The 113,280-nt window shown below is 74.1% G+C and carries 104 protein-coding genes, 1 tRNA gene, 11 pseudogenes and 1 riboswitch (1 of these 117 only partly in view); of the genes and pseudogenes, 37 read left to right on the top strand and 79 right to left on the bottom strand.

Going from position 1 to position 113,280, the window contains the following annotated elements; genetic code table 11:
• A partial coding sequence (locus BJF81_RS15370; protein ID WP_187345526.1) for a hypothetical protein occupies positions 1-244 on the bottom strand: 244 nt, incomplete at its 3' end.
• A gap of 68 nt (positions 245-312) precedes the next feature.
• Between BJF81_RS15370 and BJF81_RS15375 the strand changes: the two genes are divergently transcribed.
• On the top strand, positions 313-990 hold the full coding sequence (locus BJF81_RS15375) for a hypothetical protein (protein ID WP_143780901.1): 678 nt from the start codon (positions 313-315) through the stop codon (positions 988-990).
• A gap of 13 nt (positions 991-1,003) precedes the next feature.
• Here the strand turns inward: BJF81_RS15375 and BJF81_RS15380 are convergent, their stop codons facing one another.
• The 8 genes and pseudogenes from BJF81_RS15380 to BJF81_RS15415 form a co-directional block, all read right to left on the bottom strand.
• Positions 1,004-1,417: a cytidine deaminase gene (locus BJF81_RS15380; protein ID WP_075959071.1), complete on the bottom strand. Its 414-nt coding sequence runs from the start codon at positions 1,415-1,417 to the stop codon at positions 1,004-1,006.
• A gap of 14 nt (positions 1,418-1,431) precedes the next feature.
• Complete coding sequence (locus tag BJF81_RS15385; protein ID WP_075959072.1) at positions 1,432-2,739, bottom strand: ABC transporter permease subunit; 1,308 nt, start codon at positions 2,737-2,739, stop codon at positions 1,432-1,434.
• Positions 2,736-4,087, bottom strand: a pseudogene (locus BJF81_RS15390) (ABC transporter permease). Before BJF81_RS15390 ends, BJF81_RS15385 begins: the two are co-directional and overlap by 4 nt.
• Complete coding sequence (locus BJF81_RS15395; RefSeq protein ID WP_075959073.1) at positions 4,084-5,721, bottom strand: ABC transporter ATP-binding protein; 1,638 nt, start codon at positions 5,719-5,721, stop codon at positions 4,084-4,086. The pseudogene BJF81_RS15390 and the gene BJF81_RS15395 overlap by 4 nt, the downstream one beginning before the upstream one ends.
• Before the next feature lie 133 nt (positions 5,722-5,854).
• On the bottom strand, positions 5,855-7,039 hold the full coding sequence (locus BJF81_RS15400; RefSeq protein WP_075959074.1) for a BMP family lipoprotein: 1,185 nt from the start codon (positions 7,037-7,039) through the stop codon (positions 5,855-5,857).
• 144 nt (positions 7,040-7,183) lie between these two features.
• Positions 7,184-8,491: an amidohydrolase gene (locus BJF81_RS15405; RefSeq protein WP_342447170.1), complete on the bottom strand. Its 1,308-nt coding sequence runs from the start codon at positions 8,489-8,491 to the stop codon at positions 7,184-7,186.
• Positions 8,492-8,502: 11 nt separating this feature from the next.
• Positions 8,503-10,086 carry an acyl-CoA mutase large subunit family protein gene (locus BJF81_RS15410; protein WP_075959075.1) on the bottom strand — a complete coding sequence of 528 codons (1,584 nt, stop codon included), beginning with the start codon at positions 10,084-10,086 and terminating at the stop codon, positions 8,503-8,505.
• A gap of 46 nt (positions 10,087-10,132) precedes the next feature.
• The gene (locus BJF81_RS15415; RefSeq protein WP_083664291.1) at positions 10,133-11,263 is read right to left on the bottom strand and encodes a quinone-dependent dihydroorotate dehydrogenase; all 1,131 of its coding nucleotides are present in this window, start codon (positions 11,261-11,263) and stop codon (positions 10,133-10,135) included.
• 24 nt (positions 11,264-11,287) lie between these two features.
• Here BJF81_RS15415 and BJF81_RS15420 point away from each other — a divergent pair, with 24 nt between their 5' ends.
• Entirely contained in the window at positions 11,288-12,400 is a 1,113-nt protein-coding gene (locus tag BJF81_RS15420; RefSeq protein ID WP_075959076.1) for a mannose-1-phosphate guanylyltransferase, read from the top strand.
• 162 nt (positions 12,401-12,562) lie between these two features.
• On the top strand, positions 12,563-13,705 hold the full coding sequence (locus tag BJF81_RS15425; RefSeq protein WP_202817509.1) for a glycosyltransferase family 4 protein: 1,143 nt from the start codon (positions 12,563-12,565) through the stop codon (positions 13,703-13,705).
• On the opposite strand, the gene BJF81_RS15430 is transcribed toward BJF81_RS15425, so the two are convergent.
• Positions 13,663-14,277, bottom strand: a complete 615-nt coding sequence (locus BJF81_RS15430; protein ID WP_237770290.1) for a 2'-5' RNA ligase family protein — start codon at positions 14,275-14,277, stop codon at positions 13,663-13,665. The genes BJF81_RS15425 and BJF81_RS15430 overlap by 43 nt on opposite strands.
• A 117-nt stretch (positions 14,278-14,394) precedes the next feature.
• Positions 14,395-14,922 carry a hypothetical protein gene (locus BJF81_RS20020; RefSeq protein WP_237770291.1) on the bottom strand — a complete coding sequence of 176 codons (528 nt, stop codon included), beginning with the start codon at positions 14,920-14,922 and terminating at the stop codon, positions 14,395-14,397.
• A gap of 250 nt (positions 14,923-15,172) precedes the next feature.
• Here BJF81_RS20020 and BJF81_RS15440 point away from each other — a divergent pair, with 250 nt between their 5' ends.
• Complete coding sequence (locus BJF81_RS15440) at positions 15,173-16,165, top strand: malate dehydrogenase (protein ID WP_075959077.1); 993 nt, start codon at positions 15,173-15,175, stop codon at positions 16,163-16,165.
• Between the two features lie 83 nt (positions 16,166-16,248).
• On the opposite strand, the gene BJF81_RS15445 is transcribed toward BJF81_RS15440, so the two are convergent.
• From BJF81_RS15445 to pcrA, 9 genes and pseudogenes are all read right to left on the bottom strand, one after another.
• Positions 16,249-16,473, bottom strand: a complete 225-nt coding sequence (locus tag BJF81_RS15445) for a DUF3017 domain-containing protein (RefSeq protein WP_187345527.1) — start codon at positions 16,471-16,473, stop codon at positions 16,249-16,251.
• Positions 16,474-16,573: 100 nt separating this feature from the next.
• Entirely contained in the window at positions 16,574-17,431 is an 858-nt protein-coding gene (locus BJF81_RS15450; protein WP_075959079.1) for a bifunctional methylenetetrahydrofolate dehydrogenase/methenyltetrahydrofolate cyclohydrolase, read from the bottom strand.
• 22 nt (positions 17,432-17,453) lie between these two features.
• Positions 17,454-19,037, bottom strand: a complete 1,584-nt coding sequence (purH, locus tag BJF81_RS15455) for a bifunctional phosphoribosylaminoimidazolecarboxamide formyltransferase/IMP cyclohydrolase (RefSeq protein ID WP_237770292.1) — start codon at positions 19,035-19,037, stop codon at positions 17,454-17,456.
• Between the two features lie 30 nt (positions 19,038-19,067).
• A riboswitch (ZMP/ZTP riboswitch) is annotated at positions 19,068-19,145 on the bottom strand.
• Positions 19,146-19,147: 2 nt separating this feature from the next.
• Complete coding sequence (gene purN, locus BJF81_RS20025) at positions 19,148-19,780, bottom strand: phosphoribosylglycinamide formyltransferase (RefSeq protein WP_237770293.1); 633 nt, start codon at positions 19,778-19,780, stop codon at positions 19,148-19,150.
• A gap of 5 nt (positions 19,781-19,785) precedes the next feature.
• Positions 19,786-21,083 (bottom strand): annotated as a pseudogene (locus BJF81_RS20030) (cell division protein PerM).
• Positions 21,084-21,185: 102 nt separating this feature from the next.
• Positions 21,186-22,076: a succinate--CoA ligase subunit alpha gene (gene sucD, locus BJF81_RS15475; protein WP_075959083.1), complete on the bottom strand. Its 891-nt coding sequence runs from the start codon at positions 22,074-22,076 to the stop codon at positions 21,186-21,188.
• A gap of 39 nt (positions 22,077-22,115) precedes the next feature.
• The gene (sucC, locus tag BJF81_RS15480) at positions 22,116-23,297 is read right to left on the bottom strand and encodes an ADP-forming succinate--CoA ligase subunit beta (RefSeq protein WP_075959084.1); all 1,182 of its coding nucleotides are present in this window, start codon (positions 23,295-23,297) and stop codon (positions 22,116-22,118) included.
• A gap of 85 nt (positions 23,298-23,382) precedes the next feature.
• Positions 23,383-23,787, bottom strand: coding sequence for a cobalamin B12-binding domain-containing protein (locus BJF81_RS15485; RefSeq protein WP_075959085.1), 405 nt, complete (start codon positions 23,785-23,787; stop codon positions 23,383-23,385).
• A 53-nt stretch (positions 23,788-23,840) separates the two neighbouring features.
• Positions 23,841-26,354 (bottom strand): DNA helicase PcrA, encoded by a 2,514-nt coding sequence (gene pcrA, locus BJF81_RS15490; protein WP_075959086.1) that lies wholly within the window; start codon positions 26,352-26,354, stop codon positions 23,841-23,843.
• 133 nt (positions 26,355-26,487) lie between these two features.
• On the opposite strand from pcrA, the gene BJF81_RS15495 reads away from it, so the two are divergent.
• From BJF81_RS15495 to BJF81_RS15510, 4 genes are read left to right on the top strand one after another with little or no spacing between them, the layout of a single operon-like run.
• Positions 26,488-26,910, top strand: a complete 423-nt coding sequence (locus BJF81_RS15495; protein ID WP_083664293.1) for a hypothetical protein — start codon at positions 26,488-26,490, stop codon at positions 26,908-26,910.
• Entirely contained in the window at positions 26,907-27,350 is a 444-nt protein-coding gene (locus BJF81_RS15500) for a hypothetical protein (protein WP_075959087.1), read from the top strand. Before BJF81_RS15495 ends, BJF81_RS15500 begins: the two co-directional genes overlap by 4 nt.
• Positions 27,347-27,838 carry a hypothetical protein gene (locus BJF81_RS18195; protein ID WP_075959088.1) on the top strand — a complete coding sequence of 164 codons (492 nt, stop codon included), beginning with the start codon at positions 27,347-27,349 and terminating at the stop codon, positions 27,836-27,838. The genes BJF81_RS15500 and BJF81_RS18195 overlap by 4 nt, the downstream gene beginning before the upstream one ends.
• Positions 27,802-28,479, top strand: a complete 678-nt coding sequence (locus tag BJF81_RS15510; RefSeq protein WP_075959089.1) for a lysylphosphatidylglycerol synthase domain-containing protein — start codon at positions 27,802-27,804, stop codon at positions 28,477-28,479. Before BJF81_RS18195 ends, BJF81_RS15510 begins: the two co-directional genes overlap by 37 nt.
• Here BJF81_RS15510 and BJF81_RS15515 read toward each other — a convergent pair.
• From BJF81_RS15515 to BJF81_RS15565, 11 genes are all read right to left on the bottom strand, one after another.
• Positions 28,386-29,327, bottom strand: coding sequence for a type 1 glutamine amidotransferase (locus BJF81_RS15515; protein WP_083664295.1), 942 nt, complete (start codon positions 29,325-29,327; stop codon positions 28,386-28,388). The genes BJF81_RS15510 and BJF81_RS15515 overlap by 94 nt on opposite strands.
• Entirely contained in the window at positions 29,324-30,637 is a 1,314-nt protein-coding gene (locus BJF81_RS15520) for a Mur ligase family protein (protein WP_075959090.1), read from the bottom strand. Before BJF81_RS15520 ends, BJF81_RS15515 begins: the two co-directional genes overlap by 4 nt.
• Positions 30,638-30,642: 5 nt before the next feature.
• Positions 30,643-32,229: a glutamine-hydrolyzing GMP synthase gene (gene guaA / locus BJF81_RS15525; RefSeq protein ID WP_075959091.1), complete on the bottom strand. Its 1,587-nt coding sequence runs from the start codon at positions 32,227-32,229 to the stop codon at positions 30,643-30,645.
• A complete protein-coding gene (locus tag BJF81_RS15530) occupies positions 32,226-32,561 on the bottom strand; it encodes a DUF3817 domain-containing protein (RefSeq protein WP_075959092.1) in 336 nt (111 codons plus the stop codon). The genes guaA and BJF81_RS15530 overlap by 4 nt, the downstream gene beginning before the upstream one ends.
• A complete protein-coding gene (locus tag BJF81_RS15535) occupies positions 32,558-33,367 on the bottom strand; it encodes an SURF1 family protein (protein ID WP_075959093.1) in 810 nt (269 codons plus the stop codon). Before BJF81_RS15535 ends, BJF81_RS15530 begins: the two co-directional genes overlap by 4 nt.
• 72 nt (positions 33,368-33,439) lie before the next feature.
• Positions 33,440-34,822, bottom strand: a complete 1,383-nt coding sequence (locus BJF81_RS15540; protein ID WP_075959094.1) for a YncE family protein — start codon at positions 34,820-34,822, stop codon at positions 33,440-33,442.
• Positions 34,812-35,930 (bottom strand): GuaB3 family IMP dehydrogenase-related protein, encoded by a 1,119-nt coding sequence (locus tag BJF81_RS15545; protein WP_075959095.1) that lies wholly within the window; start codon positions 35,928-35,930, stop codon positions 34,812-34,814. The genes BJF81_RS15540 and BJF81_RS15545 overlap by 11 nt, the downstream gene beginning before the upstream one ends.
• Positions 35,931-35,980: 50 nt before the next feature.
• Positions 35,981-37,501: an IMP dehydrogenase gene (guaB, locus tag BJF81_RS15550; RefSeq protein WP_075959096.1), complete on the bottom strand. Its 1,521-nt coding sequence runs from the start codon at positions 37,499-37,501 to the stop codon at positions 35,981-35,983.
• On the bottom strand, positions 37,498-37,818 hold the full coding sequence (locus BJF81_RS17775) for a hypothetical protein (RefSeq protein WP_143780903.1): 321 nt from the start codon (positions 37,816-37,818) through the stop codon (positions 37,498-37,500). Before BJF81_RS17775 ends, guaB begins: the two co-directional genes overlap by 4 nt.
• Before the next feature lie 5 nt (positions 37,819-37,823).
• Positions 37,824-38,906: a hypothetical protein gene (locus BJF81_RS18200; protein ID WP_075959098.1), complete on the bottom strand. Its 1,083-nt coding sequence runs from the start codon at positions 38,904-38,906 to the stop codon at positions 37,824-37,826.
• A gap of 1 nt (position 38,907) precedes the next feature.
• Positions 38,908-39,507: a sigma-70 family RNA polymerase sigma factor gene (locus tag BJF81_RS15565; protein ID WP_075959099.1), complete on the bottom strand. Its 600-nt coding sequence runs from the start codon at positions 39,505-39,507 to the stop codon at positions 38,908-38,910.
• Between the two features lie 258 nt (positions 39,508-39,765).
• Here BJF81_RS15565 and BJF81_RS15570 point away from each other — a divergent pair, with 258 nt between their 5' ends.
• Complete coding sequence (locus BJF81_RS15570; RefSeq protein WP_075959100.1) at positions 39,766-40,056, top strand: WhiB family transcriptional regulator; 291 nt, start codon at positions 39,766-39,768, stop codon at positions 40,054-40,056.
• Between the two features lie 118 nt (positions 40,057-40,174).
• On the opposite strand, the gene groL is transcribed toward BJF81_RS15570, so the two are convergent.
• From groL to BJF81_RS15585, 3 genes and pseudogenes are all read right to left on the bottom strand, one after another.
• Positions 40,175-41,782 (bottom strand): chaperonin GroEL, encoded by a 1,608-nt coding sequence (gene groL, locus BJF81_RS15575; RefSeq protein ID WP_075959101.1) that lies wholly within the window; start codon positions 41,780-41,782, stop codon positions 40,175-40,177.
• A 177-nt stretch (positions 41,783-41,959) separates the two neighbouring features.
• Positions 41,960-42,255: pseudogene (gene groES, locus BJF81_RS15580) on the bottom strand (co-chaperone GroES).
• A 192-nt stretch (positions 42,256-42,447) separates the two neighbouring features.
• A complete protein-coding gene (locus BJF81_RS15585; RefSeq protein ID WP_143780904.1) occupies positions 42,448-43,716 on the bottom strand; it encodes a phospholipase D-like domain-containing protein in 1,269 nt (422 codons plus the stop codon).
• Positions 43,717-43,773: 57 nt separating this feature from the next.
• On the opposite strand from BJF81_RS15585, the gene BJF81_RS15590 reads away from it, so the two are divergent.
• Positions 43,774-45,048 (top strand): class I SAM-dependent methyltransferase, encoded by a 1,275-nt coding sequence (locus BJF81_RS15590; protein ID WP_075959102.1) that lies wholly within the window; start codon positions 43,774-43,776, stop codon positions 45,046-45,048.
• A gap of 36 nt (positions 45,049-45,084) precedes the next feature.
• Here the strand turns inward: BJF81_RS15590 and tsaD are convergent, their stop codons facing one another.
• From tsaD to BJF81_RS20050, 7 genes are all read right to left on the bottom strand, one after another.
• On the bottom strand, positions 45,085-46,155 hold the full coding sequence (gene tsaD, locus BJF81_RS15595; RefSeq protein WP_075959103.1) for a tRNA (adenosine(37)-N6)-threonylcarbamoyltransferase complex transferase subunit TsaD: 1,071 nt from the start codon (positions 46,153-46,155) through the stop codon (positions 45,085-45,087).
• A complete protein-coding gene (locus tag BJF81_RS20035; RefSeq protein ID WP_075959104.1) occupies positions 46,152-46,409 on the bottom strand; it encodes a GNAT family N-acetyltransferase in 258 nt (85 codons plus the stop codon). The genes tsaD and BJF81_RS20035 overlap by 4 nt, the downstream gene beginning before the upstream one ends.
• Entirely contained in the window at positions 46,406-46,657 is a 252-nt protein-coding gene (locus BJF81_RS20040) for a hypothetical protein (RefSeq protein WP_075959105.1), read from the bottom strand. The genes BJF81_RS20035 and BJF81_RS20040 overlap by 4 nt, the downstream gene beginning before the upstream one ends.
• Positions 46,654-47,331 carry a tRNA (adenosine(37)-N6)-threonylcarbamoyltransferase complex dimerization subunit type 1 TsaB gene (gene tsaB / locus BJF81_RS15610; protein WP_075959106.1) on the bottom strand — a complete coding sequence of 226 codons (678 nt, stop codon included), beginning with the start codon at positions 47,329-47,331 and terminating at the stop codon, positions 46,654-46,656. Before tsaB ends, BJF81_RS20040 begins: the two co-directional genes overlap by 4 nt.
• A 61-nt stretch (positions 47,332-47,392) precedes the next feature.
• A complete protein-coding gene (locus tag BJF81_RS15615; RefSeq protein ID WP_075959107.1) occupies positions 47,393-48,616 on the bottom strand; it encodes an HD-GYP domain-containing protein in 1,224 nt (407 codons plus the stop codon).
• On the bottom strand, positions 48,613-49,455 hold the full coding sequence (locus BJF81_RS20045) for an HD-GYP domain-containing protein (protein WP_075959108.1): 843 nt from the start codon (positions 49,453-49,455) through the stop codon (positions 48,613-48,615). The genes BJF81_RS15615 and BJF81_RS20045 overlap by 4 nt, the downstream gene beginning before the upstream one ends.
• Complete coding sequence (locus BJF81_RS20050; RefSeq protein WP_075959109.1) at positions 49,449-50,015, bottom strand: hypothetical protein; 567 nt, start codon at positions 50,013-50,015, stop codon at positions 49,449-49,451. The genes BJF81_RS20045 and BJF81_RS20050 overlap by 7 nt, the downstream gene beginning before the upstream one ends.
• Positions 50,016-50,418: 403 nt before the next feature.
• Here BJF81_RS20050 and BJF81_RS21685 point away from each other — a divergent pair, with 403 nt between their 5' ends.
• Complete coding sequence (locus tag BJF81_RS21685) at positions 50,419-50,493, top strand: 50S ribosomal protein bL37 (RefSeq protein WP_373288732.1); 75 nt, start codon at positions 50,419-50,421, stop codon at positions 50,491-50,493.
• Between the two features lie 80 nt (positions 50,494-50,573).
• On the opposite strand, the gene rsrA is transcribed toward BJF81_RS21685, so the two are convergent.
• From rsrA to BJF81_RS15640, 3 genes are all read right to left on the bottom strand, one after another.
• Positions 50,574-50,870: a mycothiol system anti-sigma-R factor gene (rsrA, locus tag BJF81_RS15630; protein WP_075959110.1), complete on the bottom strand. Its 297-nt coding sequence runs from the start codon at positions 50,868-50,870 to the stop codon at positions 50,574-50,576.
• The gene (locus BJF81_RS15635; RefSeq protein WP_075959165.1) at positions 50,867-51,532 is read right to left on the bottom strand and encodes a sigma-70 family RNA polymerase sigma factor; all 666 of its coding nucleotides are present in this window, start codon (positions 51,530-51,532) and stop codon (positions 50,867-50,869) included. Before BJF81_RS15635 ends, rsrA begins: the two co-directional genes overlap by 4 nt.
• Before the next feature lie 149 nt (positions 51,533-51,681).
• Positions 51,682-52,563: an SGNH/GDSL hydrolase family protein gene (locus tag BJF81_RS15640; RefSeq protein WP_075959111.1), complete on the bottom strand. Its 882-nt coding sequence runs from the start codon at positions 52,561-52,563 to the stop codon at positions 51,682-51,684.
• Between the two features lie 97 nt (positions 52,564-52,660).
• Between BJF81_RS15640 and BJF81_RS15645 the strand changes: the two genes are divergently transcribed.
• From BJF81_RS15645 to BJF81_RS15670, 6 genes and pseudogenes are all read left to right on the top strand, one after another.
• Entirely contained in the window at positions 52,661-53,905 is a 1,245-nt protein-coding gene (locus BJF81_RS15645) for a pyridoxal phosphate-dependent aminotransferase (protein WP_075959112.1), read from the top strand.
• 14 nt (positions 53,906-53,919) lie between these two features.
• Positions 53,920-54,758 (top strand): annotated as a pseudogene (locus BJF81_RS15650) (SOS response-associated peptidase).
• Positions 54,755-55,456 carry an alpha/beta hydrolase family protein gene (locus BJF81_RS15655; RefSeq protein WP_075959113.1) on the top strand — a complete coding sequence of 234 codons (702 nt, stop codon included), beginning with the start codon at positions 54,755-54,757 and terminating at the stop codon, positions 55,454-55,456. The pseudogene BJF81_RS15650 and the gene BJF81_RS15655 overlap by 4 nt, the downstream one beginning before the upstream one ends.
• A complete protein-coding gene (aroA, locus tag BJF81_RS15660) occupies positions 55,453-56,754 on the top strand; it encodes a 3-phosphoshikimate 1-carboxyvinyltransferase (protein ID WP_075959114.1) in 1,302 nt (433 codons plus the stop codon). Before BJF81_RS15655 ends, aroA begins: the two co-directional genes overlap by 4 nt.
• Positions 56,754-57,767, top strand: coding sequence for a ribosome small subunit-dependent GTPase A (rsgA, locus tag BJF81_RS15665; RefSeq protein ID WP_075959115.1), 1,014 nt, complete (start codon positions 56,754-56,756; stop codon positions 57,765-57,767). Before aroA ends, rsgA begins: the two co-directional genes overlap by 1 nt.
• 28 nt (positions 57,768-57,795) lie before the next feature.
• The gene (locus BJF81_RS15670; RefSeq protein ID WP_075959116.1) at positions 57,796-58,722 is read left to right on the top strand and encodes an inositol monophosphatase family protein; all 927 of its coding nucleotides are present in this window, start codon (positions 57,796-57,798) and stop codon (positions 58,720-58,722) included.
• A gap of 108 nt (positions 58,723-58,830) precedes the next feature.
• Here the strand turns inward: BJF81_RS15670 and BJF81_RS15675 are convergent, their stop codons facing one another.
• The 5 genes from BJF81_RS15675 to BJF81_RS20485 form a co-directional block, all read right to left on the bottom strand.
• Positions 58,831-60,132, bottom strand: a complete 1,302-nt coding sequence (locus tag BJF81_RS15675; RefSeq protein ID WP_143780908.1) for a M16 family metallopeptidase — start codon at positions 60,130-60,132, stop codon at positions 58,831-58,833.
• Between the two features lie 8 nt (positions 60,133-60,140).
• Positions 60,141-61,481, bottom strand: coding sequence for a M16 family metallopeptidase (locus tag BJF81_RS15680; protein ID WP_075959117.1), 1,341 nt, complete (start codon positions 61,479-61,481; stop codon positions 60,141-60,143).
• A gap of 89 nt (positions 61,482-61,570) precedes the next feature.
• Positions 61,571-61,647, bottom strand: a tRNA-Met gene (locus tag BJF81_RS15685).
• Positions 61,625-64,048 carry a UPF0182 family membrane protein gene (locus BJF81_RS15690; RefSeq protein ID WP_446740572.1) on the bottom strand — a complete coding sequence of 808 codons (2,424 nt, stop codon included), beginning with the start codon at positions 64,046-64,048 and terminating at the stop codon, positions 61,625-61,627. Before BJF81_RS15690 ends, BJF81_RS15685 begins: the two co-directional genes overlap by 23 nt.
• Positions 64,000-64,599 carry a UPF0182 family protein gene (locus BJF81_RS20485; protein WP_269087352.1) on the bottom strand — a complete coding sequence of 200 codons (600 nt, stop codon included), beginning with the start codon at positions 64,597-64,599 and terminating at the stop codon, positions 64,000-64,002. The genes BJF81_RS15690 and BJF81_RS20485 overlap by 49 nt, the downstream gene beginning before the upstream one ends.
• 338 nt (positions 64,600-64,937) lie before the next feature.
• On the opposite strand from BJF81_RS20485, the gene BJF81_RS15695 reads away from it, so the two are divergent.
• Positions 64,938-65,513, top strand: coding sequence for a PPA1309 family protein (locus BJF81_RS15695; protein WP_446740573.1), 576 nt, complete (start codon positions 64,938-64,940; stop codon positions 65,511-65,513).
• Between the two features lie 21 nt (positions 65,514-65,534).
• On the opposite strand, the gene BJF81_RS15700 is transcribed toward BJF81_RS15695, so the two are convergent.
• Together BJF81_RS15700 and BJF81_RS15705 are read right to left on the bottom strand one after the other, a co-directional pair.
• On the bottom strand, positions 65,535-66,692 hold the full coding sequence (locus BJF81_RS15700; protein ID WP_083664303.1) for a YlbL family protein: 1,158 nt from the start codon (positions 66,690-66,692) through the stop codon (positions 65,535-65,537).
• Between the two features lie 13 nt (positions 66,693-66,705).
• Positions 66,706-67,137 carry a molybdenum cofactor biosynthesis protein MoaE gene (locus tag BJF81_RS15705; protein WP_342447171.1) on the bottom strand — a complete coding sequence of 144 codons (432 nt, stop codon included), beginning with the start codon at positions 67,135-67,137 and terminating at the stop codon, positions 66,706-66,708.
• A gap of 198 nt (positions 67,138-67,335) precedes the next feature.
• Between BJF81_RS15705 and BJF81_RS15710 the strand changes: the two genes are divergently transcribed.
• On the top strand, positions 67,336-68,784 hold the full coding sequence (locus BJF81_RS15710) for a zinc-dependent metalloprotease (RefSeq protein ID WP_075959120.1): 1,449 nt from the start codon (positions 67,336-67,338) through the stop codon (positions 68,782-68,784).
• A gap of 66 nt (positions 68,785-68,850) precedes the next feature.
• Positions 68,851-69,582: a hypothetical protein gene (locus BJF81_RS15715; protein WP_083664304.1), complete on the top strand. Its 732-nt coding sequence runs from the start codon at positions 68,851-68,853 to the stop codon at positions 69,580-69,582.
• Positions 69,583-69,697: 115 nt separating this feature from the next.
• Here BJF81_RS15715 and BJF81_RS21690 read toward each other — a convergent pair whose 3' ends face one another.
• From BJF81_RS21690 to nudC, 3 genes are all read right to left on the bottom strand, one after another.
• Positions 69,698-70,060: a WhiB family transcriptional regulator gene (locus BJF81_RS21690; protein ID WP_446740574.1), complete on the bottom strand. Its 363-nt coding sequence runs from the start codon at positions 70,058-70,060 to the stop codon at positions 69,698-69,700.
• Between the two features lie 497 nt (positions 70,061-70,557).
• Complete coding sequence (locus BJF81_RS15725; RefSeq protein ID WP_075959168.1) at positions 70,558-72,723, bottom strand: ATP-dependent DNA helicase UvrD2; 2,166 nt, start codon at positions 72,721-72,723, stop codon at positions 70,558-70,560.
• Entirely contained in the window at positions 72,720-73,646 is a 927-nt protein-coding gene (nudC, locus tag BJF81_RS15730) for an NAD(+) diphosphatase (RefSeq protein ID WP_075959122.1), read from the bottom strand. The genes BJF81_RS15725 and nudC overlap by 4 nt, the downstream gene beginning before the upstream one ends.
• A 93-nt stretch (positions 73,647-73,739) precedes the next feature.
• Between nudC and BJF81_RS15735 the strand changes: the two genes are divergently transcribed.
• Entirely contained in the window at positions 73,740-75,392 is a 1,653-nt protein-coding gene (locus BJF81_RS15735; RefSeq protein WP_075959123.1) for a phosphotransferase, read from the top strand.
• Between the two features lie 2 nt (positions 75,393-75,394).
• Here the strand turns inward: BJF81_RS15735 and BJF81_RS17055 are convergent, their stop codons facing one another.
• From BJF81_RS17055 to BJF81_RS21705, 5 genes and pseudogenes are all read right to left on the bottom strand, one after another.
• On the bottom strand, positions 75,395-78,736 hold the full coding sequence (locus BJF81_RS17055; protein WP_446740575.1) for an ATP-dependent helicase: 3,342 nt from the start codon (positions 78,734-78,736) through the stop codon (positions 75,395-75,397).
• Positions 78,733-79,140, bottom strand: coding sequence for a RecB family exonuclease (locus BJF81_RS21695; protein WP_446740576.1), 408 nt, complete (start codon positions 79,138-79,140; stop codon positions 78,733-78,735). The genes BJF81_RS17055 and BJF81_RS21695 overlap by 4 nt, the downstream gene beginning before the upstream one ends.
• 184 nt (positions 79,141-79,324) lie before the next feature.
• Positions 79,325-80,437, bottom strand: a pseudogene (locus tag BJF81_RS21700) (PD-(D/E)XK nuclease family protein); the annotation flags it as partial.
• The gene (locus tag BJF81_RS20060; RefSeq protein WP_237770296.1) at positions 80,431-81,153 is read right to left on the bottom strand and encodes a hypothetical protein; all 723 of its coding nucleotides are present in this window, start codon (positions 81,151-81,153) and stop codon (positions 80,431-80,433) included. The gene BJF81_RS20060 and the pseudogene BJF81_RS21700, both read right to left, overlap by 7 nt.
• Before the next feature lie 85 nt (positions 81,154-81,238).
• Positions 81,239-81,946 (bottom strand): annotated as a pseudogene (locus tag BJF81_RS21705) (UvrD-helicase domain-containing protein); the annotation flags it as partial.
• Between the two features lie 94 nt (positions 81,947-82,040).
• On the opposite strand from BJF81_RS21705, the gene BJF81_RS15760 reads away from it, so the two are divergent.
• From BJF81_RS15760 to BJF81_RS15775, 4 genes are all read left to right on the top strand, one after another.
• Positions 82,041-82,676, top strand: a complete 636-nt coding sequence (locus BJF81_RS15760; RefSeq protein WP_075959124.1) for a TetR/AcrR family transcriptional regulator — start codon at positions 82,041-82,043, stop codon at positions 82,674-82,676.
• Between the two features lie 61 nt (positions 82,677-82,737).
• Positions 82,738-82,962, top strand: a complete 225-nt coding sequence (locus BJF81_RS15765) for a DUF3107 domain-containing protein (protein WP_075959125.1) — start codon at positions 82,738-82,740, stop codon at positions 82,960-82,962.
• A 145-nt stretch (positions 82,963-83,107) separates the two neighbouring features.
• Positions 83,108-83,422: a GlsB/YeaQ/YmgE family stress response membrane protein gene (locus BJF81_RS15770; RefSeq protein WP_237770297.1), complete on the top strand. Its 315-nt coding sequence runs from the start codon at positions 83,108-83,110 to the stop codon at positions 83,420-83,422.
• 270 nt (positions 83,423-83,692) lie between these two features.
• Positions 83,693-85,231 carry a DEAD/DEAH box helicase gene (locus tag BJF81_RS15775; RefSeq protein WP_075959127.1) on the top strand — a complete coding sequence of 513 codons (1,539 nt, stop codon included), beginning with the start codon at positions 83,693-83,695 and terminating at the stop codon, positions 85,229-85,231.
• 82 nt (positions 85,232-85,313) lie between these two features.
• Here the strand turns inward: BJF81_RS15775 and BJF81_RS15780 are convergent, their stop codons facing one another.
• Complete coding sequence (locus BJF81_RS15780) at positions 85,314-86,189, bottom strand: PHP domain-containing protein (RefSeq protein ID WP_075959170.1); 876 nt, start codon at positions 86,187-86,189, stop codon at positions 85,314-85,316.
• A gap of 85 nt (positions 86,190-86,274) precedes the next feature.
• Between BJF81_RS15780 and BJF81_RS15785 the strand changes: the two genes are divergently transcribed.
• Complete coding sequence (locus BJF81_RS15785; protein WP_075959128.1) at positions 86,275-87,027, top strand: DcrB-related protein; 753 nt, start codon at positions 86,275-86,277, stop codon at positions 87,025-87,027.
• A gap of 76 nt (positions 87,028-87,103) precedes the next feature.
• On the opposite strand, the gene BJF81_RS15790 is transcribed toward BJF81_RS15785, so the two are convergent.
• Entirely contained in the window at positions 87,104-88,015 is a 912-nt protein-coding gene (locus BJF81_RS15790; protein ID WP_075959129.1) for a threonine/serine exporter family protein, read from the bottom strand.
• A gap of 79 nt (positions 88,016-88,094) precedes the next feature.
• Positions 88,095-88,619, bottom strand: coding sequence for a threonine/serine exporter family protein (locus BJF81_RS15795; RefSeq protein WP_075959130.1), 525 nt, complete (start codon positions 88,617-88,619; stop codon positions 88,095-88,097).
• Positions 88,620-88,677: 58 nt separating this feature from the next.
• Here BJF81_RS15795 and BJF81_RS15800 point away from each other — a divergent pair, with 58 nt between their 5' ends.
• Entirely contained in the window at positions 88,678-90,204 is a 1,527-nt protein-coding gene (locus tag BJF81_RS15800) for an aminopeptidase P family protein (protein WP_075959131.1), read from the top strand.
• Between the two features lie 22 nt (positions 90,205-90,226).
• Here the strand turns inward: BJF81_RS15800 and BJF81_RS15805 are convergent, their stop codons facing one another.
• Positions 90,227-90,727, bottom strand: coding sequence for a general stress protein (locus BJF81_RS15805; RefSeq protein ID WP_075959132.1), 501 nt, complete (start codon positions 90,725-90,727; stop codon positions 90,227-90,229).
• A 157-nt stretch (positions 90,728-90,884) separates the two neighbouring features.
• Between BJF81_RS15805 and BJF81_RS15810 the strand changes: the two are divergent.
• From BJF81_RS15810 to BJF81_RS15820, 3 genes and pseudogenes are all read left to right on the top strand, one after another.
• Positions 90,885-92,143 (top strand): annotated as a pseudogene (locus tag BJF81_RS15810) (magnesium transporter MgtE N-terminal domain-containing protein).
• Positions 92,136-92,732 (top strand): DUF1003 domain-containing protein, encoded by a 597-nt coding sequence (locus BJF81_RS15815; protein WP_083664310.1) that lies wholly within the window; start codon positions 92,136-92,138, stop codon positions 92,730-92,732. Before BJF81_RS15810 ends, BJF81_RS15815 begins: the two are co-directional and overlap by 8 nt.
• A 10-nt stretch (positions 92,733-92,742) precedes the next feature.
• Positions 92,743-93,882 carry an Mrp/NBP35 family ATP-binding protein gene (locus BJF81_RS15820; protein WP_075959171.1) on the top strand — a complete coding sequence of 380 codons (1,140 nt, stop codon included), beginning with the start codon at positions 92,743-92,745 and terminating at the stop codon, positions 93,880-93,882.
• A 42-nt stretch (positions 93,883-93,924) separates the two neighbouring features.
• Here BJF81_RS15820 and BJF81_RS15825 read toward each other — a convergent pair whose 3' ends face one another.
• The 3 genes from BJF81_RS15825 to sigE form a co-directional block, all read right to left on the bottom strand.
• Positions 93,925-94,395 (bottom strand): Sec-independent protein translocase TatB, encoded by a 471-nt coding sequence (locus tag BJF81_RS15825; protein WP_237770298.1) that lies wholly within the window; start codon positions 94,393-94,395, stop codon positions 93,925-93,927.
• A gap of 74 nt (positions 94,396-94,469) precedes the next feature.
• A complete protein-coding gene (locus BJF81_RS15830) occupies positions 94,470-95,591 on the bottom strand; it encodes a S1C family serine protease (protein WP_075959133.1) in 1,122 nt (373 codons plus the stop codon).
• Positions 95,592-95,634: 43 nt separating this feature from the next.
• Positions 95,635-96,300 (bottom strand): RNA polymerase sigma factor SigE, encoded by a 666-nt coding sequence (sigE, locus tag BJF81_RS15835; RefSeq protein WP_075959134.1) that lies wholly within the window; start codon positions 96,298-96,300, stop codon positions 95,635-95,637.
• 88 nt (positions 96,301-96,388) lie between these two features.
• Between sigE and BJF81_RS15840 the strand changes: the two are divergent.
• Positions 96,389-97,020: pseudogene (locus tag BJF81_RS15840) on the top strand (O-methyltransferase).
• Positions 97,021-97,083: 63 nt separating this feature from the next.
• Here the strand turns inward: BJF81_RS15840 and BJF81_RS15845 are convergent.
• Entirely contained in the window at positions 97,084-97,251 is a 168-nt protein-coding gene (locus BJF81_RS15845) for a DUF3117 domain-containing protein (protein WP_075959135.1), read from the bottom strand.
• Between BJF81_RS15845 and BJF81_RS21710 the strand changes: the two are divergent.
• From BJF81_RS21710 to BJF81_RS15855, 3 genes and pseudogenes are all read left to right on the top strand, one after another.
• A pseudogene (locus BJF81_RS21710) lies at positions 97,250-97,555 on the top strand (hypothetical protein); the annotation flags it as partial. The gene BJF81_RS15845 and the pseudogene BJF81_RS21710 overlap by 2 nt on opposite strands.
• Before the next feature lie 82 nt (positions 97,556-97,637).
• Complete coding sequence (locus BJF81_RS17065; protein WP_143780911.1) at positions 97,638-98,204, top strand: PaaX family transcriptional regulator C-terminal domain-containing protein; 567 nt, start codon at positions 97,638-97,640, stop codon at positions 98,202-98,204.
• Between the two features lie 9 nt (positions 98,205-98,213).
• Positions 98,214-99,035 carry an enoyl-CoA hydratase/isomerase family protein gene (locus BJF81_RS15855; protein ID WP_075959136.1) on the top strand — a complete coding sequence of 274 codons (822 nt, stop codon included), beginning with the start codon at positions 98,214-98,216 and terminating at the stop codon, positions 99,033-99,035.
• A gap of 9 nt (positions 99,036-99,044) precedes the next feature.
• On the opposite strand, the gene BJF81_RS15860 is transcribed toward BJF81_RS15855, so the two are convergent.
• The 4 genes and pseudogenes from BJF81_RS15860 to BJF81_RS15875 all read right to left on the bottom strand — a co-directional run bounded on the left by BJF81_RS15860 (position 99,045) and on the right by BJF81_RS15875 (position 102,063).
• Complete coding sequence (locus BJF81_RS15860) at positions 99,045-100,271, bottom strand: hypothetical protein (RefSeq protein WP_075959137.1); 1,227 nt, start codon at positions 100,269-100,271, stop codon at positions 99,045-99,047.
• Positions 100,268-100,905, bottom strand: a pseudogene (locus BJF81_RS15865) (DNA-3-methyladenine glycosylase I). The gene BJF81_RS15860 and the pseudogene BJF81_RS15865 overlap by 4 nt, the downstream one beginning before the upstream one ends.
• Positions 100,902-101,246, bottom strand: coding sequence for a DivIVA domain-containing protein (locus BJF81_RS15870; RefSeq protein ID WP_237770299.1), 345 nt, complete (start codon positions 101,244-101,246; stop codon positions 100,902-100,904). The pseudogene BJF81_RS15865 and the gene BJF81_RS15870 overlap by 4 nt, the downstream one beginning before the upstream one ends.
• A gap of 52 nt (positions 101,247-101,298) precedes the next feature.
• A complete protein-coding gene (locus BJF81_RS15875) occupies positions 101,299-102,063 on the bottom strand; it encodes an LOG family protein (RefSeq protein WP_075959138.1) in 765 nt (254 codons plus the stop codon).
• 73 nt (positions 102,064-102,136) lie between these two features.
• On the opposite strand from BJF81_RS15875, the gene BJF81_RS15880 reads away from it, so the two are divergent.
• Positions 102,137-102,985 carry a hypothetical protein gene (locus BJF81_RS15880; RefSeq protein WP_075959139.1) on the top strand — a complete coding sequence of 283 codons (849 nt, stop codon included), beginning with the start codon at positions 102,137-102,139 and terminating at the stop codon, positions 102,983-102,985.
• Between the two features lie 82 nt (positions 102,986-103,067).
• Here BJF81_RS15880 and BJF81_RS15885 read toward each other — a convergent pair whose 3' ends face one another.
• The 8 genes and pseudogenes from BJF81_RS15885 to BJF81_RS15915 form a co-directional block, all read right to left on the bottom strand.
• On the bottom strand, positions 103,068-104,366 hold the full coding sequence (locus tag BJF81_RS15885; RefSeq protein WP_075959140.1) for a citrate synthase: 1,299 nt from the start codon (positions 104,364-104,366) through the stop codon (positions 103,068-103,070).
• Between the two features lie 40 nt (positions 104,367-104,406).
• The gene (gene fdxA / locus BJF81_RS15890) at positions 104,407-104,733 is read right to left on the bottom strand and encodes a ferredoxin (protein WP_075959141.1); all 327 of its coding nucleotides are present in this window, start codon (positions 104,731-104,733) and stop codon (positions 104,407-104,409) included.
• A 46-nt stretch (positions 104,734-104,779) separates the two neighbouring features.
• Entirely contained in the window at positions 104,780-106,588 is a 1,809-nt protein-coding gene (locus tag BJF81_RS15895; RefSeq protein ID WP_075959142.1) for a VanW family protein, read from the bottom strand.
• A 50-nt stretch (positions 106,589-106,638) separates the two neighbouring features.
• The gene (locus BJF81_RS21715; RefSeq protein WP_269087353.1) at positions 106,639-106,836 is read right to left on the bottom strand and encodes a flavin reductase family protein; all 198 of its coding nucleotides are present in this window, start codon (positions 106,834-106,836) and stop codon (positions 106,639-106,641) included.
• An 83-nt stretch (positions 106,837-106,919) separates the two neighbouring features.
• Positions 106,920-107,093: pseudogene (locus BJF81_RS21720) on the bottom strand (flavin reductase); the annotation flags it as partial.
• Between the two features lie 65 nt (positions 107,094-107,158).
• Complete coding sequence (mshB, locus tag BJF81_RS15905; RefSeq protein ID WP_237770300.1) at positions 107,159-107,959, bottom strand: N-acetyl-1-D-myo-inositol-2-amino-2-deoxy-alpha-D-glucopyranoside deacetylase; 801 nt, start codon at positions 107,957-107,959, stop codon at positions 107,159-107,161.
• An 85-nt stretch (positions 107,960-108,044) separates the two neighbouring features.
• Positions 108,045-109,970 carry a translational GTPase TypA gene (gene typA / locus BJF81_RS15910; RefSeq protein ID WP_075959174.1) on the bottom strand — a complete coding sequence of 642 codons (1,926 nt, stop codon included), beginning with the start codon at positions 109,968-109,970 and terminating at the stop codon, positions 108,045-108,047.
• Positions 109,960-110,412 (bottom strand): NUDIX domain-containing protein, encoded by a 453-nt coding sequence (locus BJF81_RS15915; RefSeq protein WP_075959144.1) that lies wholly within the window; start codon positions 110,410-110,412, stop codon positions 109,960-109,962. Before BJF81_RS15915 ends, typA begins: the two co-directional genes overlap by 11 nt.
• Positions 110,413-110,568: 156 nt before the next feature.
• Here BJF81_RS15915 and BJF81_RS15920 point away from each other — a divergent pair, with 156 nt between their 5' ends.
• Entirely contained in the window at positions 110,569-112,275 is a 1,707-nt protein-coding gene (locus BJF81_RS15920; RefSeq protein ID WP_075959145.1) for an ABC transporter substrate-binding protein, read from the top strand.
• 151 nt (positions 112,276-112,426) lie between these two features.
• Positions 112,427-113,280 carry the 5' portion of an ABC transporter permease gene (locus tag BJF81_RS15925; RefSeq protein WP_075959146.1) on the top strand. It continues 157 nt past the right edge of the window, so the window shows 854 of its 1,011 coding nt (coding positions 1-854); it begins with the start codon at positions 112,427-112,429; its stop codon lies beyond the right edge, outside the window.

Consider the following 113,280-nt stretch of genomic DNA (forward strand, 5'->3'; position numbering starts at 1 on the left):
CGGCCGGGACCCGCCCGGCCGGCGGTCCAGCCGGGGGCGCCGGGCCCGACCCGGGCCGGTCCGTCGGCGCGGACCCGCCCGGCGGGGGCGGCGCCCCACCGGGCGGGAGGCCCCGCGTCGGCGCCGACCCGCCGGAGAGCTGCCGGCCGAACAGCTTCCACCCGATCACGCCGAGGATGATCAGGGGGACCAGCCCCCCGTCGAGGACGTCGAGGAGCGTCACGGCCGTGAGGACCAGCAGCACCCACCCCCACCACGGCACCTGCGAGCCTTCACCGGTCCGCCCCGTCCCGGTGTGACATCCTGTCCGGCGTGCTCATCGCTGACGTCATGGCCCTCGTCGTCCCTCCTGTGACCGACCTGCTGCGGCGCACCCGCGCCCGCGGTGGGACGCACGGCGAGCAGCCGATGTTCCCGACCATCATCGCCGTGCGCAACGGTCGTGTGGTGGCCGGGGTCTCCACGCCCCGGCTCCAGGCCACCCTCTCGGCCGCCCGGACGCTGGCCGTCGGCGTGGACGCGGCCGCACTGGTGCTGGCCGCCCAGGCCGAGGTGGAGGGTCGTCCGGTCCTCGTCCACACCGTGATGACCCGCGACCGTCGTGCCAAGCAGGTGCTCCAGCGGGTCGAGCTGGGCCCCGGGGAGCGGGTCGCGGTCGGTGAGCCCCAGGACGGCGGCACCCCCCAGGACGACACGGTCGTCACGGCGCTCGCCGAGGCGATGGGGCACCGGCCCGTCGACGTCACCCGGGTGGCCCGTCGGGACACCGCGGGGACCTTCGGCGAGGACCTCTACCTGCCGCCTGAGCAGGGCCGGGTCGTCGTCGACGCGGGCACCGTCCGCACCCTGCACGACCGGGTGCGGGGGGTCGCCGGGGAGGTCTTCTACGTCCCCCGCAGCCCCGAGGCCGCCCGGCTGGCGCTGGAGGCGGGGCTGCCCCGGCCGACCCTGCTGGGCCCGGCCGGCCCGGAGGAGCCCGTCGACGGGTGAGCCGGTCCCGGGCTCAGCGGTCGAGGTGGCCCGGCCCGAAGGCCTGCGGCAGGACCTGGTCCATCGGCAGCACCCCCTCCGGGGTGGCCAGCAGGCACTCCGCGCCGCCGTGCTCCCACAGCAGCTGCCGGCAGCGCCCACAGGGCATGAGGGCCTGCCCCTCCCGGTCCACGCAGGCCACCGCGACGAGCCGGCCCCCTCCGCCGGCCACCAGGTCGGAGACCATCCCGCACTCGGCGCAGAGGGTGAGTCCGTAGCTGGCGTTCTCCACGTTGCAGCCGGACACGACCCGGCCGTCGTCGACCAGGCCGGCCACGCCGACGGGATAGCGGGAGTAGGGCACGTAGGCCCGGCCCATCATCTCGACGGCCCGCCGGCGCAGGGCCTCCCAGTCGACCTCGTCCCTCGTGCCTGACCGGTCGGTCATCGCGCTCCTCCTGGTCAGCTCTTGGTGTAGGGCGTGCCGTTGGCGGCCGGCGGGCGGACCCGGCCGACGAAGCCGGCGACGGCGAAGATGGTGATGAGGTAGGGCAGCATGAGCAGCAGCTCGGAGGGCACCCCGGAACCGATGGTGGACAGCACGTTGCCCAGGTTCTTGGAGAACCCGAACAGCAGGGCAGCCAGCACCGCCAGCTTGGGGTTCCACTTGCCCAGGATCATCGCCGCGAGGGCGATGTAGCCCTGGCCGGCCGACATCTCCCGCCCGAAGGCCAGGCCGGAGCCGACCGTGAGGAAGGCACCCCCCAGACCGGCGACGGCACCGCCGAGGATGACGTTGAGCACCCGCCGGGTGTTGACCTTGATGCCCACCGTGTCGGCCGCCTTGGGGTGCTCGCCCACGGCCCGGGTGCGCAGGCCCCACCGGCTCCGGAAGAGCATGAACTGCAGCACCGCGACGAGGACGTACACCAGGTACACCAGGATGGTCTGGTTGAACAGGACCGGCCCGACGACGGGGATCTCGGACAGGACCGGAATGGGCAGCCGGGGCAGCGGCATCCGCGTGTTCCACAGCGCCTTGTTGTCCGACATCAGGGTGGAGAAGAGGAAGCCGGTCAGGCCGATGATCAGGGTGTTGAGCACCACGCCCACGATGATCTGGTTGACCCGGTAGGCCACCGCGAACCACGCCAGCAGCGCGCCCACCGCCGCTCCGGCGACCGGCGCCGCGAGCAGGCCGACCCATCCGCTGCCGGCGGCGGAGGCGACCAGGGCCGCGGCGAAGGCACCGAAGAGCAGCTGCCCCTCGATGGCGATGTTGATCACCCCGGAGCGCTCGCAGATGACCCCGGACATGGAGCCGAACACGAGCGGCACGGACAGCGCCAGCGCCCCGGCCAGGAGCGAGACCATCGGGATGACCGAGGACCGCCCGGCCCCGACGTAGGTGAGGAAGGCCGTGATGAAGGCCACCCCGACCAGCACGTGCCACCAGGCGTTCAGGGGCCGCCGGGCCCGGTGCCGCAGGAAGGCCCACACGGCGGCCCCGGCGAGGACGACGGTGAGCAGGACGATGGTCACCAGCGAGGGCACCGGCAGGTTCGGGATCCGGATGAACTCCCGGCCCGAGCCGAACTGGAAGACGGTCTGCACGTCGCTCGGGGTGCCCGGGACGAACACCAGCAGCGACACCAGCGCGGCGAGCGCGTAGACGACGGTCGGCTTCAGGCTCGTCCGGCGTCGGACGGCGGTGCCCCGCCCGGCGGCGGTGGCGCCGGAGGGGGTGGGACGCTCGGTCGTGGTGCTCACGCGGCGGCCTCCTTGACTGCGCGGCGGGACCGTGGTCGGGCCGAGGGTGCGGGTAGACGGAAGATCGTGCGCACCAGCGGCGGGGCCGCGATGAAGAGCACGATGAGCGACTGGACGACCAGCACGATGTCGATCGGGGTCTGCGTCAACGACTGCATGAGGAAGCCGCCGGCCTTGAGCGCGCCGAACAGCAGCCCGGCGAAGAAGGTGCCCCACGGGCGGGAGCGCCCCAGGAGCGCCACCGTGATCGCGTCGAAGCCGTAGGAGGCGGCCACCCCGGCCGTCAGGGAGCCCTCGGTGCCGAGCACCTGGCCCGTGGCGGCCAGCCCGGCCAGGGCACCGGCCACGACCATGGTGATGATCGTGGTGCGGCCCACCGACATGCCCGCCGTCCGGGCCGCCTTGGGGTTCGCACCGACGGCGCGGATCTCGAAGCCGACGGTCGACCGCTCCAGCAGCCACCAGACGAACACGGTCGCCAGGACGGCCACGACGAAGCCCCAGTGCAGGCGGAAGGTGTTCCCCGGGACCAGCCACTCGGGGATCAGCAGGGGGTAGGTGGCGTCGGCGGACACCGCGGGGCTGCGCTGCCCCGTCCGCCCCGGGTTGAAGGTGGGCTGCCTCAGGATGAAGCTGATGAGGTAGACCGCGATGTAGTTGAGCATGATCGTCACGATCACCTCGTTGGCCCCGAACCGGGCCTTGAGGACGCCGGGGATGCCGCCGTAGACGGCACCGCCGATCGCCCCGCCGAGGATGGCCACGAGCAGGTGGACGACGGGGGGCAGGTCGAAGGCGAAGCCCAGCCAGGCGGCGACGATGGCACCGACGATGATCTGGCCCTGGGCCCCGATGTTGAACAGCCCGGCACGGAAGCCGACGGCGATGCCCAGTCCCGCGAGGATCAGCGGGACCGAGAAGACCATCGACTCCGTCAACGGCTTGACCATCCCGGCGAAGGTGTCCGCCTGCCAGTTGAGGACGGACCCGCGGAACATCGCCACGTAGCGTCGGTCATGGCGGTCCACCCGGCGGAGAGCATGTCGGCGGGCCGGGAGAAGAAGTAGCCGGACGCGGCCCGGGTCTCCTCGTCGGCGAAGGCGATGAGCAGGCCGCCGATGAGGAGGGCGAGCACGACGGCCAGCACCGACATCAGCGCGTTGCCGGACAGGATCTGCTGCAGCACGCCCGGGCGGTCCTGGTCCCGGTGGGTGGGACCCTCCTGCGAGGGCCCCTCCGGCGAGGCGGACGCGGACTGCACGTCCCCGGTCTCGGCGGGGGACGCGGCAGCCGCCGCCTGCTCGTTGGGGGCGTCGGTGTCGTCGTGGGGGCTCGGGTGGTCGGTCACGGCCGCTCCTCCGGGCTCGCTGGGTCAGGGGTATGAGGTGTCTCGGCGGCTGCTGCAGGGGCCCCCGGGGTCTCCGCGCGGTCGGCCTCGCCGAGGACCGAGTGGTGCTCGGCGGCCTGACGCCGCGCGTCCTCCAGGGGCACGCCCGCCATCATCAGGCCGAGCATGTCCCGGTCGGCGTCCGCCCCGTCGACCACGCCCACGATCCGCCCGCGGTACATCACCGCGATCCGGTCGGCCAGGCCGAGCACCTCGTCGAGCTCGGTGGAGACGATGATGCAGGGGGTGCCCTTGTCGCGCTCGCGCACGACCCGGTTGTGCACGAACTCGATGGAGCCCACGTCCAGGCCACGGGTCGGCTGGGAGGCGACGAGCAGCCGGAGCGGGCGGGACATCTCGCGGGCCAGGACCACCTTCTGGGCGTTGCCGCCGGAGAGGGTGGAGATCGGGTCCTGCACGTCGGTGTAGCGCACGTCGAACTCGTCGGCGCGACGGACGGCGTTCTCGGCCACCTTGGTCGGGCTCATCGTGACCCCGCGGGCGAAGTCCGGGGTGTCGTAGATGTCGAGGACGAGGTTCTCGGCGATGGTGAAGCTGGAGATGACGCCGTCGGTGGATCGGTCCTCCGGCACGAACCCGATGCCGGCCCGCAGGCGGTCGCGCACGCCCGTCCCGCCCAGCTCGGTGCCGTCGAGCACCATCCGCCCGGAGTCGACCTCCTCCAGCCCGAGGATCGCCTCGGCCAGCTCGGTCTGCCCGTTGCCCTGCACGCCGGCGATGCACAGGATCTCCCCGGCGCGCACCTCGAAGGAGATGTCGTCGACGAGGACGTTGCCGGCCGGGCTCACGACGGTGAGGTCCTCGACCACGAAGGCCGGCCCGCCCGGGGTGGCCGGCTCCTTGTCGACGGTGAGGCTGACCGAGCGTCCGACCATCATCGAGGCCAGCTCGGTCTCGGTGGAGCTGGGGCTGGCCTCGCCGACGACCTTGCCCCGCCGGATGACGGTGATCTTGTCGGCGACGGCGCGCACCTCGCGCAGCTTGTGGGTGATGAAGACGATGGAGGTGCCCGCCTCCTTGAGCTCGCCCATGATGCCGATGAGCTCGTCGGTCTCCTGGGGGGTGAGGACGGCCGTGGGCTCGTCGAGGATGAGCACCTTCGCGTCCCGGGAGAGCGCCTTGATGATCTCGACCCGCTGCTGGACCCCCACCGGGAGGTCCTCGATCAGCGCGTCCGGGTCGACGTGGAAGCCGAACCGCTCGGAGATCTCGGTGACCCGCTGTCGGGCCCGGTCGAGGTCGAGGACGCCGCCGGGTCCGGCCGGCTCGTAGCCCAGGGCGACGGACTCGGCGACGGTGAACACGGGCACGAGCATGAAGTGCTGGTGGACCATGCCGATGCCGGCGGCGACCGCGTCGCCGGGTCCCTTGAACCGGACCTGCTCGCCGTCGAGCAGGATCTCCCCGCCGTCGGGGTCGTACAGACCGTAGAGGACGTTCATCAGGGTGCTCTTGCCGGCCCCGTTCTCGCCGAGGAGGGCGTGGATCTCGCCCGGCTCGACGACGAGGTCGATGTGGTCGTTGGCGACCAGGGGGCCGAACACCTTGGTGATGCCCCGCAGTTCCAGCTTCATCGCGTGGTGCCTTCGCGTCGTTGGCGGTGGGAGTGGCAGGTGGGCGACGCCGCAGCGGCCCGACCCTGGGGGCCGGGCCGCTGCACGTCCGCGGGTGGCTGCGGCGGGGCCTGCCCGCCGCAGCTCACCGGGGTCACTGCGGAGCGTTCGGCGTCTCGATGGTCAGCTCGCCGGAGATGATCTGCTCCTCGTAGGCGTCGATGACCTCGTTGAGGGGCATCTCCTCGCCGTCGGGGCCGACAGCGGTCTTCTCGGCCACCGCGTCCTCGAAGTCGTGGTACGGAGCCAGGCCGACCCCGTCGTTCTCCAGCGTCCCGACGTAGGGCTCGTTGGTGAAACCGCCCTCGTAGGTCTGGGCGATGGTGTCCTCGACGGCCGGGCCGATCTGCTTCATGACCGAGGTCAGCATGATGTCGGAGTACTCCGAGGCGGTCAGGTAGCCGTCCGAGTCGACCCAGACGATCTTGACGCCGTCCTCGTCCGAGGCGGCCGCGGCCGCGCCGAGACCGACGGGTCCCGCGACCGGCATGATGACGTCGGCGCCCTGGGCGATGAACTGGTCGGTGAGGGTCTGGCCCTGCGCCTGGTTCTCGAAGTCGCCGGAGAAGGAGCCGTCCTGCGCCTCCTTGTCCCAGCCGAGCAGCTGCACCTCGGCGTCGTTGTCCTCGTTGTACTTGTCCACGCCGTCGGCGAAGCCGTCCATGAAGATCGCCACGGACGGCAGCTGGATGCCGCCGAAGGTGGCGACGGTGCCGGTCTCGGACATCCCCGCGGCCAGGTAGCCGGCCAGGAAGCTGGCCTCGGCGGTGTTGAACAGGATGGGCTTGGCGTTGTCCAGCTGCACCGGCTCGAAGTTCTCGTCGCTGAAGGCCGAGTCGATGAGCGCGAAGTTGGTGTCGGTGTTCTGCTCCGCCGCCTCCTGGATGGCGTCCTCGAGGAGGAAGCCGACCCCGATGGTCAGGTCGCAGCCCTGGCTGACCAGGTTCTGCACGTTGCTGGCGTAGTCGGCGTCGGACTGGGACTCGACCTCGGTGGTCTCGATGCCCAGGGACTCCGCGGCCGCGTCCAGGCCCTCCTTGCCCGACTGGTTGAACGACTGGTCGTCGAAGCCTCCCGAGTCGGAGACCATGCAGGCCTGGAAGTCCTCCGCGCCGCCGGCGGCCGCGCCATCGTCGGTCGCAGCGCTGTCGTCGGTGGCACCAGCACCGGAGTCGTTGTTGGTCGTACCGGTGTCGTTGTCCTCCGGTGCCTCGCCGCAGGCGGTGAGGGCCAGGGAGGCGGCGGCACCCAGGGCCGCGAGCTTCAGAACCCGACGCACGGGGTCCTCCTTTGTCAGCTGAATGGGGTTTGTGCAGTCCTGATGGTATCTCCCCCTCGACCTGCCGGTGCCCCTGGTGCCGGCCGAAGGGTCCACCGTCCGACGGCGCGGTCGGGCGGGGTCCGTCCGGCCCTGGGCGAAGGTTCAGACCAGCCCGTCGGTCCCCACCGAGGTGAGCACGCTGCCGGCCAGCACCTGCGCCGCCACGACCACCGCACGCTCGTCGACGACGAGGTCGCCCTGGTGCAGCTCGTGGGTCTGTCCGCCGGGCGTGCGGGTCCCCAGCCGGGCCATCGCACCCGGGACCTGGGTGAGGTACCAGCCCAGGTCCTCCCCGCCCATGGACTGCTTGGTGGGCACGACCGCGTGCGGCCCCAGCAGGGTCATCGCCGCCCTGGACAGGGCCACCACGGCGTCGTTGTCGTTGTCCACCGGAGGGACGCCCTTGACGTAGGTGACCTCCGCACCCACCCCGTAGGGCGCCACCACCGAGCGCACGATCTCCTCGATGAGCGGCCCGGTGCTGTGCCAGGCCTCGGCGTCGAGGATGCGCAGCGTGCCGGTGCACTCGGCGCGGGTGGGGATGATGTTGGGCGCCGAGCCCGAGCGGACCATGCCCCACACCAGGGTGGCACCGTCCCGGGGGTCGAGCCGGCGGGAGAGCACGGCCGGCACCTCGGTGACCACCTTGCCCAGGGCGTAGGTCAGGTCCTGGGTCAGGTGCGGGCGGGAGGTGTGCCCGCCGCGGCCGGTGAGCGCGACGTGCACCGAGTCGGAGGCCGCGGTGATCGGACCCACGCGCAGCCCGACCGTGCCCACGTCGATGGAGGGGTCGCAGTGGACGGCCAGCAGCCGGTCGACCCCGTCGAGGCCGCCGTGCTCCATGACGGCGTGGGCGCCGCCGGGGATGGTCTCCTCCGCGGGCTGGAAGAGCAGCCGCACCCCGATCCTGCGGCGGACCAGCTCGTCCTCGACCGCCTTGAGGGCCAGACCGGCGCCCAGGACCCCGGCGGTGTGGACGTCGTGGCCGCACGCGTGGCAGACGCCCTGCGTGCGGGAGGCGAACGGCAGCCCGGTCGCCTCCTCCAGCGGAAGGGCGTCCAGGTCCGCCCGCAGGCGACCCGTACCCGCGGGTCGGGGTCCCCGAGGTCGGCCACCGCACCGGTCCCCGGGAGCGGGGTCACGCCCACCCCGGCGTCGGTGAGGACGTCCGTGACGAGGGCGGTGGTGCGCAGCTCGTGCCAGCTCAGCTCGGGCTGCTGGTGCACGAGGCGACGCAGCTCCAGCAGCCGGTCGGCCAGGTCCTCCACGTGCCGTCCGACCGCCTCGACGATCCCGGGACCCTCCTGGGGGCTCCAGGGGTCGTCGACGGGACGGGTGCGGCGGGCGGTGGGGGTCGTCACGGAAGGCCTCACCTCGGTCGGCGTCGGGTGGTCGACCACCAGGGTACAACCCCCTCCTGCTCAGAACGTCTCACGCGGGACGTGCTGGCCCCACACGTCACGGAGGGCGTCGGCGACCTCGCCGCCGGTGGCCCTGGCGGCGAGCGCCGCGCGCATGGGGGGCAGGACGTTGTCCGTGCCCTCCGCGGCGGTCCGCAGGTCGGCCAGGGCACGCTCGACCGCGTTCCCGTCGCGGCCCGCACGCAGCCGCTCCAGCCGCTGCGCCTGCGCGGCCTCGATGGCGGGGTCGACCCGGAGCGGTTCGTAGCGCTCGTGCTCCTCGACGGTGAACCGGTTCTGGCCCACCACGACCCGCTCCCCGGAGTCGATCTGGAGGGCGTTGTCGTAGGCGGACCGTTCGATCTCGCTCTTCTGGAAGCCCTGCTCGATGGCGTGCACCGCTCCCCCGCGGTCGTCCACCGCCTGCATGAGGGCCAGCACCGCCTCCTCCAGGTCGTCGGTCAGCGACTCCACGACGTAGGACCCGGCGAAGGGGTCGACCGTCCTGGTGACGTCGGTCTCGTGGGCGAGCACCTGCTGGGTGCGCAGCGCCAGGCGGGCGGCCTTGGCGGTCGGCAGGGCGATGGCCTCGTCGAAGGAGTTGGTGTGCAGCGACTGGGTGCCGCCCAGGACGGCGCCCAGCCCCTGCAGGGCCACCCGGACGAGGTTGATCTCCGGCTGCTGGGCGGTCAGCTGCACCCCGGCGGTCTGGGTGTGGAAGCGCAGCATCATCGACTTGGGGTTCTGCGCGCCGAACTCCTCCTTCATCATCCGGGCCCAGATGCGACGGGCCGCACGGAACTTGGCGACCTCCTCCAGCAGGGTGGTGCGCGCGACGAAGAAGAAGGAGAGCCGGGGCGCGAAGTCGTCGACGGCCAGGCCGGCGTCCAGCGCCGCCTGGACGTAGGCCTTGGCGTTGGCCAGGGTGAAGGCGACCTCCTGCACGGGCGTCGCGCCGGCCTCGGCCATGTGGTAGCCGGAGATGGAGATCGTGTTCCAGCGCGGGATCTCCCGGTGGCAGTAGGCGAAGATGTTGCTGATCAGCCGCAGCGACTCGGCCGGCGGGTAGATGTAGGTGCCCCGGGCGATGTACTCCTTGAGCACGTCGTTCTGGATCGTCCCGGTCAGCTGGGCCGCGGGGATGCCGTTGCCCTCGGCCACGAGCTGGTACATCAGCAGCAGCGAGGCGGCCGGGGCGTTGATCGTCATCGAGGTCGACACCTCGTCCAGCGGCAGGCCGTCGAAGAGCACCTGCATGTCCTCGACCGAGTCGATCGCCACCCCGACCTTGCCGACCTCGCCGGAGGCGAGGGGATGGTCGGAGTCGTAGCCCATCTGGGTGGGCAGGTCGAAGGCGACCGACAGCCCGCCGGTGCCGTTGGCGACCAGCTCCTTGTAGCGGGCGTTGGACTCGGCGGCGGTGCCGAAGCCGGCGTACTGCCGCATGGTCCACGGACGGCCGGTGTACATGCTGGGGTAGACCCCGCGGGTGAACGGGTAGGCCCCTGGCTCCCCCAGCTGCACGGCGGGGTCGAAGCCGTCCAGGTCATCGGGCCCGTAACGGGCCTTGATCGGCAGTCCGGACTCGGTCGTCGCCTCTGACATGCCCCCAGCCTACTGTCGTCGCGTGCCCACCCCGGGAGGGGTTCGGTCAGGTCCCTGCCCCTGCCGACCTCGTGGGCCCGGTCGCCCGCACCGCCTCGCCGAGCAGTCCCGGCCCGGCGTAGACCAGACCGGTGTAGAGCTGCACCAGGCCCGCCCCCGCGTCGAGCATCGCCCGGGCGTCGTCGGCCGTCATGATCCCCCCGACCCCGACGACCGGCAGATCGGTGCGGGCCACCACGTGGGCGACCACCTCGCGGGCCCGCCGGGTCAGGGGTGCCCCGGAGAGCCCCCCGGCCTCGGCCCGGGCCAGCTCCTGCTCCGCCTGGGCGACCCCGTCCCGGGAGAGGGTGGTGTTCGTGGCGATGACGCCCGCCACGCCTGCTCCCGTGGCCACCTCCAGCGCCTCGTCGAGGGCCGGGTCGGCGAGGTCGGGGGCCAGCTTGACCAGGACCGGGGTGCCGCCCGCGGCACGGACCACCTCGGTGAGCAGCTCGCGCAACGGTCCGGCGTCCTGCAGCGAGCGCAGGCCCGGGGTGTTGGGGCTGGAGACGTTGACGGCCAGGTAGTCGGCCAGGCCCTCGAGGGCGGCGACCGAGGTGAGGTAGTCGCCGACGGCCTCCCCGACGGGCGTGACCTTGCTCTTGCCGATGCTCACCCCCACCGGCAGGTCCACCAGGCCCGCCTCGCGGGCGGCCCGCAGCCGCCGGGCCAGCGCGTGCACCCCGTCGTTGTTGAACCCCATCCGGTTGATGACCGCACCCGAGCGGGGCAGCCGGAACAGGCGCGGCCGGGGGTTGCCCGGCTGCGGCAGCGCGGTCACCGTGCCCAGCTCCACGTGGCCGAACCCCAGCGCCCCCCAGGTGGCCACGGCCCGGCCGTCCTTGTCCAGGCCGGCCGCCAGGCCCACCCGGTGGCGCATCCGCAGGCCGAGGAGCTCGACCGGCGCGGCGCCGGGGCCCAGGCCGCCCACGGCATACCCCGCGAGGGTCGTCAGCGCCCGCGCGGGCGCGGTGGCCCCCAGCCCCTGGGCGACGGCGACGGTCGCGTGGTGGGCCCGTTCGGCGTCCAGCCGCCACAGCAGCGGACGCACCACCCGCCGGTATGCCGTGCCCGCGGCGGTGGCGGCGCTACCGGGCACGGCGGTGGACACGGCGCTCGGACCCGGGGACGCTGGCATGCCGTCAACCCTAGACTGGCCCTCATGCCCTCCCCGGACCAGGCAGGTGACCCTGTGCGCGACCTCACCGCCGTCGTCCCCGCCGGGGGGTCGGGGACGCGGCTGTGGCCGCTGTCGCGGTCGTCCTCGCCGAAGTTCCTGCACGACCTCACCGGCTCGGGACGCTCCCTGCTGCAGGGCACGGTGGACCGGCTGGAGCCCCTGGTGGGCGACCGGGTGATGGTGGTGACCGGGACCCGGCACGCCGACGCGGTCCGCGCCCAGCTCCCGGACCTCCGGCCGGAGAACCTGCTCGTGGAGCCCTCGCCCCGGGACTCGATGCCGGCGATCGGCCTGGCCGCCGCCGTCCTGGAGCGTCGGGACCCCGGGGCGGTCCTGGGGTCCTTCGCCGCCGACCACGTCATCGGCGAGCCGGACGTGTTCCGCGAGCGGGTGCGGCAGGCGGTCCACGCCGCCCGGCAGGGGCTGCTCGTCACGCTCGGCATCACCCCCACCTCGCCCGCAACCGGGTTCGGCTACGTGCGGGTCGGTGGCGAGCTCGCGGTCGAGGACGCCCCGGACGTGCGCCACGTCGAGGCGTTCGTGGAGAAGCCGGACGCCGAGCTGGCCGCGGAGTACCTCGCCTCGGGCCGCTACCTGTGGAACGCGGGGATGTTCGTCGTCCGGGCGGGCACCCTGCTGGACCTCCTGGAGCAGCAGCAGCCGCGGATGGTGCAGACCCTGCGGGAGGTGGCCGCCGACCCGTCCTCCATCGCGGAGCGGTGGGACTCGCTGACGAGGATCTCGATCGACCACGCCGTCGCCGAGCCGGCCGCCGCCGCCGGGCACGTCGCCGTCGTGCCGGCACCGTTCACGTGGGACGACGTCGGCGACTTCGCCTCCCTGGCCTCCCTGCTGCCGGAGTCGGCCGGCCGTCCCGGCCTGCACGTGCTGGGCCCCGAGGACCTCGTCCTCGCCGAGGGCTCGACCGGGGTCGTGGCCCCACGCGCCGGGCGCACGGTGGTCACCCTCGGGATGCAGGACGTCGTCGTGGTGGACACCCCCGACGCCCTGCTGGTGACCACCGCCCGCCACTGCCAGGACGTCAAGGGCCTCGTGGAGACGCTGCGCCGCACCGGCAGGGAGGAGCTGACCTGACCGGCACCACCGGACCGTCCTCCCCGGCACCGCCAGGTGGCGCGGGCGGCTCCGCGACGGCCTGGGTCACCCGCTGCTCACCCGACGCTCACCCGACGCACACCCCACGGTCGCCCCCGGCACACCCGCCTCGCCCACCCTGGAGCATGTGCGGGTGGCATCGTGACCGAGTCGTTCCTGCCGGCGCTCAACGGGGTGACGACCAGCGTGTGCAAGATCCTGGAGAACCTCCGGGCCGGCGGCCACGAGGCCCTCGTCGTCGCCCCCGGCACCAGCCCGTGGAGCCCCACGGCCACCCCCGAGTGGTACGCCGGGTTCCCGGTGCACCCGGTGACCAGCGTCCCGGTGCGCCAGTTCCGGGTGGGGCTGCCCTCCTACGAGCTGGAGACCGTGCTGCACCGCTTCGCCCCGGACGTCGTGCACGTCTCCTCCCCCTTCGTCCTGGGCGTCCGTGGCCTGACGGCCGCCCGCGCCCTGGGGCTGCCCTCGGTCGCGGTCTACCAGACCGACATGCCCTCCTACATCCGCCAGCACTCCGGCCCGGCCGGCGACCTGACCTCCCGGGCCGCCTGGCGGTGGATCCGCCGGATCCACCAGCAGGCGGACCTCACGCTGGCCCCGTCCACGGCGGCGCTGCACGACCTGGCCGACCACGACGTCCCGCGGGTGGCCCTGTGGGGACGCGGGGTGGACGCGGACCTCTTCCACCCGGGGCGGGCGGCCGACGAGCAGACCCGGGCGCTGCGGGCACGGCTGGCGCCGCACGGGGAGGTGCTGCTGGGCTACGTCGGGCGGCTGGCGCCCGAGAAGGAGCTGCACCGCCTGGCCGAGCTGGACGACCTGCCGGGCACCCGGCTGGTCCTGGTCGGGGAGGGGCCCAGCCGGGAGCAGCTGGCCGAGCTGCTGCCGGGCGCGGCGTTCCTCGGCCGGCAGGAGGGCATCGACCTGGCCCGGGCCTACGCCGCCTTCGACGTGTTCGTGCACACCGGCACGCGGGAGACCTTCGGCCAGACGCTGCAGGAGGCGGCCGCCGCCGGACTCCCGGTGGTCGCCCCGGCCCGGGGCGGCCCGCTGGACCTCGTCGAGGACGGCCGCACCGGCGCCCTCTTCGACCCCGACCTGCCCGGCGCGGTGCGGGCCGCCGTCGAGAGCCTGCTCGTCGGGCCGGACGCCGCCGACCGCCGCGCGCGGACGGGGGCTGCGGGGCGGACGCTGGTGGTAGGACGCTCCTGGCCGGCCCTGGTGGAGGAGCTGCTGGGCCACTACGGCCGGGTGGTGTCGGAGGCCGCGCACGCGGCCGCCTGACCGTCGAGGGGACTCAGTCCGTGAGCAGGAAGTCCTCGACGACCTGCCAGATGCCGTCCCCTCCGTGGAGGTAGAGCCGGAAGCTGGTGGCGGCGAAGGTGCACGAGAACGCGGCCAGGTCGTTGAAGGCGCGGTCGAGCACCTCGGGGGGGGCGGTCGTGCGAGATCGTCACGTGCGGGTGGTAGGGATACTCCAGCCGCCGGGCCACCGGTCCGTCGCGCACGTCCCGCTCCAGGCGCTCGCAGCTGGACACGCCCTGCGCCACCTGCACGAAGACGACGTCGGAGACCGGGCGGAAGGTCCCGGTGCCCCGCAGGATCACGGTGAACGGGTCGTGGGCGCGGGCCACCTCGGCCAGGTGCCGGCGCAGCGGGGCCACCTGGTCGGGGGTGACCGGCGTCGGGGGCAGGAGGGTGATGTGGGTGGGGATGTTGACCGCCCCCGGCTCCCCGTAGTCCTGCCGCAGCCGCTGCAGGTGCCTGCCCCACGGCTCTGGGACGGGCAGGGCCACCCCCACGACGGGGGATGCGGGCACGTGCATCGTCGGGCCGGCGGCTCCGGGGGCGGACACGCGCCTCACCATACCCGTGGCCGGTGCGCGGGCCCGCCCCGCGCCCGGGGCGGGCTCAGCCCGCCGGGACCTTGAACACCTGGCCGGGGTAGATCAGCTCCGGGTTGTCCAGGTTGTTCAACCGCGCCATCTCCTCCGCGTCCACGCCGTAGCGCTCGGCGATCCCGGCGAGGGTGTCGCCCGGCTGCACGGTGTGGGTCCGCTGCTGGGCCGCCTTCGTCTCCTCGGCCCGCTGCTCGGCGACGTCCGACCGGTGCTCGGCGGCCTGCTGCTCGGCGGCGGCCTGCTGGTCGACCGCCGCGCGCTCGCGTCGGCCTCCGCCCGGGCGGCCTCCTTCTGGGCCTTCGCCTCCGCCTGGGCGACCTGCTTGCCGGCCTCGGCCTCGGTCTCGGCGGCCTCCTTCTTCGCCTCGTCGGCCAGCCGCTGCTTGGTGGTGGCGTCCTCGGCGGTCATGCTGTCGTCCGGGTCGTCCGCCTGGCGGGCGGCCTCGTCGGCCTCGCGCTGCGCCTCGTCCGCCTTGGCCCGCGCCTCCGCGGTGACCCGGTCGGCCTCCTCCCGCGCCTCCCGGGCGCGCTCGCGGGCGCTCTCGGCCCGAGCCTCGTCCGAGCCGGTCAGCGCGTCCTTGACCTTGTCGAAAAATCCCATGGTCCGCTCCTTCCACCGGTGCGGGGTGGGGTGGTCGCCACCCCCGGGTGTCCCGTCCGGTCCGAGCGCCACGCTAACCGGCGGGACCCACCCTCGCCACCGGTGGACGCGGAGCCCCCGGGACGCCCGCATCCGGCTCCACCGCCCCGGTGCGCCGGTGCTAGCGTCGGACCGACGGGACCGCAGCCGCCCGGGTTCGGGCCTGCGGGTCCCGGCACGACCCCATACCCGAGGAAAGGGCACCCCCCTCATGAACGCTCCCGTCAAGGTCGCCGTCACCGGCGCCGCCGGCCAGATCGGCTACAGCCTCCTGTTCCGCATCGCCTCGGGCGAGCTCCTGGGCAAGGACACCCCTGTCGAGCTGCGGCTGCTGGAGATCACCCCGGCGCTGAAGACCCTGGAGGGGGTCGTCATGGAGCTGGACGACTGCGCCTTCCCCACCCTCGCCGGCATCGAGATCGGCGACGACCCGAACGTCGTCTTCGACGGCGCCAACGTCGCGCTGCTCGTCGGGGCACGTCCGCGGAGCAAGGGGATGGAGCGGGGCGACCTGCTGGAGGCCAACGGCGCGATCTTCACCGCGCAGGGGCGGGCCCTCAACGACCACGCCGCGGACGACATCCGCGTGACCGTCACCGGCAACCCGGCGAACACCAACGCGCTCATCGCCCGCAGCAACGCCCCCGACATCCCGGCCGAGCGGTTCACCGCCCTGACCCGGCTCGACCACAACCGGGCCATCGCCCAGCTGGCGGCCAAGGTCGGTGCCCCGGTCACCGACGTCACGCACATGACGATCTGGGGCAACCACTCGGCCACCCAGTACCCCGACCTGTTCCACGCCAAGGTCGCGGGGCGCAACGCCGCCGAGGCGGTGGGCGACGACGGCCGCGAGTGGCTGGAGAACACCTTCATCCCGACCGTCGCCAAGCGCGGCGCCGCGATCATCGAGGCGCGGGGCTCCTCCTCGGCCGCCTCCGCCGCGTCGGCGACGATCGACCACACCCGTGACTGGCTGCTCGGCTCGGCCGAGGGCGACTGGGTCTCGATGGCGGTGACCTCGGACGGGTCCTACGGCGTGGCCGAGGGCCTCATCAGCTCCTTCCCCGTGACCACGCGGGACGGCGGTTACGAGATCGTCCAGGGGCTGGACATCGACGACTTCTCCAGGGGCCGGATCGACGCCTCCGTGGCCGAGCTCGCCGAGGAGCGCGACGCGGTCACCCAGCTCGGCCTCGTCTGAGCTCCGCCCCCCCCCGACCGCCCGGGCGGTCAGCACGGGCCCCTCCCCGCCGGGGAGGGGCCCGTCGTCGTCGCGGGGCGCGCTCAGCGCAGGCGCAGCGTGGCGGCCAGCACCGCGACCGCCAGCCCGAGCGTGGCCAGGGTCGCCGCGTCCAGCCAGCGGGACCGCACGGCCAGCCCTCCGACCGCGGCGTCCGGCAGCAGCGCCCGGGCGAGCGCGAGGACCCCCATGGTGCCGCCGACGGCATACCCGTAGGCCCGCAGGTTCTCGGTGACCAAAAGCACGGCGGCCACGGCCAGCCCGAGCACCCCCGCGCCCCACCACGGCCCCAGCGCCTGGTGGGCGCGGCCGCCCGGCGCTCGGCCTCGGGGTCGTCCTCGAGCGGACCCCCGCCGGCCGCTCCCGGCGTCACGCCGGGCCGGTGCCGGCGGACCGCTCGGCGGCCTCCACCACGTTGCGCAGCAGCATCGCCCGGGTCATCGGCCCGGCGCCGCCCGGGTTCGGCGAGAGCCAGCCGGCGACCTCGGCGACGTCCGGGTGGACGTCGCCGGCGATCTTCCCGTCCCGGCGGGCCACCCCGACGTCGAGGACCGCGGCCCCCGGACGGACCATGTCCGGGGTGACCAGGTCGGGGACGCCCGCGGCGGCCACGACGACGTCCGCCCGGCGGGTGTGGGCGGCCAGGTCACGGGTCCCGGTGTGGCACTGCGTGACCGTGGCGTTCTCCGAGCGGCGCGACAGGATCAGGCCCAGCGGCCGCCCGACGGTCAGCCCGCGGCCGACGACGACGACCTCCGCACCGTCCAGGGGCACGTCGTAGCGTCGCAGCAGCTCCACCACCCCGACCGGGGTGCAGGGCAGCGGCGCCGGCTCCCCCAGGACGAGGGAGCCCAGGTTGAACGGGTGCAGACCGTCCACGTCCTTGACCGGGTGGACCCGGGAGAGGATCGCGAACTCGTCGAGCCCGGTCGGCTGCTGCACGAGGAAGGCGGTGCAGGCCGGGTCGGCGTTGAGCTCGTCGACCACCCCGAGCACGTCCTCCAGCGACGACCCGGCCGGCAGGTCGCGCCGGATGCTGGCCACCCCGATCTCCGCGCAGTCGCGGTGCTTGGCACCCACGTACCAGGTGCTGGCGGGGTCGTCGCCGACCAGCACCGTGCCCAGCCCGGGGACGACACCTGCCTCGGCCAGGGCCTCGACCCTGGTCCGCAGCTCGTCCTTGATCGTGGCCAGGACGGCCTTGCCGTCCAGGATCGTGGCGCTCATGGGCCCGAGTGTAGGGGCTGGCTCAGTGGGCGAAGTGGCGGGTGCCGGTGAAGTACATGGTCGCCCCCGCGGCCTCCGCCGCGGCGACGACCTCCTCGTCCCGGATCGACCCGCCCGGCGCGACGACGGCGCGCACCCCGGCGTCCAGAAGGACCTGCAGGCCGTCGGCGAAGGGGAAGAAGGCGTCGGAGGCGGCGACCGAGCCGGCGGCGCGCTCCCCCGCCCGGTCCACCGCGAGGTGGCAGGAGTCCACCCGGTTGACCTGGCCCATGCCGATGCCCACGCTGGCGCCGTCGGCGGCCAGCAGGATCGCGTTCGACTTGGTCGCCCGCACCGCGCGCCAGGCGAACTGGAGGTCGGCCAGCGTGGCCTCGTCCGCGGGGCGGCCGCTGACCAGCCGCCAGCGGGAGGCGTCGTCCCCGCCGTCGTCGACGACCGCGTCCACCGTGTCGACGGACTGCATCAGCAGGCCCCCGGAGACCGGCCGGGTCTCCACCCCCCCGCGGGCGGGCGGGGCGACGCGCAGCAGCCGCAGGTTCTTCTTCCTCCCCAGCAGCTCCAGGGCCTCCGGCTCGAAGTCGGGCGCGAGCACGACCTCGGTGAAGACGTCCTCGAGCTGCTCGGCCATCGCCGCGGTGACGGGCCGGTTCGCCGCGACGATGCCGCCGAAGGCCGACACCGGGTCGCACGCGTGCGCCCGGCGGTGGGCCTGGGCCACGTCCTCCCCGACGGCGATGCCGCAGGGGTTGGCGTGCTTGACGATCGCCACCGTCGGCCGGTCGCCGTGGTCGTGGGCGGCCCGCCACGCCGCGTCGGCGTCGACGTAGTTGTTGTACGACATCTCCTTGCCGCCCAGCTGCTCCGCCTGGGCCAGGCCGGGCGTCGTCCGGAAGCCGTCGGCGTAGATCGCCGCCCGCTGGTGGGGGTTCTCGCCGTAGCGCAGCACCGCCCTGCGCTCCCAGGTCCCCCCGACCCAGGCCGGGAACCTGGTGCCGTCGGAGGTGTCGGCGACGACGTCGCCCATCCAGGAGGCGACGTGCACGTCGTAGGTGGCGGTGTGGACGAACGCCTCGGCCGCCAGGCGGCGGCGCTCGTCCAGGGTGAAGCCGCCGCCGGCAACCGCGTCGAGCACCTGCGGGTATGCCGTGGGGCTGGTCACCACGGCCACGCTGCGGTGGTTCTTCGCCGCGGCGCGGACCATCGACGGCCCGCCGATGTCGATCTGCTCGACGCACTCGTCCTGACCGGCGCCGGAGGCCACCGTCTCGGCGAAGGGGTAGAGGTTGCACACGACGAGGTCGAAGGCCTCCACCCCCAGCTCCTCGAGCTGGGCGATGTGGTCGGGGTTGGCGGTGTCCGCCAGGATGCCGGCGTGCACCCGCGGGTGCAGGGTCTTGACCCTCCCGTCGAGGCACTCGGGGAAGCCGGTCAGCTCCTCGACCCGGGTGACCGGCGCCCCGGCGGCCTCGATGCGCGCGGCGGTGGAGCCGGTGGAGACGATGGCCACGCCCGCGGCGTGCAGGCCGCGGGCGAGGTCCTCCAGCCCGGCCTTGTCGTAGACGGAGACGAGCGCGCGGCGGACGGGTCGGCGGTCGGGAACGGTCACGGAGGTTCTCCTCGCGGTCGGACGGATCGGTGCGGGCACCCAGGCGGGCGATGCCCACGAACGTCACTCCCCGGTGGTGGTCCACCTGCGCCAGTCGTGTGGCGGCCAGTCTAGGGGTGCCTGCGGGTCTTGTGGCCAGGGTCCCGCAGCAGCCGCGGGAGCTCCTCCACGAGCATGGCCCGCTCCACCGTCTTGATCCGCTCGTGCAGGGACCCCTCGGTGTCCGACGCGTGCACCTCCACGGCACGCTGGGCGATGACCGGACCGGTGTCGACGCCCGCGTCGACCTCGTGCAGGGTGCAGCCGGTCACCGTGACCCCGGCGGCCAGGGCGTCGCGGACGGCGTGCGCGCCGGGGAAGCTGGGCAGCAGCGCCGGGTGGGTGTTGACCACCGTGAACCGGTCGAGCACCTGCGGACCGAGGATCTTCATGAACCCGGCGGAGACCACCAGGTCGGGCGCGTGCCGCGCGAGGGCCGCCGCCAGCGCCCCGTCCCAGGCGGCCCGGTCGGCATGGTCGGCCAGCCGCACCACGAACGTGGGGACCCCCGCCCGCTCCGCGCGCTCCAGCCCCAGGATGCCGTCCCGGTCCGCACCGACGGCCACGACCTCCACCCCGTAGCCCGGGTCGGCGCAGGCGTCGAGGACGGCCTGCAGGAGGGTGCCGGACCCGGACACCAGCACGACGACCCGGGCCGGCTCCCCCGCCACGGGCCGGACGGGCGACGGGCCGGGCTCGGGCACCGTGCTCACCGCCGGGCCGGGCCCCGGCCGCCGAGCAGGTGCCGCACCGTCACGACGAGCACCGCCCCGGCAGCCACCTGGGCGCCGAGCAGACCCGCGAAGCGCCACGGGAGGACACCCACGGTGCCGAGCAGCCCGGGCGTCAGACCGCCCGTGGAGAGCCAGCCGAGCAGCAGGGCCACCCCGGCCACGAGGAGGGCTCCGACGAGGGCGGTGCGGGCCTTGGTCCACCAGGTGGACAGCCGCGGGGCGGCGCCGACGACCCGGTGCCCGAGCCACCCGCCGGCGACCAGGGGCACGAGCGCCATGGCCCACAGCCCCGGCGGCAGCACCCCCGGCTCGGGCAGGGCACCGAGCACGGGCAGCAGGGGCAGTTCGCCCGGGGTGGACTCGGCCCAGCCGACGTGGACGGTGCCGACGTGCACCCCGGCCCCGGCGAGCCACGCCACGGCCCAGACCATGAGGTTGGGCAGGACGAGCAGCTGGGCCAGGGTCAGCACGGCGGTGCGACCCAGCCGGCGTCCAGCGCGGCGTAGAGGGCCAGGACCCGGTCGCCACGCATGAGCAGCAGACCGAGCACCATGAGGAAGGCCACCGCGGTGAACCCGACGACGACCTCCACGGCCGGCGCCACGGCCCGGCGCACGCTCGCCGGGGTGCGGCGCGTCGTCCAGCGCAGCCCGGCGTCCACGACCGGGTGGTCGGCCCGACGGTGCTCGGCCCACCACACCCACAGCACCGCCAGGGCGGGCACCAGCAGCGCCCCGGGCACGAGGCTCGGCAACCACACCGGGGCCAGCCCGAAGCTGGCGGTGTGGGCCAGCAGCAGGGCCGCGACGGCATACCCCAGCACGAAGGCGAGCGCCTCGTCGCCGCCGAGCGCGTGCCAGGCGGCCCGCCAGCCACCGATCCGGGGGACGCGTGCGCGCAGGTCGGTGCGGGCGAGCACCACCTGGTGCGCGGCGTAGGCGCAGACGCCCACGAGCAGGAAGGTCAGGGCCAGGGGGGCCAGCACGACGTCGGTGCCGTCGGCGCGCACCTCGGCCCGGTGCGCCAGGGCCCACACGTCGACGGAGGCGCCCAGCGTCTGCCAGAACGAGGCGGTGCTGCGCTCGTCCGCGACCCAGGTCACCACGGTGGGGACGGCGACCGCGATGGCGCCCAGCAGCACGCAGGCCGCCCCGGACAGGACGGACAGCAGCAGCCCGAGAACCCGCCCCGCCGTCAATCCCCGGGGACGGGGGGCGGGGCCGTCGTGGCGGTCGGGGTCGGGGACGGTGTCCGGGCGCTGCAGCACAGTCATGGCGGGTCCATCGTCGCGCGCCGCGACGGGGCACGGTGGCAGGCGCGCCGACGGGCGGCCCCGGGGAGGGACCGCCCGTCGCGCGCCGGTGCCGGAGGCGGGTCAGTCCAGCCCGGCCACGATCTCCCGCATGAGCCGCGCCGTCTCCGAGGGGGTCTTGCCGACCTTGACGCCGGCGGCCTCGAGGGCCTCCTTCTTGGCCTGCGCCGTCCCGGAGGAGCCGGACACGATGGCGCCGGCGTGCCCCATCGTCTTGCCCTCCGGGGCGGTGAAGCCGGCCACGTAGCCCACGACGGGCTTGGTGACGTTGGCCTTGATGTAGTCCGCGGCACGCTCCTCCGCGTCGCCGCCGATCTCCCCGATCATGACGATCGCGTCCGTCTCCGGGTCGTCCTGGAAGGCCTGGAGGCAGTCGATGTGGGTGGTCCCGATGATCGGGTCGCCCCCGATGCCGACGGCCGTGGAGAAGCCGATGTCACGCAGCTCGTACATCATCTGGTAGGTCAGCGTGCCGGACTTGGACACCAGGCCGATCCGGCCGGGGCCGGCGATGTCGGCCGGGATGATGCCGGCGTTGGACATCCCCGGGCTGATCAGCCCCGGGCAGTTGGGGCCCACGATGCGGGTGGTGCCCTTGTCCCGGGCGTAGGCCCAGAACTCGGCCGTGTCGCGGACCGCGATGCCCTCGGTGATGACGACGAGGAGCGGCATGCCGGCGTCGACCGCCTCGATCACCGCGTCCTTCGCGAACTTCGGCGGGACGAAGACGACGGACACGTTCGCGCCGGTCGCCTCCATCGCCTCGGCCACGGAGCCGAAGACGGGCACGGTGGCGCCGCCCTGGAACTCGACCTCGGTGCCGGCCTTGCGGGGGTTGACCCCGCCGACCACCTGGGTGCCGGAGGCCAGCATCCGCTGGGTGTGCTTCATGCCCTCGGAGCCGGTCATGCCCTGGACGATGACCTTGGAGCTGTCGTCGAGGAAGATTGCCATAGGAGTCTCTGATCCTTCGTTCGTGGTCTCGTCGGGGGCTTACTTGGCGGCCAGCTCGGCGGCGCTGCGGGCGGCGCCGTCCATGGTCTCCTCGATGGTCACGAGGGGGTGGTTGGCCTCGGCGAGGATCCGGCGGCCCTCCTCCACGTTGTTGCCGTCGAGGCGCACGACGAGGGGCTTGGTCTCCTCGTCGCCCAGCATCTCCAGGGCCTTGACGATGCCGTTGGCGACCGCGTCGCAGGAGGTGATGCCGCCGAAGACGTTGACGAAGACCGACCTGACCTGGTCGTCGCCGAGGATGACGTGCAGGCCGTTGGCCATGACCTCGGCGGAGGCGCCGCCCCCGATGTCGAGGAAGTTGGCCGGCCTGGCCTTGCCGCCGGTGAACTCCTCGCCGGCGTAGGCCACGACGTCCAGGGTGGACATGACCAGCCCGGCGCCGTTGCCGATGATGCCGACGTTGCCGTCCAGCTTGACGTAGTTGAGGTCCAGCTCCTTGGCCTGCGCCTCCAGCGGGTCGGTGGCCCCCTTGTCCTCCAGCTCGGCGTGGTGCGGCTGGCGGAAGTCGGCGTTGGCGTCCAGGGTCACCTTGCCGTCGAGGGCGACGATCTGGCCCTCCTCGGTCTTGACGAGGGGGTTGACCTCCACGAGCGTGGCGTCCTCGTCCCGGTACACGGTCCACAGCTTCTGCAGCACCGGCACGATCTTCTCGCCGGTCTCGGCGTCGAAGCCGGCCTGCTCGACGATCTCGCGGGCCTTGGTTTCGTCGATCCCGGTGTTGGCGTCGACCTCGACCCGGGCCAGCGCCTCGGGGCGCTCGACCGCGAGCTGCTCGATCTCCACGCCGCCCTCCTTGGAGCACATGGCCAGCAGCGAGCGGTTGGCGCGGTCCAGCAGGACGGAGAAGTAGTACTCCTCGGCGATGCGGGCGCCCTGGGCGATCATCACGCGGTGGACGGTGTGCCCCTTGATGTCCATCCCGAGGATCGCCTCGGCGGCCGCGCGGGCCTCCTCGGCGCTCTTGGCGACCTTGACGCCCCCGGCCTTGCCGCGACCGCCGGTCTTGACCTGGGCCTTGACGACGGTGACGCCGCCCGAGTCCTCACCGATCCGCCGGGCGGCCTCGTACGCCTCCTCCGGGGTGTCGGCGGTGGCACCGGCCAGCACGGGGACGCCGTGCTTCTCGAACATGTCGCGTGCTTGGTACTCGAACAGATCCACGAGTCAGCTTCCCATCGTGTGGTGGTGGTTGGTCGGAACAGGTGTGCCACCGGCCCGGAGGGACGTCCGCCGGACGGGCCGGACCTCAGGCGGGCTGGGCGAGGTGCTCGTCCACCCACCGGGTGATCGAGGAGGTGCTGGTGCCGGGGGTGAAGACCTCCGCCACGCCCATCTCCTTGAGCACCGGGATGTCGTCCTCGGGGATGATGCCGCCGCCGAAGACGACGATGTCGCGGGCGTCCTGGTCGGCGAGCAGGTCCAGGACCCGTCGGAAGAGCGTGAGGTGGGCGCCGGAGAGGACCGACAGCCCGATCGCGTCGGCGTCCTCGGCGACGGCGGCGGCGACGATCTGCTCCGGGGTCTGGTGCAGCCCGGTGTAGATCACCTCCACACCGGCGTCGCGCAGGGCGCGGGCGACCACCTTGGCTCCCCGGTCGTGGCCGTCCAGACCCGGCTTGGCCACGACCACGCGCAACGGTGATGAGGTCATGGCCGCAGACTATCGCAGGCCGTGGGCCCGGCCGGGGGCACCTGCCCGGCGGCTCACAGCCTCTCGAGGGGCGCCACCCGCAGCAGCAGACGCTTGACGCCGGTGTCCCCGCCGAAATCGACGTGGGCCATCGCGTGCCGGCCGGTGCCCTCGACCCGGACGACCGTGCCCAGCCCGAAGGAGTCGTGGCTGACCCGGTCGCCCTCGGCGAGCGCGGCCAGCTCGGCCTCCTCCGCCTCGGTCCGTTCGCGCCGGGGGGCGCTGCCGCGGGGGTCCAGCCGCACGGCGGCCGGCCGGCCGGGTCCCCGGTCGGTGCCCCACCCGCCCTGCCAGCCGAAGCCCTCCGCCGCCGACCGCCGGCCGCCCACGCTGGCGCGGTCGGCGTCGGTGCGCTGCCAGGTGACCAGCTCCTCGGGGATCTCGTCCAGGAAGCGGGAGGCGGGGAACCACTGGGGGGCTCCGAAGGCCGCCCGGGTCCCGGCCCGCGAGAGGTGCAGCTGCTCGCGGGCCCGGGTGATCCCGACGTAGGCCAGCCGGCGCTCCTCCTCCAGCTCCGCCGGGTCGTCGAGGCTGCGCTGGTGGGGGAAGGTCCCGTCCTCCAGCCCGGTCAGGAAGACCACCGGGAACTCCAGACCCTTGGCGGTGTGCAGGGTCATCAGGGTCACCACCCCGCCGCCGTCGTGCTCGTCGGGGATCTCGTCGGCGTCGGCGACCAGGGAGACCTGCTCGAGGAAGTCGACCAGGCCGCCGTCGGGGTAGGTCTCGTCGAACTCCCGTCCCACGGCCACGAGCTCGGCGAGGTTCTCCACCCGGGTCTCGTCCTGGGGGTCCGTGCTGGCCCGCAGCTCGGCGAGGTAGCCGGTGCGCTCCAGGATCGCCTCCAGCAGGTCGCCCACCCCGCCGTCGGGGTCCTCCGCGACGCCGCCCAGCTGCTCGAGGAGCCCGGTGAACGCCGTGATGGCCGCGACGGAGCGGGACGCGATGCCGGGGGCGTCGGCGGCCCGGCCCAGGGCCGCGACGAACGGGATGCGCTCGCGCTCGGCGAGCGCCGCCACGGCCCCCACCGCCCGGTCGCCGATACCGCGCCGCGGGGTGTTGAGGATGCGGCGCAGGTTCACGTCGTCGGCCGGGTTGGCCACCACCCGCAGGTAGGCCAGCGCGTCCTTGATCTCACGGCGTTCGTAGAACCTGGTGCCGCCGACCACCTTGTAGGGCAGGCCGGTGCGCACGAGCACCTCCTCCAGCGCGCGGGACTGGGCGTTGGTGCGGTAGAAGACCGCCACGTCACCGGGGCGGACGCCCCGCTCGTCGGCGAGCTCGTCGATGCGGCGGGCCACGAACGAGGCCTCGTCGTGCTCGCTGTCGGCGACGTAGCCCACGATCGGGTGCCCGTCGCCGGTCTCGGTCCACAACCGCTTGTCCCGCCGCCGGGGGTTGCGGGCGATGACGGCGTTGGCGGCCTGCAGGATCGTGGCCGTGCTGCGGTAGTTCTGCTCGAGCAGGATCGTGCGCGCGTCGGGGTAGTCCTGCTCGAACTCGACGATGTTGCGGATCGTGGCCCCGCGGAAGGCGTAGATGGACTGGTCGGCGTCGCCGACGACGCACAGCTCCGCCGGCGCCAGCGCCCGGCCGGTGCCGTCGACGATGTCGCCCTCGGTGCCCACCAGCTCGCGGACAAGGGCGTACTGGGCGTGGTTGGTGTCCTGGTACTCGTCCACCAGCACGTGCCGGAACCGCCGGCGGTAGTGCTCGCAGACGGCGGGGAAGGCACGCAGCAGGTGGACCGTGGTGGCGATGAGGTCGTCGAAGTCCAGGGCGTTGGCCTGCCGCAGCCGACGTTGGTACATCGTGTAGGCCTCGGCGACCTTCTGCTCGTAGGGGTTGGCCCCGACCGTCGCGGCGAAGGCCTCCTCGTCGACCAGCTCGTTCTTGGCCGCGGACACCTTGGCCAGGAAGGCCCGGGGCGGATAGCGCTTGGGGTCGAGGTCCAGGTCCCGCACGACCATCCCCATGAGCCGCTGGCTGTCGGCCGCGTCGTAGATGGAGAAGGTCGACCGCAGGCCGGCCGTGGCCGCCTCACGGCGCAGGATGCGCACGCAGGCCGAGTGGAACGTCGAGACCCACATCGCCCGGGCCCGGGGGCCGACGAGGCCCTCCACCCGCTCGCGCATCTCGGCTGCCGCCTTGTTCGTGAAGGTGATGGCCAGCACCTGTCCCGGCTGGACACCGCGCTCGGCGAGGAGGTAGGCGATCCGGTGGGTCAGCACGCGGGTCTTGCCGGAGCCCGCGCCCGCGACGATGAGCAGCGGGCTGCCGGCGTGGACCACGGCCTCCCGCTGCGGGTCGTTGAGCCCGGCGAGCAGCTCGGCCACCGACCGGCCGGGGGCCGAGGGCCTGGGGGCCGAGGGGCTGGGGGCCGGTCCGCCGGCCGAGGTGCCGGCCGTGTCCGCCGGCCCTCCCTCGACCGCCCACGCGGGCACCCCGCGGTCGTCCACGTCGGGCGTCCCCCCGCCGGAGGGGGAGGCCGGCGGGAGGTCGAAGGAGAGGTGGTCGAACAGGCTGCTCATCGTCCGTCCATGGTAGGCGCCGCCGGCGACCCACCCGGCCGACCTCCACACCCTCGGCGGCGCGGGCGCGGCATACCCTGGGACGCGTGCGCACCCCCTCCCTGACCGCCCCGACCGGATCGGGGCCCCTCCCGTGACCGGCGCCCTCCCCCTGCCGGCCGCTGCCGCGCAGGGTTCCGCCAGCTATCTGGACGCCCCCACCCTGGCCGTGCTGGTCGCCGGGCTGCTCGTGGCCCTCGTCTGCCTGGTGGCCGGCCTCAACGGGCGGGCGCCGGGCCCGGTCACGGTCGGTGCGACGGTCCTGCTGCAGGTCGGGGTCCTGGCCTACCTGGGCCTGTACCTGTGGCGGCAGGTGGCCGGCCAGTCCCCCGGCGGGCCGGGCTGGGAGCTGTGGGCCTACCTGGTGACCGTCGCCTTCCTGCCCGCAGTCGCCCTCATCTGGGCGCGCGAGGAACGCACCCGCTGGAGCACCTTCGTGCTCTCCGTCGCGGCCTTCACGGTGGCGGTCATGGCGGCCCGCTCGGCCCAGATCTGGTACGGCGTGGGATTCGGATGAGGGCACCCACCGCCCACGCCGGCGACCGGCGGCACGGGCCCGGACGGGTGATCCTGGCGCTCTACCTCGTCTTCGTCGTGGGGACCGTCTCCCGGTCGGCGGCCCAGATCCTCACCCGGTTCGACGAGGCACCCCTGGCCTACACGCTGTCCGCCGTCGCGGCCGCGGTCTACGTCGTGGCCCTCGTGTCGCTGTCGTTGCCGGGCCGGGCGGCCTGGTGGGTCAGCGTCGTCGCCCTGTCGGTGGAGATGGTCGGCGTGCTCGTGGTGGGCACCTGGAGCCTGCTCGCCCCCGAGATGTTCCCCGACGCCACCGTCTGGTCGGGCTACGGGGCCGGCTACCTGCTCATCCCCCTCGTGCTGCCCGCGGCGGGCCTGTGGTGGCTGCTGTCCGACCGGGGAGCCCGCGCCCGCGACGCGGACGCGGTGGTCGCCCGGTGAGCCGCGAGGCTCCCACGCTCAGGGCGCCGGGCCGGCGCGAGGTCCTGCAGTCGCTGGCCGGCCTGGCCGCCGTCGTGCTGCTCATCGCCTTCGGCCTGCCCCACCTGCTGGACACCTCCTGGGACGCGATCGGCACGCAGCTCGCCCGGCTGCGGGCGGGACCGGCGGTGGCGATGGGGGTGCTGCTGCTCGCCGGCCTCTACTGCTACACCTTCGTCCTCACCGGGTCCCTGCCCGGCCTGCGGGCCGGGCGAGCGCTGCGGCTCAACGCGGTGACCGCGACCGTGGCCAACCTCGTCCCCCTGGGGGCGGCGGTCGGGGTCGGCGTGGCCTGGTCGATGCTGCGCACCTGGGGGTTCTCCCGACGGGCGATCTCCAGCTCGTTCCTCGTCACCGGGATCTGGAACCTGCTGGCGCGCGTCGCGCTGCCCGTCGTGGGCGCCTCGTCCTGGTGGCCGGCCCCCTCGACGCGCCGGACGCCGTGGTGACCGGGGCCTGGGTGGCCGGTGCCGTCGGCACCGGCGTGGTCGCCCTCACCACCCTGGTCCTGCTCTCCGACCGGGTCTCGGCCGTGGTGGCCGCCGGGGTGCGGGTCGTGGCCCGGCCGTTCAGCCGTCAGGTGAGGGCCTCCGGGAGCACCGCCGACCGTGTCGTCGTCGACCAACGCCGCCGGATCCTCGAGACCGTGGGCAGCCGCTGGGCGACGATGACGCTGGGCATGGCAGGTCAGTTCGTCCTCCTGTTCGGGCTCTACTGGGTCGCCGCCCGCTCGGTGGGCATGGACCTGCCGGTCGCCGCGCTGGTGTGCGCCTACACCTTCCGCCAGCTGCTGACGGTCCTGGCGGTGACACCCGGCGGTCTCGGGGTGACGGAGGTGGGCACCGCCGGCGTGCTCGTGCTCCTCGGGGGCGACGCGGGGGCGGCCTCCGCGACGGCGCTGCTGTATGCCGTGTACGCCCACCTGCTCGTCGTGCCGTTCGGGCTGGCCGCACTGGCGCACTGGTGGAGCAGGTCGGGCCGTGCCCTCGTGGGTGGTCAGCCGGGCCCGGCGGAGACCGTCCCGGCCCTCCCGGGGCGACGGGGGACCCAGGACGACAGCCGGCGCAGCCGCCGCGACGGCCCGGGCTGAGCACCCTGCAGCAGCCGCTGCACCTGGTGGCGGTGGGCGCCCAGGGCCAGCGAGTCGTCGACGGGCACGGGGACGAAGTCCCCGGTCGCGCGCCGCGCGGCCAGCTCCAGCAGGCCGTCGGCCAGGGCGGGGTTCGCGGGCAGGAGGGGCCCGTGCAGGTAGGACCCGATGACGTTGCCGGTGCGGGCGCCCTCGCTCCCGTCGGTGCCGTTGTTGCCGCTGCCGACCCGCACGCGCCCGAAGGGCTCCTGGCCCGGGCCCAGGACCGTGGCGCCGGAGTGGTTCTCGTAGCCGACCACCTCGCCCATCCCGGTCTCCAGGACCACCGGACCGATCATCCGGGTGGCGTTGCCGGTGGTCGTGACCGACAGGATGCCCAGGCCGGGGAGGCGGGTGCCCTCGACGGTGACGAACTCCTGGCCGAAGAGCTGGTACATCCCGCAGATCATCAGCATCGGGACGCCGTCCGCCGCGAGCTGGCGCAGCCGGTCGGCGTGGACCGCCAGGTCGTCCTGGACCCGGGCCTGCCCGCTGTCCTGGCCACCACCGCCGAGGACGAGGTCCACGCGCTGCGGCCACCGACCGCCGGGGTGGTGGTCGTGGACCACCGGGCGGTAGCCGTGCCACCGCAGCCGGGCCGCCAGGCAGCGGGTGTTGCCCAGGTCCCCGTAGATGCTCATCTCCCGGGGGTAGAGGTGGACCAGGTGCACCTCCCCCTTGTCGGCCGGGACCTGCGCCAGCCCGGTGACCTCGTCGGGAAGCCCCTCGTCGAACTCCGGGGGCAGGTCCGTCCCCGGACGGGAGGCCGGCTGGTCCGCGTGGGGGGACTCTCCGGTGGGGCCGGTCATGCCGTGGGCTCCTCTCCGAAGCGGGCCAGTCCGTAGCGGTCGGCCAGGCGCCGCCGCAGGTGCATCATCGCCGTGTAGGTGCAGAAGATCCGCGTCGGGCGACCGCGGTGGTCGGCCAGGAACCGGTCCAGGGCCCGGTCGAGGTCGGTCTCGACCTGCCCCACCTCGACGCCGTCGTAGCGCAGCCGCAGGGCCATGTCCCACCCGCGCACCCCGCTCGTGAGCGCGACCCCGCGCTCCCGCAGCGACTCGAAGGAGACGTCGTAGAGCCAGGAGACGTCCCGGCCGTCGGCGTAGTTGTCGTTGATGGCGACCATCGTGTCCACCGGCTCGCCGCCGTAGGTGCCCAGCGCGACGGTGAAGCCGGCCGGGTTCTTCACCAGGACCAGCTCCAGGGGCGCGCCGTCCACGTCGACCACCTCGCCCCGCCCGAACGGGGGGTTCACCTCGGTGAGGGCGCGGGCGGCGGTCCCGGCGGAGAACTGCTCCCCCAGCAGCGCCCGGGCGGTCGTGGTCGCCGCCGTGGCGTTGATCATGGCTGCCAGCCCCCGCTGGCGCAGGACGACGGGGCCTACGTCGTCCCCTCCCGGGAAGCGCACGGTCAGGGCGCGCCCGTCGGTGTCGGGCAGCAGGAGCCCGTCGCCGACGCCCAGCTCGGGCCGGGCCTCGGCGTCCTCGAACCGGACGTCGGCCTCCTGCAGCTCGGGCAGCCGGTCGGCGATGCTCGGGTCCACCCCGAACCAGCGGACCTGCACGCCCGGTCGCAGGCTGCCGCGCACCCGGGAGATGAAGGAGTCGTCGGCGTTGAGCACCACGCCGGTCGTGGTCTGCTCGCCCAGCCGGGTCAGCAGCCGGGCGGTGTGGTCGATCTCGGCGAACCGGTCGAGCTGGTCACGGGCCACGTTGAGCAGCAGCGCATGGGTCGGGGGCACCTGCGCGGCGAAGTGCAGCGCGTGCGCCTCGTCCAGCTCGACGACGGCCACGTCCGCGTCGAGCCGGCCGTCCAGGCGCACCTCCCCGAGCAGCGAGGAGATGACCCCCCGGGTGAAGTTGGACCCGGTGGGGTTGGTGAACACCCGCCACCCGTGCGCCCGCAGCACCGCCACGAGCATCTTCGTCGTGGTCGTCTTGCCGTTGGTCCCCGAGACCACCACGACGCCGCGGGGCAGGGACCCCAGGGTGTGCCGCAGCACGGCGGGGTCGATCCTCTCCGTCACCAGCCCCGGCAGGGCCGAGCCCCCGCCGCGCAGGCGGGAGGCGACCCGGGCGGCGCGCCCGGCGACGAGGGCGGCGGAGGTGCGCAGCCGCATACCCCTCACTCCCACTCGATCGTGCCCGGTGGCTTGCTGGTGACGTCGAGCACGACCCGGTTGACCTCGGGCACCTCGTTGGTGATGCGGGAGGAGATCCGGGCCAGCACGTCGTAGGGCACACGGGTCCAGTCGGCCGTCATGGCGTCCTCGCTGGAGACGGGCCGCAGCACGACGGGGTGGCCGTAGGTGCGTCCGTCGCCCTGCACCCCCACCGACCGCACGTCGGCCAGCAGGACGACGGGGCACTGCCAGATGTCGCGGTCGAGCCCGGCCGCCGTCAGCTCCGCCCGGGCGACCGCGTCGGCGCGGCGCAGGACGTCGAGCCGGTCGGCGGTGACCTCGCCGACGATCCGGATGCCCAGGCCGGGGCCGGGGAAGGGCTGGCGCCACACGATCCCCTCGGGCACCCCGAGCTCCAGCCCGACCTGGCGGACCTCGTCCTTGAACAACGCCCTGAGCGGCTCGATCAGCTCGAACTGCAGGTCGTCGGGCAGCCCGCCGACGTTGTGGTGGCTCTTGATGTTGGCGGCGCCGGTGCCCCCGCCGGACTCGACGACGTCCGGGTAGAGGGTGCCCTGGACGAGCCAGCGGACCGGGTGGTCGTCCTCGTGGCTGGCGTCGTGGGCGCGGACGACGTCCCGGGCGGCCTGCTCGAAGACGCGGATGAACTCCCGGCCGATGATCTTGCGCTTCTCCTCGGGGTCGCTGACCCCGGCCAGGGCGGAGAGGAAGCGTTCGCGGGCGTCGACGACGACCAGGTCGACCCCGGTCGCGGCGACGAAGTCCTCCTCGACCTGCTCGGCCTCCCCCTCGCGCAGGAGCCCATGGTCGACGAAGACGCAGGTGAGCTGGTCGCCCACCGCCCGCTGGACGAGCGCCGCGGCCACCGAGGAGTCGACCCCGCCGGACAGCCCGCACAGCACCCGGTCCTTCCCGACCTTCGCCCGCACGTCCTCGACGAGCTGCTCGGCGACGTTGCCGCTGGTCCAGGTCGGCTCGATGCCGGCCCCGCTGACGAGGAAGTTCGTCAGGATCTCCTGCCCGTGCGCCGAGTGCAGCACCTCCGGGTGCCACTGGACGCCGTAGAGGCGGCGGTCGTCGTCCTCGAAGGCCGCCACCTCGGCCCCGGGCGTGGTCGCGGTGACCCGCGTCCCGGGGGGTGCCGTCGTGACGGCGTCGCCGTGGGACATCCAGACCTGCTGGCTGCCCGGCTGCCCGGCGAAGAGGGTGCTGCCGGTGTCGGTGACCGCGGCGGTGGTGTCGCCGTACTCCCGGGCCCCCGTGCGGGCCACCTGGCCGCCGAGCGCGTGGGCCATCGCCTGGAAGCCGTAGCAGATGCCCAGGACCGGGACGCCGGCGGTGACGACGGCCTCCTCGAGGGCCGGCGCGCCCTCGGCGTACACCGAGGAGGGACCGCCGGAGAGGACGATCGCGGCAGGGTCCCTGGCGAGCATCTCCGCAGCTGGCATCGTGTGGGGCACGATCTCGCTGTAGACGTTCGCCTCGCGCACCCGGCGGGCGATGAGCTGGGCGTACTGCGCTCCGAAGTCGACGACGAGAACCGGGCGCTGGTCGAGGGGCTGGGTCACGCGGCCACCCTATCGGCGCCGGCCCGCTCGCCCGCGATCTGCGCCAAGGCCTCGCGGCTGACCCGGTGCTCGACCCAGAACGACAGGAACGGCACGCACCCGGCGAGCATGACGAGGACCATCCGTCCCAGCCCCCAGCGCAGCTCGAAGCCCAGCAGCGCGACCGCGGCGACGTAGACCATGTAGAACCAGCCGTGCGGGGCCGGCCACCACGCCAGGGCCCGGTTGTCGAAGCCGTAGCGCAGCACCATGTGCGCCACGAGCAGCAGCAGGCCCACCCCGACGAGGAAGGCCATGACGCGGAAGAAGGTCAGCTTGGCACGGGCGGTCATCGGAGGTCTCCTCGGGAGCCGGTGGTGGTCAGGGGTCGGGGGTCGTCCCGGGGTATGCCGTCCGCGTCCGGGTCGGGCGGGCGGCCGCCGCGGGCGGCCTCGCGGAGGAAGCGCAGGTACATGTACACGGCGAAGGCGGCGAAGACGAACCACTGCAGCCCGTAGCCGAAGTTGCGCCAGACGATCCCGCTCTCGCCGAAGACGGGCGGGGGGACGCGCACCACCTCGGCGGAGGTCAGGGCCGGTTCCTCCTCGACGAGGAAGAGGAAGCCGGTGAACAGCGGCTCGTCCCAGTCGTTGACCAGGTCGGCGCTGTCGATGGATCCGCGCTGCCCCTCGGGCCACGGGCCGCCCTCCGCGGGCGACTCGCTGGGAGCCAGGGTGCCGGTGACCTGGACCGGCGTGTCGTCCGGACGGTCGGCGTCGGCCGGGTCGGTGACGAAGCCGCGCACGACGGGCAGCAGGGCCGGTCCGTCCGTGGAGGAGGTGCGCACGGGCGTGACCACCCAGTAGCCCAGCTCGCCCTCCAGCAGCCGGTCCGGCACGAGGAACTGGTGCTGCGCGGCATACCCCCCCTCGGCCGTCACCGAGAGCCCGGCCGCGTCGTCCGGGAAGGTCTGGTGGGGCTCCATCACCTGCGCCAGCGGTTCCGTGGGGCGGGCGGCCTGCTCGGCGGCCCGTTCCCGGGCGGCCTCGTTGCTGCTCACCCCGATCTGCCAGGTGCCCAGCTGGACGAACGCCCAGACGATCGCCAGCAGCAGCACCAGCAGGGCCAGCCAGGCGGGCCGGAGGGCGGTGCGGATCACCGTTCCAGGGTAGGCGATCCGGCCACCCGGACCGACCATCGCCCGCGGGCGGGCGGAGCCCCGTGGCCCGGGCTACAGCGGCGTGCTCTGGTCGTCGAAGACGTAGATGGACCCGTTGTAGCAGGCGACCCACACCGTGTTGGTGACCGGGTCGTAGTCGATCCCGATGGGGTCGGCGTCCACGTTGCGCTTGTCGATGACGGTCATGTCGGAGGTGCGGATCTTGGCGACCGTGGCCTCGTTGTAGTTCACCACGTAGAGCGCCGTCTCGTCCGGCGACATGGTCACGCTGCGGGGTTCCAGGCCCGGCGAGACCTCGTCGACGATCTCGTCGGTGGCGGTGTCGATCTTGTAGATCGTGTTCGCCGAGCTCACGGTCATGTAGAGCGTCGACCCGTCCTCGGTGAGGTTGAGGTGCCGGGGCCGCAGCGTGGTGTTCATGACCAGCTCGCTCGTGCCCGCCTCGATGTCGATCTTGAACAGCGACTGGGCGTACATCGCCACGACGTAGGCGGTGTTGCTGTCCGGCATGATGGCGATGCCGCGCGGCGACTCGTTGACGTCGATGACCTTGGTCTCCTCGGCCTTCTCGACGTCCACGACCGAGATGCTGGCGTCGCACCAGTTGGAGACGAGGATCGTCGACTGGTCGGGGGTGATCTCCAGGTACTTGGGCACCGCCCCCACCTTGATCACCTGGTCCCAGGCCATCTCCTCGGCGTCGAACCGGTAGAGGAAGGAGGGGCCCACGCCGCTGTCCTGGGTGCAGGCGTCGAAGCCCTGGACCCCGAAGTTCTCGCCGTACATCGTGTACTGGGAGACGTAGGCGTAGCGGCCGTCGGCGGTCCAGACGGCCTCCACCGGGGAGCCCTGGGAGACGCCCGGGTGTCCCTCGACGCCGAACTCGGACAGGTCCAGCGCGTCGTCCAGGACGGCGACCTGCTCCCGGGTGACGGAGTCGAACACCGTCGAGGTGTGGGAGTACATCATGTTGTTGGCGATCATCAGGCCGTGGTCGGAGGACATCACCGACTTGGGCGTCATTCCGCCGGTGAGGTAGTCCACCGACTCCATGGCCGTGGTGTCGCTGGGCAGCTCGTTGGGCACCGGCTCCCGCTGCCAGATCGGCGGTGGCCCCTCGCTCGTGGGTGCCTCGTCGTCGGCCTCCGTCTCGTCGGCCTTCGCCCCGGTGTCCCCGGTCGCCGCGTCGCCGTCCGACGTCTCGTCCCCGGGGGCGGGGGCCGGGGCCGCCACCCCAGGGGCATCCTGACCACCGGCGGCGTCCGCCTCGTCGCGCCCGGCCAGCCACACGGCCAGCCAGACGACGAGCACGAGGAGCAGGACCCCGACACCGGCGGCGACGGCCCGCCGACGACGCACGTAGACCGGGTCCGTCCGGACCCGCAGTCCCCCGGGTCCGGGACGGTGCCGGCCGTTGACGTCCTCAGTTGCCATAGGGGGCCACCACAACTTCCACGCGCTGGAACTCCTTCAGGTCCGTGTACCCCGTCGTGGCCATGGCCCTACGCAGGGCGCCCATCATGTTGGTCGTGCCGTCGGCCGCGGTCGCGGGCCCGACGAGGATCTCCTCGAGGGTGCCGACCGTGCCCACGTCCACCCGCTCCCCCCGCGGGAGCTGCGGGTGGTGGGCCTCCGGGCCCCAGTGGAAGCCGCCTCCCGGCGCCTCCGAGGCCCGGGCCAGGGCGGCGCCGAGCATGACGGCGTCGGCGCCGCAGGCCACGGCCTTGACGATCTCCCCCGAGTTGCTCGCCCCGCCGTCGGCGATGACGTGCACGTAGCGCCCCCCGGACTCGTCGAGGTAGTCGCGGCGGGCCGCGGCGACGTCGGCGATCGCGGTGGCCGCCGGCGCGTGGATGCCCAGGCTGGTCCGGGTGCGGTGGGCCGACCCACCGCCGAAGCCCACGAGCACGCCGGCGGCACCGGTGCGCATCAGGTGCAGCGCGGCCGTGTAGGTCCCCGCACCGCCGACGACCACGGGGACGTCCAGCTCGTAGATGAACCGCTTGAGGTTCAGCGGCTCGGCGCGGCCGGACACGTGCTCGGCGGACACCGTGGTCCCCCGGATGACGAACAGGTCGACCCCCGCGTCGACGACCACCTTCCAGAACTGCTGGGTGCGCTGCGGGGAGAGCGAACCGGCCACGGTGACCCCCGCCTCCCGGATCGACCGCAGGCGTTCGGTGATCAGCTCGGGCCGGATCGGCGCGTCGTACAGCTCGCGCATCCTGGCGGTCGTCCGGGCCGGGTCCAGCGAGGCGATCTCGGCGAGCGCCGCGGACGGGTCCTCGTAGCGGGTCCACAGACCTTCGAGGTCGAGCACGCCCAGCCCGCCCAGCCGGCCCATCTGCACCGCCGTCGACGGGGAGGACACCGAGTCCATCGGGGCGGCCAGGACGGGCAGCTCGAAGTGGTAGGCGTCGATCTGCCAGGAGATGGAGACCTCCTCCGGGTCCCGGGTGCGCCGGGAGGGGACGACCGCGATGTCGTCGAAGGTGTAGGCACGACGCCCACGCTTGCCCCGGCCGATCTCGATCTCGCTCACCCGCCCAGGCTACCCAGAGAGGAGGCGTGCCCCGGACCGCACACGCTGGATCACCGGGTGTAGTTCGGCGCCTCCGCGGTCAGCTCGATGTCGTGCGGGTGCGACTCCTGCAGGCTGGCCTGGGTGATCCGGACGAACCTGCCTTTCTCCTGCAGCTCGGGCACCGTGCGGGCGCCCACGTAGAACATGGCCTGCTTGAGGCCTCCCACCATCTGGTGCACGACGGCGCTGACCGCGCCCTTGTAGGGGACCTTGCCCTCGACCCCCTCGGGCACGAGGTGCTCGTCGCTGGCGACCTCGGCCTGGAAGTAGCGGTCCTTGGAGAAGGACTGCTGCCCCCGCGAGCTCATGGCGCCGAGCGAGCCCATCCCGCGGTAGCTCTTGAACTGCTTGCCGTTGACCAGGATCAGCTCCCCCGGGCCCTCCTCGCAGCCGGCGAGCATGGAACCCATCATCACCGTCTCGGCCCCGGCCGCCAGCGCCTTGGCGATGTCGCCGGAGTACTTCAGCCCGCCGTCGGCGATCACGGGGACGCCGTGCTCCCGGGCGGCGGCCGCCGCCTCGTGGACCGCGGTGAGCTGGGGTGCGCCGACCCCGGTGACGACCCGGGTGGTGCAGATGGCCCCGGGACCCACGCCCACCTTGACGGCGTCGGCCCCGGCCTCGACGAAGGCCCGCGCCCCCGCTGCCGTGGCCACGTTGCCCCCGACCACCTGGACGTGCCGGGTCGCCGGATCGGACTTGAGCCGCCGGACCATCTCGGTGAGCAGCCGGACGTGTCCGTGCGCGGTGTCCGCCACGAGGACGTCCACGCCGGCCTCGACCAGGGTGCCGGCGCGCTCCCAGGCGTCGCCGAAGTAGCCGATGGCCGCGCCGACGAGCAGGCGCCCCTGGCCGTCCTTGCTGGCCCGCGGGTACTGCTCGGACTTCACGAAGTCCTTGACGGTGATCAGCCCGACGAGCCGTCCGTCGTCGTCGACGAGCGGGAGACGCTCCCGCTTGTGCGCCCGCAGGATCCGGGTGGCCTCCTCCCGGGAGACGTCCCCCGGCGCGGTGACCAGGGGGGTGTGCGTCATCACGTCGCGCACGAGGGTCCGCTCCCACTCGGCCACGGGGGTGAACCGCAGGTCCCGGTTCGTGCAGATGCCCAGCAGCCGGCCGTCCTCGTCGACCACCGGCAGCCCGGACACCCGGTAGGTGCCGCAGACGTGGTCGAGGTCCTCCAGGGTGGCGTCGGGGCCGATGGTGATGGGGTTGGTGATGCGACCCGTCTGCGTGCGCTTGACCATGTCGACCTGGTCGGCCTGGTCGGCGACCGAGAGGTTGCGGTGCAGGATCCCGATGCCTCCCTGGCGTGCCATGGCGATCGCCATCCGCGCCTCGGTGACGGTGTCCATGGCGGCTGAGACGAGGGGGACCCGGAGGGAGATCTCACGGGTCATCCGGCTGGTGGTGTCGATCTCGTCGGGGGTGAGGTCGGTCTCGCCGGGCAGCAGGAGGACGTCGTCGTAGGTGAGCCCCACCTGGGCGAAGGCCGGGGGCACGGGGCTGCTGTCGTCGACCAGGCTCATGGACCGAATCCTAGAGCGCCGCCGGCGTCGGTCCCGACCCGCCCGGTCGACCCGGACGGCGAGACGGAGTCGTCGTTCCCGCCGGCCTGCTGGTCGTCCGTCCCCGCCGGCGGGCTCGTGTCCGTCGGCCGGAGCGGCTCCTTGGGCCCGGGCTCCTCCGGCACGGGCCCGTCCTCGGTCCCGGCACCGGGGGCCATCTCGGGGTCCACCTCGGCACCGGCGCCCGGCCCGGTCTCGGGCTCCGCCTCGGCGCCGGTGCCCGGCCCGGTCTCGGGCTCCGCCTCGACCACCGGGCGGCCGGCTCCCCCGGGCTCCACGGGGGTCACCGGTTCGGCACGGCCGGGGGTGGCCGGGGGTTCCGACCCACCTCGCTCGCCCGACGGGTCCTGCACGGCGGGACGCCCCGGGGCGGTCGGGACTGCCGGCCCGCGGTCCCGTGTCGGGTCACGGCCGGGGGGTGGCGCCGGCACGGACTGGGTGGAGAGCAGGGCCGCGTCGGCCGGCTCGGCCGGGTGCGCCGGCTCGGCCGGGACGCCGGGCCCCCCGGGGTCGGCCGGATCCGCCGGCACGGCCGGCAGTGCCGGGCGGCCGGGGCCGTGCTGTCCCGCAGAGGCGCTACCGGGGGTGCCACCTGCGTGGCGGCCGAGGGGCCTGGGTCGGCCGGCGCTGCGTCCTCGGGCTCCCCCGGCTCCTGCGGCGGGGACGCCGGTAGCAAGAGCGCCGGGACGGTCGCGGCCGGCGGGACGTCCGACGGTGGGGCGAGCAGCACACCGTGATGGTCCGGCACGGTCCGCCGCGCGGGTTCGTCGGGCGTCGACACGGGGGCGGCGTCGGCGACCGGTTCCTCGGGGCGCACCGCCGGAGCGCTCCGCTTCTCGACGCCGTCGCCCCGCCCCAGGGCGACGCCGGCCTGCGACGAACCATCCGCACCGTCCGCGGCCGACGCCTCGGCGTCATCCGCGTCGGCCGCGCCGGGCGGCAGGAGGGACCACCGCCCGGTCACGGGCGCGAGGGCGCCCGTGGACGGGCCGGTCGCCACCGGTGGACGGACGTTCACCGCCGAGGTGTCGTCCGCCGTGCCCCAGCCAGGACGGTCCACCGAGGTGACGGCCGCCGCCAGGGACGAACCGGCGATGAGAGCCGCGGCCAGGCTGGCTCCGCCCAGCCACCGCCGCCGACCCGTCGGTCGGCGGGGCCCGGCGACCGGGACGGCGGGGCGACGGTCCGCCCCGGTCCGGCCCCTCGTCGGGGCGGCTGCCCGACCCTCGGCCGGCCCAGGGTCGACGTCGACAGCCAGCGCGAGGAGCGCCCGGGCCGCGGGGTCGGAGCCGCACCCCTCGGCCCGCCGCTGGCCCAGGGCATCCAGGAGGTGGTCGGTGCGCAGGAGGTCGTCCACGCTCGTCATCTCACCCTGCCTCCCACCGGTCGCGCAGCGCCGCGAGGGCCCGGTGCTGCAGGACCCGCACGGCCCCGGGGGTCGACCCGATCACCTCGGCCGTCTCGCGGGCGCTCAGGCCCACGGCGACGCGCAGGATGAGCACCTCCTGGTGCTTCTCCGACAGGCTCGACAGCACGTCCCGCACGCGGGAGGCCTCGTCGGCGGCCAGGACGTCGTCCTCGGCGGACCCGACCAGCTCACGGGGCCAGGCCTCGTCGTGCACGTCCGTCGTCACGGGTCCTCTCGCGTGCGCCCGCTGGGCGTCCGCGACCTTGTGCGCGGCGATCCGGTAGACGAACGCCTCGAACGGCACCCCCCGGTCGTCGTAGGCGGGCAACGCGGTGAGCACCGCCATGCACACCTCCTGGGCGACGTCGGCCGCCAGCTCGGCCGCGGCCGGGTACGTCCCGAGCCTGGCCCGGGCATAGCGCAGGGCCAGGCGGTGCACGCCGGCGAGCAGCTCCTCCCGGGCCCCCTCGTCCCCCTCACGTGCCCTCGTCGTCAGGGACACCGACCCGGCCTGGGGCGTGCAGTCCTCGAGCGCGCCCGGATCCGTCGCCACGGCCATCACCGTCCTGCCCCCTGCCGAGCCACCGGCCCGCCGCGACGGGCCGTGCCCCGTCTCCGAGGCCCGACCCCAGGGCACGGGAGACGACGACATCTGTCCCCACCTCCTTGCCTGGCCCACGGGCCGGTCCCACCCCCAGGGGGGAGCCGTGGAGCGACTTTACCCTGGGCATACCTTGATCGGGTATAAACCGTGGTGAGGCTATTGTGCACACCAGGGGGGCCACACGCTGCAGCGTGCTCCCGGGAGGAGAGAAACGTGGCGGAGACCGTCCACCAGCCGGGTCCTGTCGCCGACCTGTGGGAGTGGCAGTTCGAGGGGGCCTGCCGCACCGCGAGCCCGGAGGTGTTCTTCCATCCCGAGGGCGAACGCGGGCCTGCCCGCCGCCGACGCGACGAACGGGCCAAGGAGGTGTGCGCCACCTGCCCCGTGCTGGTGCGGTGCCGGGAGCACGCCCTGGCGGCCCGGGAGCCCTACGGGGTGTGGGGCGGGATGACCGAGGACGAGCGCCAGGCCTACTACGCCCAGGAGGACGCCGCCGGGGCCTGACGGCGCCGCTGTCACCGGGCGTGGCAGCCCTGGACGCCGGCCCGACGGGGGTCGCCCCATGACGAAGGCCCCCACCCGGTGTCCCGGGCGGGGGCCTTCGTCGTGCGGACGTCAGGCGTCAGTGGCTGTGGCCGTGCCCGTGGTCGTCCTCGTCCTCCTCGGGCTTCTCCACGACAAGGGTGTCCGTGGTCAGCACCATGGCGGCGATGGAGGCGGCGTTGCGCAGCGCCGACCGGGTCACCTTGACCGGGTCGATCACACCGGCGGCGAACAGGTCGCCGTACTCCCCGGTGGCTGCGTTGAGCCCCTGCCCGGGAGCCATCTCGGCGACCCTGGTCGTGGCCACGTATCCCTGCAGCCCGGCGTTCTCGGCGATCCAGCGCAGCGGCTCCGCGACCGCGCGACGCACCACCTGGGCGCCGACGGCCTCGTCGCCCTCGAGCTGGAGGTCGTCGACGGCCGAGGCCGCGTGGACCAGGGCCGAGCCCCCGCCGGCGACGATGCCCTCCTCGATCGCGGCGCGCGTGGCGGACACCGCGTCCTCGATCCGGTGCTTCTTCTCCTTGAGCTCGACCTCGGTGTAGGACCCGACCTTGATGACGCAGACGCCACCGGCCAGCTTGGCGATCCGCTCCTGCAGCTTCTCCCGGTCCCAGTCGCTGTCGGAGGCCTCGGCCTCGCGCTGCAGCTGCGACACCCGGTCGGCGACCGCGTCGTTGTCCCCGCCGCCCTCGACGATCGTCGTCGAGTCCTTGGTGGAGACCACGCGCCGGGCGGTGCCCAGCACCTCCAGGCCGACCTGGTCGAGCTTGAGGCCGACCTCCTCGGCGACGACCTGGCCGCCGGTGAGGATCGCCATGTCCTGGAGCATCGCCTTGCGCCGGTCGCCGAACCCGGGAGCCTTCACCGCGACCGCGTTGAAGGTGCCCCGGATCTTGTTGACCACCAGCGTGGACAGGGCCTCGCCCTCGATGTCCTCGGCGATGATCAGCAGCGGCTTGCCCGCGCCCACGACCTTCTCCAGCAGCGGCAGCAGGTCGGCGACCGCGGAGATCTTGCCCTGGTGGAGCAGGATCAGCGCATCCTCGAGGACGGCCTCCATGCGGTCGGCGTCGCTGACGAAGTAGGGCGAGAGGTAGCCCTTGTCGAACTGCATCCCCTCGGTGAAGTCCAGCTCCATCGCGGTGGTGGAGGACTCCTCCACCGTGATGACGCCGTCCTTGCCCACCTTGTCGAAGGCGTCGGCGATGAGCTCACCGATCTCCGGGTCCTGCGCGGACAGGCCGGCGACCTGGGCGATCTCGTCCCGGCCCTCCAGCTCCCGCGCCGTCTCGAGCAGGCGGTCGTTGATCGCGGCCACCGCCTGGTCGATGCCACGCTTGAGCGCGGCCGGCCCGGCACCCGCGGCGACGTTGCGCAGGCCCTGGTGGACCATCGCCTGGGCGAGCACGGTCGCGGTGGTGGTGCCGTCGCCGGCGATGTCGTTGGTCTTGGTGGCGACCTCCTTGGCCAGCTGGGCACCCAGGTTCTCGTAGGGGTCCTCCAGCTCGACCTCGCGGGCGATGGTCACACCGTCGTTGGTGATGGTCGGCGCGCCCCACTTCTTGTCGAGGACGACGTTGCGGCCCTTGGGGCCCAGCGTGACCTTGACGGCGTTGGCGAGGGCGTCCACGCCTCGCTCCAGCGCCTTGCGGGCGTTGTCGTTGAACTCAAGCTGCTTGGCCATCGGCGCACAGCTCCTTTCGGGGTATGGGGTGGGGACGCACGCGGCCCCGCCCCACCGCGCCGCGGGGGCGGGTCGGGCGGGGCCGGTCCGTGCGCTGGCCGGCGACGCCGGTCGTTCTGGACCCGGGCCGTGCCGAGCCGCGGCGGGCCGGGCGGGTACGGGTCCTCACCGGGTGTGTCAGCCGACGACGGCGAGCACGTCGCGGGCGGAGAGGATCAGGTACTCGTCGCCCCCGTGCTTGATCTCGGTGCCGCCGTACTTGCTGTAGATGACGCGGTCGCGACCTGGACGTCCATGGGGACCCGCTCGTCGCCGTCCTCGTTCCAGCGGCCCGGGCCCACGGCCAGGACCTCGCCCTCCTGGGGCTTCTCCTTGGCGGTGTCCGGGATGACCAGACCGGAGGCGGTGGTCTGCTCGGCCTCGACGGCCTTGACGACGATGCGGTCCTCGAGCGGCTTGATGGAAACCGACACGGTTACCTTCCTTTGCATGGGGCCGACCGGGGGTCCCCGGCCGGTGCGGTCGTGGTGCGGACATCACTCCCTGCGCGCCCGGTCGCCGTCGCGGGGGTCGGCCGAACGTGCTGGCACTTGCGTACCGAGAGTGCTAAGGACGAATCTAGGCACGTCCTTAGCACTCGGTCAAGCCGAGTGCCAGGACGGGCGTCAGAGCAGCGGCTCGAGCGGCCGCAGGGCTTGTTCCAGGAGGTGGTAGTAACGGGGCCGCTCCTGCCACTCCTCCAGCGTCAGCTCGCGGCACGCCTCCAGGTCCCGGCGGAAGATCTCCTCCATGCGGCCGGCCTGGGCCGGGTCCACGATCTCCATGTTGATCTCGTAGTTGCCGCGCAACGACAGCCGGTCGATGTTGGCCGTGCCGACCGTGGCCCACTCGCCGTCGACGGTCGCCGTCTTGGCGTGCACCATGACGTTGCGGTAGAGGTGCAGGTGCACCCCGCCCTCGAGGAGCGTGGCCCAGTAGGAGCGGGCCACGACGTCGGCCAGCACGTGGTTGGACCACTCGGGCAGGATGACCCGGACGTCCACCCCGCGGCGTGCCGCGGCGAGCAGCCCCTCCAGGATCTCCTTGTCGGGGATGAAGTACCCCTGGGTGATCCAGACCCGGTGCTGCGCCCGGTCCATCGCCTCCAGGTAGAGGGCCCGGACCGGGTAGATGAGTCGGCTCGGCTCGTTGCGGGCGGCCCGCACCGAGGGGTTCCAGTGACCGGACCCGCTGTCCGGCAGATCCGGCAGACCGCGACGGTGGTGCCGGTTCCAGAAGTCGACGAAGGAGTTCTGCAGCTCCCACACGCCCGGCCCCCGCACCCGCAGGTGGGTGTCGCGCCACTCGGTGGCGTAGAGGGAACCGATGTTGTACCCGCCGACGAACCCCACCGTCCCGTCCACGACGAGGATCTTGCGGTGGTCGCGCCCGGTGCGGCGGACGTCCACCAGGGGGATGCCCGAGCGGATGACCGGGAACCCCAGGACGTGGACCCCGCGGGGGAACTTCTTGAAGGCCGACGGCACGACCAGGTTGGCGAACCCGTCGTAGACGACGCAGACGAGCACGCCACGTCCGGCGGCCCGGACCACCGCGTCCTTGAACCGCTGCCCGACCTGGTCGCCCTTCCAGATGTAGGAGGCCAGGTAGACGAAGTGCTGGGCCTCGTCGATGGCCTCCAGCATGTCCTCGTAGAGGACCTCCCCGTAGGTGTAGGTGGTGATCTCGTCCTGGCCGACGGTGGTATGCCGGGGGTCGTCGGCGGGGGCCTGGTGCTCGCTCCTGGGGCTGCGCCGCTTCCGCAGCTCGTCGGCCGCGACGACGCCGGCCGCCAGGCCGAACTGGGCCGTGAGGGCCCAGCCGACCGCGCGCACCGCCACCCGTCGGCCCCGCCGCAGCAAGGCCCGGAACTCGGGGTCGAGCACACGGTCCATGCGCGCAATCTACTGGCCCGGACACCTCCACCGGGGGGCCGGGGCCACAATGGGTGCGTGCAGCAGGAGGACGAGGACCCCGGCCGCCGGGCGGCGGCACTGCTCACCGACCTGCACGCCGGGCCCGGTCGCGCGGTGCTGGACGGGCTCCCGCCCTACGACGAGGACGCCGTGCTGGCGCTGACCGCCCGTCTGCGGGACCAGGGGGTGCCCGCCGAGGTGGTCGCCGCGGCCCTCACCCAGGCCCGGCTCCGGGCCCGGGCGCGCCGCCGCCTGGGCGACCTGGCGGAGACGTTGCTGCTGACCGAGGACGGCCTGGAGCAGGCCACCCGGCCGGCGGTGGCGGTCCGGCACGCGGAGCGCTTCGCGGCGTCGGGCGTCGGGCACGTGTGGGACCTCGGCTGCGGGCTGGGGCTGGACGCCATCGCCCTGGCCGGGGCCGGTCTGGAGGTGACGGCGCTGGACCGCGATCCCGCGGTGGTCGCGGCCGCCCGTGCCAACCTCTCCGGCCACCCACGGGCTCGTGTCGTCCTGGCGGACGCGGGATCCGTGACGCCGGAACCGGACGACGGTGTGTGGTTCGACCCCGCACGTCGATCGCCCGGGGTGGCGGACGTGCACGGACGCACCCGACGCCGGTCCCGGCTCGCCGAGCTGTCGCCGTCCTGGGAGCACGTGCAGCTCGTCTCGCGCCGGGCGGCCGCCGCGGGGACCAAGCTCTCCCCCGGGTTCCCCGTCTCCGAGGTGCCCGACGGGGTGGAGGCGGAGTGGGTCTCCCTCGACGGGGACGTGCTGGAGTGCGCCCTCTGGTGGGGCGGCGCCGCCGGGGCCACCGGCCGGTCGGCGGTCGTCGGAACCTCCCCCGGTGCGGGGTCGTCCGGGGACGCCGCGGTCCGGTGGCACGTCGTCCGGCCTCCGGAGCAGGACCCGGGGGTGCTGGTCGACGCCCGGTCGGTCGGGCCGTTCCTCGCCGAGCCCGACCGCGCCGTCGTCGCGGCCCGTCTGACCGGCGCGCTGGCGGCGACCGTGGACGGCGCCGAGCTGGACACCGGCGTCGGCTACGTGACGGCCGGGAGGGTGCACCCCCTTCCCTGGGCACGGTGGTACGCGGTCCAGGATGTCCTTCCCCTCAGGGCCCGCCCGGTGCGGGCCTGGCTGCGGGCGCGGGGCGCGGGCCGGGTCACCCTCAAGAAGAGGGGCGTCGGGGTCGACCCCGGGGCGTTCCGCACCGAGCTCCGGCTCAGCGGGGAGGGCCCCGAGGTCGTCCTCGTCCTCACCCGTGTGGCGGGCCGTCCGGCCGTCCTCGCCGTGGAGCCCGTCCCCGTCCCCTGACCGGCGCACGGGGAGCGGGCGGGGCGGTCCTGCCCGTCAGGGGTGGGAGTGACCCGCGCCGACGCCGGACTGGACGAGCTCGACCGGCTGGGACGAGTCCGCCGGCAGGTCGAGGTCCGACGGGGTCCGTCCTCTCTGCACCATCTGGGCGCCCAGGGCCGCGACCATCGCCCCGTTGTCGGTGCACAGGCCCGGCCGGGGCACGCGCAACCGGATGCCGGCCGCGTCGCACCGCTCCTGGGCCAGGGCCCGCAACCGGCTGTTGGCCGCGACCCCCCCGCCGATGAGCAGGTCGTCCACCCCGTGCTCGGTGCAGGCCAGCACCGCCTTGCGCGTCAGGACGTCCACGACCGCCTCCTGGAAGCTGGCGGCCACGTCCGCGACCGGCACCGGCTCCCCCGCCTGCTCGCGCGCCTGGACCCATCGCGCCACGGCCGTCTTGAGGCCGGAGAAGGAGTAGTCGAAGCGGTGCCGCTGCAGGTCCCGCCCGGAGGTCAGCCCCCGGGGGAAGTCGATGGCCACCTGGTCGCCCTCCCGCGCGGCCCGGTCGATGTGCGGTCCACCGGGGAAGGGCAGGCCCAGCAGCCGGGCCACCTTGTCGAAGGCCTCGCCCGCCGCGTCGTCGATCGTCGCGCCCAGCGAGCGGATGTCGGAGGTGACGTCGGGGACCAGGAGCAGGTTGGAGTGCCCTCCGCTGACGAGCAGGCCCATGGTGGGCTCGGGCAGGGGCCCGTGCTCGACGACGTCGACGGCCACGTGCGCGGCCAGGTGGTTGACCCCGTAGATCGGCCGGTCGAGGGCCACCGCGAGGGCCTTGGCCGCCGCCACGCCGACGAGCAGGGCACCGGCCAGGCCCGGACCGGCGGTGACGGCGACCGCATCGACGTCCTGGAGCCGCACTCCCGCCTCCCGGCAGGCCCGCTCGATGGTCGGCACCATCGCCTCGAGGTGGGCACGGCTGGCCACCTCGGGGACGACCCCTCCGAACCGGGCGTGCTCGTCGACGCTGCTGGCGATCGCGTCGAAGAGCAGGGTCCCTCCCCGGACGAGACCCACCCCGGTCTCGTCGCAGCTCGTCTCGATGCCCAGCACGAGTGGTTCGGTCACGGCAGCGACAGCTCCTTCCTCAGGACCAGGGCATCGACGGCGGAGCCGCCGTCGGCGGACCGGTAGTAGCCCCGCCGCAGGCCGACCTGCTCGTAGCCCGCCGCCGCGTACAGGTGACGGGCCGCGGGGTTGTCGGCCCGCACCTCCAGCATCATCGCACCGGCGCCCGAGTCGCGGGCGTGGTCGTGCAGACGTTCCAGCAGGCGGCTCCCCCAGCCCCGTCCCCGCACCTGGGGACCCACGGCGAGCGTCATGCGTCCGCGGTCTCCCCGTCCGAGCTCATCCCTGCGTACCCGAGGACCTGCTCATCCTCGACGGCCCCGCCCGTCCCGCTCGCGACCGGCCCTGTCAGCACCCAGTAGGAACGGGTCGGCCGGCCGGCCAGCTCGGACCAGAAGGTGGCCGCGGACCACGCGTCGGTCGGGAAGCACCGACGCTCCAGCCGCGCCATGGCGGCGAGGTCGCGCCAGCCGGCCGCCCGCAGGGTCGTCGACCCGGTCACGGCCGTCGCCCCCCGCCGGCGACCGCGTCCGGGCGGCGCAGGTACAGCGGCTCGGGCGGCAGCAGGGCGGTCCCCGCGTCGGGGTGCTCCCCGCTCAGCAGGCCCTGCGCCAGGGTCGCCAGCACCCCGGGGTCGACGTCCCCGGCCGCGTGGACGAGCGGACTGGGCAGGTCGTCGGGGTAGAGCGAGGACCCCCGCCCCACGGTGGGCAGGTGCCGCACCTCCTCGGGCAGGTCGGCGGCCCGGGAGACCCCCGGCCCCTGGATCCGCCGGGCGGCCCGGCCGCCCACCTCGTAGACGGCCCAGTAGACCTCCTTGCGCCGCGCGTCGGTCGCCACCAGCAGCGGCCCCTCGTGGCGTCCGACGACCCCGTGGGCGAGGGCGTCGAGCGAGCAGACCCCGTCGGGGGCGGGCAGCCCCAGCGCGTGGGCCATGACGAGCCCGGTCACCACACCGACCCGCAGACCCGTGAACGGGCCCGGGCCGACGCCGACCACGATCCGGGTCAGCCTGGTGCGGTCGACACCGGCGTCCTGCAGGACCCGGCGGACGGCGGGGGCCAGCAGCTCCCCGTGCCTGCGTGCGTCCTCGCTCACGGCGCGGGCGAGCACCGTGCTCCCGTCGTGCAGGGCCGCGCCGACGGTCGTCGTGGAGGTGTCGATCGCCAGGAGCACGGACCCAGGCTAGCCGCTGCGGGCCACCCGGGCCCGCGAGGCCGGTCCACCCGCCCGCCGTTCACCCCACCCGGGTGAGCCGGTCCGCGGCGGAGGAGGTGAGCCGTCCACGCCGGACCAGGTGCCGTACGAGCGCCTCCACCACCTCGGGGTCGTACTCGTGCGGCGTGCTGCGCAGGAGCCGGGAGAGCGCCTCCACCGGCTCGTCGGGCCCCGTCGCCCCCTGGACGAGGTCGTCGTAGGCCGAGACCACCCGGACCACGCGGGCTGCGGGAAGCACGTCGCCCCGCGCCACGGCCCGGTGGTGGGGCAGCCCGACGTCGGCGACGGCGGCGGCGAGCCGCGAGAGCTGTGCCGTGCGGGCCAGGATGGCCGCCCCCGTCCCGGCGATCCGGCGCTGGTCCCGCGGGGAGACCTCGACGGTCGCCCCGCCGGGGACGGGTCGGCGCAGACCGACCTGCCCGACGTCGTGCAGCAGCGCGACCGCCTCCACGTCTGCCAGGTCGGGGTCCGGGACCCCCACCTCCCGCGCCACGGGCACGGCGAGGGTGGCGACGCGGTAGGCGTGCCCGCGTGCGGTGAGGCCCGCCTGGTCGGTCAGCCGGGCCAGCGCGAACAGGGTCTGGCGCTGGGCCGCCCGGATCGTCCGCTGGCGGGAGACGGCGGTCTGCAGGACGCCCAGGGGCACGAGGAACAGCACCAGCGCCACCGGCCCGAGCACGTGCATCGACAGTGCCATGACGGCGGCGGTCGAGGCCGTGGCCAGGGCGAGCAGCCCGTGCCGCCCCAGGTCGTCCGCCAGCGCGGCGAGGACGGACACCCGCTCGGCCCGGGCCCGCAGGACCGAGCGGCCGGCCACCGGCACGGCGACGGTGGCGACCGCTACGGACAGCAGCAGCAGGGCCACCAGCCCGCTGCGGGACCCTGGTCGTGCGGTCCCCTCGAGCAGGGTGCTGCCGTCGGGGCCGGCCACGCGGGCCAGCACACCGGCCACGAGGACGGTGCCGACGGCCCGGGCAAGGTCGGGCCCGAGGCCGGCCGTCGATCTCCGGGCCACCGCGACGATCAGGACCGCCCCGGTGGCCAGGGACGCAGGCCCGAGCAGGCCGGTCAGCCCCACGGGGGGGTCCCCGGAGGCGGGCCAGGCGGTGGACACGGCGGCCGCGATGCCGGTCGCCTGGGCCAGGGGGGCGTCGCGCACGGCACCGGGCGCGGCCACCCGCCAGGTCTCCCCCAGGATCATGACGGCCAGCACGACGAGCGCTGTCCCCACGGTGAGGGTCATGGCTGGCGCTCCGCACCCTCGGGCTGCCATTCGGCGAAGACGTCGCTGATGCGGGGGTCGTCGTGATCGACCCACCCGTCCGCGGGCAGTGGGTCGAGGACGGGGGACCCGGTCCCGGCGGTGCCATGGGTCGTCGGGCTGCTCCCACCCGCCGCGGTCCCCACGACGGTGCCGGCCAGCACCTCGACGACGGCGGGGTCCAGGTGACTCCCGGCCCGCCGCCGCAGCTCCGCCACGGCGGCGTCCCGGTCACCCGTCCCGTGCCCGCGGTCCACCGTCAATGCGTCGAACGCGTCGGCCACGGCGATGACCCGGGCGGCAATGGGGATCTCTTCCCCCCGCAGCCCGTCGGGATAGCCGCGGCCGTCCATCCGCTCGTGGTGGTGGCGCACCGCGGGCAGCGCCCCGGTGAGGAAGTCCAGCCCACGAAGGACGTCCACCCCCGCCACCGGGTGGCTGCTGAGCAGGCTGAGGCGTCCGGCCGGCTCCGGGTCCGCGTCTCCCCCGCCGTGCAGTCCCGGTCGGACGGCGACCATGCCGATGTCGTGCACCAGGGCCGCGTAGTGCAGGTCGTCGGCCGCCTGACCTCGGATCCCCAGGGCGGGAGCCATCCGGTCCACGAGCTCCGCGACCCGGGCGCTGTGTCCCACGGAGGTGGGCTCAGCCTTCTCCAGGGTGGCCACGAAGGTGGTCACCGTCTCCTGGTGCTCACGACGGGCAGCCACCTCCCGGCCGATCGACCAGTGCGCGACGAGGAGCGGCCCGAGCACGAAGAGGGCGCTGAGGGCCCCGAGGCGGGCCGGCCCCCACAGCACCGCGAAGAGGAAGGCGATCACCACGTGCGACAGGTAGCCCCACCCCAGCTGCGCAGCACACGGGCCACCATCCCCGGGACGGCTGTGCCCTTCATGAAGTGCGACATCAAGGCGATGGCCACCGCGTTGAGGCCCGTCATCGCGGCGTAGGCGAGCAGCAGCGGCAGACCCACCCTCAGCAGCAGGCCGGGAGGGTCGACCGGGTCCGCCCCCTGGACCCGGACCCCTCCCAGCGCAAGGTAGACCAGCCCACCGGCGGCGCCGAGGAAGCCCGTCATGGCGACGTTGAAGAACCTCGTCCGCCAGCGGGTTCGGCGTGGGTCCAGTGCGTAGGAGACCCCACCGACGAGGACGGCCCCCGACGGTCCGGCCAGTGGCAGAGCGGCCGCGAGCACGACCATCGCCACGGAGACCCCCAGGTGCGGCCCGAGGTCGCGCTCGCGGAGGGCCACCCCGGCGACCCCGAGGACCGCGAGGGCCAGCACGACCACCGGGTCCGGGGGGCCGGCCCCTCCCGCCCGGGTCCATCCCCACCAGCAGACGGCGGTGGCCAGGACGCCGAGCAGGAGGATGTAGAGATCCACCCGCGCGGACGCGGGGCCGACGCCCCCACGTCGGCCCCGCGTCGCAGGGGTGTGCTTCGTCAGTCCTCCCAGGAGACCACGTCGATGACGTTGCCGCCGAAGGAGGAGAGGAGAGCGGTGAGGAGCTGGTACATGTCGGGGGTCCTTTCGTCCGTGTCCCGTGGGGACACCCGGGGGTGACGGTCAGGGGGAGACCGTGGGGCCACTGTCCCACACCGCGGGCCGACCTTCCTGCCGTCTGGCCCGGCGGCGGACGAACTTTAGCAAGCCTTTACCCAACGTGTGATCCAGATCACAGTCTTCGTGGGTCCTGAGGATCGCGTGTGCGATGATGGCTCGTCGCCACCCCTGCCGTGACCGGCCGGAGGCCGACCGTCCCGTCCCTCATCCCCAGGAGGCCACCATGAGCAAGCGAGCCCGCAAGCGTCGTGACCGCAAGAAGAAGGCCGCCAACCACGGCCGCAAGCCCAACGCCTGACCGGTAGGCGCGCAGGAGGGCCGGACCCCCGACGGGGACCGGCCCTCCTGCCGCGTCCCGGGCCGTTCCGCAGGGCTTGGTCAGCGGTCCCGACGGTCCCGCACGACGGTGACCGACGTGGTCGTGATCCGGGTGAGGATCTGCGTGCGCAGGGCCGCCGGCGCCGGCTCGCAGGCGCACGCCCGACGCACAAGCGCCTTGAGCAGCAGGTCGCGCTCGTACTCCGCCAGACACGAGCCGCACTCGTCCAGGTGCTCCCGGATGCGGGCCTGGTCCACCGGGCCCGCCTCGTTGTCGACGAACTCGAACAGCCTGAGCACCACGTCGGCGCAGTCGGCCGGACCGCGCGCCGGACGGTTCTCCTCGTGGTGGTTCATCGCCGGGCCTCCTCGGGGGAGGAGATGACGCCACGCTCGACGGCGTAGTCGGTGAGCAGCTCCCGCAGCTGCTTGCGCCCCCGGTGCAGCCGGGACATCACGGTGCCGATGGGCGTGTCCATGATCTCGGCGATCTCCTTGTAGGAGAACCCCTCCACGTCGGCCAGGTAGACCGCGAGCCGGAAGTCCTCCCCGATCGAGGCCAGCGCCTTGGTGACGTCGCTGTCCGGCAGGTGGTCCAGGGCCTCCGTCTCGGCCGACCGGAGCCCCTTGGAGCTGTGCGAGGCGGCCCGGGCCAGCTGATAGTCCTCGACCTCGGCCGCGTCCGACTCCAACGGCTGCCGCTGCTTCTTGCGGTAGGTGTTGATGTAGGTGTTGGTGAGGATGCGGTACATCCAGGCCTTGAGGTTCGTGCCGGGACGGTACTGGTGGAACGCCGCGAAGGCCTTGGCATAGGTCTCCTGCACCAGGTCCTCCGCGTCCGTGGGGTTGCGGGTCGTCCGCAGGGCGGCGGAGTACATCTGGTCGAGCAGGGGCATGGCCTCGCGCTCGAACCGGGCGACGCGCTCCTGGTCGGTCTCGTTCTCGACGTCGACCGTGGCGTCGGCCTCGGCGAGCGCCTGAGCCTCGAGCTCCTCGATCGTGGGCTGGTGGGTGTCCATCGACGTCCAGCCTAGCCCGACGTCGGCCACCAGCGCGCTCGCGCCCGTCCGCTCGCCCGGGGCGTGGGTGGTGATCAGCACCGGCTTCCTCCTGCCTGGGTCGGTTCGTTGTCGGCAACGGCCCGCCCGGCCGGAGCATTCCCGGCGGCTCAGGGACCGGTCAGCGTCCCGTCCACCGTGCGGGCCCACAGCGCGGCCCCGTCCTCGTCCGGGTGGACCGTGTCAACGAGCAGGGCCGCCGGGTCCCCCGTCGCCTCGAACGCGGCCGCGACGTCGATGGTGGGCAGGCCCTCGGCCGCGGCCAGGTCGGCGAGCGCGGCGCGGACCTCGGCGTTGGCGTCGTCGGCCTGCGGCTGCTGCAGCGTGACGACGACCGGCAGCCCGCCACCGAAGCGCTGCCGGAGAGCCTCGAGCGTGTCCGCGGTGCCCGACCGCACGCTGTCCACGGTGTCGTTGTGGCCGTAGTTGAGGATGACCAGGTCCGGCTCCTCGGGCACCAACGTCTCCAGACGGCCGGCGGGATAGGCGGCACCGGCACCCGACTGGTGGCCCGCATACAGCGTCACCGTCCCGCCGTCCTGCCCCGGGCCCAGCTCCACCGGGTCGATGTAACCGTCCTCGGTCCACTCGTTCCAGGAGACGACCTCGACCGGCCGGTCCGAGGCCAGGGTCCGACCCCACTCGTGGACCCACTCCCACGTCTCGTTGCCGGTGGAGTCCCCCAGCGCGGCGACGACGACGGGCGCCCCGTCGGCCAGGACGTCCCGCACGGCGTCGAGGTCCGGTGGTCGGCCGGCCCCCGTCGCGGCGGCCTCGTCGGCGGTTCCACCGGTCGTGTCCCCGGGCGCCCCCGAGGTCACCGCCGAGAGGTCCGCCACGAGCCCCACCGGCCCGGTCGGTCCGCCCTCGGACGAGGGGTCGGTCGGCCCACGGTCGGGCGCGGGGCCGGTCACGGACGTGAACGTCAGCGCGGTGAGCACCCCGGCGACCAGCACCAGCAGCAGCAGTCCGACGTCCTGGAGCCTTCTCATCGGGCCACCTCCTCCGGATCCGAGCACCGGGTGGTCGGGGCGCCACCGCGTCCAGTGCCCTGGCAGGGTACCCGCTGCGGGGTGCGACGATGGTCCCGTGAACCCCAGCGTCCGCCACCACCCCCTTCGCGAGCTGACCCAGCCGGTCAAGCTGCAGAACGTCCTCTACGAGATCCGCGGCCCGGTCGCCGCCCGCGCGGCGCAGCTGGAGGCCGAGGGCCACCGCATCCTCAAGCTCAACATCGGCAACCCGGCGCCCTTCGGCTTCGAGGCCCCGGACACGATCCTGCAGGACATGATCGCCGCCCTGCCGACCGCCCAGGGCTACTCCGAGTCCAAGGGGATCCTCTCCGCCCGCCGCGCCGTCGTGTCGCGCTACCAGGAGGAACCGGGGTTCCCGGACCTCGACGTGGACCACGTCTACCTGGGCAACGGCGTCTCGGAGCTGATCATGATGACGCTGCAGGCCCTGCTGGACCCCGGCGACGAGGTGCTGGTCCCGGCCCCCGACTACCCGCTGTGGACCGCTGCCACCTCGCTGGCCGGGGGGACCCCGGTGCACTACCTGTGCGACGAGCAGGACGGCTGGAACCCCTCGGTCGAGGACATCCGCAGCCGGATCACCCCGCGGACGAAGGCGATCGTCGTCATCAACCCCAACAACCCCACGGGGGCGGTCTACTCCCGCGAGGTGCTCGAGCAGATCGCCCAGCTCGCCCGCGAGCACTCGCTGCTGCTCATGGCCGACGAGATCTACGACCGCATCCTCTACGACGGCGCCCGGCACACCTCGATCGCGGCGCTGGCGCCCGACCTGCTGTGCCTGACGTTCAACGGCCTGTCGAAGACCTACCGGGTCGCCGGCTACCGGGCGGGCTGGGTCGCCATCACCGGGCCCACGCACCACGCCAGGGGCTTCCTGGAGGGCATCGAGCTGCTGGCCTCCACACGCCTGTGCCCCAACGTCCCCGCCCAGCACGCGATCCAGGTGGCCGTCTCTGGGCACCAGAGCATCGACGAGCTCATCGCCCCCGAGGGTCGGCTGACCCAGCAGCGCGACGTCGCCGTCTCGATGCTGGGCCGGATGGAGGGGGTCTCGGTCGTCGAGCCGCAGGGCGCCCTCTACGTCTTCCCGCGGCTGGACCCGGACGTGCACGAGATCCGGGACGACGTCCAGCTGTGCCTGGACCTGCTGGAGCAGGAGAAGATCCTCGTGGTCCACGGCACCGGGTTCAACTGGCCCACCCCGGACCACCTGCGGATCGTGACCCTCCCGTGGAGCGTGGACCTGCGCGCAGCGCTGGAGCGGATGGGCAACTTCCTGGCCAGCTACCAGCAGTGAGGTGACGGGCAGCCATGTGCGGCAGGTATGCGGCCACCGCCCACCCGGAGGAGCTCGTGGAGGCCTACGAGGTGGTGCTGGACGCCACCGACCAGCCGTCCCGCAGCCTGCTGCGCTCGCCGCAGCAGCCGCCGCCGGGGCGCCCCGACCACAACGTCGCCCCGACCAAGCAGGCACCGGTCGTCCTGACCCGGGCCCCGCGAGGTGGGGGTGAGGACGCGCAGCCGGTAAGGCAGCTGCGCCTGCTGACGTGGGGCCTGGTGCCCTCGTGGGCCAAGGACCCCTCGGGCGGCACGCGGATGACCAACGCGCGCGCCGAGACCGTCCTGGACAAGCGGGCCTTCGCCCCGGCCGCCGCCCGGCGACGGTGCCTCGTCCCGGTCACGGCTGGTACGAGTGGCAGCTGAGCCCGGTGGCCCGGGACGCCCGGGGACGGCCGCGCAAGCAGCCCTTCTTCATCAGCCGTGCCGACGACGTCCCCCTCGCGCTCGCCGGGCTGTACGAGTTCTGGAAGGTGCCCGACGCGGCTCCGGACGACCCGTCCTCCTGGGTCGTCTCCTACACCATCGTCACCACGGCCGCCGAGCCCGGGCTCCACCGCATCCACGACCGGCAGCCGGTGGCCCTCGACCCGCAGGCGTGGGAGGCCTGGCTCGACCCCGGCCTGACCTCCCCCGCCGACGTGCGTGCGCTGCTCGACGGGACGAACGTCCCGGGCAGGTTCCAGGCCTGGCCGGTGAGCACCGCGGTCAACTCGTCCCGCAGCAACGGACCCGGCCTGGTCGAGCCGCTCCCGGCGGACCAGCTGGAGGGTGCCGTGGACCCGGCCACCGGAGAGGTGCTCGGGCGGTGAGGGCAGGCACGGCCGGAGCGGCGGAGCAGCTGGTCCCGACGGACGAGGGTCCCGGGCGGGTCCGGGTCTTCCCCGCCCCCTCCCCCGTCGGGACCCTGCTGCTGGGTCACGGCGCGGGCGGCCGACGCGACACCCTGGACGTGCTCGCCCTCACCTCCCTGGCGGACCACGGCTGGACCGTGGTCCTCGTCGACCAGCCGTGGCGGGTCGCCGGGCGACGCGTGGCCACGGCGCCCCCGCGGCTGGACGCGGCGTGGCTGCAGGTCCTGGGCGCCCTGTCCGAGGACGAGGGCCTCGGCCTCGACCCGCTGCCCCGGCCGTGGGTGCTGGGGGGTCGCAGCGCGGGTGCCCGGGTGGCCTGCCGCACCGCGGTCCTCGACGACGGCACGCCGCGGCCCGGGGTCGCCGCGGTCGTCTGCGTCGCCTTCCCCCTGCACCCCCCGGGGCGGCCGGACCGCACCCGCGCGCCGGAGCTGGCGGGGCCGGTGCGGGCCGGCCTGCCCACGCTGGTGGTCCAGGGGAGCGCCGACCCGTTCGGGCGGCCCGAGGAGGTCGTCGCCGCCGTCACCGACCCGCGGCTCACGGTCGTCCCGGTCCCCGGCTCCCACTCCGCCACGCGGGACCTGCCCGCGCTGACGGACGCCGTCCGTAGGCTGCTGGCCACCCTGCCCCCCGACCCCGAGGACGCGCCGCGATGACCCACCCCCAGATCTGGGCGGCCCCCGAGGCCGCCGGGCCCGTCCGCGCGGCGGTCGAGGTTCCCGGGAGCAAGTCGCTGACCAACCGGTGGCTGGTGCTGGCCGCCCTCGCCGACGGGCCCTCGGTGCTGCATGGTCCGTTGCGCTCCCAGGACAGCCTGGCCATGGTCGAGGCGCTGCGCACCCTCGGTGTCGACGTCGACGACCGCCGCGACGACCTGTGGCGGGTGGAGCCGCCGGACCGGCTCCGCGGCTCCGTGACCGTCGACTGCCACCAGGCCGGGACCGTCATGCGTTTCCTGGCCCCCGTCGCAGCCCTGGCGGACGGCCCGGTGCGCTTCGACGGCCACCCCTCCGCGCGCGCCCGCCCGGTGGGGCCCGTCCTGCAGGCGCTGCGGGACCTGGGGGTCCAGGTCGACGACGGGGACCGGGGCACCCTGCCCTACACCGTCCAGGGCGCCGGCGCCGTGGCGGGAGGCCGGGTCCGGATCGACGCCTCGGCGAGCTCGCAGTTCGTCTCCGCGCTCCTGCTGGCCGCCCCCCGCTTCACGACCGGCCTGGAGCTCGTGCACGTCGGCGCCGCCCTGCCGAGCCTGCCCCACGTGGAGATGACCGAGGCGGTGCTCCGTCTGGCCTCGGTGCGGGTAGACCGCCCCGGCCCGACGAGCTGGCGCGTCGAGCCCGGCCCGGTCCACGGTCTGGACGTCCAGGTCGAGCCGGACCTGTCCTCCGCCGCCCCCTTCCTGGCCCTGGCCGCGGCCACGGGCGGGCAGGTGACGGTCCAGGGCTGGCCGTCCGCCACCACCCAGCCCGGGGACCGGCTGCCGGAGCTCCTCGGGCGGATGGGGGCCAGGACGTCGCGACACTCCGACGGTCTGACGGTGCACGGCCCGCCGGGGGGCCGGCTGGAGGGCGCGGACCTGGACCTGTCGGAGGTCGGGGAGCTCACCCCCGTGGTCACCGCCCTGTGCCTGCTCGCCCGGTCGCCGAGCCGGATCCGTGGGGTCGCGCACCTGCGCGGACACGAGACGGACCGGCTGGCCGCCCTGACCACCGAGATCGGGCGCCTGGGCGGTGACGCCAGGGAGCTGGCCGACGGGCTGGAGGTCCACCCCGTACCGCTCCACGGGGCCGAGCTGAGGACCTACCACGACCACCGGATGGCCATGTTCGCCGCGGTCGTCGGGGCCGTGGTCGCGGACGTGCGGGTGCAGGACGTGGCCTGCGCCGACAAGACCTTCCCCGGTTTCGACCAGGTCTGGGAGACGGCCGTGGCCACCGGCAGGAGGCAGGTCTGATGGGCCGCTACGACCATCTGGACGAGTCGGTCGTGCGCGAACGGCCCTCCCGCCGCAACACCCGACCACGGTCCAAGGACCGGCCGGCGCACGAGGACGCCGTGACCGGGGTGGTCGTGGGGGTGGACCGGGGCCGGTACACCGTGCGGGTGCAGGACCGGACCGTGGTCGCGATGCGGGCGCGGGAGCTGGGCCGCACGCGGATCGTGGTCGGTGACGTCGTGGGCATGGTGGGCGACACCAGCGGCGACCCGGACACCCTGGCCCGCATCGTCCGGGTCGAGGACCGGCGGACCGTGCTGCGCCGCAGCGCCGACGACAGCGACACCGTGGAGCGGGTCATCGTGGCCAACGCCGACCAGCTCGTCATCGTCACCGCGGTGGCCGACCCGGAGCCGCGCACCCGGATGGTGGACCGGTGCCTCGTGGCCGCCTACGACGCGGGGATGGACCCCCTCCTGCTGCTCACGAAGGCCGACCTGGGGGATCCGGAGGAGTTCCTGTCCCACTACCGCGCGCTGGACGTGCCGCACGTGGTGAGCCGGGGAACCTCGGACGGGGCCCTCGACGCCGTCGGCGTGGCGGAGATCGGTCGGCACCTGGCGGGGCGCACGAGCGTCCTCGTCGGGCACTCCGGCGTCGGCAAGTCGACGGTGGTCAACGCCCTCGTCCCCGGCACCGACCGGGCCACCGGCCCGGTGAACGTGGTGACCGGGCGCGGACGGCATACCTCCTCGTCCGCGGTCGCCCTCGAGCTGGCCGGGGGCGGGTGGGTCGTCGACACGCCGGGGGTCCGGTCGTTCGGCCTGGGCCACGTCGACCCGGCCACGTTCGTCGAGCACTTCGAGGACCTGGCCCCGGGCACCGCGCTGTGCCCCCGCGGGTGCAGCCACGACGAGCCGGCGTGCGGGCTGGACGAGTGGGTGAGGCGGGAGTCGGTGCCCCACGGGGTCGAACGGCTCGGGTCGCTGCGACGGCTGCTGCGCAGCCGCTCCGGCGAGGAACGCGGCTGAGGCCGCAGGAGGCGGTTACGGTGGGCCGGTGCCCGCCTACGACGACGACCTGCGCCTGGCCCACGTCCTTGCGGACGCGGTCGAACGCACGGCGCTCGACCTCTTCGGATCCCCGGACCTGCAGGTGTCGGTGGGCGACGACGGCGCGCTGTCCACCCAGGCCACGGCCCGGCTGGAGGACCTTCTGCGCCACCAGCTGGGGCGGACCCGGCCGCGCGACCGGGTCGTCGGCCGCGCCCACGAGGAGACGGGCCAGGGCGAGCGGTGCTGGGTGCTCGACCCGGTCGACGGCACCGCCAACTACGTCCGGGGGGTGCCCGTCTGGGCGACGCTGATCTCGCTCGTCGTCGCCGGTGAGCCGGTCCTGGGGCTGGTCTCGGCACCGTCCCTGTCCCGCCGCTGGTGGGCGGGCATGGGCTCGGGGGCCTGGACGGGCCGTGCCCTGACCCGGGCGTCACGGGTGCATGTCAGCGACACCCGGGTCCTGGCGCACGCCTCGGTGTCCGCCGACGAGGTGGCGGCCTGGTCCCACGGTCCGCACGGGGCGGGGTTCGACCGCCTCACGGACCGGGTATGGCGTACGCGCGCGTTCGGGGACTTCTGGAGCCACGCCCTCGTCGCCGACGGCGCGGTCGACGTCGCCCTGTCGGCCTGGATGGACGGGTTCCAGGCCTCGACGCTCAGCGCCCTGGTCGCCGAGGCCGGCGGGCGCACGAGCACCCCGGAGGGGCTGCCGGTCGGCCATGGCGACCCCCGGCGCGCCTCCAGCGTCGTGGCCACGAACGGTCTGCTGCACGACGAGGTCCTCACGCTCCTGGGCTCAGGCAGCGCCGCCGGACCGGTCGCCGGGCGCGCAGCGGCTTCCGGGCAGGTGCCCGGCCCTGCCGTCCACGCGTCCGAGGGCCGGGGCCGGCCGTCCGGCCCACCCCCCGGTGGGGAGGAGCCGCAGGGCTGACGGACCGCCCGCCACCGCGGGCCGTCTCCCGCGCGGAGCTGACGCCCCGTCAGCGTCGGGAGTCGTCGTCCTCGTCCACGACCTCGAGCTGGCCCACCTCCAGCTGCTCTAGGCCGGCCGTCCGGTCGGGGTCCCCCACCAGGACCACCGTCCACGGGGCGGACGCCCGCACCTCTCCCAGGCCGCCCCGACCGCGTCGCGCTCCAGCCCGCGCACCTGGGACAAGGTCTGCGTGACGGTGTCCAGGGCCAGCCCCTCCCCCGCCAGCGACACCAGCTCGTCCGCCACGGCGTCGGCGGTGGCGTACCGCCCGGGGGCGGTCATGGCCACGAAGTCCGCCGCCTCCCGGACCTCCCGGTCGGTGATCTCCGGTCCGGGGACGTCGAGGATGCGGAGGGTCTCGGCCAGCGCCGGGACGGTCACGTCGGCCCGCACGGATCCGGCGACCACCGTGGTGCCGCCGACGCTGCGCGGCCGGAACCCCAGGCGCACGCCGTAGGTGTAGCCCCGCTCCTCGCGCAGCACGCGGTCGAGGCGGGCGTGCGGGGCTCCTCCCAGGAGCATGGCGAGGACCTGGTAGGTGCCCCAGCCCCGGGGCGTGCGCCGGTCGGGGCCGGGCCGGCCGAGGTAGATCTCGGTCTGCGCCAGGCCGGGGCGCGGGACGAGCACGGTCCGGTGGGCCCGGTCCGACCGGCGTGCGGGTCCGGGCGCCCCGGCCACCTCGTCGTCGCCCTTCCAGGCGCCCACCGTGGCCGCCACCGTGCCGACCGCGGACGGGGCGTCGGAGAGGTCGCCGACCAGGACCACGGTCGCGCCCCGGGCGGTCAGCTGCGCGTGCCGGTCGCGGAGGTGGTCGCTGGTCAGCCTCGAGACGGTCGCCGTCGTCCCGCCCACCGGGAGGTGGGGACGGTCCCGGGGGTCGAAGTAGGCGGCGGTGAAGGCCCGGGCGGCACGGACCCCGGGGTCCGCGTGCTCGTGGGCCAGGTCGACGAGCCGGTGCCGCCGCAGGCGGTCCACCTCGGCCTCGGGAAAGCTCGCCGAGGAGAGGCACTCGGTCAGCAGGGCCAGCGCGATGCCGAGGTGACGCCCCGCGACCTCCAGACCAAGGTGCACGCCTCGCTCGCCCGCACCGGCACCCCAGGCGATGCCGTGACGTTCCGTGAGCTCGGCCAGCTGCTCCCCGGTGTGCTGGGACGTCCCCTCGTCGAGGGCGCGGGCCATCAGCAGGGTGGCGCCCTCGGTCCCGCGCTCCTCGTCGGAGACGGGCAGCGGCAGGAAGACCCGGAGGGAGAGCACGTGCTGACCGGGGAGGTCGACGAGCAGGAGCCGCATCCCGTTGGGCAGGGGCACGACGGACGGCTCCGGGAAGGACCACGGGGCAGGGGGACCCACCTGCGGGCGCTCGGTCACGCGGCCGTTCACGGCAGTTCCCCGGCCGTGTGCGCGGCGGCCCCCTGGGCCGTCGCGGTCCGTGGGACCCCTCCGGACCCGGCACCGGCCCTGCGGTAGCGCAGCGTGCTCATCACCTCGGGGGACAACCAGGTCGCCGCCGCCTGCCGGACCTCGTCGGGACCGACGGCCATGACGTCGTCCAGGTAGGTGTTGACCTGACCCGCGTCCCCCAGGCTCACCGCGGCCCGGGACAGCAGCTCGGCGCGCTCGTCGTGCGAGGACAACGCCTCGAGCCAGGACCGCTCGGTGTCCGCCCGGGAGGCCTCCAGCTCGGTCTCGCCGGGGCCGGCCTCCCCCAGGGAGGCCAGTTCCTCGTGCACCGCGGCCTCGACCTCGCCGGGGTCCGTCCCGTCCGCCACGTCCAGGACCAGCAGCCCCAGGCTGGCACCGTCCACCAGACCGAGGGCCGAGGCATGGACGCCGCTCGCGCTCTCCTCCCGCCGCAGCAGGCGACGGTGCAGCCGCGAGACGTCCAGGGACGCCAGGGCGTCCAGCGCCATGGCGCAGTGCAGGAACTGGGGATCGGTCACCGGGGGCAGCCGGAAGGTCAGGTACAGCCGGTCGGAGGGGACGTCCTCGACGAGGTCGCGGACGACGGGGTCGGACGAGGGTCCCAGCGTGGGGCGGCGAGGAGGACGGTCCTCGGTCCCGTCGACGAGGTGCCCCAGGAAGTGCTGGGCGCGGTCCACCACCTGGGCGGGGTCCACGTCGCCGACGACCGTGAGCGTGGTCGTGCGCGGGCCGTAGTGGGCACGGTAGAAGGCGTGGACGTCGGACAGGTCGGCGGACAGGAGGTCGTCCATCTCCCCGATCGTCGTGTGGTGGTAGGGGTGTCCGGCGGGGAAGACGGCCTGGCAGGCGTGCGCGAGGGCCTGGCCGTACGGGACGGTGTCGTAGCGCTGCCGCTTCTCCTCCACCACCACGTCCCGCTGGTTGTCGAGGGTGGTCTGGGTCAGCGCGGGGAGCAGGTGGCCGTGCCGGTCGGCCTCCAGCCACAGGGCCAGGTCGAGCACACCGGACGGCACGGACTCCACGTACGTCGTGCGGTCGAAGGACGTGGTGGCGTTAGAGCGCCCGCCGTGGGCCATGAGCAGCGACATGTGCTCGCCCTCGCCGACGAGCTCGGACCCCTGGAACATGAGGTGCTCGAACAGGTGGGCCAGGCCCGTCCGTCCCGGGCGTTCGTGGCGCGACCCCACGTCCACCCAGAGGTTGAGGGACAGGGCGGGCACCGACCGGTCCGGACTGACCACGACGCGCAGCCCGTTGTCGAGCGTGGTCGTCGAGACGGGGTAGTCGAGAGGCATGGTGGGGCCACTGTACGTGCGGCCCGGGCACCGGCTGGGCCCGGGACGGACGAAAGCCCGGACCGTGTCGGTCCGGGCCTTCGTCGCGGTGGTAGCGGGGGCAGGATTTGAACCTGCGACCTCCGGGTTATGAGCCCGGCGAGCTACCGAACTGCTCCACCCCGCGTCGTTGCTCCACCTACTCTAGGCCACGGGCCGCGGAGGACCAAATCGCCCTCCTGCGGCCCGCAGCCGTCACGGCTCGGCGGTGACCTCCGCCTCGTCCCCCGGTGCCTGGGTCTGCTCGGCACCGTCCACGGAGACCGAACCACCCTCGGGGCTGGCCTGCACGGCCCGCGCGATGGCGTCCTGCAGCCGCTCCTGGGCCTGGCCGTAGGCTCCCAGTCCCCGGCCTCGAGCGCCTCCTGACCCTCGGCGTAGGCCTGCTCGATGTCGGCCACCGCCCGGGCCAGCGCCATGTCCGGATCCAGCTCGGCCTCCGGCTCCTCGGCCCCGTCCTCGGGGGCGCCGGACGCCCCGGCGTCGCCCGCCGTCGCGCCCGAGTCGCCGCCGAACAGCTCGTCGAGGGCGCCGTCCAGGGTGTCCGACCAGGCCAGGTCGTTGCCGAAGGCGACGACGACGACGCGCTGCAGCGGGTAGGCGGACGCGCTACGGGCCTGCACGTAGATGGGCTCGACGTAGAGCAGGCCCCCGCCGACCGGCAGCGTCAGCAGGTTGCCGTAGTCGACCCGGGAGTCGTCGGAGCTGTTCAGGTTGATGAACTGCGACAGCGTCTGGGCGAACGCCTGCGAGTTGGCGTCCGAGGAGTTGATGTCGTTCTGGAACTGCCCCGGACCACGGACCGTGGTGTCCCGCGGCAGCACGAGCATCCGCAGCTGTCCGAAGTCGTCGCGGCGTTCACCCGCCTGGCTGCCGGCGTCGGCGTCGACCGCCAGGTAGCCGGTGAGGTTCTGCCGCTGCGACCCCGCCGGGATGTAGGTGGTCGTCAGGCTGAACGTCGGCTCGTCCTGCCCGGGCAGGGCCACCGAGAGGTAGTGCGGGGGCATGTCCGGTTTGGTCTCACCGGGGACGCTGGGGTCCTCCGAGACGGTCCAGAAGTCCTGTCCGGTGAAGAAGGACCCGGCGTCCTGCACGTGGTAGCGCGAGAGCACCGAGCGCTGCACCTTGAACAGGTCCTCGGGGTAGCGCAGGTGGTCCATCAGGTCGCCGTCGATCTGCGACATCGGCAGCACGGTCCCGTCGAAGGCGCTGGACCACGCCTTGAGCAGGGGGTCCTCCTCGTCCCAGGCATAGAGCCGCACGGTGCCGTCGTAGGCGTCCACCGTGGCCTTGACCGAGTTGCGGATGTAGTTGACCTGGCCGGCCCCGATCGTGGTGATGTTCTCGGCCTGGGCGACCCGCGAGTCCGCGGTCACGGCGCCCAGCTCCTCCATCTGGCTGTACGGGTAGCGGTTGCTCACGGTGTAGCCGTCCACGACCCACTGCACCCTCTCGTCCACCACCGCGGGGTAGGGGTTGCCGTCCAGCCGCAGCCAGGGCGCCACCCGCTCCACCCGCTCGCGGGGCTCCCGGTGGTCGAGCATCCGGGAGTTCTCGTTGAGCGAGTCCGAGAGCATGATCTCGATCTGGCGGTACTTGATCGCGTAGGCAGCGCGGCGGACGATCGACCCGATCTCCACCCCTCCGGTGCCGTCGTAGGTGTTGCGCACCTCGCCGGTCTCCTGGCCGCTCGCCGGGTAGTCCAGCTCCCGCGGGCCCTCTCCCTCGGCCGCCCCGACGATCGAGTAGTTCGTCGACGCCTCGCCGAAGTAGATCCGGGGCTCGTAGTCGCCCAGCCCTCCGATGGGCGGGATGTTCCGTTCGAAGAAGAGCGGCTCGCCCTCCGTGGAGCGGCGGTTGCCGTAGGCGGCGACCACGCCGAAGCCGTGGGTGTAGACCGTGTGGTCGTTGACCCAGTTGCGCTGGGCGGCGGAGATGCCGTCCAGGTTGAGCTCACGGACGGCGATGACGGTGTCGACCGTCTCGCCGTCGACCTCGTAGCTGCCCACGTCGAGCGCGTCGGCGAACTGGTAGTAGTTGCGCACGCCCTGCAGCTGACGGAAGGTCGGCGAGACGACCGAGGGGTCGACGATGCGGATCCCGGGGATGGTGTCGGCGTCGGCACGCAGCTGACCGGGCTCGGCCTCGGTCTCGGCGTCGAAGTCGATCTTCTCCAGCCCTTCCAGGTCGTACGCCGCCAGCGTGCTGTCGATGGCCCGCTCGATGTAGGGCACCTCGAGCTGGGCCTCGGACGGACGCACCTGCAACGACTGGACGAGGGAGGGGTAGACCCCGCCCAGCAGCAACGAGACCACGAGCAGCCCGGCCAGGCTGATGAGCGGCAGCCGCCAGGCCTTGGTCCAGATCGTGGACAGGAAGAAGGCTGCGGCCAGCAGGGAGGCCACGGCAAGGATGCTGCGGGTGGGCAGCACGGCGTTGACGTCGGTGTAGGTCATGCCGGTGATGCGCGCGTGCTCGTTCATCGACAGAGTGAAGCGCTCGATCCAGTACCCGCCGGCGCGGACCACCAGCAGCAGGGCCAGGAGGACCGCCAGGTGGATCCGGGCCGCGGTCGTGGTCCGGGGGCGCCCGGTCCGGCCTGCAGCTGGAGCCCTCCGTAGATGTAGTGGGTCACCAGGGCGCCGACCAGGCTCAGGCCCAGGACCAGCGTGCTGTAGGAGACCAGCATCTGCCAGAAGGGCAGGCTGAAGACGAAGAAGCCCACGTCCAGCCCGAACTCGGGGTCCTCGACCCCGAACGGCTCCCGGTGCAGGAAGAGCAGGATGTTCTGCCACTGGGACGCCGCGGCGGTGCCGGTGAAGCCGCCCAGGACGAGGGGGACGGCGACGAAGACCAGCTTGCGGACCGGGTCCAGGGCGCTGCGGTAGCGGTCCAGCGCGGCCTGCTCCGGTGTGCTCGGGGCGTAGACGGGCCGGTGCCGCCAGGCCAGCCACAGCCCCGACCAGACGATGAGCGCGGTGATGCGCCCGCGCCGAGGAAGAGCGCGACCTGGGTCAGCAGCCGCGTGGTCAGGACGGTGCGGTAGCCGACCGAGTCGTACCAGAGGAACTCCGTCCACAGCGTGGCGGCATACCCCACGACCGACAGCAGACCCAGCAGGATGAGGACCGTGGGCACCCACCGGCTGCGACCGGGCCGGGCCGGGCCACGTGGTCCGGCGGGACGGCGGGGCCCCCCTCCGCCCGGGCCGGGACGACCGGGTCCGGGGCGACCGCCCCCTGCTCCTCCGGAACCGGGACCCGCTGGTCCACCCCCGGCGGACGCGGGGCCGGACGGCCCGCCGCGGGGGCCGTCCGCGGAGCCAGGACCACCACCGGATGGCGGGCCCACGGGCTCGTCGGGGTCGTGACTGCTGTCCTGGTCGCTCACGCGGTCCACCCTAGACGGCTTCCCTGGATGTTCCGGAACCGCGGGCGGTGGCACCATGGGCGGGTGACACCCGACCAGCCAGCGTCCACCGTCCCGTCCCCCCTCCTGACCGCAGCGGTCGACACCGAGCGGCACGTGGCCCGGGTCGGCTGGGACCAGCCGCCCCGGTTGTTCGCCCTCGTCCGCACCCGGGTGCTGCGCGACCGGGAGCCCGACCTGGTGGAACGGCTCGGCGACGCGAACGACGACGGCTACACGGCCATCGAGCAGGAGGGCCTGCCCCCCACCTCCGACCTGGAGTCCCTCCTGGGCCGGATGGCCTGGCCCGACGAGGTGGACGGCGTCGCGCTCTCCGTCGAACGCATCGTCGTCCCGCCGGAGGCGGAGCGGGACCTGCCCGACGATCCCCGGCTCGCGACCGACCGGCTGGCGGCGCACCCGGCCCGCAAGGACGTCCGGCTGCTCGCCGCGTGCCTGCGGACCGGGGAGCAGGTCTGCCTGCTGCGTCAGCGCGACCACGACGAGGACGACGCCGTCGCCGTCGGCCGGGACCTGGCCCCGGGGCTGACCCACGCGCTCGCAGCGACCCTGCAGGACGACTGACCGCCCGGCCGGGAGCTCGGCTCATCCCGTGGCGGGGGCCCCGTCCTCGTCAACGACGTCCTGGCAGCTGGGCAGGTCGAGGGCGCCGACGTCGTCCGACCCCGCCGCCGCCTCCACGTGCTCCCGGGCCTCCGCGAACGTGGCGACCGGCACCACCACCAGCCCGTCGGGCCGACCCTCGACCACCTCGTCGCAGTTGTCCTCCGGCGCGAGGAACAGCTCGACCCCGGCCTCCTCCGCGGCATACATCTTCTGGCGGATCCCGCTGATCGGGCCCACGTTGCCCAGCCCGCTGATCGTGCCCGTCCCGGCCACCGACCGTCCCCCGGTCAGGGCTCCGGGCGTGATCCGGTCGTAGATGGCCAGCGAGAACATCAGGCCGGCGCTGGGCCCGCCGACGTTGCCCGCGCTGATGGTCACGTCGTAGGGCATGTCGTACCGGGGGGCCAGGTAGACGCCGACGATGGTGCGCCCGCTCTCCTCGTCCCGCACCGTGGGCACGTCGAGGGTGACCTCCTCGCCGTCGCGGACCAGCGTCATGGAGGCGCTCTCGCCCGCGGTGACCTCCTGCAGCCGGGACCGGACGGTCTCCGCGTCGGTCATGGGCTCGCCCTCGACCTCGAGGATCTCGTCGTCCACGTGCAGCACGCCGTCGGCCGGCGCGTCGGCGATGACCTGGGCCACGATGATGTCCTCGGGGACCTCGATGCCGGCCTCCCGGAGGGCGACGACGGCGGCGTCCTGCTGGGAGTGCTCCATCAGCTCGGTGTTCTGCTCACGCACCTGCTCGGCGGTCACCTGCTCGGGGAAGATCTCCTCCCGCGGGTGGACGGTCAGGGCGGGGTCGAGCGCCGCCCGGCCCCACTCCAGGAGGGTGACCTTCTCCCCCGGTCCGCCGTCGAGGCGGACGGTGGTGAAGAACAGGTCACCCTCGGTCGGGTGGTCCTCCAGCCCGGGGTCGAGGACCACGACCGGGGTCCCGTCGATGGAGTCCAGGGTGTCGAATACCGGGCCGGGTTCGTACACGACCTTGTCCACCCCGACCCAGCTGGCGGCGGCCGCAGCCACCACGAGCAGGGGGACCAGCAGCAGGGTCGCCCCCGAACGCCGGCCGATGCCGGTGTGCGGGACCCGGTCCGGCTGCTGCCGCGGATAGCCGTGGTGGTAGCCCTCGCTCACGGTGCCCTCCTCGTCACAGGCCCACCCAGCTGTGGTCCCCCTCGGACCACTCCTGGCGCTTCCAGATCGGCACCTCCGCCTTGAGCTCCTCGATCAGCCGACGGGCACCGTCGAACGCCTCCGCCCGGTGCTCGGCGGCGACCGCGCACACCACCGCGAGGTCGCCGACCCGCAGCTGCCCGGTGCGGTGCACGGCATACACCCCCTGGACCTGGTCCAGGGCCGCCACCGCGCCGGCGATCCTGCGCAGGTGCTCGACGGCGCCGGGGTGGGCGCTGTACTCGAGGACGGCGACCCCCTCACGCCCCTCGTCGTGCTCCCGCACGGTGCCGACGAACAGGGCCACTCCCCCCGCCCGGGGATGGTTGACGGCGGCCAGCGCCTCGTCCACGGAGAGGGGGGCCTCGCGCACCTCGGCGACGACGGTCGGCTGCTCAGCACTCACCGCGCCATCATGCCGCACCCGCCCTGGGAACCGGTTGGACGAGCAACAGGACGGCGTGCCCGAGGGGCGTCGGAACGGCGAGCGGTCCCCCGGCGTTGTCGTGGGTGCAGCGCCGGGTCGACCCGGCCCGGACGGCCGCCGCCCGCCCGCCGTGGCAGGCTTGGTCGACCGACCCCGTGCGGAAGGAAGAGAGCCGACGTGTCCCAGAACCCGCCCTCCGAACGCCCCGACGACGAGCCGGACCCCTTCGAGGCCCTGCTCGGCGGACCGGTCCCGCCGCAGATGCGGGAGGCCCTCGAGGCCATGGGGCTGGGCTCGATGGACCCCCAGCAGATCCGGCAGATGCGGTCCCAGATGGAGCTGCTCCTCGGCGGGGGTGGCGGTGACGACGGCCCGGTCAACTCCGAGCTGGCCCGGGACGTCGCGCGCCAGGTGGTCGCCCAGGACGCCGGCGACGTCTCGGTCGGCGGGGCGACGGTGCGCGACGTGGAGCAGGTGGTGCAGGTCGCCTCCCTGTGGCTGGACCAGGTCACCGACCTGCCTCGGCCGGAGGGGCCGACCCGGGCCCTCAGCCGGGCCGAGTGGGTCGAGCTGACCCTGCCCCTCTGGGAGCGGCTGACCGCGCCCGTGGCCGAGGGCCTGCAGACGGCCATGTCCTCGGCGATCCGGGAGCAGATGTCGCAGCTGGGCCAGGAGGGCGGACCGGAGATCCCGGGGCTTCCCCCCGGGATGAACCCGGCCGCGCTGATGGGGCAGATGGAGCCCATGGTGCGCCGCATGAGCGCGAGCATGTTCGGGGCCCAGGTCGGTCAGGCGGTCGGCACGCTGGCCACCGAGATCGTGTCCGGCACGGAGGTGGGCATCCCGGTCACGGGCGACGAGTCCGTCGCGATCCTGCCCGCCAACGTGGCCGCCTTCGCGGAGGGCCTGGAGGTGGACGCCGGTGAGGTGCACCTCTACCTGGCCGTGCGCGAGGCCGCCCGGGTACGGCTGTTCGCCGGGGTGCCGTGGCTCGGCCCGCAGCTGCTGGGCGCCGTGGAGCAGTACGCCCGCGACATCCGCATCAACACGGACGGGATCGAGGAGGCCGTGCGGAAGGCCGACCCCCAGGACCACGAGGCCATGCAGGAGGCGCTGGGGGACAGCCTGTTCGCCACAGAGCCGAGCCCGGCGCAGCAGGCGGCGCTGGCCCGGCTGGAGACCCTCCTCGCCCTCGTCGAGGGATGGGTCGACGTGGTCGCCGCCCAGGCCGCCGACCAGCACCTTCCGCACGCTGGGGCGCTGGCGGAGGCGGTCCGTCGTCGTCGGGCCAGCGGTGGGCCGGCGGAGAAGACCTTCGCCTCGCTCGTGGGGCTGGAGCTACGGCCGCGGAGGCTGCGGGACGCCGCCAACCTGTTCGCGGCCCTGGAGTCGACGCACGGCCAGACGGCACGGGACGAGGCCTGGGGCCACCCTGACGTGGCACCCACCGCCGCGGACCTCGACGACCCGCTGGGGTATGCCGAGCGGCGTGGGACCGCGCAGGAGGACGTCTCGATCTCCGACGCCGACATCGAACGCCTGCTCTCCTCGGCCGAGGACCCCTCGGGCCCGGGCACGGACGACCAGCAGCAGGACGACCCCGGCGAACCCGGCGGCGACCGCTGACGAGCCGGCGCCCGGCCTGTGGACGGCCGAGGGCGCAGCCCGCTGGGCGGGTGGCAGGGTGGCCGGGTGACTTCCCGCGCCACCCCCCGCACCGGTCGCACGGTCCCGCTGCCCGACCCCGCCACGGCCGCCACCTGGCAGGTCGGGGTCGGCCCGGGAGCCGTCGTCGTGCACCTCTCCCCCGGAGGGGACACCGGGGGCCAGCGGCGGACCACCTCCGAGGCCCCCGCCGGGCCGGCATCGGAGCCCCTCTCCTGCGTCCTTCCGCTGGCGCAGGCCCTCGCGCAGGGAGCCGGGCCCCCCGACGTCGCCGGGCCGGCACCGGCCCGCGCTCCGGAGGTCGACGCCGACCCCGCCGGGGGCCTGGGCACCGCCGTCCGGGTCCGGGGAGCGGGCCCGATCGCCAGGCGCCTCCGTCGAACGCTCGCCCCGGTCCTCCTCGACGGGGAGGACGAGGACGGCCGTGCGCCCGAGGTGGCCGTCCACCAGCACGTGGTCCCGCCCGACGTCGGGCTCGCCGCGGCCCGCTCCGGGCGGACCGTCCTTCCCGTCGTCGTCCAGCCCCGGCGCGTGGTCGTGGGCCCCGTGACCGTCCCGACGGGCCCGTGCCTGCACTGCCTTGACCTGCACCGCCGGGACCGCGACCCGCGGTGGGCGGTCGTGGCCACCCACCTCGGCATCCGGTCGAGCAGGTCCGCCCCACGCCGGTCCCGGAGGTTCTCCAGGCCGCCGCCGAGGGTCTTGTCCTGCTGCTGCTCGAGGCGGTCCGCGACCGACGGCCCGTGCAGCCCGGGCTGACCCACGAGGTGGGCCTGCAGACGCCCCACGTGGTCACCCGACGCTGGCCGGTCCACCCGGCGTGTCCCTGGCACCCCGGCGACCCGGGCGACCCGGGCTGAGGGCCGGGCCGACGTCAGGCCGCGACCTCGTCCTTGCGCGGCCGGCCGCGGGGGCGCTTGCGCGGCACGACCCGGCCCTGCAGGATCAGCTGCCCTCCCCACACGCCCCAGGGCTCCGCGCGTCGCAACGCCTCGGCGAGGCAGCCCGAGCGGATCGGGCAGGCCCCGCACAGGTCCTTGGCCTGCTCGACCTCGTGGGGCAGCTCGGCGAACCACAGGTCGGCGGGGTGCTGACGGCAGGGCAGCTCGGCGAGCGCGTCGGCGCCGGTCGGCCCGGGCGCGGACGGGAGGGCAGGGGCCGCTGAGTCGCCGGCGCCGGTGGGGCGGACGGCGGTGGTGCGCGTGGTCGTGGTTCGGGTCGTGGTGGCGCCGGGCACGGCAGGTCCTTCCTCGGACGGACGGCGGTCGACGGGGGCGGGTGACGAGGTCGTCATGGCGGTGGGTGCTCCTGGGCTGTGCCCCGCGGCTCCGGCACCCCCCCGGCGCAGACGCAGGGTGGCACAGAACGGCCGCGGGCCCTCGGACGAGGACCCGCGGCCGTGCGGACGGCAGGCGGTCGGCCTACGTGGTCCGGGCGGTGGTCGGGTCCAGGGTGGGGTCGGGTGGTCAGGGTGGAGACGGCGGGACGCAGCACACGTCCTTCGCCGAGGGCTCCGTGGGCGGAGCTCACCCGTGGGCGCGGGACGGACGGGACGCCGGGAGCTCCCAGGGGGCGCGCGGCGACACCGGTGTCGTCGTGACCGAGGACGATCGTCTTCATGCTGGGCTCCCCTCCTTCCGTCTGCGCTCGACCCCACGGGCAGCGTGCCGTGGGCTGGACCTGAGCAACTCTAGGACGTCGCCCGAGAACTGGCAACGGTTTTTCCGCGGCCGGTCAGGCAGGCCTGGGGCCGCCTGGGCCGGTCGTCTCCTCCCGGGCGGCCTCGAGCACCTCCAGCACCCGGTCCCCGTAGAGCTCGAGCTTGCGCTCGCCGACCCCCGAGATGGCCCGCAGGCCGTCCGCGTCCCGGGGGTCCTGCTCGGCGATCGCCGTCAGGGTCGCGTCGGTGAACACGACGAAGGCCGGGACCCCCTGGGCCCTGGCCGTCTCGACACGCCACCGACGCAGCTGCTCGAAGGTCGCCTCGTCGTAGGTGGGAGGGCACTGCGAGCAGCGCCCGACCTTGCGTTCGGCCGCGCCCGAGAGCAGCGCCCCGCAGCTGCGGCAGGTGCGAGGCGTGCGGGCCGTCGCCGCCCGTCGTCCGCGGGACCGCCCGCCGGTCGGTCCGACGGCCGAGCCCCCGAGCACCGTGGCGGCAGGTGCCAGGAACCGGGACACCTTGCGGGTGGATCGTCCGCCCGCCGAGCGGGACCCGGCCCAGCTGAGGTCGAGGTGCCGTCGCGCCCGTGTCACCCCGACGTACAGCAGCCGGCGCTCCTCCTCCACCCGCTCCGGACCGTCCGCCAGGGTGATGGGCAGCAGGCCCTCGCTGCAGCCGATGAGCAGGACCGCATCCCACTCCAGCCCTTTCGCGGCGTGCAGCGAGGCGAGGGTGATCCCCTGCACGGTGGGCGCGTGCTGCTCGGCCGCCCGACGGTCGAGCTCGGCCACCAGGTCGGCGGTCCGGGCACCGGGGGTGCTGCGGACCAGGTCGTCGGCGAGCAGGGCGATCGCCTGCAGGCTCTCCCAACGCTCACGGGTGGCGCCCCCGCCGGCCGGAGGGTCCGGCGACCAGCCCGCGCCGGAGAGGACGCCTCGGACGATCTCGCCCAGGGCGGCGGACCCGTCGTCGGACCGGACGGCCCCCCGCAGGAGGAGGACCGCCGAGCGGACCTCGGCCCGGGAGAAGAATCGTTCGCCCCCGCGGACGAGGTAGGGCACGCCTGCCTGCGCCAGGGCGGACTCGACGGCCTCCGACTGGCTGTTGGTGCGGTAGAGCACGGCGATCTCGCTGGCCGGAACGCCTGCGCCCAGGAGGGACGTGACCTTCTGGGCGACGCCGCGGGCCTCGCTCTCGTCGTCGTCGTAGGCGGTGAGGGTGGGGGCAGGGCCGTCCGCCGCCTGGGCGACGAGCTCGACCGGGGCGGCCCGGCCCGGCACCGTCCGACCCTCCTGGGGGCCGGGCGTGCGGCGGCCCCCCAGGACGAGGTTGGCCAGGTGCACCACCTGCGGGGAGCTGCGGTAGTTGCGGACCAGACGGACCGTCCGCGCGTCGGGGTGCCGACGGGCGAAGGACAGCAGGTGGTCCGCCGACGCGCCCGTGAAGGAGTAGATGGACTGGGCGGGGTCACCGACGACGCACAGGTCGGCCCGCTGCCCGACCCACTGGTCGAGGAGGTGCTGCTGGAGTCGGTTGACGTCCTGGTACTCGTCGACGACGAAGTGGCGGTACTGCTGGTGCACCTGGGCCGCCACCTGCGGGTACTCGTCGAGCAGCCCCACGGTGAGGAGCAGCACGTCCTCGAAGTCGATGACGTGCCGCTCGGCGCAGACCTCTGCGTAGACCTCCAGCACCCGGGCCATCGCGGTGGCGTCGAGACCGGCCGGCTGTCGTCCCTCCGCCCGTGCCGCGGCCGGGTAGGTCTCGGCGGTGAGCATGCTCACCTTGGCCCACTCGATCTCCGCAGCGACGTCGCGCAGCCCGGCCCGGTCCAGCCGGAGCCGCAGCCGCCCCGCCGCCTCGACCACGAGGGGCACCTTCTGGGCGACCACGTCCGGCGGGGCGCCGCCGACCGCCTGCGGCCAGAAGAACTGCAGCTGCCGCAGGGCGGCGGCGTGGAAGGTGCGCGCCTGCACGCCGGGCACGCCCAGCGTGCGCAACCGGGTGCGCATCTCCCCCGCGGCGCGGACGGTGAAGGTGACGGCCAGCACCCGCCCCGGGTGGTAGGCGCCGGCGGCCACGCCGTAGGCGATGCGGTGGGTGATCGCCCGGGTCTTGCCCGTCCCCGCACCCGCGAGCACGACCATGGGGCCGCTGGGGTTGGCCGCGACCTCCCGCTGCTCGGGGTCCAGTCCGGCCAGCAGCTCCTCCGGGGCCCGTGCCGGGACGGACGACGTCACCGGACCGCCCTCGGTCCGGTGATCGGGCCGCCGAACCACTCCTCGACGAGGACCCGGGCGATGGAGACCCGTGGCGGGAGGGTGCGGGACCCGTCCTCGACCCCGGCCCTCAGCTCCTCCCGGGTGTACCACGCCGCCGCCCTGAGCTCGGTGCGGTCCACGGTGAGGTCGGTGGTCACGGCCCTCGCGCGGAAGCCCAGCATGAGCGAGGCCGGGAAGGGCCAGGGCTGGTTGCCCCGGTACCGCACGTCGGTGACCTGCACCCCCACCTCCTCCATCACCTCGCGGGCGACGGCGGCCTCCAGCGTCTCCCCCGCCTCGACGAAGCCGGCGAGGACCGAGACCCGTCCCTCCGGCCAGGGCTGGCCCGTGCCCAGCAGGAGCCTGTCCTCGTCGTCGACGACGGCCATGATGACGGCCGGGTCCGTCCGGGGGTAGTGCTCGGACCCGTCCCGGGGACAGCGCCGCACCCATCCGGCCTGGACGACGTCGGTGGCGGAGCCGCACCGGGGGCAGTGCCGGTGGGTGCGGTGCCAGCCGTGCAGCGCGGTCGCGGTCGTGAGCAGCCCGGCCTCCACGTCGTCGAGGTCGGCGCCGACCTCGCGCAGGGACACCCAGCCGTCGTGGTCGGGCTCCCCGTCGTGGGACGGCCCGACGTCCACCGCCAGGTATGCGGTGCCTCCGTGCCGCCCCAGGAACCAGGGGGTGCGCCCGGCGTCGTCGGCGTCGGGCGCCCGAAGGGCCAGCCCGGTGGAGGCAGCGTCCCGCAGGCGGGTGCGCCCCTCCCTCAGCTCCAGGACCCGGGTCCCGGGGTCCGCCAGCGCCTGCTCGAGCGTGGCCGCGTCGGCACGCTCGTGCGCCGACCGGGGCACGACGGAGCGGGACAGCGCCAGGTCGAGGTGGGTCTCGTCGGGCGGGCTCACCGGGCCACTGTAGGCGCAGGCGCAGGCCGTCCTGTGACGTACCGCCCCGCCTGCCGGGCTGCGGGGCGGCCACGGCATACGGTGGATCCCGTGATGCGCAGCGACCTGGCCCTGGCCGCCCTCGCCAGCGCCGCCGTCCCCGGGATGAAGCCCGTGGCGGTGGCGGGGATCGGGCCGGCCGACGACGACTCGCCCGAGGAGCACCAGCTGGCCATGGTCGAGGACACCACCGGGCGCCGGTGGCTGGTCCGCGCACCGCTGACCCCGGTCGCGGGAGCCCGGCTGCAGCAGCACGACGAGCTGGTCCGCCAGCTGTCGCGCCACGTGCCGTTCAAGGTCCCGGCCCCCGTGGGGTACGCCGACGTGGGGCGGGACGGCCGGGCCGCGGTCTACCCCTTCGTGGAGGGCTCGCCCGTCGACCTGCGCAGGTTGCCTGCCGGTCCGGGCCTGGCCAGCGCCCTGGCGCGGGCCGTGGCCGCGGTGCACAACATCCCGCGCGTCGCCTTCGAGGAGCAGGACGTCCCCGTCATGGACGCCGCCGGCTGCCGGCAGCGGCTGATCGCCGAGGTGGACAGGGCCGCGGAGACCGGACGTGTGCCGACGGGGCTCCTGGCCCGGTGGGAGGAGGCCTTCGACGCCGCCCCGCTGTGGCAGTTCGCCACCACGCCGGTCCACGGCCGTTTCCGCGGTAGCACCGTGCTGGTGACCTTCGGCGACGACGACGCCGCGAGCGGACGCGTCGTGGCCGTGACCGGGTGGGAGGAGGCCGGCGTCCTCGACCCCGCCGTCGATCTCGCCGAGCTGTGCGCCCAGGCCTCCCCGCAGGCGTGGGAGTCGGTGCTGGAGAGCTACACCCTCGCCCGCGCCCAGCGGCCCGACCCGTACCTGCACGTCCGCGCCCGGCTGCACGCCGAGGTGCGCGCGCTCCGCGGCCTGGCCGCGGCCGTCGCAGAGGAACGGGACGAGGACGTCCGCCGGACCGAGGAGTCCCTGCGCCGGATGGACCGGCTGACCGAGGACGACGACGCCCTCGTCCCGATGACCGCCCGCCGGGCGGCCGCGGACGGGATGCCGCGCGCGGGTACGGCGCTCGCCACGCCAGGGACGGACGGAGCGGCCGGTCTGCTGGACACCCCCGGTCCTGGGACGTCGACCGAGCCGCCGGGGGTCGAGGCTCCGCAGGAGCCCGCGGCACCCGCGACGCCCGAGGAGCCCGTCCTCGACGACGCGCCCGACATCCCGCCTGCCGACGTCGATGACGACGCCACCATGGAGGTCCCCGTTCCCCGGCAGACCCTGGCCGACCTCGGGGAGGGCTCCACCGAGGTGGGTGAGGAGGCAGCCACGTCGGACGAGCCCGCCGACGACGGACCGGACGCCGACGCGTGGAACGAGCCGCCCGCCGGGCCGGGCCCGGAGGAGGCCGACGACGAGCGCTCCGGCGACGTCCTGGAAGGCCATGGGCACGAGCAGCCCGTCGAGCCCGTGGGGACGCGCCGGCCGCAGTTGAGCGACGCGGAGAGCGGACCCCGGCCCGGGCCGGAGGACGGGCTCGACGACGAGCACCGGCTGGCCGAGCTCTACGGCATGCCCGCCGAGGACGCGGCCGAGGCCGACGGCGAGGGCCAGGCCGACGGCCAGGGTGCAGCCGGCGGCGAGGGCGAGGCCGAGGAACGGAAGTCGGAGCAGCGGCCGGAGGTACGCCCCACGGACGGGTCCACGACGCCCTCACCGGGCCGGGAGTGACGTCAGCCTGACGGTGCCGCACCCTCCTGTCCGGCGGCACGACCCTCGACCAGGTCGTCGAGGAGACGCTCCAGCTCCACCTCGTCGGGAAGGTGCGGGCGCACGGTCGTCCCGGTGGCGGCGTAGAAGAACGCCGCGCGCACCTGCCCGGGCGGCCGGCCGGTGAGGCGCGCGTAGGCCACGCGGTAGATGGCCAGCTGGAGGGCGCGGTGCCGTTGCGCCTCGGCGGTGCCCGGGCTGCCCGTCTTCCAGTCGACGAGTGTCAGGCCGCCGTCGTCGTCGGCGAAGACGGCGTCGAGCCGACCTCTGACCCGTCGGCCGGCCACGGTCGTCTCCACGGCCACCTCGACGGCGACCGGGGACCGGTCGGCCCACTCGCTCGCCAGGAAGTTCTCCTGGAGCTGGGCCAGCTCCTGCGCCGGGTCGCCGTCCGGGGAGTCCTTCTCCAGGTCGTCGAGGTCGACGAGGGCGGCAGCGGCGTAGTGCTGCTCGACCCAGGCGTGGAAGGCCGTCCCGGTCCGCGCGCGTGGGGCAGGCGGCCGGGGCACCGGCCTTCGCAGCGCCGCCCGGAAGGCCTCGGGGTCACGGGAGAGCTCCACGACCGCCGAGGTGGACAGGTGGTCGGGCAGCTCGGCAGGCCCGTCTGCAACGACGGCACGGGCACGGTCGGCCAGGAGGAGCCGGGCCCGGCGTTCCCACTCCACCTGCTCCGGCGTCGGCGGCCCTCCTGCCGGCCCGGCCGTGCGTGCGGTCACCAGCGCGTGTCCGACGTCCCGGACCGCGTCCCGTCGGGCCTCCGGCGAGGTCGGCCACGGCGCGGTCTCCTCCTCGGCGAGCCGAGGATTCTGGTGCTGGGCCGGGTCGAGCGGGTCCGGGAGCTCGGCCCACCCACGGACGGACACCTCGACCTCCGTGCTGGTCCGGACCTCCTCGAGGAACCGGGAGGTGACCCGGGGCAGCTTGCCCGTGGACCACACCGGCGCGGTCAGCAGCATGCGCCGGCGGGCCCGGGTGAACGCCACGTAGGCCAGGCGCCGCTCCTCCCTGACCGCATAGGCCCCTCCCTCCAGCGCCATCTCCTCCAGTGCGTCCCGCAGCTCGTGCGTGTCCGCCACGGCCTGCCAGCCCAGGTCCGGACGATCCTGCCGGTCTCCCCTCAGCGGGGTCGGGAGCCGCCCGATCCCGGTGAGCCAGGTGCGGTCCTTGCGGGGACCGAGCACCCAGCCGTCCGCCTGTGCCTTGGGCTGGACCCTGCCGGACGGGAAGGTGCCCTCGACCAGCCCTGGCACGGCCACGACGTCCCACTCGAGGCCCTTGGCCGCGTGGACGGTGAGGACCTGCACGGCCCCGGCGTCCACGTGCACCTCCGCCAGCTCGGGGACCTCGGCCTCCTCCAGACCGCGCTCGTGGGCACGGGCGGCGTCCAGCCAGTCGAGGAAACCGCCCAGCGTGGGCCGCTCGGCGCTGGCTGCGTAGCCGGCGGCCACGTCCGCGAGGGCGTCCAGCTGGGCGCGGCCCCAGGCGGGGTGGAGGTCGGGGTCCGCCGCCACCTCGAGGTCCAGGCCCAGGGAGCGTTCCGCCTCGACCACGAGGTCGGGCAGGGCCAGCCCGGTCAGCGAGCGGAGCCGGCGCAGCACCGCGGCCAGTCTGCGGACCCGGTCACCGCCCTCGGGCGAGAGCTGGCGGCCCCCGGGGCCGAGCCAGCCGACGGGTGGTGGGTGGTCGAGCGCCTCGGCCAGCACCGGTGCGTGCTCCCTCCCGTGGGGCCCGGCACCGTCGCCAGGCCGGCTCAGCTCACGCGCCCAGGCCCAGAGGGCGTCCACGTCCCCGGCCCCCAGCCGGCAGACGGGGCCGGTGAGCAGCCTCATCACCTGGTCCCCGCGGGTGGGTTCCTGGGTCGCCCACAGCACGGCGACCAGGTCGAGGATCTCGGGGGTGTCGAGCAGCCCGCCCAGCCCGACCACCTCCACCGGCAGCCCTCGTCGACGCAGCGCGTCGACCACCGCCGGGAACTGGGCCCTGGCCCGGCAGAGCACGGCCGCCGTGCGGCCCGGACCGAAGTGCTCGGCCACCCAGCCGGCGACGTGGTCGGCCTCCTCGATCTGATCGACGAGCCGGGCCACCTCGACCAGCCCGGGGCCCGCGGAGGGCGCGGGCGACAGCGTCCTGACGGGGATCCTGGTGGCCGCCTGCAGGTCCCCGGCGACGGCGTTGGCGGCGGCCAGCACGCTGCGGGCGTTGCGCCACGAGGTGCTCAGGCTCAGCACCGCCGCCGGCCTTCCGGCGGCCGCGAACACCTCGGGGAACCGGCTGAGGGTGCTGGCGCTGGCTCCACGCCACCCGTAGATGGACTGGTGAGGGTCCCCCACGGCGGTGATCGGCAGGTCCAGACCTCCGAAGAGCGAGCTCATGAGGACCATCTGCGCCTCCGAGGTGTCCTGGAACTCGTCGAGCAGGACGGCGCGGTAGCGTGCCCGCTCGCCGTCGGCGACGGCGGCCACGTCCCGCGCCAGACGGGCCGCCAGGGCCATCTGGTCCCCGAAGTCGAGCGCCGTGCGGGCCGTCTTGGCCTGGCGGTAGCGCTGCACGATCGGGTAGACGAGGGCCTGCTCGCGCAGGGCCGCGGCCAGGTCCCTGCCGGCGGCGAGCGGCCGGCGACCGTCCCGACCCGGCAGCTGGGCGACCCGATCGGCCAGCTGCTCCAGCCACGCCAGCGCATCCTCGGGTTCGACGAGATGCTCCCCCAGCTCCCCCGCCAGGTCCAGGACGGCCCGCACGACCGTCGACTCCGCCTTCTCCGTCGCGGTCATGTCACCGTCGTAGCCGGACACCACGTCGTGCGCGAGCTGCCAGCAGGCCGCCTCCGACAGCAGCTGGGAGTCCGGCTCCACGCCGAGACGCAGACCGTGCTCGGCCACCAGCCGTCCGGCGTAGGCGTGGTACGTGGACACGGTCGGCAGGTCGACGGCCTCCCCGTCGACGGCCTCTTCCTGCCCGGCGGGGAGCCACAGCCCGGTGCGGCGGAGCTGCTCGAGCTTGACGGCCAGCCGGGCGCTCAGCTCGTGCGCCGCCTTCCGGGTGAACGTCAGTCCCAGGACCTCCTCGGGCCGGACGTAGTCGTTGGCGATGAGCCAGATGACGCGGGAGGCCATCGTCTCGGTCTTGCCCGACCCGGCCCCGGCCACCACGACCGCCGGCGACAGGTCGAACTCGACGACGGCCCGCTGCTCCTCGGTGGGCAGGTCGGTCCCCAGCGCGGTGGCGAGGTCGTCGGCGCTGAACCGGGGGGGATGGGGCAGCCGGGACGACGGACGCGCTCCCCCGTCGAGCGAGGGCCGGCTCACCGGTGCTGCCCCTCGGGCTGGAGGGGGCAGGAGAAGCGGACGACGCAGGTCCGGCAGAGCTGGTCGTCCCGGCGGGCCGGGAAGGTGCTGCCGGCCATCCCCTCCGCCGCCTCGGTGACCAGGCGACGGGCCCAGCCCGGGTCCTCCGCATCCTGCACCGCCGGCTGGGACTGCGTGCTGAACGACCTTCCCGGTGTGCCCAGATGCACCAGCTGCGCCCCTCCGCTGCGGGCTCCGGGGGCCCGGTCGGCGAAGGCCCCCTCCTCCACGGCCACCTGGTAGGCCCCCAGCTGGGCGTGCCCGTCGATCTCGGACGCCGGCGGCTTGGTGCGCCCGGTCTTGAGGTCGATGATCCACAGCCGGCCGTGCTCGTCCCGCTCCAGCCGGTCGACGGACCCGGCCAGCTCCGCGTCGCGTCCACCCTCCGGCCCTGCCGGACCCGGGCCCGGAGCGCCACCTCGGTGCCGACCAGGGCCCGGCCCGAGGACTCCCCGGCCGCGACGTAGGCGACGTACTTGGCCAGCATGGCGCGCGCCTGCGGTGCTCCCGGTCCGCCACCCACCCGGGCCGGAGGCCGACGCCGGCCCAGCGCCGGTCGAGCTCGGCGGTCAGGGTGTCGAGGTCGCCGTGCGGCGTGGTGGCGACGACGTCGTGCACGAGGGTGCCGATCTCGGCCTTGACGGCATCCCCGTCCTCGCCGCCGCGGCCGGTGAGGAACCACCGGAGGGCGCAGTCGTGGAACCCCTGGACGTGGGACGGGGAGACACGGACGGGTCCGTCGGGGACCAGCGGACGGTCCGTCGAGACCTCCCGGACGTCCCACCAGGTCGCCGGGTCGGTGCCGGGGACGGACTCCCGGTCGAGCAGGAGGAGGACGTCGAGGGCGGCGTCCCGGCGCGTCCGGTCACCGGCCCGGTGGGCGCCGACGGCCTCCCTGCGCAGGTGACCCACCAGACCGCGCAGCGTCAGCGGCGGCGGGACCGTCACCAGGTCGTCGCGCGGGTAGCCGGGCCGGACGAGCTCCAGGAGCGAGGACGGCTGGTCCTCGGTGCTGGAGACGGCCGAGACGAGCAACCGTTCCGTGGCGCGGCTGACGGCGACGTGGAACTGGCGGAGCTCTCCCGCACGCACCTGTGCCTGGGCGGCCCGGACCGCCTCCGGCCCGGTGGCCGCCCGCCCCTGCAGCGCGGCGACGAGGGCCTCCGACCCCAGGAGGGTGTCGCGCAGCCGCAGGTCCGGCCACACCCCGTCCTGCACCCCCACCACCGCCACCCGGCGCCACTGCCGGCCGGCGGCGGCCTGAGGGGTGAGCACCTCGACGCTGTGCCGGTCCCGGGCCCCGACGACCAGGGTGTCCGCCGCGACGTCCGCTCCGCGGACGTGGTGCAGGAAGCTGCGGGGGGAGCTGCCCGGAAGACGGTCGACGTAGGCCTCGGCCGCCCCGAACAGGACCATGACCGCGTCGAGGTCCCGGTCGGCGCGGGCCCCGGTGGCTCCGCCGGCACGGACCTGCTCGGTCCAGACGCGCGCCAGTCCGGTGGCGTCCCACAGGGCCCAGAGGACGTCCTCGGCCGAGCCGGCAGGGTCGGCGTCGACGACCTCCCGTCCTGCCGCCAGGACGTGACCCACCCGCACCACCGGGTGGAGGTCGGGGTGCAGGTCGGACAGCGGCGACCGTCCGAGGTCGCGGTCGCTCAGCATCGTCGCGAGGATCTCGTCGGCCGACCGCTCACCCCCGGCCGCCAGCTCCTCGCCCCGCAGCCGGCGCCGGAGCCGCGTAGCTGGACGGGGTCGACCCCGCCGACCGGCGAGGTCAGCAGCAGGACCCCCTCCTCGGGTGCGACCATCCAGGGTGCGTTCCCGTCCCGGGTCACGACGTCGTAGGCGGTGAGCAGCGGGACGACCGCGGGGTCGTGCCCCAGGGGGACGCCCGAGCGGTCGAGCCGCACGGGGACGCCTCCGGAGGCCAGGGCTCGACGGAGCGACTCCTGCTGGGCGCCCGACCGCGCCACGACCGCCATCTCCTCCCACGCAACCCCGTGCAGCAGGTGGGACTCGCGCAGCCAGTGGGCCACGTAGGCCGCCTCCTGGGCGCGGCTGCGGGTGAGCGCCAGCTGCACCGGGTGGTCCTCCCCACCCGAGGAGGCGGCCGCGGCGGACCGGCTGCCCGGCCGTCGGTGCGCCGTGCCGTGCCCGGCCCCGATCCGGTCGGCGACGCGCGTGACGACGGCGGAGAGCACCTCGTCGCCCCGGTGGCGGCGTGGCAGGACGACGGTCGGGAGCGCCTCGGTGGTCGCCGTCCCGGGGACCAGGCGACGGTCGACCGTGTGCAGCTGGTGGGCCAGCTCCACGAACAGCTCGGGAACCGCCCCGCGGAAGCCGAGCACCGAGGCGTCGGCGTCCCCGGCGAGGACCACGTCGGTGCCGGTCCCCCCGACCCACCGACACCAGGCGCGCCGCGGACGCCGTGAGCTCCTGGGCGTCGTCCACGAGCACGACCGCGAGCCGGCCGCGGACCCGGGCGGCGAGGTCGGGGTCGTCCTCGAGGACGTCCGCCGCGGCGGTGCAGATCCAGGCGGGATCGAACGCGCCCGGCTCGGACAGTGCGGTCACCTCGTCGTACTCGGCGAGCACGTCGGCCGCCGCACACCACTCGGGCCGGTCGTGCTCTCCACCCAACCGCCGCAGGTCCTCCGGCTCCAGGCCCCGCTCGACGGCCCGCATCAGCAGGTCGCGCAGCTGCGCCCGGAAACCGGCGGTGCCCAGGGCCGGACCCAGCCCGACCGGCCAGGAGGGGCCCCGCCCGTCGCTGGCATGCCCCGCGAGCAGCTCCCGCAGGATGACGTCCTGCTCCGCCCCCGAGAGCAGCCGTGGGAGGGGACCGCCGGACGAGGCCGCCGCGAGCCTGAGCACGGAGAACGCGAACGAGGAGGCCGTCCGCGCCAACGGCTCGGTGTAGGTCTGCCCGAGCCCCCGGCCGATGGCGGTCCGGAGCCGGGCCGCCGCCTGCCGGGTCGGCGCCAGCACGAGGCAGGCGTCGGGGTCGGCCCCCTCCGCGACCCGCTGCTGCACGTGCCGGACGAGCGCCGACGTCTTGCCCGTCCCGGGCGCCCCGGTGACCAGCAGGACCCCACCCCGGTGCGCGACGACACGTGCCTGGCCGGGGTCGGTGTCCGGTCGGCGCGGTTCGAGGTCGAGCATGGGGTCCATCTCACCATCGTGGCCGACACACCTGCCACGGCGCTTCACCGGGCGGGGCCCGTCCCGCCCTCTAGGATGGAAAGTCCCAGTCCAGGAGGCCGTCGTGACGACACCCCCCCACCGCAGCGACCAACGGCTCCGGCTCCCGCGTGACGCACGCCGGGTGACGCTGCTGGAGGCTGCGCTGGCCGCCTTCTCGCAGAACGGCTACCACGCGACGTCGATGGACGACATCGCCGAGCGGGCCGGGGTGTCCAAGCCGGTGCTGTACCAGCACTTCGACAGCAAGCTGGACCTCTACCTCGCCCTCGCCGCCCGCGTCGCCGACGACGTCGTCGCCACCATCACCAGCGCCCTCGACTCCACGCCCGACAACGGTGCCCGGATCGCGGCCTGCGTCCGTGCCTACTTCGAGTTCGTCGACCGGCCGGCGTCGGGGTACCGGCTGGTCTTCGCCTCCGACATGGGCGCCGACCCGGCCGTGGCCACCGTGCTGGACGACGCACGCGGCCGCTGCGCCGAGGCCGTCGGCCGGGTCCTGCAGGACCAGACGGCGCTGGGCTGGACCGAGTGCGTGCTGCTGGGCACGACCCTGGTGGGGATGGTGCAGTCCGCGGCCCGTCAGTGGTTCGAGGACGGGTCGACCATCCCGTTGGCGGAGGCGGCCGACCTGGTCACCATGCTCCTCTGGCGCGGGATAGCCCAGTACCCGCAGGTCGGCGACCGGGCGACGTCGTGACCACCTGGTGCTCCGGCTAGGCTCGACCTCGAACCCCGTCCCCGAGCAAGGAGGATCGCCCGTGGAGGTCCGCATCGGCATCCGCAACGTGGCCCGCGAGGTCGCGTTCGAGTCCGCCCACACCCCTGAGCAGGTCCGCGGCGTCGTCAGCGACGCGCTGTCGTCCGGGCAGCAGCTCATCGAGCTCGAGGACGACAAGGGGGGCACCGTGCTGGTCCCCACGGACGCCCTCGCCTACGTCGAGATCGGCGCCCAGGACAAGGGTCGCGTCGGCTTCGGACGGTAGGCAGGCAGGTTCGGTCCCCGTCCGCCCCGCACCCCGGGGCGGGCCTGTCCCAGCCTGCCTGAGTGGACCCTGGGAGAAGGATTGACTACCGTGGTCGCCGGTCTGCACGGGTATGCCCTGTGACCACCACCGCGGGGGTATCCCCGTGGTGGACGTCTGTTGGAAGGCCTACACCATGTTCTCCACCATCATCGCCGCGCTCGTCGCGGGCCTCATCGTGGGGCCGCTGGCCCGTCTCGTCCTGCCGGGCAAGCAGAACCTGTCCGTCCCGATGACCATCCTGCTGGGTGCCGTCGGTGCCCTGCTGGGTTCCTTCCTCGGGTCGTTGATCTTCGACTACGAGGGTGGCCTGCTGAACTTCTGGGGCCTCGTCCTGGGCGTCATCGGCGCCGTCATCGTCGTGCTGGCCTACGGCGCCATCACCGGTCGCGACACCACCCACGACCGCGTGGGTCGCTGACCACGACCCTCGGGCGGACATCTCGCCCACACCCGCGGCTCCGTCCGCGGCAGACGGCGCCCCTCCTCGGAGGGGCGCGTCCTGCGTCCGGGGCCCGGCCCGGTCCGCTACCCTGGGGACGTTGGACCGGTGACCGGTCGGCCGTGCCTGGCACGGTTGCTCTCGTCGGGCGCGTCGCCCGACCCCCAAGGACAGACCCGATCGGCTCCGTACGACCCGCCCACGGCATACCCCCGTGTCCGGACCGCACCCACCGATCGGAAGAGACCCTTGCAGGACGACCGCACCTTCGCCGACTTCGGCATCCACCCCGACATCGTGGCCGCGCTGGCCGACGGCGGGATCACCCACCCCTTCCCCATCCAGTCGATGACCCTGCCCGTGGCGCTCGCCCGGCACGACATCATCGGGCAGGCCAAGACCGGGACCGGCAAGACCCTCGGGTTCGGCCTGCCGATCCTGCACCACGTGCTCGCCCCGGGGGACCCGGGCGCGGACGAGCTCCCCGGGGCCGGTGCACCGCAGGCCCTCGTGGTCGCACCCACGCGGGAGCTGGCCGTCCAGGTCTCCGGGGACCTCGCCAAGGCCGGCCACCGACGGGGGATCCGCGTGCTGACCATCTACGGCGGTCGTGCCTACGAGCCGCAGATCGAGGCGCTCCAGAAGGGTGTCGAGGTCGTCGTCGGCACCCCGGGCCGGCTCCTCGACCTGGCCGCCAAGGGCCACCTGAACCTCGGCCACGCCCGGACGGTCGTGCTGGACGAGGCCGACGAGATGCTCGACCTGGGCTTCCTGCCGGACGTGGAGAAGCTGCTCGCCCTGACGCCGGCCGGCCGGCACACGATGCTCTTCAGCGCCACCATGCCGGGGGCCGTGGTGTCGTTGGCCCGCAGCTACATGACCCAGCCGACGCACATCCGGGCGATGAGCGACGACGGGGCGGACGACCGCCAGACCGTCGCGGCCGTGGAGCAGTTCGCCTACCGGGCGCACGCCATGGACAAGATCGAGATGGTCGCCCGCATCCTGCAGGCCGAGGGCCGCGGACGCACGATCATCTTCACGCGCACGAAGCGGACCGCCGCCAAGGTGGCCGACGAGCTCATGGACCGCGGCTTCGCCGCGGCGGCCATCCACGGCGACCTCGGGCAGGGCGCGCGTGAGCAGGCCATGCGGGCCTTCCGCAGCGACAAGGTCGACGTCCTCGTCGCGACGGACGTCGCCGCCCGAGGCATCGACGTGGAGGCGGTCACGCACGTGATCAACTACCAGTGCCCCGAGGACGAGAAGACCTACCTGCACCGGATCGGACGGACCGGCCGGGCCGGCGCCACCGGCGTGGCCATCACGTTCGTGGACTGGGACGACATGCCCCGGTGGAGCCTCATCGACAAGGCCCTGGACCTGGGCTACCCGGAGCCGGAGGAGACCTACTCCTCCAGCCCGCACCTGTTCGAGCAGCTGGGCATCCCCGAGGGGACGCGTGGCACCCTGCCGCGGTCGCAGCGGACCAGGGAGGGCCTGGGCGCCGAGAAGCTCGAGGACCTGGGTGAGCCGGGACGCGGCAGCCGCGGCGGCGGTCGGGGCGACGGTGGCCGCGGAGCCGGACGCAGCGGTGGCGGTGGTGGTCGCCGTCAGGGTGGACGCGGCCACGGTGAGGGCCGGTCCGAGGGCGGCCGCGGGCGGTCCTCCGAGGGCAGGGAGCGTCCGGCCCGGACGGGCGAGGGCGAACGCTCCGCCGGGGGTGGGGGACGCCGCCGTCGTCGGCGCACCACCCGCGTCGACGGCGGCGCGGCCGGCACCGACTGAGCCGGCCGGCCGACCGCTTCCACCGGGGGCCGCGGCCCACGCAGGTGCGCCACGGGCCCGCGCCGGTCGCGGCCGCGTCCGGTCAGATCCGGGCCCCGAGCATCGGAGTGCCGTCGGCGAGGTCCAGGATCCGGTCCAGCACGCCGGGGTCGGTGGTGTGCTCACCGAGGCGGTTCTGCTTGCCCGCCCCGTGGTAGTCGCTGGAACCGGTCCGGAGCAGCCCGAGCCGCCCGGCCAGCTCCGCCGCGTGGGCCCGCTCCTGCGGGCCGTGGTCGCGGTGGTCGACCTCCACCCCGACCATCCCGGCCTCGGCCATGTCGGCCACGACCCGGTCGTCGACGACCCGGCCCCGCCGCCCCGCGAACGGGTGCGCGACGACGGCCGCACCACCGGCCGCCACCACGAGCTCGGTGGCCGTCACCGGGTCCGGTGCCGCGTGCGTGACGTAGTAGGGGCCCGAGGAGGACAGGATCTCCTCGAACGCCTCGTCGCGGGTCCGGACGACACCGTGCCGCACCAGCACGTCCGCCACGTGCGGGCGGCCGAGCGAACCGGCGTCGCCGGCGAGCGCCCGCACCTCCTCCTCGCGCACCGGGTACCCGTCGGCCCGGAGGCGCTCGATCATCACCTGCAGCCGGGTGTCCCGGCTGCGCCGGCTCGCCTCGAGCTCGGCGGTCAGGGCCTCGTCGTCGGGATCCGGCAGGTAGGCCAGCAGGTGCACGGAGATGCCGCGCCAGCTGCAGGACACCTCGATCCCCGGGACGACCGCGACCCCGGCCCGGCGACCCGCCTCGTCGGCCTCGGCCCAGCCGCTGACGACGTCGTGGTCGGTCAGCGCCACCACGTCGATGCCCGCCCGGCGTGCCCGCTCGACGACGGCACGGGGCGGCTCGGTGCCGTCGCTGTGGTCCGAGTGGACGTGCAGGTCGACGACGGCGTCGGGAGGGGTGCGGTGCATGCGGCCACGGTACGCCGGGCCCCGCGTCATACTGGAGGTCGACCACAGCCCGCTGCGCGGGCCGGACCCACCCCCGAGGAGCACCATGACCCTGCCGCAGCACCGCCGCGCCGCCGGCACGACGGCCGCCGCCCTGCTCGCCCTGACCCTGGTGGCCGGGTGCGCGGACGAGGCCCCCACCAACGACGAGAGGCCGACGGCCACCGAGGAGGTCACGGACGGGACCGACGAGGAGCAGGACACCTCCGCCCCCACCGACGACGCTGCGGCGACGACGGCGTCGGCCGACACCGCGACGGCCACGGGCGACGACCAGGACGGCGCAACCGCCGACGCGGCCGACACCACGGAGACACCCACCGAGGAGGAGCCGACCACGGCGGCCGCCGCGGACGAAGGCTTCGAGGTGGACGTGCCCGACGGGTGGGAGGACGCCATGGACCTCGTCGACCCGGGCGAGCTGGCCGAGGACGACGCACCCGGCATCGTCCTCGCCCTCAAGGACACCCAGCAGGTCGACGACTTCTACACCAACGTGGTCATCACGCGCGAGGAGTACATCAGCAACCTGACCTCGGCCGTGGAGCAGACCGCCGAGGACCTGGCCGGGGAGGACGGCGAGTACGAGCTGCTGGAGCCGGCCGAGGTCGACGGCAACCGGGCCCCCGGCTACGTGCTCACCCGCGAGGTGGACGGCTTGCCCGTGCGCCAGACCCAGCGGTGGGTCAGCCACGACGGCACGCTCTACGTGGTCACGCTGTCCGCGGTCCAGGCTCAGGACGAAGAGGCGGCCGCGGCGCTGGAGGACCTGCTCTCGTCCTGGACCTGGACGGACTGACCGCAGCCAGGTCGCTCGTCGCCAGGTCGCCCGCCGCCGGGCGGGCCCGCAGGAGCCCGTTCCGCGGAGGCTGGGCTCAGTCGCCGACGTAGCGGCCGCGCGAGCGCCGACGGGCACGCTGGGCGGCCCGGTCCAGGCCGAGCCGACGCCGTGCCAGGAAGCCACCGATGGACAGCCCGGCGGCCAGCGCCATGCCGGTCGAGACGGCGGTGACGAAGTGCAGCACCGCGTTGCCGACGACGGCCGCGGAGTCGCTGAGGATGAGGTAGATCGCCCGGTAGACCGCCAGGCCGGGCAGCATCGAGACGATGCCCGCCGTGCCCACCGCCAGCTCGGGCATGCGCAGCCTGCGGTGGACGGCATAGGCCGCCACGCCCACCGGTGCCGAGGCGACCGCCGTGGCCTCGGGACCTCCCAGGCCGAGCGCGAGCCCCACCTCGAAGACCACCCATCCCCCGGCCGCGACCGCCATGGACACCAGGGTCGTCCGCGGGCCGGTGTAGGTGGACAGGCAGAAGCCGAGGGCCACGAGCATCGCCCCGACGACACCGAGCAGCGGGTTGCCCCCGAGGGCCACGAACGGGGAGACCTCCATGTCGACGCCGAAGCGGTTGGCCGTGCCGATGACGACCGCGACGCCGACCGCGATGCCCGCGGTCATCAGCAGCACCTCCATCCCCCGGGCCCCGGCGGTGACGAAGTAGCCGTCGAGGGCGTCCTGGGCGGCTCCCATGACCCCCAGCCCGGCCAGCAGGACGACGATCCCGGAGATGACGACCAGGGAGGGCGAGCGCACGCCAGGGACGGGCATGTCGACGGAGGCCAGCCAGTGCAGTCCGAGGGCGATGGTCGTGGGGACCGCGGCGCTGACCGCCTGGGTGAAGAAGGCGGCCACCCCGGTGGTGTAGAGCACCCGCTGCACCCGGTCGACGAGCGCGGCCGAGAGGGCGGCCGCCACCCACATCCCGGGGGCGTCACCGAAGAGCATGACGACCCGACGGCGAGGAGGGCAAAACCGACCGTGACCACCCAGCGCTGGTAGGGGTGCGGGGACTCCAGCACCCGGGTCAGCCGGGCCCGGGCCACGTCGATCGGCATCGCCTCGTCCCCGTCCTCGGCGGAGGCGACGATGTCGTCCAGCAGACCCTGGACCCCCTCCAGCCTCGAGTAGTCGGGCGCCGGCCCGGGATGACGCGCATCACCGACAGCGGGTCCTCGTGCAGGCCCCGGTGGATCGAGACCGTGATCGAGGTGAAGGTGACGTCGATGTGGGCCGACCGCACGCCGTAGGCGGTCATCAGCCGCAGGACCGAGGCCACGCAGTCGGCGGCGGAGGCACCCGTGGAGAGCATCGCCTCCCCCACGCGCAGCGCCAGGTCGATGACGGCGCGCGCCTGCCGCTGGCTGACCGCCTCGTCGCCGCCCAGCCTGGTGCCCAGGGCCAGGGTCGGGGGCGAGGCGCTGCGGACGACCTCGGAGGCCCGTTGCCGCCAGACCCGTCCGACCCGGCCGGCGGGTCGGACGGCACGGGGGTTCACCTGCTGCGGGCCGGTCACCCCGCCGACGACCTCGGGCACCACCTTCTCGCTCACGGTCCCAGGGTAGGGGCCGTGGCACGGGCGCCGGTCCACCCGCGCCTACCATGGCCGGGTGAGCGAGAAGCAGCATCAGGCCGAGCACCGCAACCGCCCCACCGGGGAGGCCTTCCGCGCCTTCATGGGCCAGGACTGGGCCCCCAGGCCCGGGGGCCTGCCGGAGCTGACCGAGGCGGCCCGGTATGCCGCCGCGCGGCGCCAGGTGGTCTCCGCCGCCTTCCCCGGGGAGCGGCTGGTCGTCCCGGCGGGCGGGCTGAAGGTGCGCAGCAACGACACCGACTACGTCTTCCGGCCGCACAGCGCCTTCGCGCACCTGACCGGGCTCGGCGCCGACCGCGAGCCCGACGCGGTCCTCGTCCTGGACCCCGTCCACGAGGAGGACGGCACGCCGGCCAGGCACGAGGCGGTCCTCTACTTCCTGCCCCTGGCCGACAGGGACAGCACCGAGTTCTTCGCCGACTCCCGGGTCGGCGAGTTCTGGGTGGGCACTCGTCCCACCCTGGCCTCCGCCGCCGCGGAGCTGGGGGTGGGCACGCGCCCCCTGGGCGAGCTGGAGGACGCCCTGGCCAAGGACGTCGGGCCGGGCGGGCTGACCCTGCGGGTCGTGCGCGACGCGGACCGGGAGGTGGCCGAGCTGGTGGACCGGGTCCGCGGACGCAGCGGCGCGGTCACGGAGCAGGACGAGCAGGCGGTGCTGGAGGCCGACCAGGCCCTGGCCCGTTCGTTGTCCACCCAGCGTCTCGTCAAGGACGAGTGGGAGATCCGACAGATGGCCGAGGCCGTCGAGGCCACGGCCCGGGCCTTCGACGCCGTCGTCGAGCAGCTGCCCGAGGCCGTCGCGCGGGGACGCGGGGAGCGGTGGGTGGAGGGCGTCTTCGGCCTGCACGCCCGGCACGCCGGCAACGGCGTGGGCTACGACTCCATCGCCGCCGCGGGCGAGCACGCCACGACGCTGCACTGGATCCGCAACACCGGGGACCTGCACCCAGGGCAGCTGCTGCTGCTCGACGCCGGGGTGGAGACCGACTCGCTCTACACCGCCGACGTCACGCGGACGGTCCCGGTGGACGGGACCTTCACCCCCGCTCAGCGGAAGGTCTACGAGGCGGTGCTCGAGGCCCAGGAGGCCGGGCTGGCGGCCTGCCGGCCGGGCAGCCGGTTCAAGGACGTCCACGCCGCCGCGATCGAGGTGATCGCCCGGCACCTGCTGGACTGGGGCCTGCTCCCCGACGGGGTCACGCTCGAGCAGACCCTCGACGCGGAGGAGGGGCAGTTCCACCGTCGGTGGATGGTGCACGGCACCAGCCACCACCTGGGCATCGACGTCCACGACTGCGCGCTGGCGCTGCGCGAGGACTACGTCGACGGGGAGCTGCGCGAGGGCATGGTCCTCACGGTCGAGCCGGGGCTGTACTTCAAGTCCGAGGACCTGCGGGTCCCGCCGGAGCTGCGGGGCATCGGGGTACGGATCGAGGACGACGTCGTCGTCACCGCCGACGGGTGCCGCAACCTCTCGGCGATGCTGCCGCGGACCGCCGACGAGGTCGAGGCGTGGGTGCGCGCCGGGGGGCGCAGGGACTGAGCGCCGGTCGACCCGGGCCCGGTCAGCCCAGGGGTGCGCCGGGGCGGGAGTCCAGCAGCTCGCGGGCACGCTCCGCGTGCTTGTGCTCAGTGAGCACCTCGTAGCGCGTGGCCACCACCTGGGTGACCGAGACGAAGTCGCGGCGGCCCCGGGTCATCGCGTAGCCGATGAGCGCCCAGACGACCCCGAAGAAGGCCCCGAACGCGACCGCCCCCAGCACGGTGACCAGGGCGTCCCCGGTCGGCGCGAAGAGCGCGAAGATCAGCCCCACGAACAGCCCGAGCCAGACGCCCGAGGCGACCCCGCCCAGCGCGACGCGCCCGGTCGTCAGCCGGCCGGTGACCCGCTCGACCTGCTTGAGGTCGGTCCCGACGATCATGCACTGGTCGACCGGGAACTCCTGGTCCGAGAGGTAGTCGACCACCGCCTGGGCCTCCTCGTAGGAGTCGTGCACCCCCAGGCTCATCGGATACTCGAGGGCCAGCACGGGGCCGGGTCGGTTCGCTGCGGCTGGTGAGGTCACCCCGCCATTGTGCCCCGCTCCCCCGCGCCCGGCGAACCCAAGGGCCCGCACGCCCCGGGGGTGCCGCGGGACCCGGCGGATCCGGGGCGCCGTCGCCACCGGTCGGTATCCTGCCCCGGTGAGCCTTCCCCGCGTCTTCGTCGCCCGGCTGAACGGGATGAGCGTCTTCGACCCCCTGGGCGACGAGGTGGGCCGGGTGCGCGACGTCCTCGTCACCCTGTCCGGCCGCGTCGGCGGCCAGGGTCCGCGCGTCATCGGTCTGATCGTCGAGGTGCCCGGCCGACGCCGCGTCTTCGTGCCCATCACGCGGGTGACGGCGATCGACGCGGGCCAGGTGATCACCACCGGTCTGGTCAACATGCGTCGCTTCCAGCAGCGGCCCGGGGAGACCCTCGTCGTCGGGGAGCTCTTCGACCGGCAGGTGACGCTCGTCGACGACGGGCAGCGGGTGCCGGTCGTCGTCGAGGACATCGCGATGGACCGGCAGCGGGGCGGGGACTGGCGGTTGAGCAAGATCTTCGTGCGCAAGGGGGCGCCGCAGCGCGCCGTGCGTGGGCTGCGGCTGGGCGCCGTCGCGGCGAGACGCTGCTCGTCGACCCGGACCAGGTGGAGGGCCTGCAGGACGCCGGGCCGGCCCAGGCGGCCACCGCCCTGCTCGAGGCCTACGAGGACCTCAAGCCGCAGGACCTCGCGGAGGCGATCCACGGGCTCAGCCCCAAGCGTCGGGCCGAGGTCGCCGACGCCCTCGACGACGAGACGTTGGCCGACGTGCTCGAGGAGCTCCCGGACGACGACCGCCTCGAGATCCTCACGCACCTGGTGGCCGAGCGGGCGGCGGACGTCCTGGAGGTCATGCAGCCGGACGACGCCACCGACCTGCTGGCCGACCTGCCGGCGGCCACCCAGGAGGAGCTGCTCCAGCTCATGGAGCCCGACGAGGCCGCCGACCTGCGCCGGCTGCTGACCTACGACGAGAACACCGCCGGCGGTCTGATGACGACCGAGCCGGTCGTCCTGGGCCCGGACGCCAGCATCGCCGAGGCGCTCGCGCTGGTGCGGCGCGAGGAGCTGCACCCCGCGATCGCCTCGCTCGTCTACGTCACCCGGCCGCCCCACGAGACGCCGACGGGGCGCCTGCTGGGCAGCGTGCACATCCAGCGCCTGCTGCGCGAGGCCCCGCACCAGCCGGTCGGGTCCGTGCTCGACGACCTGGACCCCGTCACCCCCCAGGCCAGCCTCGGCGAGGTCACCCGGGCGCTGGCCACCTACAACCTGGTGGCTCTGCCGGTCGTGGACGCCGAGGGCCGGCTGGTCGGGTCGGTGACCGTCGACGACGTGCTGGACCACATCCTGCCCGACGACTGGCGCGAGGAGCGGGGAGAGGAGAACGGGCTGACGGAGGTGGCGGATGTCTGAGCCGATCCGGCGGGACCGTCCCGGAGGTCGCCCGGCCGACCGGCTCGACCAGCCGCTGGCCAAGACGAGCCGGTGGACGCTGCCCTCGCGGATGGACCCGGAGAGCTTCGGTGCCTTTGCCGAGCGGTTCGCCCGGTTCATGGGCACGGCGCGCTTCCTGGTGTGGATGACCGTCTTCGTGGCCGTCTGGGTGGTCTGGAACACCCTCGGCCCGCCGTCGGTGCGGTTCGACCCCTACGCGTTCATCTTCCTGACGCTCATGCTCAGCCTGCAGGCCTCCTACGCGGCCCCGCTCATCCTGCTGGCCACCAACCGGCAGGACGACCGGGACAAGGTCCAGATGGAGCAGGACCGCGCCCGCGACGAACGCAACCTGGCCGACACCGAGTTCCTCACCCGCGAGGTCGCCGCGCTGCGGCTGGCCATGCGGGAGGTGGCCACCCGCGACTTCGTCCGCTCCGAGCTGCGCAGCCTGCTGGAGGAGCTCGTCGAGCGGGATGCGCCCGACGAGGACGAGGGGGCCCGGAGGCGCCCCGGTGGAACGACCGGGGCGGGCCCGACGGCGGGAGCACCCCGCCGCGACACCTAGCATGGGGGGCATGTCCCACCCCAGCACCGACGCCCTCCACGCTGCCCTCGCCACCGTCGACGACCCCGAGATCCGCAAGCCGATCACCGACCTGGGGATGGTCGAGGCGGTCGACGTGGGCGACGACGGCCGGGTCCGCGTGACGGTGCTGCTCACCGTCCCGGGCTGCCCGATGAAGGACACGATCACCCGCGACGTCACGGCCGCGGTGTCCAAGGTCGAGCACGTCACGGGCGTCGACGTGCAGCTGGGCGTCATGAGCGACGAGCAGCGCGGCGCCCTGCGCGACCAGCTCCGCGGCGGGGCCGCCGAGCGGGAGATCCCGTTCGCGCGGCCCGACTCCCTCACCACCGTGTATGCGGTCGCCTCCGGCAAGGGAGGGGTGGGCAAGTCCTCGGTGACGGTCAACCTCGCCGCGGCGCTGGCCGCGGAGGGCCTGCGGGTGGGCGTCGTCGACGCCGACATCTACGGCTTCTCGGTCCCCCGCATGCTGGGGGTGACCCGTCCGCCCACCCAGGTCGACGACATGATCATGCCCCCGGTCGCCGACCCGGGCGACGTCAAGGTCATCTCCATCGGCATGTTCGTCCCCGGCAACCAGCCGGTCGTCTGGCGCGGCCCGATGCTGCACCGGGCGATGCAGCAGTTCCTGGCCGACGTCTACTGGGGCGACCTCGACGTCCTGCTCCTCGACCTTCCGCCCGGGACCGGGGACATCGCGATCACCGTGGCGCAGCTGCTGCCCAGCAGCGAGCTCATCGTCGTGACCACGCCGCAGCAGGCGGCCGCCGAGGTGGCCGAGCGGGCGGGCTCGATCGCCCTGCAGACCCACCAGCGCATCGTCGGGGTCGTGGAGAACATGTCCTGGCTGGAGATGCCGGACGGCAGCCGCCAGGAGCTCTTCGGCAGCGGCGGCGGCCAGGTCGTGGCCGACTCGTTGAGCCGCTCGATCGGCGCGGAGGTGCCGCTGCTGGGGCAGGTGCCGCTCGACGTGACCCTTCGCGAGGGCGGGGACACCGGCCGTCCGGTCGTGCTCTCCCACCCGGACTCCCCCGCGGCCACGGCGCTGCGTGGCATCGCCCGACAGCTGGCCCGGCGTGGTCGCGGCCTGGCGGGGCGCAAGCTGGGGATCACCCCGACCAGCCGCTGAGGGCCCGCCGGCGAACGTCGGGGGCAGGCAGGAGCAGGACGCTCAGGTCGCGTCCGGGTCGAAGGGCACCGGCAGGGCAGGGTCGAAGCGTCCACCCGTGCCGGTCCCGGCGGCCGTCCCGGCGGAGGCCGTCGCCGCCGTCCTCCTCACGTCCCCCGCGCGCCCACCGGGCACGGTCGCGCCGCCCCGTGCCGCCTGCCCACGGGCCGTCGCGCCCGCAGCCGTGGCGCCACCGGCCGCACGGGTGGAGGGGGCCGGCTCGGTGAGCGCCTCCCGCACGATGCGGCGCGGGTCGTACTGCCGGGGGTCGAGCTGGCGCCAGTCGACGTCCTCGAACGCCGGGCCCATCTCCTGCTTGATCTGCTCCTTGGCCCCCTCGGCCAGGTCACGCACCCGCCGTGCCAGGTCGGCGAGGCGGGCGGCGTAGTGGGGCAGTCGACGCGGACCGAGGACGACGACGGCCAGCAGCACGAGCAGCATGATCTCGGTGCTCGTGAGATTGAAGAACGTCACGCCTCTCCTCGTCCCGGTGCCCGGCGACCCACCCTGGGAGCCCGGTCACAGCCTACCCAGCCGCGACCGGCGCCCTAGCCCCCGGAACCGGCCAGCGTCAGCGTCACCGTGCGTTCGTCGCCGTCGGTGCCGCGCAGCCGCATGGTCACGGTGTCCCCGACGGCGTAGGAACGCAGGACGACCAGCAGGTGCTGCGGGTCACGCACCGTCGTGCCGTCCACCTGCAGGATGAGGTCGCCGGGGCGCACGCCGGCCTGCTCGGCGGGCCCCCCGGGGACGACGGGCGGGGAGCCCAGGCGTGCCTCGGTCATCACCTGCGCGCCCTCGCCGGTGTGCTGCAGGTCGATGTGCACCCCCATGACGGGGTGCTCGCTCCGGCCGGTCTCGATGAGCTGGGTCGCGGTCCGTTCGGCCTGCTCCGCCGGGATCGCGAAGCCCAGACCGATGCTGCCGGCCGGCCCGCCGAAGGTGCTGGTCGGCAGCTGGGCGATGGCCGAGTTGACCCCGACCACGTGTCCGCCCAGGTCCAGCAGCGGCCCCCCGGAGTTGCCGGGGTTGATGGCGGCGTCGGTCTGGATCGCGTTGATGTAGCTGGTCTCCTCGTCGCCCCCGGCCACCACCGGCCGGTCGAGCGCGGAGACGATCCCGCTCGTCACGGTGCTGTCCAGTCCCAGGGGAGCTCCGACCGCCACCACGGTCTGGCCGACCTGCACGGCCTCGGAGTCGGCGAACGGCAGCGGGGTCAGCCCGTCCCGGTCCACCTTGAGCACGGCGATGTCGTAGACGGGGTCCGACCCCACGACCTCGGCGGGGAGGGACTCCTGCCCGGGCAGGTCGACGGTGATCTCTCCACCGTCCCCCGCAGGTGCGACCACGTGGTGGTTGGTCAGCAGGTAGCCGTCGGCACGGACGACGAACCCCGACCCCTGGCCGTCCTGGCCGTCGTCCCCGAGCGAGATCAGGGCCACGCTCGGCAGGACCGCGCGCGACAGCCCGGTCACGGTGCCGTCCACGTCCACCGGCGCCGGGACGGGGTCGCGCTGGACGGCCGGTGTGACCGGCGCGGCGGCGTCCGGCTGGTCCGGCTGCAGCTGGTGGGCCAGCACTCCCCCGCCGAGGCCGCCGACGAGACCGGCCACCAGGGCCGCCAGCACGATCGCCGGGCTGGTGCGGCGGCTGCGCGCGGGTCGGTGCATGGGACCCGATTCTGCCAACCGTCCGTCGTGCGACGGCTCGCGGTCACCCGAGGACCGGAGCGGGCACCCCGGACGGACGGCGCGGGCAGGCCGACGGCGCGGCCGGCGCGGTGCCGGGGCGACGGTGGGCCAACGACTGGCGCAGGAGGGTCCGGCCGCGGTGGATCCGCGAACGCACGGTGCCCATCTTGACGCCCAGCGTGCCGGCCACCTCCTCGTAGGAGAGACCCTCGATGTCCGCGAGGACCACGGCCGCGCGGAACTGCGGCGGCAGCGCCATCAGCGCCTCCTGCACGTCCGGCCCGAGGTGGTTCATCTCGTAGGCCTCCTCCGGCTGGCCCGCCGGTGCCCGGACCGGAAGCCGGGCGGTGAGCTCCTCGGAGAGGGCGTCGAAGCGCAGACGCTGCCGCCGCCGCACCCGGTCCAGGAAGAGGTTGGTGGTGATGCGGTGCAGCCAGCCCTCGAACGTGCCGGGCCGGTAGCGGTCCAGGGAGCGGAAGACGCGCACGAACACGTCCTGAGTCAGGTCCTCGGCCTCGTGCGGGTCGCCGGTGAGCCGGTAGGCCAGGCGGTACACCCGGGCGGAGTGCTCGCGGACGATCTCCTCCCACGGCGGGGGGACCCAGGCGGGGTCCCCGTCGGCGGACGAGGTCACGTCCGGGCCCGTGGCGGTGTCGAGGAGCTCGGTGGCGACTCCCTGCTGGCTCATGGACCCAGGCTGGCAGGGTCGGCTGGGAGAGTGCTGGACGACCACCTCGCGCGACGCCGGACGGACTGCCGGAGCATAAGGTGGGGCCATGGCAGCTGCGAAGGCGTCCTCCCTGGCCTACGCCGAGGACTTCATCACCCCCCACCCGGTCATCGAGCAGGCCCGGCGGCGGGGTGAGGAGCTCGGGGTCCCGCCGGTGAGCGACGCGACCGGCGCGGCCCTGCGGCTGCTGGCGGCGGCCGTGGGCGCCCGGCACGTCGTCGAGGTGGGCACGGGGGCCGGCAGCTCGGGGCTGTGGCTGCTGCAGGGGATGCCCCACGACGCATCCTCACCTCGATCGACGTCGAGCCGGAGCACCAGCGCGCGGCCAGGGCGGCGTTCTCCGAGGCCGGCATCCCGCCCCAGCGCACCCGGGTCATCGGCGGGGACGCCGTGCAGGTCATGGGGCGGCTCACCGACGGCGCCTACGACCTGGTCCTCGTGGACGCCGACGAGGAGAGCTACCCGGCCTACGTGGACCAGGCCGTCCGGCTGCTGCGGGTCGGGGGCGTGCTCGCCGTGCACGGCATGCTCGGGCACGACAAGGTGGCCGACCCCGCCAGCCGGGACACGGTGACCACCCTGCTGCGCGACCTGGGCAAGGCGCTGCGCGACGACGACCGGCTGCTGCCCGCGCTGCTGCCCGTCGGCGACGGCCTGCTCGTGGCCGTCCGCCGCTGACGGACGACGAGGCCCCCGCACCGTCCGGTGCGGGGGCCTCGTGCACAGCTGGGTGCGGCCGCGTCAGCCGACGCAGTCCTTGATCGCGTCCCCGAGGGCCGTCGCCTCCTCAGCGTTCATCTCCACCACGAGTCGGCCACCGCCCTCCAGCGGCATGCGCAGGACGATGCCGCGTCCTTCCTTGGTGACCTCCAGAGGACCATCGCCGGTGCGAGGCTTCATTGCTGCCATGGGTTGCCCTTCCTTGTGGCGCGGCCAAGGACCGCTGCCCGGCGCGGGTGCCCCGGGCCTACGTGACTGCGCACCATTATCTCCCGAACCACCGGACCCGCCTAATCGACCCCACCCGTCCCCGGGAGGCGATACTGTCCCGGTGCACGCTCGTTCTGCCGTCGTCGACCTCTACGGGGACCACCTCCGGGAGCACGGCTGGTGGGCCCCCGTGGCGGGCGTCGTGCGACTGACGCAGGTCTGCGGGGTCACGCCGGCGGCCACCCGCACCGCAGTCTCCCGGCTGGTGCGGGAGGGGTGGTTGGTGCCCCGCGCCGACGACGGCGGCCCGGGGGTATGCCGCCACCGCCCTCGCGCAGGACCGGCTCCGGCGCGCGCACGGGCGCATCTACGCGACCGGTCCGCCCGCCTGGGACGGGCGGTGGCACGTGGTGGTCGTCGAGCACCACGGGGACCGACGACGACGGGACCAGGTGGCTGCCTCGCTCGGTTACCTGGGGTACGCCCACCTCGCCGCGGCGACCTGGGTCAGCCCGTGGTCCAGCCCCGAGCTCGGCAGCGTCCTCGACGGCCACGGGGCGGGGTGGACGGCGTGGCGGGGGCGGCCGGAGGGCTCCCGCTCCCCCGCCGAGCTCGCCGGACGGCTGTGGGACCTGCCCGCCCTGGCGACCGCCTACGAGGACTTCGCCCGCACCCTGCCCCCGCCCGGGGCCGGGCTGGCCGACCTCGCCCCGGAGACCGCATACCCGCTGCGCACCCGCCTGGTGCACGAGTGGCGCAAGTTCCTCTTCCGGGACCCCGGTCTGCCCGCGGAGGTGCTGCCGCCGGGATGGCCGGCCACGGCGGTCCGCGCCCGACTGCTGGCGGTGGCGGCCGAGCTCGCCCCGGCAGCCTCGACCTTCGTCGGTGGGGCCGTGCGCACCGCCCCGCCCAGGGTCGGACCGGCTGCGTAGATTGGTCCCATGACGACGCCGAGCCCCGCGCAGCCAGCCAGCACCTCGCCCCCCGTCACCCTGGACGTCGCCGACGGGGTGGCCACGGTGACCTTCGCCCGTCCGGAGGCGATGAACTCTCTCGACGTGGCCACCAAGGAGCTCCTGCTGGACACGCTGCGGCGGGTGGCCGACGACGACGCCGTCCGCTGCGTGGTCCTGACGGGCTCGGGGCGGGCCTTCTGCGTCGGGCAGGATCTCAAGGAGCACGTCCAGCTGCTCCAGGAGGACGCCGAGCAGCTCTGGCGCACCGTGGCCGAGCACTACAACCCGGTCGTCGAGCTGATCGTCACGATGGACAAGCCGGTCGTGGCGGCCCTCAACGGGGTCGCCGCCGGGGCCGGTGCGTCCTTCGCGCTGGCCGCCGACCTGAGGTACGCCGCCGGTTCCGCCGGGCTCAACCTCGCCTTCACCGCGATCGCGCTCTCCTGCGACTCCGGGACCTCCTGGTCGCTGCCGCGTCTGGTCGGCCCGGCCAGGGCCAAGGAGCTGCTCTACTTCCCGCGCACGATCCCGGCCGAGGAGGCCCTGGAGATGGGCCTGGTGACCGAGGTCGTGCCCGACGACGAGCTGGGCGCCCGGGTGGACGAGGTCGCGCGGCAGCTGGCCCAGGGGCCGACCCGCGCCTACGGGGCCGTGCGCCGGGCGATCGCCTTCTCCTCGTCGCACTCCCTGGCGGACTCCCTCGACCTCGAGGACGAGTTCATGCGCCGCACCGGGGTCAGCGCCGACCACCGGGCCGCGGTGCAGGCGTTCCTCGACAAGGAGCGCCCCACCTTCACCGGTCGCTGACCGCCCGGCTCACGGCGGGTCGTCCCGGGGCGGGACGAACATGAACAGCTCCCAGGCCCACCACACCTGCCAGGCGAGGAAGAGCCCGGCCAGCGCGACCGTCCGCACCACCAGCACCCAGGTCGGCCGGCGACGGGACGCGGGGTCGTGCGGGTGCCACCCGCCGCCCACGGCCACGACGAAGAGCGGGAAGAGCAGGATGAGGTAGCGGTAGATGCTCGTCCAGGGGTCGAGGGCGGCGAAGAGGTAGAGCACGTAGCCCAGGCACCACGTCCGCATCTCCACCCCCAGCCCCCGCGCCCACGGGCCCGCCAGCGCGAGCACCAGCAGGCCCAGGAGGGCGGCGAGAACCACCGGTCCGGTGACCTCGCCCCAGAGCCACTGGACCCGCTCGAGCGTCGGCAGGAAGGGTCGGACCGGCTCACCGCCCCGCCAGGCCGACATCGTGACCGTGTAGGCGTCCGGCCGGCCGGTGCGCGCCCAGGCGATGGCCGGCCAGATCAGGCCGGAGAGCCCGCACCCCACGAGCGCCGCGACCATCCCGACCGCCTCGCGCGGCGGGATGGGGCGGGTATGCCGTCCGCGCCACCGCACCAGGACCGCCACCAGGCTGACCAGGCCCAGGGGCAGCGCGACCGGCCGGGCCAGCCCGGTCGCCAGGGCGAGCACGGCGGCCCAGCCCCACCGGCGACGGACGAGCAGCCACAGCACGCCGGCCACGAGCAGCACCGCCAGGGACTCGGTGTAGGCCACCTGCATCGTCGGCGCGGCGGGATAGCTGCCCAGCAGCGTGACGCCGCCCAGCGCCGCGGCCGTCCCCACGCGTTCCCGGAGCAGCCCCGCCACGACGAGCGCGGCGGCATACCCCAGCACGGTCGCCAGCACGGTGCCGGTCACCGCGAACGGCTGGCCGGTGAGCGCCGTCAGCAGCCGGGCCGCCAGGGGGAAGGCCGGGTAGAAGGCCCAGGGGTTCTGCCGGACCTGACCGTCCCGCTCGGGGAGCTCGGTGGGGTATCCCTCGGTGGCGATCCGTTCGTACCAGGCCCCGTCCCACAGGGTGGCGAACTGCAGGTACGGCCCGACGTCGGCGTCGTGGTACACCGAGGGGTCCTGGTGCTGCGTGGCGAGCCGGTGCAGGAGCACGGCGGTCAGGGCACGCAGGAGCGTCCAGAGCGCGACGACGACCAGGACGAACCGCAGGTCGAGGAGGCGTCGCGCGGGGGCGACGGGGGTCATGCGCTGCTGCGCACCGCCGTCAGCCGGGCGCCGGACCGGGACGCCCCGGCACGGAAGCAGCCGACCAGGTGGTCGTCGACGAGGCCGCAGGCCTGCATCGCGGCGTAGACCGTCGTGGGCCCCAGCTGCACGAAGCCGGCCTTGCGCAGCCTCTTGGCGAGCAGCTCGGACTCCGGCGTCTGCGACGGGACGTCGGTGAACCGGTGGGGGCGGGGGGTCGGCTCGGGCGCGTGGGTCCAGAGCAGCTCCTCCAGCCCGCCGCTGTCACGCAGGGCCAGGGTGGCCCGGGCGTGGTCACCGCCGCCTCGATCTTGCGGCGGTTGCGCACGATGGAGGCGTCCGTGAGGAGACGCTCCACGTCGTCCTCGGTGAACTCCGCCAGACGCTCGGCGTCGAACCCCGCCAGCGCCGTCCGCAGCGCCTGCCGCTTGCGCAGCACGACGAGCCAGGACAGCCCGGACTGGAAGCCCTCGAGGCACAGCCGTTCGAGCAGCGCGGTCTCCCCGTGCACCGGCTTGCCCCACTCCCGGTCGTGGTAGTCGCGGTAGTCGGCATGGGCCAGCCCCTGCCAGGCGCACCGGACCACCCCGTCGGGTCCGACGGTGAGGTCCGGGTGCGGCGCGGTGACGGTCATCCGTCCATCCCTCCGAGAAGATCGGCGTGCTCGTGTCGTGCCTCCGCCGGCCGGGGCACCCCTGCCCCGTCGCGGAGCCGGGCGATCTCGGCGTCGCGGGCGGCCAGCTCGTGACCGAGCCGGCGCAGCGCCTCGTCCACCTGGGCCATGCGGTAGCCCCGGACCGCCTGGTCGAAACGCAGGTCCCGCACCTGGTCCGGGCCGACCGGCCCGGCGGGCAGCGGCATTGCGGACTCGGTCGTCACCGCCGGGGGGACCCCCGGGACGTCGGCCCGCGCGACCAGCCAGGCCAGTCCCGCACCGAGCACGAGGACGGCCACGACGGCTCCGAGGATGATCACGGCACCGATCCTTGCACGGAGGTGCGCCCCCGGAGAAGACCCGGCACGCCGGTCAGCCGCCCAGGGTGGTCGACGGCCCGTCCACCGCGCGCTCGGCGCGCTCGGTGACGATCCACTCCACCGCCTCGTCGACGTCGTCCGTGAGTCGCAGCAGGTCCAGGTCCGCCGCCCCGATGGTGCCCTCCGCCGCCAGGGTGTCGCGCATCCACGACAGCAGCGGCCCCCAGAAGGCCGTACCCAGCAGCACGATGGGGAAGCTGGTGATCTTGCCGGTCTGCACCAGCGTGAGCGCCTCGAAGAGCTCGTCGAGGGTGCCCACGCCACCGGGCAGGACGACGAACCCCTCGGCGTACTTGACGAACATCGTCTTGCGCACGAAGAAGTAGCGGAAGTTGATGCCCAGGTTGAGGTAGTCGTTCATCCCGGCCTCGAAGGGCAGCTCGATCCCCAGGCCGACGGAGGTGCCCCCCGCCTCGGTGGCGCCCAGGTTGGCCCCCTCCATGGTGCCCGGCCCACCCCCGGTGATCACGGCGTACCCGGCCTCCACGAGGGCCGAGCCGACCTGCCGGGCCAGCTCGTAGGTGGGGTGGCCGGGTCCGGTGCGGGCGGAGCCGAAGACGGCCACCGCCGGTCCCAGCTCGGCCAGGGTGCCGAAGCCCTCGACGAACTCGGCCTGGATCCGCATCACCCGCCACGGGTCGGTGTGCACCCAGTCGGCCGAACCCCGGGTGTCCAGCAGGCGCTGGTCGGTCGTGCTGCGCGGCACGCGGGCCCCGCGCAGCGTCACCGGGCCCTTGCGGTACTCGTGTCGGTTCACAGCTCCCGACCCTACGTGGTGCCGACGGGCCGGGCACGACCGGCGCGGACCGTCCCGGTCGTAGGATCCGGGGGTGAGACGCACCGCCGGGACCCTGGTCGTCGTGGCCGTGATGGCGGTCAGCGGCCTCGGGGCGGTGGTCGGCGCCCGCTGGCTCGTGGAGGAGGTGCGGCCCGACCGGTGCCTCGTGAAGGTCGGGGACACCACGGTGCGCCTCACGCCGGAGCAGACGGCCAACGCAGCCACGATCGCGGCCGTGTCCGTGGGGCGGGGACTGCCCCCGCGGGCCGCCACCATCGCCCTGGCCACCGCCATCCAGGAGAGCAAGCTGCGCAACCTGCGCTACGGCGACGCCGACAGCCAGGGCCTGTTCCAGCAACGGCCCTCCCAGGGGTGGGGCAGCGTGGCGGAGGTCACCGACCCCGTCCACGCGACCGGGGCCTTCTACGACGCCCTGGTCGAGGTACCCGGGTGGGAGACCGGCGTGGTCACCGAGGTGGCCCAGGAGGTGCAGCGCAGCGCCTTCCCCGAGGCCTACGCCGACCACGAGCAGGAGGGCAGGGCGCTCGCCTCGGTGCTCACCGGGCAGGAGGGGGCCGGCACGCTGATGACCTGCCGCCTCGCCGACCGGGGCGCCGGCGACCCGGTCGGGCTGGTGACCGCGCTGCAGGAGCAGTTCGGCACCGTCGTGGAGGTGGCGGGGCCGCCCCCGGGGGCCGGGACCGGCACGGTCACGGTCAGGGCCGAGGACGCCGCCGCCGCGTGGGCGGTCGCCACCTGGGCGGTCGCCCACGCGGACTCCCGCGGGGTGGTGGTCGTCAGCGTCGGCGACCGTCGGTGGGTGCGGGACCGGTCCGCCCTGGAGTGGGACGTCCTCGAGCAGACCGGGCCCGCCACCGAGGTGGTCGTCGAGCTGGGGTGACGCCGACGGCCCCCGCAGCGGCTGCTGCGGGGGCCGTCGGCGTGCGGGTGGCCCTCCGGGCCTTTCCCCGGTGGAGGGTCGGTCAGCGCCGGTCGGTCGGCACGTACTGCCGCTCGGGCTCGCCGACGTAGACCTGCCGCGGCCGGCCGATCTTGGTGGCCGGGTCGTTGATCATCTCGCGGTACTGCGCGATCCAGCCCGGGAGCCGGCCGATCGCGAAGAGCGCGGTGAACATGCTGCTGGGGAAGCCCATCGACTCGTAGATGAGGCCGGTGTAGAAGTCGACGTTGGGGTAGAGCTTGCGCTCCACGAAGTAGTCGTCCTCCAGGGCGGCCTGCTCCAGCTGCAGGGCCAGGTCCAGGAGCGGGTTGTCGCCGGCCTTGGCGAGGATGTCGTGGGCCGTCTCCTTGACGATGGCCGCCCGCGGGTCGTAGTTCTTGTAGACCCGGTGGCCGAAGCCCATGAGCTTGACCCCGTCCTCCTTGTTCTTGACCTTCCGGACGAACTCCTTGACGTCCCCGCCGCTGTCGTGGATGTCGTTGAGCATCTGCAGGACCGCGCTGTTGGCGCCGCCGTGCAGGGGGCCGGAGAGCGCCTGGATGCCGGCGGAGATCGAGGCGAACAGGTTGGCCTCGGAGGAACCGACGAGCCGGACGGTGGAGGTCGAGCAGTTCTGCTCGTGGTCGGCGTGGAGGATGAACAGCAGGTCCAGCGCCTTGGCCAGGTCGGCGTCCATCTCGTACTCCTCCGTGGGCTGACCGAAGGTCATCCACAGGAAGTTCTCCACGAGGTCGTACTTGTTGTCCGGGTAGAGCAGCGACTTGCCCTGGCTCTTGCGGAAGGCGTAGGAGGCGATGGTGGGCAGCTTGGCCAGCAGGCGGATGGTGGACATCTCGACCGACTCGGGGTCCCGGGGGTCGAGGCTGTCCTGGTAGAAGGTGCCCAGGGCCGACACCGAGGAGGCCAGGACCGACATCGGGTGCGCGTCCCGGTGGAAGCCGTCGAAGAACTGCTTCATGTCCTCCACGAGCAGCGTGTGCCGGCGCACCTTCTGGTCGAACTCCTCCAGCTCGGCGGCGGAGGGCAGCTCGCCGTAGATGAGCAGGTAGCTGGTCTCCAGGAAGGTCGACTCCTTGGCCAGCTGCTCGATCGGGTAGCCGCGGTAGCGCAGGATCCCGGCGTCGCCGTCGATGTAGGTGATGGCGGACTGGCAGGAGGCGGTGTTGACGAAGCCGACGTCCAGCGTGGTGTCGCCGGTCGTCTTCATCAGCGCGCTGATGTCCAGACCGTTGTTGCCCTCGACGGCCGGCACCACCTTCAGCTCGAGCTCGTTCTCGCCGTGACGCAGCGTGGCCGCGGGCGTGGTGGTCTGGTCGGTCATCTGTCCTCCTGGTGGGGGTAGGCCGGTCGGGGGGTGCGGTTCACTCGTCGTGCGACTGCGGAGGCAGCGCAGCGATGATCGGGTGGTCCTTGGGGATCATGCCCATCTTGGCCGCCCCGCCGGGACTGCCGAGGTCGTCGAAGAACTCGACGTTCGCCTTGTAGTACTCCGCCCACTCCTCCGGCACGTCGTCCTCGTAGTAGATCGCCTCGACCGGGCACACCGGCTCGCAGGCGCCGCAGTCGACGCACTCGTCGGGGTGGATGTACAACGACCGTTCGCCCTCGTAGATGCAGTCGACCGGGCATTCCTCGATGCAGGCCTTGTCCTTGAGGTCAACACACGGCTGGGCGATCACGTACGTCATGGGGACAGAGTATGCCGTCCTCGGGGGTCCGGGCGGCACGGGGTCGTCAGTAGCCGGCCTCGGGGTGGGTGCACACGACCTCGTCGGCCGGGTGGTAGGTCGTGGTGAACTCGTCCCGGGAGACCTCCTGCCCCCCGGAGCGCAGGATCCGCACGTTGGTGATGGTGAAACCCTCTGCGGGACCCTGGGGCACGCACTCGGGACTGTCGTCGACGTGCTCCTCCGGCTGACGCACGTCGCGCCGGGGACCGTCGATCGTCTCCACGTCGTACTGCCGGTCGCCCAGGAACACCATGTGGATCTGGTCGCCCTCGATCCAGGAGCGCACCACCACGGGGGTGTCGGTGTCGTTGGTCCAGACGTTGTCGATGATCGGGTAGGCGAGCGTCGCCTCGCGGCCCGCCGGGTAGCGGGAGATGTAGTAGGAGTGCGGCGTGTGCGCGTCCAGCTGCACGCCCGCGAACCAGGAGACGTTGAACACCACGGTCGAGATCTGCGACAGCCCGCCGCCCAGGCCCATGACCAGCCTGCCGTCGACGATGACGGGGGCCTCCCGGTAGCCGCCCTCCTCGCTGAGGTCGCCCAGGGCCACCCCGAGGCTGAACTGCCGACCGGGCATCACCACCGTGCCGTTGACGTTCTCCACCCCGACGTGCAGGTTGTGGGTGCGGGCCGCGTTGGCCTCGCCCGTGGGGAACACCGAGGTGAACTCGGCCATCGGGGAGAACGACCAGGCCTCGCTGACCTCGGTGGGGATCCCGGGCTCCACCGCCTCCAGCGTCGCCTCGACGGTGCGGTCCTCGCCCTCCGCGGTCAGCGCCTCCCGGACCGCGGCGACCAGACCCTCCTCCTGGAGGGCGGCCCCGGACCGTGCGGGCACCACGTCGACGTCGGTCCCGTCCAGCTCCACGGTGGCGTCGCGCGGACCTCGCTCCAGCTGGCCCAGGTCCTGCCGGATCCGGGCCATCAGGCCCTCCTCGTCGAGCGTCAGGCTCAGCGTGTCCCCGGTGCGCTCGGTCCCGAGCAGTTCGACGAGCTCGCGCGGGGCGATCTCGGCGGTGGCCGTCGGGGCGTCGTCGCCGGAGCCGCGGGTGGCCGTGACCCTCACGGCCTCGGACAGCGCCGGGTCGACCTCCTCCCGGGTGAACCGTTCGACCTCGTCCTGGCTCAGCGTCGGGGCGGCGACGACGGCGCGTCCCTCGACCCGCCGGTCGTCCGGCCACGCGGAGGCGACCGCGTCGACGGTCCCGTCGACGTCGAGGCTGCGGCCCAGCTCGGCCTCGACGACCCGCACGCCCTCGTCGGTGAGCGTCACCTCCCCCTCGACGACCTCGGTGTCGTAGTCCTCGGCGAGCCGCTCGACCGCGGAGGCCAGCTGCTCCCGGTCGACCGCTCCCTGGAGCGGCAGGCTGCGGGCCCCGCCCGAGACGTGCGACCACAGCACCCGGGGGTCGAAGCTCAGCCCGGTGGCCCCCTCCAGGATGGCGTCGACGTCGTAGGAGAGACCGGCCTCGGCCGGCACCAGCTCGAGGGTCTCCTCGGCGACCTCGTCGGCCCCGTCGACGCCCGCCGCCCCGTCCACGCCGCCGCTCGCCCGGACCGTGAGGACGACCGGCTCCTCGAGCCGGTCCTCCAGCTCCCGGTCCAGGTGGTCGGCAGCCTCGTCCCGCGTCATCGACCCGATGTCGACGCCGTCCACGGTCATCCCCGCGGGCGGACGGTCCTGGAAGTAGAGGGCGGCGGCGACGTAGGCACCCCCGAGCACGGCGAGCGCCACGAGCAGGCGCAGCAGCACCGCTCCCCACTCACCCCCGCCGGGCGACTCCTCCTGCAGCCTGGTGCCGTCGTCGCTCATCGTGCGGGTGGTCCCTCCGTCTGGTCCTGCGGTGCGAACAGCTGGGGCGGTCAGCGCAGCTCGCCCAGCCCACCACGGTAATGGACCAGGGCCGGTTCGTCGGTCGTCGGCGCGTCGACGGCGACCACCTCGCCCACGCACAGCTGGTGGTCGCCGGCGGGATGGACCGCGTAGGTCCGGCACTCGAAGCTGGCCAGCGCTCCGTCGACGAGAGCCACCCCGGTCCGCTCCCCCCGTCGGTGCGACACGCGGGCGAGCTGGTTGTGCAACGGCGCCCGGGCTCGCCGAGCCAGGTCGCCAGGGCCCGGTGGCGCGCAGGCAGGACGCTGACCCCCCACGGCTCGCCGGCCCGGATCCCCTCGAGCACCCGCGCCTCGTCGTGCAGGCTCACCAGGAGCAGGACGGGGCGCAGCGACACGCTCGTGAGCGTGTCGACGGTCAGGGCGACGTCGTGGCCCCGGTGCCGCGAGGTGACGACGGTCACCCCGGAGGCGAACCGGCCCATGGCCTGCCGGAAACGCCCGGCGTCCACCTCCGTGGTCTCGTCGGACGGGCCGTGAGTGGGCTCGCTCAGGGCTCCCCGACCTCCCACCGTGCGTAGCCCTCGCGGCCGGGCAGACGGGCCGCCAGGTCGTTGCTCAGCGTGTACCACCCCTCGTGCACGGTCACCTGGGTCGGGTGCTCGCGCAGGGCCGCCACCTGGCGGTCCAGGGCGTCGGCGTCCACCACCCCGTGCGTGACGGCCTCGTCGGCCACGACCGACGGGGGGAACGGGTCGTCGGGCCCGGGGATCCGCACCAGGCCGCCGGCCGGGCTGCGGGTGTCCGGCGGCACGTGCCGGGCCAACCACTCCCGGTCCTCCTCCGCCCAGGAGCGCGGGGTGAGGACCACGAAGAGGGCGGGACGTGTCGCTGCGGGTATGGCGCGCACGGCCGCCACCGTCACCCGGTGGGTCTGCACGTGGTCGGGGTGGCCGTAGCCACCCTCGGGGTCGTAGGTGAGGACCAGGTCCGGCCGCAGGCAGGCCAGCTGGTCGGCGAGGACACCCGCCGCCTCCTCGACGTGCGCGGCCGCGAAGGCGAGGGGGTGGGACGCCGCCGGCGAGCCCGCCATCCCGCTGTCGCGCCAGCGCGGCCGGTCCCCGCCCAGGTAGTGGTGCCGCACGCCCAGGGCGGCCGTGGCGCGGGTGACCTCCCCGTGCCGGTGCGGGCCCAGCTCGGCGCTGCCCTCGAGGGGAGCCAGCGCGGGCGGGATCACCTCGCCCTCCTCGCCGAGCGTGCACGTGACGACGTGGACCTCGTCGCCGGCCAGCGCGTGGGAGGCCAGCGCCACGCCGGTGGCAAGGGTCTCGTCGTCCGGATGGGCGTGCACCGCCACGACCCGGAGCGGTCGCCCGGCGACGCCGACGCGTCCCGCAGGGCGGGCCGGCGCTCGGCGGACCGGCCGCGGGGGGCCGTCACGGCTTGTTGCGTGCCCGGGCCGCCGTGCGGGCACGCAGGTTGGCGTCGAGGACGACCTTGCGGACGCGGACGGCCTCGGGCGTGACCTCCACGCACTCGTCCTCGCGGCAGAACTCCAGCGACTGCTCGAGGGAGAGCAGCCGCGGAGGGACGAGCCGCTCCAGCACGTCGGCGCCGGCCGAGCGGACGTTGGTGAGCTTGCGCTCCTTGGTGATGTTGACGTCCATGTCGTCGGCCCGGGAGTTCTCCCCGACGATCATGCCCTCGTAGACCTCGGTCGTGGGCTCGACGAACAGGGTGCCCCGCTCCTGGAGGTTGAACATGGCGTAGGTCGTGGCCACGCCCGTGCGGTCGGAGACGAGGGATCCCGACTGGCGGGTGCGGATCTCGCCGAACCAGCGCTGGTAGCCGTCGAAGACGTGGTGGGCGATGCCGGTGCCCCGGGTCTCGGTGAGGAACTCGGTGCGGAAGCCGATGAGCCCGCGGGAGGGCACGACATACTCCATCCGCACCCAGCCCGTGCCGTGGTTGGTCATCTGCTCCATGCGGCCCTTGCGGGCGGCCATCAGCTGGGTGATGGTGCCCAGGTGCTCCTCGGGGGTGTCGATGGTGAGACGTTCCACCGGCTCGTGGAGCGCACCGTCGATCTCCTTGGTGACGACCTGCGGCTTGCCGACGGTCAGCTCGTAGCCCTCCCGCCGCATCTGCTCGACGAGGATCGCCAGGGCCAGCTCGCCGCGGCCCTGCACCTCCCACGTGTCGGGACGCTCGGTGGGCAGCACCCGCAGGGAGACGTTGCCGACGAGCTCCTTGTCGAGCCGGTCCTTGACGAGGCGGGCGGTCACCTTGGAGCCCTTGACCCGGCCCGCGAGCGGCGAGGTGTTGGTGCCGATCGTCATCGAGATGGCCGGCTCGTCGACGGTGATCAGCGGCAGCGGGACCGGGTGCTCGGCGTCGGCGAGGGTCTCGCCGATCGTGATCTCGGGGATGCCGGCGATGGCGATGATGTCGCCGGGGCCGGCCTCGTCGGCGGACTTGCGCTCCAGCCCCTCGGTCAGCAGCAGCTCGGTGATCTTGACCCGCTCGACCGACCCGTCGCGGCGGCACCACGCCACCTGCTGGCCCTTGCGGATCGTGCCCTCCCGCACACGGCACAGGGCCAGGCGGCCCAGGAACGGGCTGGAGTCGAGGTTGGTCACGTGGGCCTGCAGCGGCGCGCCCTCGGTGTAGGTCGGCGCCGGCACGGTGTCCAGGATGGTGGCGAACAACGGCTCCAGGTCGGGGCTGTCCGGGAGCTCCCCGTCCTGGGGGGCGGTCAGGGAGGCGCGTCCCGCCTTGGCCGAGGCGTAGACCACCGGGAAGTCCAGCGCCCGCTCGACGACCTCGGGGTCGTGGTCGTCGAGGAGGTCCATGAACAGGGAGTAGACCTCGTCGACGACGTCGGCGATCCGGCTGTCGGGGCGGTCGACCTTGTTGATGCACAGCACGACGGGCAGGTGCGCCGCCAGGGCCTTGCGCAGCACGAACCGGGTCTGGGGCAGCGGGCCCTCCGACGCGTCGACGAGCAGGACGACCCCGTCCACCATGGACAGCCCCCGCTCGACCTCGCCGCCGAAGTCGGCGTGCCCGGGGGTGTCGATGATGTTGATCGTCATGCCGCCCTCGGGCGCGTGCGCGCCCGCGTAGTGGATGGCGGTGTTCTTGGCGAGGATCGTGATCCCCTTCTCCCGCTCGAGGTCGCCGGAGTCCATCACCCGCTCCACGTCCTCGCCGGGCGAGCGGTGCTCGGCGAAGGCACCGCCCTGCGTCAGCATCGCGTCGACCAGCGTGGTCTTCCCGTGGTCGACGTGGGCCACGATGGCCACGTTGCGGATGTCGAGGCGGTCGGCGCGCACGCCGGAACCGGTGTCGTCAGAAGGCATGCCCACCATTGTCGCAGCCGTCGGGCACCAGGTGCGCCGCCACGAAGGCGACCACCGGCAGGTCGTTCTCCAGCCAGGGCACCTCGTGCAGGGTCCCGCGCGTCAGCCACCGCAGCGCGTCGTGGTCCTCCAGCGGACGGGGCTCCCCCTCTCCCGGGGCGGTGACCGCCCACCACAGGTGCATCTCGTGGGACCGCCCTAGCGGCCACGGACCACCGGCGGGGTCCCCGAGCTCGACCCGCACGCCCAGCTCCTCGGCCGCCTCCCGCACGGCCGCGGCCGCGGGCTCCTCGCCGGGCTCCACCTTCCCGTCCGGGAACTCCCACCCGCCGGCCAGGGCGGGCGGCCCGCTGCGCCGCGCGGCGAGCAGCCGGCGGGGCCTGCGCAGGTCGTCCACGAGGGCCACGGCGGCCACCGCCACCCGTCCGGGCTCGAGCGTCATACCCCCATCCTGCCCGTCGCAGCTTCCTCCGCGTCGGGGCAGGTCACGGTCTCGTCACGACTTGCCACGCGCTCTTCCCCTGGGGGCCGGGTTGTGGTGAGGTCGGCTCGACCGGCCCTGTACCGGTCGGAACCACGTCCATGCCTAGGAGGCACGATGAAGAACCGCATGGTGGGGGCCCTGGCGACCAGCGCAGCGCTGGCCCTGGTGCTCACGTCCTGTGCCGAGTCGGAGCGCGACTCGGACACCGGTGACGCCAACGACGACAGCGCCGCGACCGGCACCGAGGACGGCGCGGCCGGAGGTGAGGCCAGCTCGGACGCCACGTTCATCTTCGGCGCGGCCGGCGCCCCGGCGACCTTCGACCCGTTCTACGCCAGCGACGGCGAGAGCTTCCGGATCAGCCGGCAGATCTACCAGAACCTCATCGGCATCGAGGAGGGCGGCACCGAGGGTGTCCCCGAGCTGGCCACCTCCTGGGAGGGCAGCGAGGACGGCCTGACCTGGACCTTCGAGCTCCAGGACGGCGTGACCTTCCACGACGGGACGCCGTTCGACGCCGAGGCCGTCTGCTACAACTTCGAGCGCTGGGCCGACCAGAACGAGGTCGGCCAGTCCCCCGCGATGGCCTACTACTACGGCAACGACTTCGGCTTCGGCGAGGACTCGTTGTACGAGTCCTGCGAGGCGGTCGACGACCTCACCGCCGAGGTGACGGTCAGCCGCGTGACCGGCAAGTTCCCGATGGTGCTGTCGCAGTCGTCCTACGCCATCCAGTCGCCCACCGCGCTGGAGGAGTACAACGCCAACGACGTGCAGGCCGAGGGCGACGCGTTCGTCTTCCCCGAGTACGACGAGCACCCGACCGGCACCGGACCGTTCATGTTCGAGTCCTACGACAACGCGGGCGGCACCGTGACCCTCACGCGCAACGAGGACTACTGGGGCGAGCCGGCCGGCGTGGCCGAGCTGGTCTTCAAGATCGTGCCGGACGAGAACGCCCGTCGCCAGGAGCTGCAGGCCGGCACCATCCACGGCTACGACCTGCCGAACCCGGTCGACTGGCAGGGCCTGGAGGACGACGGCAACCAGGTCCTCATCCGCGACCCGTTCAACATCCTCTACCTGGGCCTGAACCCGATCGCCGACCCGCAGCTGGCCGACCCGCTGGTCCGCCAGGCGCTCTATCACGCGATCAACCGTGAGCAGCTGGTGTCCTCCCAGCTGCCCGAGGGCGCGACCGTGGCGACGCAGTTCATGCCCGACACGGTGAGCGGCTACGACGGCTCGCTGGAGGCCTACGAGTACGACGTCGAGAAGGCTCAGCAGCTGCTGGAGGAGGCCGGCAAGTCCGACCTGGAGATCGACCTGTGGTACCCGACCGAGGTCACCCGCCCCTACCTGCCGGACCCGCAGCGCGTCTACGACGCGGTCAAGTCCGACTGGGAGGCCGCCGGCATCACGGTCAACCCGATCTCCAAGCCCTGGGCGGGCGGCTACATCGACGGCGCCCAGACCTCCCAGGCCCCGGCCTACTTCCTGGGCTGGACCGGTGACCTGAACTCGGCCGACAACTTCCTGTGCGCCTTCTTCTGCGGCGACGAGAACGCGTTCGGTACGAGCGAGTACGACTGGCACGACCAGCTGCAGGAGTCCCTGACGGCGGCCGACGCCGAGCCGGACGAGGACACCCGCACCGGGATGTACGAGGAGCTCAACGCCAACATCATGAGCGAGGACTGGCTCCCGGGTCTGCCGATCTCCCACAGCCCGCCGGCCATCGTGGTCGCCGAGAACGTGGAAGGTCTGGTGCCCAGCCCGCTGACGGCGGAGGACTTCTCCACCGTCACCATCTCCGAGTGACCGTCCACCCTCCGGGGTGACCGTCCTCACCGACGGACGCAGCGGCGGACCGGGCCCCGTGCCCGGTCCGCCGCACGCGGTCCCGCCGCCCTGACCGACCCCACCCCTCCCACGCGGCGGCCGACGCGCTCTCCCCCTCCGGAGGACCCCCGTGCTGAGGTTCATCGTCCGACGGATGCTGCAGGCCGTCCTGGCCCTCTTCGTGCTGAGCATCCTGCTGTTCGCCTGGTTGCGGTCGCTGCCCGGCGGCGTGGTCAGCGCCCTGCTCGGCGAGCGGGGGACGCCGGAGTCCACGGCCGCCCTGCGGGCCCAGCTGGGCCTGGACCAGCCGTTGCCGGTGCAGTACTGGAAGTTCCTCCAGCGCGCGCTGCAGGGCGACTTCGGCACCTCCAACGGGGTCTACCGCGGCGAGCCCGCCCTCGACGTCTTCCTGCAGCGGCTGCCCGCCACGGTCGAGCTGAGCATCTTCGCCATGCTCATCGCCCTCACCCTGGCCATCCCGCTGGGCTACGTCGCCGCCCGCCGCCGCGGCGGACCGCTGGACACCGGTTCGATCATGTTCTCCCTCGTCGGCGTGGCCGTCCCCGTCTTCTTCCTGGCCTACGTGCTCAAGTACATCTTCGCCGTGCAGCTCGGCTGGCTGCCTCCCTCCGGACGCCAGAGCGTGGGGATCAACGCCACCCACATCACCAACATGTACGTCCTCGACGGGATCCTCACCCGGGAGTGGGACGCCGCCTGGGACGCGCTCAAGCACCTCGTCCTGCCGGCGTTCGCGCTGGCCTCGATCCCGTTCGCGATCATCTTCCGGATCACCCGGGCCGCGGTCATCGACGTCATGGACGAGGACTACGTGCGCACCGCCCGGGCCAAGGGCCTGACCCCCGGGGTGGTCCGCGTGCGGCACATCATGCGCAACGCGCTGATCCCCGTGGTGACCATCGTCGGCCTGCAGATCGGTGCGCTGCTGGCCGGCGCGGTGCTCACCGAGAAGGTGTTCGCCTT

It is taken from the genome of Ornithinimicrobium sp. CNJ-824 (assembly GCF_001942405.1).
In the GTDB taxonomy this organism is placed as follows: domain Bacteria; phylum Actinomycetota; class Actinomycetes; order Actinomycetales; family Dermatophilaceae; genus Ornithinicoccus; species Ornithinicoccus kibberensis.

What these genes read in the sequence shown, in the direction of transcription:
- BJF81_RS15815 (WP_083664310.1), top strand. Translation starts at nt 92,136, where the DNA reads ATGTCTGAGCCGATCCGGCGGGACCGTCCCGGAGGTCGCCCGGCCGAC.
- BJF81_RS15440 (WP_075959077.1), top strand. Translation starts at nt 15,173, where the DNA reads ATGAACGCTCCCGTCAAGGTCGCCGTCACCGGCGCCGCCGGCCAGATC.
- BJF81_RS20020 (WP_237770291.1), bottom strand. Translation starts at nt 14,922, where the DNA reads ATGGGATTTTTCGACAAGGTCAAGGACGCGCTGACCGGCTCGGACGAG.
- BJF81_RS15415 (WP_083664291.1), bottom strand. Translation starts at nt 11,263, where the DNA reads ATGCCAGCGTCCCCGGGTCCGAGCGCCGTGTCCACCGCCGTGCCCGGT.
- BJF81_RS15410 (WP_075959075.1), bottom strand. Translation starts at nt 10,086, where the DNA reads ATGTCAGAGGCGACGACCGAGTCCGGACTGCCGATCAAGGCCCGTTAC.
- BJF81_RS15520 (WP_075959090.1), bottom strand. Translation starts at nt 30,637, where the DNA reads ATGCGGCTGCGCACCTCCGCCGCCCTCGTCGCCGGGCGCGCCGCCCGG.
- BJF81_RS15895 (WP_075959142.1), bottom strand. Translation starts at nt 106,588, where the DNA reads ATGAGCGACGACGGCACCAGGCTGCAGGAGGAGTCGCCCGGCGGGGGT.
- BJF81_RS15395 (WP_075959073.1), bottom strand. Translation starts at nt 5,721, where the DNA reads ATGAAGCTGGAACTGCGGGGCATCACCAAGGTGTTCGGCCCCCTGGTC.
- aroA (WP_075959114.1), top strand. Translation starts at nt 55,453, where the DNA reads ATGACCCACCCCCAGATCTGGGCGGCCCCCGAGGCCGCCGGGCCCGTC.
- groL (WP_075959101.1), bottom strand. Translation starts at nt 41,782, where the DNA reads ATGGCCAAGCAGCTTGAGTTCAACGACAACGCCCGCAAGGCGCTGGAG.
- rsrA (WP_075959110.1), bottom strand. Translation starts at nt 50,870, where the DNA reads ATGAACCACCACGAGGAGAACCGTCCGGCGCGCGGTCCGGCCGACTGC.
- BJF81_RS18200 (WP_075959098.1), bottom strand. Translation starts at nt 38,906, where the DNA reads ATGACGAGCGTGGACGACCTCCTGCGCACCGACCACCTCCTGGATGCC.
- BJF81_RS15920 (WP_075959145.1), top strand. Translation starts at nt 110,569, where the DNA reads ATGAAGAACCGCATGGTGGGGGCCCTGGCGACCAGCGCAGCGCTGGCC.
- sigE (WP_075959134.1), bottom strand. Translation starts at nt 96,300, where the DNA reads ATGAGCCAGCAGGGAGTCGCCACCGAGCTCCTCGACACCGCCACGGGC.
- BJF81_RS15380 (WP_075959071.1), bottom strand. Translation starts at nt 1,417, where the DNA reads ATGACCGACCGGTCAGGCACGAGGGACGAGGTCGACTGGGAGGCCCTG.
- BJF81_RS15735 (WP_075959123.1), top strand. Translation starts at nt 73,740, where the DNA reads ATGCGCAGCGACCTGGCCCTGGCCGCCCTCGCCAGCGCCGCCGTCCCC.
- BJF81_RS15680 (WP_075959117.1), bottom strand. Translation starts at nt 61,481, where the DNA reads ATGCCTCTCGACTACCCCGTCTCGACGACCACGCTCGACAACGGGCTG.
- BJF81_RS15500 (WP_075959087.1), top strand. Translation starts at nt 26,907, where the DNA reads ATGAGGGCACCCACCGCCCACGCCGGCGACCGGCGGCACGGGCCCGGA.
- BJF81_RS15615 (WP_075959107.1), bottom strand. Translation starts at nt 48,616, where the DNA reads ATGACCCTCACCGTGGGGACAGCGCTCGTCGTGCTGGCCGTCATGATC.
- pcrA (WP_075959086.1), bottom strand. Translation starts at nt 26,354, where the DNA reads ATGAGCAGCCTGTTCGACCACCTCTCCTTCGACCTCCCGCCGGCCTCC.
- BJF81_RS15420 (WP_075959076.1), top strand. Translation starts at nt 11,288, where the DNA reads ATGCCCTCCCCGGACCAGGCAGGTGACCCTGTGCGCGACCTCACCGCC.
- sucD (WP_075959083.1), bottom strand. Translation starts at nt 22,076, where the DNA reads ATGGCAATCTTCCTCGACGACAGCTCCAAGGTCATCGTCCAGGGCATG.
- BJF81_RS15785 (WP_075959128.1), top strand. Translation starts at nt 86,275, where the DNA reads ATGACCCTGCCGCAGCACCGCCGCGCCGCCGGCACGACGGCCGCCGCC.
- BJF81_RS15530 (WP_075959092.1), bottom strand. Translation starts at nt 32,561, where the DNA reads ATGACCGCCCGTGCCAAGCTGACCTTCTTCCGCGTCATGGCCTTCCTC.
- BJF81_RS15885 (WP_075959140.1), bottom strand. Translation starts at nt 104,366, where the DNA reads ATGACCGACCAGACCACCACGCCCGCGGCCACGCTGCGTCACGGCGAG.
- BJF81_RS15565 (WP_075959099.1), bottom strand. Translation starts at nt 39,507, where the DNA reads ATGGCCGTGGCGACGGATCCGGGCGCGCTCGAGGACTGCACGCCCCAG.
- BJF81_RS15855 (WP_075959136.1), top strand. Translation starts at nt 98,214, where the DNA reads ATGACGACGCCGAGCCCCGCGCAGCCAGCCAGCACCTCGCCCCCCGTC.
- BJF81_RS15485 (WP_075959085.1), bottom strand. Translation starts at nt 23,787, where the DNA reads ATGACCTCATCACCGTTGCGCGTGGTCGTGGCCAAGCCGGGTCTGGAC.
- BJF81_RS15450 (WP_075959079.1), bottom strand. Translation starts at nt 17,431, where the DNA reads ATGAGCGCCACGATCCTGGACGGCAAGGCCGTCCTGGCCACGATCAAG.
- BJF81_RS15585 (WP_143780904.1), bottom strand. Translation starts at nt 43,716, where the DNA reads ATGGACCGTGTGCTCGACCCCGAGTTCCGGGCCTTGCTGCGGCGGGGC.
- BJF81_RS15540 (WP_075959094.1), bottom strand. Translation starts at nt 34,822, where the DNA reads ATGGCAACTGAGGACGTCAACGGCCGGCACCGTCCCGGACCCGGGGGA.
- BJF81_RS15915 (WP_075959144.1), bottom strand. Translation starts at nt 110,412, where the DNA reads ATGACGCTCGAGCCCGGACGGGTGGCGGTGGCCGCCGTGGCCCTCGTG.
- BJF81_RS15695 (WP_446740573.1), top strand. Translation starts at nt 64,938, where the DNA reads ATGTTCCGGAACCGCGGGCGGTGGCACCATGGGCGGGTGACACCCGAC.
- rsgA (WP_075959115.1), top strand. Translation starts at nt 56,754, where the DNA reads ATGGGCCGCTACGACCATCTGGACGAGTCGGTCGTGCGCGAACGGCCC.
- BJF81_RS15515 (WP_083664295.1), bottom strand. Translation starts at nt 29,327, where the DNA reads ATGACCGGCCCCACCGGAGAGTCCCCCCACGCGGACCAGCCGGCCTCC.
- BJF81_RS15845 (WP_075959135.1), bottom strand. Translation starts at nt 97,251, where the DNA reads ATGGCAGCAATGAAGCCTCGCACCGGCGATGGTCCTCTGGAGGTCACC.
- BJF81_RS20035 (WP_075959104.1), bottom strand. Translation starts at nt 46,409, where the DNA reads ATGACGCTCGCCGTGGGTCCCCAGGTGCGGGGACGGGGCTGGGGGAGC.
- BJF81_RS15635 (WP_075959165.1), bottom strand. Translation starts at nt 51,532, where the DNA reads ATGGACACCCACCAGCCCACGATCGAGGAGCTCGAGGCTCAGGCGCTC.
- BJF81_RS15780 (WP_075959170.1), bottom strand. Translation starts at nt 86,189, where the DNA reads ATGCACCGCACCCCTCCCGACGCCGTCGTCGACCTGCACGTCCACTCG.
- BJF81_RS15820 (WP_075959171.1), top strand. Translation starts at nt 92,743, where the DNA reads ATGTCCCACCCCAGCACCGACGCCCTCCACGCTGCCCTCGCCACCGTC.
- BJF81_RS15830 (WP_075959133.1), bottom strand. Translation starts at nt 95,591, where the DNA reads ATGCACCGACCCGCGCGCAGCCGCCGCACCAGCCCGGCGATCGTGCTG.
- guaB (WP_075959096.1), bottom strand. Translation starts at nt 37,501, where the DNA reads ATGAGCCTGGTCGACGACAGCAGCCCCGTGCCCCCGGCCTTCGCCCAG.
- BJF81_RS15790 (WP_075959129.1), bottom strand. Translation starts at nt 88,015, where the DNA reads ATGCTCTTCGGTGACGCCCCCGGGATGTGGGTGGCGGCCGCCCTCTCG.
- BJF81_RS15640 (WP_075959111.1), bottom strand. Translation starts at nt 52,563, where the DNA reads ATGAGAAGGCTCCAGGACGTCGGACTGCTGCTGCTGGTGCTGGTCGCC.
- fdxA (WP_075959141.1), bottom strand. Translation starts at nt 104,733, where the DNA reads ATGACGTACGTGATCGCCCAGCCGTGTGTTGACCTCAAGGACAAGGCC.
- typA (WP_075959174.1), bottom strand. Translation starts at nt 109,970, where the DNA reads ATGCCTTCTGACGACACCGGTTCCGGCGTGCGCGCCGACCGCCTCGAC.
- BJF81_RS15860 (WP_075959137.1), bottom strand. Translation starts at nt 100,271, where the DNA reads ATGACCCCCGTCGCCCCCGCGCGACGCCTCCTCGACCTGCGGTTCGTC.